Origin of the sequence: Luxibacter massiliensis, from assembly GCF_900604355.1 — a bacterium.
Classification (GTDB): Bacteria; Bacillota; Clostridia; order Lachnospirales; family Lachnospiraceae; genus Luxibacter; species Luxibacter massiliensis.
Genome location: NZ_UWOE01000001.1, coordinates 2360587 through 2475929, shown reverse-complemented (window position 1 = coordinate 2475929; position 115343 = coordinate 2360587). Strand labels below are relative to the sequence as shown.

The following is a 115343-nucleotide window of genomic DNA, read 5'->3' as shown; positions in this document are numbered from 1 at the left end:
AAACATTTACAAGAGGCTGTAAAATGATTTTCGCCTGTAAATCAATAAAAAATATCTTTATAAAAAATATAAATATGAGGAAGAATACTAAAATTATTGCAGGCAGAATGAAAGAAGGGGAACAGTGGTGAAGAGAAAATATTTAGGAATTCTTTATATCGTAATATCAGCATTTTGCTTTGCCCTGATGAATATGTTTGTCAGGCTTTCAGGAGATCTGCCATCTGTGCAGAAAAGCTTCTTCAGGAACCTGGTCTCTCTTGTCTTTGCTTTGGCTATACTTTATAAAAATAAAGCATGGTTTTCAGGAAAGAGGGAAAATATCAAATATTTACTGCTGCGTTCTGCCGCAGGAACAGTGGGCATACTTTGTAATTATTATGCAATTGACAGAATGGTTCTTTCAGATGCGTCTATGCTGAATAAAATGTCCCCGTTTTTTGCAATTATTTTCAGCTATTTTATTTTAAGAGAAAAAATCAGGCCGGTTCAGGGAATACTTGTGGCCGGTGCTTTTATGGGCAGTCTGCTGATTATCAAACCCACGGCGGCAATTTTTTCTTCCCCGGCAGCTTTAGTTGGCCTTTTAGGAGGCCTGGGTGCGGGCGTAGCATATACTTATGTAAGGGTACTAGGGGAAAAAGGTGAAAAGGGGCCTTTTGTTGTTTTCGTTTTCTCGGCTTTTTCCTGTATGGCCACGCTGCCACTTTTAATATTTGAGTTCCACCCAATGGAGGGGATACAGCTTATCTATCTGCTGCTGGCCGGCCTATCTGCTGCTGGAGGGCAGTTTTCCATTACGGCAGCCTACTTTCACGCTCCGGCAAAAGAAATATCCGTATATGACTACTCCCAGATCTTATTTTCTGCAGCAATAGGATTTGCTGTATTTGGCCAGATACCTGATGTTTGGAGTTGGATAGGCTATTTTATAATCTGTATGATGGCTTTGCTTATGTTTTTGTTTAATTTAAAAAAAGAGAATAATAAAGATTAAACCACAATGGCGTAGGGCGGCTTGTGGGAAAGGGAAGAAGTTTTATACAGAAAAAACCAGAGCCTTAAGTGCAGGCTCAATTGAGCAGCACCAAGGCTCTGATTTTGTGTGAGGATATGTTTAGTCGTACTTTTCCATCCATTCATTGACAAGTTTGCAGTAGTTTTCGTTATCTTCTACAAAACACATATGTCTGCATCCGTCGAATAATTCCCATTTTGAATTGGGGATTAAGTCGTACATAGTCTTAGCCACAAGAGGCGTACAAAGATCATTTGTTCCGCTGATAATAAGTGCAGGCTCTTGCATGTCTGTAATCTTATCTCTGTATTCCCATCCGCCCAGGCTGCCTGTGGGGTTATACTCATTTGGGCCCCATCCTGCTACATAGGCCTCTGAACCAGATTTTTTGGGGCGGCGCAGGCATTCAGGTGAATCCTCTGTGACTTCGCCGGCACAGTGGAGGAGCATGAACCTTTCATTGGCTGCTAAATAAGCTGGGTCGTCAAAATTACCGGTTTCTTCGGCCTTGGCAATGGCATCCTGATCTTCCTGTGACATAAATTTAATCATGCGGTGCTGTTCATGGGCCCACAATTCTGCAGCAGGAAGTGTACTGGAAAGGATGACAGATTTAACTCCCTTTGGCTTATAATCACAAAGATACTCGATTGCCAGCATCCCCCCCCAGGATTGTCCGAGCAAATGTATCTCGTCCAGGCCAAGATGTTCTCGCAGTGCAATCAGTTCTTTGTCCCATGTCTCTGAACACCAAAGTTCAGGATGGCCGTCCACATAGGAGTTCCCGCAGCCAATCTGATCATAGGAAATGATGGCCCTGCCTTCTTCTGCAAGCCTGTCCAATACCTCAAAATAATTATGTGTGGAGCCTGGTCCGCCATGCAGTAAAAGCAGCGGCTTTTTACCGTTTTTGGATTCTCCGACAATGCGATAATAAGTCTTGTACCCCAGATACGGCATGTAACCTTCAATGACTTTCATATTAAGTACCTCCTTGCCGTTTTACGGCTTTTTATAATTCGTTTAAATTATAACAGACTTGCCAGTTACTTTCAATTCAGGAAAACAGATTTCTACTTTAAAACTGGCAAAAAGTATCTTGGCCTTAGTGCCTGGGATGGTTTTTGACGATTTGCGAGGCCCGCATCAGCTCTGTCCGGATATCTGTCATGTGCTGTCCTTTTAAGCTGTTTACCTTACTGATAATCTCACCAGCCTGGCTGACTACGTACCGGGAAGGCAGATGATTCAGTGTATAGGCAATCATATCAGACCGGCACTGCTCACAGGTACAGCAGTCCAGAGAATTCTTAATATGGTCAAATTGTTCCTCTACCAGATCCTCCATAATATTTTTGTAAAGTTTCACATACAATCCCTCCTTTTACCGCCTTTAAAACTACTGTGTTATTTTAATTTGATTATACTGCCTTGTCTTGGAACGTGTCAAGCAACCGCGGGCAGTAAGGTTGCTCTATCTGTGCGCCTGCCTGAGGTACAGTGGGATAGGGGGGTGGCTATTTGCCTAGAATGCTGTTTTTTGAAGATATGGAATAGGAATAATTGAATAGATCTTAAATGGTCTGTGTAAAATATACTTTATAAAATGATTAAGATGAGAAAATGTATCCTGGGAATAATAAAAGTGAAATGATTATAATTTTATTATTTCTTTAATAATAATAAAATTTAAAAGTGTATAAATTAATTTCTTAAATAACTATGTATGAAGGTGTGTATGAAAGCTACATTTTATGATATAAAAATTATTTTCTTGACATTTTTCAACTGACAGTCTAAACTTAACACGTAAGAAATTTAAATGGGGTGCTGGTATAAACCGGCTGAGAGTAAGGCTGATATGTCTTTAACCCAAATACCTGATCTGGATAATGCCAGCGTAGGAAAGTAGATGATATAGTGTGTGCTTTTCAGGCGCCATATGCTTGGAGCAAGATGTCAAGTACAGACCTCGCCAGGGTTACCGGGCGGGGTTTTCTTAGTTTGCGCGCCATAGGAGAATATTTCCAAAGCGGCTAAAACAAAACGGCCCTGTAAGGGTAAATAGTATGAGGTACCGTGGGGATTAGAGTCTTTATAAGGATACCTGAGTGAAAAAGGAGGAAGATTTATATGAATGCAAGTGTAGCTATTCAGTCATTGCCGGCAGCATCAGATGATGAGGAATTAATCCGTATAGTAGATGAGGTGATTGCCTATATTAAGAGTACGGGACTGAACTGTTATGTAGGGCCCTTTGAGACAGCAATTGAAGGTGACTATGATGAACTGATGGATATTGTAAAGGAGTGCCAGCACATTGCAGTAAGAGCAGGCGCACCGTCAGTAGCGGCTTATATTAAAGTGACATACAAGCCAGAAGGAGATGTGCTGACGATTGAGAAAAAAGTTACGAAACACCACGAATAAATCTGCAAAAATATGGCCGGCCCTGGCAATTTTGATCTTGCTAATTGTATGGCAGTCAGCAGTCAGCTTTGAGCTTGTATCCAGATTTATGCTGCCATCACCAGTGGACGTATTTAAAGCCTTTGGAGAAGATTTTCCAATGTTGATGGGGCATTTAAAAGTCACGCTGGCGGAAGCGCTAATTGGCCTGGCCCTTGGAGTGGCCGTTGGTTTTTTTATGGCAGTTTTGATGGATAGGTTTGAGAAGGCTTACCAGGCATTTTATCCACTGGTTGTGCTGACCCAGACGGTTCCCACAGTGGCTATTGCGCCTTTGTTAGTGCTGTGGTTTGGGTATGAGATGATGCCCAAGGTAATACTGATTATTATTGTGACATTTTTCCCTGTCACTGTCAGTCTGTTGGACGGGTTCCGCTCGGCTGATAAAGATACTGTAAATCTAATGCGCTCAATGGGGGCGTCTAAAATGCAGATTTTCTGGTTTGTAAAATTTCCAGGCGCCCTGGGGCAGTTTTTTGCCAGCCTGAGGATCGCTGTATCTTATGCGGTGGTGGGGGCGGTAATTTCAGAATGGCTTGGAGGGTTCAGCGGCCTGGGCGTATACATGATTAGGGTAAAAAAGGCATTTTCTTTTGACAAGATGTTCGCAGTTATTTTTTTAATATCTGTTACCAGCCTGATTTTGATGTGGGCAGTAAATTTTGTACAGAGGAAGTGTATGCCCTGGGAGGAGAAAAATAAATGAAAAAAAAATTAATAGCTATGATACTTACGGTTGCTCTGGCCGCCGCGGCTTCAGGCTGCGGCACAGAGACAAAGCAAGAGGATGGGGAGAAGAGTACAGATAAAGACTTGGATAAAATTACATTTGTACTTGACTGGACTCCTAACACAAACCATACAGGTTTATATGTGGCGCAGGAGAAGGGGTATTTCCAGGATGCAGGGCTGGAGGTTGAGATTGTACAGCCCCCTGAGGATGGCGCAGAAGTTTTGGTGGGTTCAGGAAAAACCCAGTTTGGCATTTCATTCCAGGATAGCATGATGCCTGCAGTTATAGGAGAAAATGCGATGCCTATCGAAGCTGTTGCCGCTGTCTTGCAGCATAATACTTCTGGGATTATTTCCCGTAAAGGGGAGGGGATGGACCGCCCTAAGGGAATGGAAGGTAAAAAGTATGCCACATGGAACCTGGAAATGGAGCAGGCAATCTTAAAAAATGTGGTAGAGGCAGACGGAGGTGATTTCAGTAAAATCGAAATGATCCCGAGTACTGTGACTGACGAGGTATCTGCCCTGGAAGGGAATTCTGTAGATGCCATCTGGATTTTCTATGGATGGGCCGGTATAGCCACAGAGCAGGCAGGGTTGGAGACGGATTATTTTGCATTCAAGGATATCAATGAAGTGTTTGATTATTATACACCTGTCATTATCGGTAACAGTGAATGGATGGAAGAGAACCCTGATACCGCAAAGGCGTTTCTTTCAGCGGCTAGGAAGGGTTATGAGTATGCCATTGATAATCCTCAGGAAGCGGCAGACATTCTGTGTAAGGAGGCGCCGGAGCTGGATGAAGATCTGGTACTGGCGAGCCAGGAGTATATGAAGGATCAATATAAGGCAGAAGTAGAGCAGTGGGGTTATATTGACCCTGCAAGGTGGAATGCATTTTATAACTGGGTGAGTGAGAACGGATTGTCAGAGACAGAAATACCTGAGAATACTGGATTTACAAATGATTATCTGGAGTAAGGCAAAAGATGGCGGAATTGATTGTAAGGGATGTGGCATTATCCTACGATAATACAAAAATTATAGAAAATATTTCCATTGAACTTCACGATAATGAACTGGTCTGCCTGCTGGGCGCCAGCGGAGGAGGGAAAACCACTCTTTTCAATGTGATTTCAGGACTGCATCATCCCGACTGTGGTACTGTAATGTTAAATGGTGAAGAGATTACCGGACAGCCAGGGCATATTAGTTATATGCTGCAGAAGGACCTGCTGCTTCCATATCGGACAATTGAGGATAATACTGCCCTGCCCCTTCTGCTTAGAGGGATGAAGAAAAAGGCTGCCAGAGAGCAGGTGAGTCCTAAATTTGAAGAATTTGGACTGGAGGGTACACAGAAAAAGTACCCCCACCAGCTTTCAGGGGGCATGAGGCAGAGGGCGGCGCTTCTTAGGACCTATATGTTTTCTAAAGAAGTAGCTCTTCTGGATGAGCCTTTCAGTGCGCTGGATACTCTGACAAAAAGTGAAATGCACAGATGGTATCTGGATGTCATGGATAAAATACATCTCTCTACCTTGTTTATTACACATGATATTGATGAAGCCGTCCTATTATCAGATAGGATCTATCTTCTGACTGGGAGGCCGGGGAGAATTACAGAAGAAATCATAATTCAGGAACCTAAACCAAGACGGGAGGGGTTTAGCCTGTCAGAGGAATTTTTAGGTTATAAACGGCTGATAATGGAAAAGCTTTATGCCTGCCAGTAGGCAGGAGTCTACGGCAGGGGCCTGTACAGGCAGTTGGCGGTGGAAATGCTTGTACAGGCGGGAAAGTATTTATTTTTTGGAACTTCATTTCATAATAATAGTATTGACAGAAAGATAATTACCCTGTATAATCTATTCAAATAAATATCTGAAGGGACTTGGAACTTATATATGGACGACGTTGACAGTAGCGACGCTGACCGAAGTAACATTTATAGTAAATTGAATATGTTTTATATATTAGGCATAATCTGCATCTAACTGTTAGATGGTAGGTTATGTCTTTTTGCATTTCTTTTTCGCTGGCCTCCGCTAAAAGGCGGTCAGAAATATATTATTTTTATAAAGAAAGGAGTGGTTTGTCCACTATGGATCATCACAAACGCGTGCCTTGGCACACTCAGGAACTTACAGAGGTGTACAATATATTACATACCTCTGAGGAAGGATTGAGTGATGCCGAGGCTGCCGAAAGGCTCAAACAAAATGGGTGCAATGAGCTGCGCCCGAAACCGCCAAAGAGCATCTTACAAATGCTGAGAGAACAGATTATTGACCCTATGGTTCTAATCTTGATAGGTGCGGCGGCATTGTCTGCTGTTTTACAGGAATGGACAGAAGCGGTGGTAATCTTTACCATCGTCATTGTAAATGCAATTATTGGTATTGTACAGGGAAAAAAGGCGCAGTCATCACTGGAAGCTCTGCGTAATATGAGCGCTCCTACAGCCCGTGTACTGCGTCAGGGCGAGGAGAGTATCATTCCTGCCAGAGAATTGGTTACAGGTGATATTGTAATGCTCAGTGACGGAGATATGGTTCCAGCTGACCTGCGTCTGATTGCCTCTGCCAATCTGAAAGTACAGGAGGCTTCTTTGACGGGAGAATCTGTTCCTTCAGAAAAAGAAGCAGAGGATATATTGCCGGAGGATTGTCCCCTTGGTGACCGCAGCAATATGGCATATACGTCAGCTATTGTAACTTATGGGCGTGCCGCTGGTGTTGTCGTTGCTGCGGGCATGAATACCGAAGTGGGGAATATTGCAGGTATGCTGGATAATCAAGATGATATGGATACTCCGTTAAAACAGAAACTGAATGCCGTTGGAAAAACACTTACCATAATTGGCTTAATTGTTTGCGCTTTAATTCTTTCCCTTGGAGTATTGTACCAGCGGCCTTTAATCCCACAATTTCTTATAGCGGTTTCTCTGGCAATTTCTATTATCCCGGAGGGACTGCCTGCGACAGCTACGATTGTGATGGCATTAGGCGTACAGCGCATGGCCAAGAAAAATGCACTTATCCGCAAATTACCGGCGGTGGAAACTTTGGGAAGTGCGACAGTGATTTGCTCTGATAAAACCGGTACCCTGACTTTGAACAAAATGACTGTGACCCATATTGCAGTCAACGGTGATTTTGAAAGTGGAAAAACTACGCTGGTGGAAAATGCTGCGCAGCATCATCCAAATGTATATAAAGAGTTGGTTTATGCCGCTGCGCTTTGCAACGATGCAAGCTTTGACCCAGACCGGGAAGGGGGGATTATCGGTGACCCTACTGAGGGCGCATTGATTTACATGGCGCAGGCATTTGGTATTGACCATGAAAATCTTGAAGATAGATATCCACGTACATTTGAACAGCCTTTTGACTCTGTCAGGAAGCGCATGACCACAGTACACCAGATTGACAATCGCTGGACCGCCTATACAAAAGGGGCGGTAGATGAAATGCTGCCGCTTTGCACGTACATTTTAACTGGTGACGGTGTGCGCCCGATTACAGATACAGATAAAAAGAATATTATAAGTCTTTGTCTTTCTATGTCAGAGAGTGCTTTACGTGTACTGGGGTTTGCCACGCGTTTTTTATCGGCTCCTCCTGCGGATGATGAAAATATAGAATCAGGCCTGACCTTTATTGGTGTAACCGGTATGATAGACCCGCCGCGAGAAGAAGTAGCTGCATCTGTGCGCACTTGCCGTCAGGCGGGTATTCGTACTATTATGATTACCGGAGACCACAAGGTGACAGCTCTTGCGATTGCCAAGGCCCTGAACATTTATCGGACTGGCGATACAGTGATCTCAGGTGATGAACTTGATGTCCTGGCAGACAGTGAACTTGACAGATTGGTTAAGACAACAACTGTTTTTGCCCGTGTGTCACCGGCTGATAAGCTGAGAATTATTCAAAGTTTAAAGCGGACCGGTGAGGTTGCCGCAATGACGGGAGATGGTGTAAATGACTCTCCTGCCCTGAAAGCAGCGGATATTGGTGTTGCTATGGGAATCACAGGGACAGATGTGGCAAAAGATGCTTCTGATATGATTTTGCTGGATGATAGTTTCACAACTATCGCATATGCAATTAAAGAGGGGCGGCGTGTCTATCGAAATATACAGAAAGTAATCCAATTTTTGTTGGTAGGGAATATTGCGGAAATCCTGACTCTGTTGATCGCTACATTATTTAACTGGGAGGCGCCGCTTTTGGCTGTCCACATTCTCTGGGTCAATCTGGCTACGGCTACTCTTCCTGCACTGGCGTTAGGCGTTGACCCTGCCAGTAAAAATATCATGAAGCACCAGCCTGTTAAATCGGGGACATTATTTGGAAAAGACTTGGTGCGCCGTGTGATAACGCAAGGTATTTTTGTGTCAATTATGACAATATGTGCTTACTGGATTGGAATGTCGGCAGGGAATCATGTCACGGGCGAAACAATGGCCTTTTGCGTGCTGGCATTCTCCCAGATGCTGCGCGCTTTTAATCAGCGTTCGAATACAGAGCCTATATGGGTACGTACAGAAGGAATAAACCCGTGGCTGATTATTTCCTTTGCTGCCTCAGGCCTGTTAATGGCATGTATTTTGTTTATTCCAGGTTTAAGGAACGCATTTCAGCTCACTTTACTGAATGGTGCGCAATGGCTAACCGTAATTGGATTATCTTTACTCTCCATTATCCAAGTGGAAATTGTGAAATGGTTTTATAATAGATCCAATGGCGCCAGCCAGCAGTAAACTAAATGGACGGCCATCTGCTGTTGAGAGTTTTGTATGTTTTTGGTGGCAGGCTGTTCTGGCGGTTTTGATTTAGCAGAAGTCAGTGCGTGAATGCCGCGTGTTTTTACCAAGGTGCTCTTTAAGGGCACCTTGTAATATATGCCGCCATAGATGGGGGATACTTTCGGGGTATATTTATTGAACTGCTAATGTTCGATACGGTATACTTATTGAACTGCTGATGCTCAATACGGTATACTTATTGAACTGCTGATGCTCAATACGGTATACTTATTGAACTACTAATGTTCAATAAGGTATAATAATTGAAGGAAGCAGAGAAGGGCAGTAAAATGGCCTGTTGGTAAAGGAGTGATAGTATATGAAGGTTTTAAATTTTGGTTCACTTAATCTGGATTATGTATATGCGGTTGACCATATGGTGACCCCTGGGGAGACTTTGAGTTCAGGGGGAATGCAGACTTTTTGCGGAGGTAAAGGCCTGAACCAGTCTATAGCACTGGCAAAAGCCGGGGCAGAGGTGTTTCATGCAGGGTTGGTCGGGGATGGTGGGGATATCCTGCTTGATGTGTGCCGGAATGCCGGCGTAAATTCTGATTATATAAGCAGAGTAGAGGGGCCCTGCGGGCATACAATAATACAGGTTGACAGAAATGGCCAGAACTGTATTCTTTTATATGGAGGGGCAAACAGAAAAGTAACTGAAGAATATGTCAATCAAGTATTGGCTAATTTCCATTCAGGGGATATTCTCCTGCTTCAGAATGAAATTAATTTACTGGATTATATTATTAAGAGAGCATACGAAAAAAAGCTGACAATCATCTTAAACCCATCACCATATAATGAAGCTTTAAAATCCTGTGATTTTAACAAGGTATCTATGTTTCTGCTCAATGAAGTGGAAGGAGCACAGGTAACCGGCCAGCCGGAACCGGAGGAAATATTAGAAGAACTGAGAAGACTATATCCGGACGCAAAAATCATATTGACTTTGGGAAGCGCAGGGGCAGTATACCAAGATGCAAAAGTACAATATAGACAAAGTATCTTTCCAGTTAAAGCAGTAGATACGACCGCTGCCGGCGATACATTCACAGGATATTTTATTGCTTCTATACTAGAGGGGATGTCAGTCCCTGATGGACTCAGGATGGCGGCCCGTGCCTCATCTGTGGCAGTCTCACGGGCAGGGGCAGCGGCATCTATACCCTTGAGGAGAGAAGTGGACGAATATAATATCTGAATATTCTGAAAAAGGAGATCAATGGGGACAGTCCCTTTTGCAAAAGGGACTGTCCCCATTGAAGTTTTTCTACAATCTACACAAAAAGTAATTGTATATTTCGCGTTAATTCGCTAAAATGTATATAATATAAATTATATATTGTCAGACTATTAGAGAATCTGGACAGGAGAGTGAGGGTGTTGTATGGATGGTTCAATGTTTATTGGCACATGGTGGTCTTTGGTGCCGCCGCTGCTGGCCATTATTTTGGCGTTTGTAACGAAGGAGGTCTATAGCTCCTTATTTATGGGGGTGGCTGTGGGGGCGCTTCTTTACTCTGGATTTCGGCCTTGGGATTCATTTATATCGTTTTTTGAGATTATGAAGAACAGTATGAATCTGAATATTTTGATCTTTGACGTGCTGCTTGGCATGATTATTGTACTTATGGCCAAGTCTGGAGGTTCGGCTGCTTATGGCAATTGGGCCGGTACTAAGATTAGGTCGAAGAAAAGTGCCCTGCTTGCCACTACTGGATTAGGTATTCTGATCTTTGTGGATGACTATTTTAACTGCCTGACTGTGGGGTCGGTTATGCGGCCGGTAACAGACAGGTATCAAGTTTCCAGGGCAAAGCTTGCTTACATAATTGATTCTACGGCGGCCCCAGTCTGTATTATCGCTCCGATTTCAAGCTGGGCAGCGGCGGTAAATTCCTATGTCCCGGAGGACGCAGGAATTACAGGGTTCCAGCTCTTTATAAGGACAATTCCCTATAATTTGTATGCGCTGCTCACAATTGCCATGGTATTTTATGTGATTATTACAGGATTTGATTTCGGCCTGATGAAAAGGCATGAGGAAAATGCCCGGAAGGGAGATCTGTTTACATCAGGGGCGGAAGAATTTGAGCAGGTAGGAGAGGAGGCCTCTTCTTCCAGGGGAAAAGTGGCTGACCTGATTTTGCCAGTGCTTGTTCTGATTATCTCTGCTATTGGAGCCATGATTTTCACAGGCTTTCAAGGAGGGGCGACAGACGTTGTGACGGCATTTTCCGGTTGTGATGCAGAGACAAGCCTTATTTTTGCCACAATGCTGACCATTTTGTTTATGCTGGTTTTGTACCTGCCAAGAAAAGTAATTTCTTTTAAAGGATTTATGGATAGCTTTGTAGAAGGGTTTAAGCTGATGATTCCGGCAGTCGCCATCCTCATTTTTGCGTGGTCTCTTAAAGGGATGGGAGATGCCCTGGGCATAGCAGATTTTGTAGGGAAAGTCGTTGGGAATAACGCTACAGCCAGCATCGCGGTCCCAGCAATTATGTTTATGATTGCTATATTCCTTGCATTTTCAACGGGCACTTCATGGGGGACGTTCGCTATCCTTGTGCCGATTGTTGTAGCCATGTTTTCCAATTCTAATAATATGGAAATGATGGTAATATCTGTGTCAGCAGTATTGGCAGGAGCTGTGTGCGGCGATCATGTGTCTCCGATTTCAGACACAACGGTTATGTCCTCTGCCGGCGCGCAGAGCAACCACCTCAACCATGTTTCTACACAGATGCAGTATGCAGTGGTGGTAGCTATTGTATGTATTGTTGGCTATATCATAGCGGGGATAGTTAAAATATGGTGGGTTGCCCTTTCACTGAGCCTGGCAATTTTATTGATCGTACTTACAGTGATGAAAAATATGCAAAAAAGCAGGAATGGAGAACCTAGATGATTAAGATTGATGCCCCATATATTGACCAGAGTGAAAAATACCCTACTGGGTGTGAAAGTGTCAGTGCTGTTATGCTGCTTCAATATTTAGGATATCCTGTCACCGTAGACGAATTTATTGAAAATTATTTGGAGAAGGATAGTTTTGAAACACGGGATGGAGAACTCTATGGGCCAAACCCAAATCAGCATTTTTGCGGAAGTCCTTATGATGGGGAATCTTTTGGGTGCTACGCTCCGGTTATCTGCAGGGCGCTTACAAAAGTGGCAGGTGAAAAGTATGAAATTTTTGATGAAACAGGGGCCTCCCTGGACAGCTTGCTTGAGAAATACATTGACAAAGGGATGCCAGTTATTTTCTGGGCCTGCATTAATATGAAGGAACCCATAAAGGGGCCCTGCTGGAAGCTAAAAGACTGTAATCAAACGTTTACTTGGATTTCGAATGAGCACTGTATGCTCCTGGTGGGATATGACGACCATGCCTATTATTTTAATGACCCCTATGAAAATAATGGAGTCATCGGATATCCAAGAAATGTGGTGGAAGATAGGCACAAAGCGCAGTATGCCCAGGCAGTGGGCATAAGAATCAAGAAGGACTGACAAGAAGGGCTGAGGGGGAATATAAGAGCCAAAGCCTGTGCAGTTATACGTTTCTCCCCGCGGAAATACTGTAATAGTATGTCCGTGGGGAGAGAACTTAATTTGCACAAACTTTGGCTTTTATTCCTGTGAGCAACCAAGCGGATATGCTTACATGTCCACCTGGCGGCTGCCGCGAGGGTCTAATACCCCGCTGCTTGCATCGCTGCTAACTTGATGCCCCGTAGTCTTTATTGGAGTCTTTGGCTTATAAGAGCTGTATTCCACTGGAAAGGGCACATTGTGCCACGTCGTCCGGCCAGAGAGAAGACTGGACTTCGCCGATATGTGCTTTTCGCAGATAGTACATACAGATACGTGACTGGCCGATTCCTCCTCCAACTGTATAAGGGAGCTCGCGGTCCAGCAGCGCTTTCTGGAAGGGAAGCTGAGCCCGCTCTTCGCAGCCTGCAGCTTTAAGCTGCCTTTCCAGGGAATCCTCATCCACCCGGATTCCCATGGAGGAAAGCTCCAACCCTATATCTAAAACAGGATAATAAACAATTATATCCCCGTTTAATTCCCAGTCATCGTAGTCAGGCGCACGGCCGTCATGTCTCTCACCGGAGGAGAGGGTTTTGCCGATTTGAGATATAAATACAGCCCCCTTTGATTTGGCGATGAGGCGTTCTCTTTCTTTTGGAGCTTTACCAGGGAACATATCTTCCAGCTCCTGGGAAGTGACAAAGAAAATATCATCTGGCAGTAGGGGTTCTATGTAATTATATCTTCTGGAGATGAAATCCTCTGTCTCCTTCAAAGCACTGTATACTTTGCGGACTGTATATTCTAATGTCTCCATATTGCGTTCCTCTTTGGAGATGATTTTTTCCCAGTCCCACTGGTCAACATATAAAGAGTGGATATTATCTGTCTCCTCATCCCTGCGTATAGCGCTCATATCGGTATACAACCCTTCGCCGGAATGGAAGTCATAGTGTTTTAATGCATATCTTTTCCATTTTGCCAGGGAATGTACGATTTCAGCGGAAGCCTCATCCTGCTCTTTGATGCCAAATGAGACCGGCCGTTCCACACCATTTAGATTATCATTCATGCCAGATTCTGGGCGGACAAACAGAGGTGCTGAAACACGGGTTAAATGAAGCGCTTTTGCCAGTGACCGTTCAAAATGATCTTTGATTTCCTTAATCGCCACCTCTGTTTCTCGTATGGTAAGAGGAGAGCGGTATCCCTGGGGAATTTTCAATTGTTCCATAGTAGACTCCTTTAATTATTATATCTTATTCTATAATTGTAATATGTAGAAAAATTAGATATTCCTATTCTACAGTCATTGAATAAAGAAGTCAATGCAAAGACACTATGAAAAGAAATGCAGAATTACCCCAGTCTATTCCCGCGGGCAATGAGCCAAGGGGACATGCTTACAAGTCCAGTTGGCCACTGCCGTGAGAATTTGATACCCCGATGCCTGTATCGCTGCTGGTTTGGTGCCCCGTATGCCTGCATTGAGGTTTTTGGCTTGTAGATATTCATTGTTGGGCACGTCAGTATCCAACCGCCCTTGGGAGCATGGGTTAAGGGGGAGTTGAGTATATTAAGAAATAAATTATAAGGAATTACAAAAATATTTGTTTAGTTTGCAATATATGGATAATTTATTTGATAATTATATAATAAATAAAAAAATATCAAAAAATATATTGACATATATAAATATAGATGATATTATAATGACAAGAAATAAAACTGATTGAATACTTATAAAAAACAAAATATATCATAAGAATTCAGTCAGATTTTACTTTATCGGACTTCAAAGGAAGAAACAGATTAGCTGGAGAAATATCATAATGACGAGAAAGTTATGAGAGAAGCAAAATCCGCAGTGTTTATTCCTGAGATTATACGATCCGATAAGAGATTTTAAGAAAAGGAGGTACGGACCACCAGCAACAATAATTTAAAACTAAAGATTTTATAATGAGAGAGGTAAAAGAATGATAGAAATATCAGAATAAAGATGGGTGTTAATCAGAGGTAGATTAGCATCCATCTTTATGTTGTATATTTTTATAAAAGTTGCTAAAATAAAAGAAATGCAGGAGGGGAATCTGCAGAAATAAAGTATAAATAACAAGGGATAAGGAGAGAAATATGGACACAATCTTGAGTTTTGAAAAAGTACTGGTTCAGATAGAAAAAGGTATATCCGTACTGTCCGGAACTGGCGGCGCCCTGGGCCAGAGTGAACTGGCAGGCCTGGCGGCGGCAGTGGCGGTTGGATTGCTGTTATGCCTTCTGGGACTGAAGCTTATACGTTTTTGGGGTGCTGTGGCTGGACTGATATTAGGGGCAGCAGGAGGCATTTATGGAGGAGGTTATTTTGGCCTTACAGGCAGTATCCCTTTGATGGTTGGGGCGGCAGCGGGAATTATACTGGCAGTATTAGGGGCCCGGTTTTATCGGTTTGGTGCATTTTTAACAACTGGAATTTTAGCAGCAGCGATGAGCATGGCTTTTCTGAGGCCAACGGCACAAATGACTGTACTTATATGTGTGGGGATTGCAGTGGTTATCGGGGCAGCAGCGGCGTTTCTGCCTCAGCTTATGGTGATTCTGCTGACAGGGGCAGCAGGGGGGATTCTTGCAGGATCGGCAGCCTATATTTTGCTGCCACTGCAGTTTCCGGTATTACATATTATCATACCCGCGGCTGTGGCTGTTCTTGGTATTATTATCCAGCTGTTGCTGGAATCCAGAAAACGGAAAAAACTTCATCTCAAAAAAGCGGATGAGATCCGCAAACAGAATTCTACGGCTAACGAGGTAGATAAAGCCAGGGCCATGATGGAGAAACTAGATGAGGTGGATATAGATGCCGTGGAGGATGAGCCGGATGACGAAGAGCAGGGAGATTCCGTAGATCTGGAGGAAGATGACGACATACAGATTTTAGATTTAGACAATGAAAAATAAGATAAATTGAAAGTTTAATGGAATGTTTATTTTAGGGCATGTCTTTCTATATATTAATATAATTATAGAGAGCATGCCTTTTTCAAATTTAGAGTATTTTTACATTTTCGATTATTTGCTGTATGGCTTTTTTATAATGCGTTTTTTGAGTTTAGGTATATCAGGGTAATAAAATGGAAAGTGAAAAAGCTGTGTATTTTATTGCCAGTGTTTGGACAAAGTTGTATAATATAAATAAAATAAATAGAAGGAGGGCTTACTTATGAAGATTGATATGCATTGCCATGTAAAGGAAGGTTCTATTGACAGTAAAGTAAGCCTGGATGAGTATATTACAATTCTGAAAAGTAAGGGATTCCAGGGAATGGTAATTACGGACCACAATACTTACAAGGGATACCGCCATTGGAAGTACCACATGAAGGGGAAAGTCCATACAGATTTTGTGGTTCTCAAAGGGATTGAGTATGATACAAGGGACGCAGGGCACATTTTGGTGATTATGCCGGAAGGCGTAAAGATGCGCCTCCTTGAGATGCGGGGAATGCCAGTTTCTGTCCTGATAGATCTTGTCCACCGCAATGGAGGGGTATTAGGGCCTGCCCATCCGTGCGGGGAGAAGTACCTCAGTATTACAAATACGAAACGGTTTTATACTTCCCCTGAGGTGATGAAGCGGTTTGATTTTGTGGAAGCGTATAATTGCTGCGAGTCAGCGGCTTCAAATGCGGGGGCAAAGAAGCTGGCCGAGAAGTATGGGAAAGTTACCGTGGGCGGCAGTGATGCCCATAGGGCGGGATGTGTAGGACGGGCTTATACGATTCTGCCAGAGCCTGTGTCCTGTGAAACTGAACTGATATCCATGATTCACAAAAAGACTAAATTTGAGACCGGGGGCAGGCTGTATGAGAAGACTACCAAGGATAGAATCGGAAAGGTGAATAAGGTGTTGGTATATTCCTTCTGGTTTTATAACAAAGGCGGCGAACTCATAAAACGCCATGGCAGGAATGCGAAGATGGAAGTTGAGAACCCTATTGATCCTATTGACCCCATTGAAATGTATTATACAGGTGAACGGAGGCTGTCATAGAGAAAAGCTGGCGCTGCAGAAACAGTCTGTATGCAGGCTTTTAGCAAAGAGGACTGGCCTGTGCAGGTATAGGGAGCCGGCAGGATGGTTCAGGGTGGTTGCAGATAAGGCGCGCAGTGGGTTGCATGTGGGTGTTGGCAGATAGTTATTTGGGTTTGGAAATTTATATTTCGGGATTTATTCAGGAGGCCGGGAGTGTTCTATTCCTGGCTCTTTTGATTGCAATAGCATATTATGACTTTAGGCACCACAGGATACCGGATACATATTGCGTAGCTATCCTGATATTCGGGATGGTGGCTGCAGGGGGATGGGGCCTCTCTGTGAATGAGCGCGTTTTTGGGGGACTTGCAGTCAGCGCAGGAATGGTTCTGCTGGCTGTGTGCAGGCCAGGAGCTTTTGGCGGAGGGGACATTAAGCTTTCTGCTGCGGCAGGCTTAGGCCTGGGATGGCGCTGCATGTTATCGGCATTTATATTGGCTGTACTTTCTGCAGGAATTTATGCCGCTTACCTTCTATTCTGCCAAAGGGAAGGAATGAGTAGGAGGTTTGCCCTTGGCCCTTTCTTATGTCTGGGACTGTGTATTTCCTTTTTGGGAGGGGACGGCCTGGCAAGCTGGCTGCTCCTTGCTTAAGGGGCGGAGGCTTTACGGTACTGTGTAGGGGTAACTCTATACTTGCGCTTAAAAACCCTGTTAAAATATGAAAGATTATCAAAGCCGGTAAGGGCGGCTATTTCTAATACAGGAGACTCTGTTGCAGTAAGCAGGCGCGCGGCCATGGATAGGCGGTAGTCATTTAGATATTGTGTAAATCCTGTCTGCATATGTGTTTTGAAAAATTTCATAAAATGAGATTTGCTGTAATATGTCAGGGAGGCCACATCATCTATAGAAATAGGTTCTCCATAATGGTCTTCCACATATTTTAATACAGTTTTTAACTTTTCCAGGGATTTTGTTCTGACTAAAGGAACATAATCCCTGCTGTTTTGTGAGGAGATGAGCAGATAGAAAAATTGGAAAAGCCATCCTTTTACAGCTAGCTGGTATCCTCGTGGCTTTGTTCTGCAAAGATTATCTATCTGAATGATACAGGAGGACAGGCCAGTGTAACCAGGATATAATTGAGAGATAAATGTAGCATAAGATGAATCAGAGTGAAAAAATGGGAGGAGAAATTGCTGGGTACATAAATCACGGCTGTCTGTGACGAGAATTTCCTGTTTGAAAATAATATTCTCATATTCCATGGCAAAGCCTGGTTTCTGCTGGATTGCATGAAGCTGTCCGGGGAGGATTAAGATAATATCCCCTGCTGTTACTGTCTCCTGGCGAAAATTAACAGACACGGATCCGCTGCCTTTTTTGATGACTATTAACTCTACTTCCTCATGCCAGTGGAGGGGCACATGTTTGAAATCAAGGGGGATGGAACAGAGGTAAGTGTTATATGGAAACTCTGCTGAAGTATGGGTTTTTGTCTCATGGTAATTTTGATATTCAGTAATGTTCATGCAAGGCCCTTTCTTGGAGAACAGGATCATCCCAATATTTGCCGGGCGGCCAATAAATGGGCCCAGAATGGGGATGGATAGAAGATTTAATATGATAGTATTGTACTATAAATAGAGAGTATTTTGCAAGAAATCCAAATAAAATCATATTAAAATACATGATAAATATTAAAATATATAATGGTGGCTCTAGAAAAATAATCCTATTTATTGTAACTCTGGCGGAAGTCCAGGAGAAGGGAGAAAGTATATGAATATGAGAGAAAGATTGGCTAAGAAACTGGGGAGAGCAATTTCGGAGGCTTCCGACCTAGATATTTATTATGCACTATTATCCATTATACAGGAGCTTTCAAAAGAAAAAGAAAATCCAGGCAGTAAGAAGAAGCTGTATTATATATCCGCTGAATTTTTGGTTGGGAAATTACTTTCAAATAATTTAATCAATTTGGGCCTGTATGATGAAGTGAAAGATATTCTGCGGGAAAATGGAAAAAGTATCAGTGCAGTAGAAGAGATAGAACCGGAACCATCGCTTGGAAATGGGGGCCTTGGGAGGCTGGCTGCCTGCTTTTTGGATTCCATCTCCACTCTTGGGTTTGCCGGCGATGGGATTGGCCTGAATTATCATCTTGGCCTTTTTAAACAGAAATTTAAAAACAGGCTGCAGACAGAGATACCCAACCCGTGGATTGAGGATCAGGGATGGCTGGAAAAGACGGATGTGACGTATTCTGTAACCTTTGGAGGATTGACGGTGCGTTCCAGAATGTACGATATTGCAGTGACAGGCTATAATAGTATTACAAATAAACTGCACCTGTTTGACATTGAAACTGTGGACGAGGGGATTGTGGACCATGGAATACAGTTTGACAAAGAGGATATCGCCCATAATCTGACGCTGTTTTTATATCCAGACGACAGTGATGAAAGTGGGCGGCTGCTGCGCATTTACCAGCAATATTTTATGGTCAGCAACGGGGCAAGGCTGATTTTAGATGAATGTGTGGGCAGGGGATGCAGCCTGTACGATTTGCCGGAGTATGCTGTAATTCAGATAAATGATACCCATCCAACCATGGTGATTCCAGAATTGATACGGCTCTTGGCGGAGAGGGGCATGGAACTGGATACTGCCATAGATATAGTTTCCCGTACCTGTGCATACACAAACCATACTATTCTGGCAGAGGCTTTGGAAAAGTGGCCTCTTGCTTATTTGAAGAAAGTAGTGCCCCAGTTAGTGCCAATTATTGAGATTCTGGATGATAAAGTCAGAAGAAAGTACGAGGAGGAGAGGGTTGCCATTATTGGCAGGGATGATACAGTGCATATGGCCAATATTGACATACATTATGGGTTTAGCGTCAACGGCGTGGCCTCCCTGCATACAGAGATTCTGAAAGAGAATGAGCTGAATCATTTTTACCGTATATATCCTGAAAAATTTAATAATAAAACCAATGGCATTACTTTCCGCAGATGGCTGTTGCACTGTAATCCTTTGTTATGCGGGATGCTGGATGCTGTCATTGGAAAGGGGTACCGTACGGATGCGGGGCATCTGGAAAAGCTTTTGGATTTACAGGGGGATGAAGGCGTCTTAAGTCGGCTGGTTGAAATCAAAAAAGAGAATAAAAAGTCTCTTTGCCATTATCTCAGTGAAATCCAGGGAGCTGCGCTGAACCCAGATTCTATTTTTGATATACAGATAAAGAGGCTCCATGAGTATAAGCGCCAGCAGATGAATGCACTATATGTGATCCACAAGTATTTGGAGATTAAGTCAGGAAAGCTGCCGGCAACCCCCATTACAGTGATTTTCGGGGCAAAGGCAGCTCCGGCATATACAATTGCAAAGGATATCATACACTTAATATTGTGTCTGCAGGACATAGTGAACCAGGATCCAGAAGTCAATCCTTATCTGCAGGTTGTCATGGTAGAAAATTATAATATTACGAAAGCGGAGAAGCTGATACCCGCCTGTGATATTTCAGAGCAGATTTCACTGGCATCCAAAGAGGCAAGCGGTACCGGAAATATGAAATTTATGCTGAATGGAGCAGTAACTCTTGGGACAGAGGACGGGGCAAATGTAGAAATCCATGAATTGGTGGGAGATGACAATATCTTTATTTTCGGCGCTTCCAGCGATGAAGTAATCAGCCATTACAAGAAAGCCGACTACATCTCCAAAGAATTCTATGAGAAAGATAAAATGACCAGGGCAGCAGTAGACTTTATTACAAGTCCGGAAATGCTCTCCATTGGCAGAAAAGAAAATCTGGAAAGACTAAAAAAAGAACTACTGAATAAAGATTGGTTCATGACACTTTTAGATTTCAAAAAATATGTAGAAAAGAAAGAAGAAGCTCTGACAGCATATGAGGATAAAAAAGCCTGGGCACAGAAAATGCTGGTAAATATAGCTAAGGCGGGATACTTCTCCTCAGACCGGACAATAGAGGAGTATAATAAAGAGATCTGGAAGTTAAAAAAGGTACACCACTAAAGTTAATTAGGGACGTAGCCTTTTAACAAAAGGCTACGTCCTCAGAGAGGAGAAACGCATGAGAGAAAGTGGAATTTTGCTGCCGGTTTTTGCGCTGCCTTCTGCATATGGGATCGGCTGTTTTTCGAAGGAGGCCTATGTATTTGTGGATCAGCTAAGGGCTGCCGGGCAGGGAAGATGGCAGATACTGCCTTTGGGGCCTACGGGATATGGGGATTCTCCTTATCAGTCTTTTTCTACATTTGCGGGAAACCCATATTTTATCGACCTGGAAACGCTGGTTCAGGAGGGACTTCTGACCCAGGAGGAGTGTGAATCTTTTGATTTTGGCTGCAGAGAGGACTGTATTGATTATGAGAAACTGTATTTGTCAAGATTTCAAGTCCTGCATCTGGCATATGAGCGATTCAATGGACAGGGAGATGGGGAATATGAAAGGTTTCTCAGGGAGAATATGGAATGGCTGGAGGAGTACTGCCTGTTTATGGCCCTGAAAAATAAGCACGGGGGGGCAAGCTGGAAAGAATGGGAGCCGCCCCTCAGGGACAGGGATGAGGAGGCTCTTATGGCCGTCCGGGAGGAGCTTCAGGATGAGATAAACTTTTTTCGTTTCCAGCAATATGAGTTTAGCCGCCAGTGGGGCAGGCTTCGCGCATATGCCAATGAGAGGGGGGTTAAGGTCATAGGAGATATCCCAATTTATGTAGCCTTTGACAGTGCAGATACGTGGGCGTCACCGGAGTTGTTTCAGTTTGACGAAAATAATGTGCCCATTGCTGTGGCAGGATGCCCGCCCGATGGTTTCTCAGCCACTGGGCAGCTATGGGGAAACCCTCTCTATAATTGGGAGTATCATAAAAAGACGGGATATGCATGGTGGATGCGCAGGATTGCGCATTGCTTCCGGCTGTATGATACAGTCAGGATAGACCATTTCCGGGGATTTGATGAGTATTATGCCATTCCTTACGGCCATCCCACCGCAGAACATGGGAAGTGGATGCCGGGGCCGGGGATTGATTTTTTCCATACAATAGAGGAAAAGCTGGGACATTTGGATATTATTGCGGAGGATTTGGGATTCCTGACAGATTCTGTCCTGCAGCTCTTGGAAGAATCAGGATTTCCGGGGATGAAAGTCATACAGTTTGCCTTTGACTCCAGGGAGTCTGCTAATTATTTGCCCCATACTTATACAAATAATTGTGTGGTGTATACAGGCACCCATGACAATGATACGACACGGGGATGGTACCACAGTGTAAGCAGGGAGTGCAGGGAGTTTGCCAAGGAGTACCTGCACAGGCATACATTGGATGTGGATGAGCTTTCCTGGGATTTTGCCGCCATGGCTATGGGCAGCGTGGCCGCCCTTTGCGTGATTCCTGTACAGGACTATCTATGCTTAGACAGCCGTGGAAGAATCAATACCCCTTCTACATTGGGGAATAATTGGACATGGAGGCTGAAAAAGGGACAGATTGACGATGCTTTGATAAAAGAGATATGGAAGATTACGAAGTTATATGGCAGACTGCCGCGGCAATAGGCAGAAGGTATATGCTGACGGCCTGATATATAGAAGAATTATCTTTTTATCTTTTCTTCTAATTTCTTCCGAAACTCTTCCAACTGTAATTTATATTTTCTGGATTCCATTTTGGGGAAAGCTTTTACAAGACGCAGGGTGACTTTAGAAGGCTTGCTGCCAAGTTCTTGGTAGCGGGCCTTTAAGTCGGCAATCTTGATATGTATCTCTTCTGATACCTCCTGAGTCTTATCCAGGAACCCGCTGGCAGCCTGGTCCAGCTTCTGCCTGGATGTCTCTTGTTTTTCCATTGCCAAGATTACCTTTTCATATATATCGCTGCCGATTTGGTCAGAGATTTCATGCAGTTCACCGGCGATTTTTTCCATAGTTGCCAGACGTCTGTTGAATTTGAAAATCGCGGATGCAGTTACATAGAGGTCAGCTAACAAGGCGATCCCTAAAATGGCGATAAGAAGTATGCCGAGGGTGTGGGGCAGCAGCGCGATTCCTTTGTGTATCAGGGGATGGATGAATTTCATAATAGCTACACAGCAGACACCCCAGATAAGCGAAAAGATCAGGCATACATAACCACCTATATTAAAGGGTTGGTCTGAGTAATCCCACCACTTATTATGAAAAATCTTATCCATGGCCCAGCCAGTGGCGCCTTCCAGAAAAGTAACGAGAAAAACAGATGAAAGATAGAGAAGAAGTATATTCCCTTCCAGTGGAGTCAGGAAAGCAATGACGGCTGTAACGCCAACGCCATAAATTGGGCAGATGGGGCCGTTCAGGAACCCTCTGTTTACAAAACGGTGTTCTTTAAAAGCGGCGAACCCCACCTCTGTGCACCAGCCGAGGAAACCATATATAAAAAAGCAAAGTAAAAAGTAGTATGTATCCATAAGTCACGTCCCTCTTTTCTAAGCAGGAGCCAATAAATGGTATTTGGCAGTCCCTGCATTTTATTATTCTAATGTAAAGCCTGTGTCTTAAATTGTCAATGTATTTGACTTCTCTTGAAAAAAGATTTATAATTGCTAATAGATAATAATTATCAATAACGAAGCCGCACACAGGAGAAAATCATGAGATTAAAAGAAGGGAAAAATGAACATATATATCAGGTGAGGGAGATTGATATAGAGCTGAACCTTGAGCGCAGGCTGGAGGCCCTTGGCCTTACGGAAGGTTCCAGGATTACAGTGCTGAATAATAATAAAAAGGGGGCCGTAACGGTTAAATTCAGGGGCACCAGATTTGCAATGGGGCGCAGGATTGCAGACCATATTATTGTGGAGGAAGCAGGTTTATGAGCGGGGATGTAATCACAGTGGGGTTTATCGGCAATCCCAATTGTGGGAAGACAACATTGTTTAATGCCTACACTGGTGCAAACCTGAAAGTGGCGAACTGGCCGGGAGTCACAGTAGAGAAAAAAGAGGGCAAAACCTTTTATAAAGGGAAAGAGTTCAGGCTTATTGATTTGCCAGGAATTTATAGCCTGACCTCCTATACAATGGAAGAGAAGGTGTCCAGGGAGTGTATAATGGGCGGTGAGGCAGATGTGATTGTTGATGTGGTGGATGCATCCTGCCTGGAGAGGAATCTATATCTGACGCTGCAGCTGATTGAGCTGGGAAAGCCGGTCGTACTAGCTTTGAATATGATGGACATTGTGGAGGAGCGGGGCATGGAGATTGACCTGCACAGGCTGCCTGAGATGCTGGGAATCCCCGTCGTCCCTGTATCTGCCAGAAAAAAGACGGGACTGGAAATCTTAATGCATGCAGTCAGCCACCACAAGGACCATGTAAGGCAGGGGCCTATCATCCATCACCATTCCCAGGAAACCATGCACGAGCATAACCACCACACCGAATACGCCATGGTCTACCAGGATGAAATAGAGGATAAAATTGACCAGGTTATAGAGGCCATTGCCAGTAAATATCCAGAGTTGGCCAACAAGAGATGGCATGCCATTAAAATGCTGGAACAGGATCAGGAGATTATGGATAAATATCCCCTGGGAACCCCGGGTGTGCTGGACAGAAGCTACGAAAAGGATATTATCAACCAGAAATATGATTTTATTGAAGAGATCATCCAGGAGACATTAGTCAATAAAAGCCAGAAGGAAGAACGCACAGATAAAATAGACAGATATCTCACAGGAAAATGGCTGGGCCTGCCGATTTTTCTCGCAATTATGGCAATGGTGTTCTTCCTGACTTTTACAGTTGGTGATTGGATGAAGGGGTATTTTGAGACGGCTTTGGAGATGCTTTCAGGCGGGGCTGATTCACTTCTCTCATCATGGAATATAAACCTTATGCTTAAGTCACTGATTGTCGACGGTATTATATCAGGGGTAGGCGGAATTCTTACGTTTCTCCCCAATATATTTATTTTGTTTTTGTCTCTGGCCTTTTTGGAGGACAGCGGATATATGGCGCGTGTGGCATTTGTCATGGATGATATTATGGGGCATTTGGGATTATCGGGAAGGGCTTTTCTTCCTATGCTCCTGGGGTTCGGCTGTTCTGTCCCTGCCATTATGGCCTCAAGGGCATTGGAGCACAGGAAGGACAGGCTGAAAACTATACTGGTCACTCCTTTTATGTCCTGCAGCGCCAGACTGCCTATCTATGTACTGTTTTCGTCTATGTTTTTCGGGCGTTATGCCATGCTTGCCTGCTATTTGATGTATGTGCTGGGAATTGTGGTGGCAATAACAACCGCATTTATACTTTCCAAGCTTGACGGAAGCCGGGCAGAGCATGCCCTCCTCATAGAACTTCCTGAATATAAGGCGCCCAACGCAAGGACAATCGCCATATATGTATGGGAGAAAATTAAAGATTACCTGACGAAAGCAGGTACGGTTATTTTTCTGGCATCCATTATTATGTGGGTAATCCTGAATTTTGGGACTGAAGGATATGTGACTGATATATCAAAGAGCTTTGGGTCTCTGATAGGGAGGGCTGCTGTTCCTGTCTTTACCCCTGTGGGACTTGGCTATTGGCAGATTATTGTGGCGCTGATCTCAGGGATTGCGGCAAAGGAGGTTGTAGTCTCCAGCTGCAGTGTCCTGTTTGGGATACAGAATATTACAACGGCGGGAGGCATGGCAAGCTTTACGGGTGTGTTGGGCGAGATGGGATTCGGGGCAGCCAACGCCTGTGCACTGATGGTATTCTGCCTGCTTTATGTTCCCTGTACAGCTACAATTGCCACGATTAACAGGGAAGTGGGAAGCAAAAAGCTGACAGCGGGCATTGTATGTTTCCAGCTTGCTGTGGCTTGGCTTATGAGCTTTATCGCCTTCCATGCCATGAGCATATTTGTATAATCTAATGCCCTTCCCTTGGAAAAGCAATTTCGTGTGTTTCCAGGAGAAGGGCATTCTGGTGCCAGGCGCTTCTGCCAGGCCTGCTGGCTTAATAGCAGACTTCCTGCAGAAAAAGGCCTTTTGGGTCACAGGGGGCGCTGGAAGCCTCCTCTCCGGCAAAGATGGCCTCAATACATTCTTTTTTTCTTTTTCCGAGTCCAACGTCCAGCAGCGTCCCTATGGCCATCCGCGCCATGTTATGCAGAAAATCCTGGGCGCAGATAGTAATCTGTATTTCCTGTGAGTCCCCATAAATCTCTATGTCATAAATTTCTTTTTCAGCAGATTTGTTTTTTTTGGCAGTTGAAAAATTGTGAAAATCGTGTCTGCCCGCAAGAGATAATGCGGCCTGCTGCATCAAAGGGATATCAGGGGTTTTGAATGCATAATATGTATATTTGCGCTCAAATACACTGGGTACTGTTCCCACAGCGATCCGGTAAAGGTAGGTCCTGGATTTAGCATTCAAACTGGCGTGAAAGCGTTCGGGCATCTCGGCTGCCTCCAGGACAGCAATGTCCATGGGCAGGTAGCGGTTCATATATTGGCGGATTTCATAAGGTTTCATATCCGATGTGGTTTTGAAATTGACAGGCTGGCCGTATGCGTGGACACCCACTTCTGTCCTGGAACCGCAGTATAGCTCTACATCTTCCCCAGTCATTTTGCGAATCACATCCAGAATACGGTTGGATATGGTGTTAGTCGACTCTCCTTTGCCAAGACGCTGCCAACCTTGATAGCGGGAACCGTCATATTCTAAAATAAGCTTTATATTGCGCATGTTTTTCCTCCTTTTGTACAGATGCCGGTAAGAGTAAAAGCATAAAGGGCACTCTGGCGGCAATTTTTGTTTGTATTCTCTGCTGAGTCAATCTTACAGGATAGGAAGGGAGAAATCAACAGTATTACATGAAAGGGGCACGGTTGACTTCCCTGTATAACTGCGATTATAATAAAAAGAAGCTGTACCGGCCAGCATTTGGTGTAAGCCGGAGTTGTTTTGGCGGGGAGGAAGAAAATGTATCAGGCAATGAGCGGGGATGAATTGAGGCAAAAGGGCGTACTCTTGATTGAGAATGTCCGGGACGGTTTTCAGAAGCATGAAGCCTGTTTGTTAAAGGGGAAAGAACATGCTATGGAGAGGTTTCTGGAAAAGTGTCTTGCCGTCAGCGGAGAGGCCTCTTATGTAGATTTTTATTACCACGTATTATCTGCAGAAGAGAAGATAAGATTTGAGGCAGAGGCGGGCCAGGAAGGGAAAAGGCTTTTGCCTTTGTTTGAAAGGGCGGCAGAAAATAAGGTATATTATCCTTTGGATGGAGGGAACCTTGGTTTTTTAGCTGGGATTACTGCACGGGCCTTGTTATTTTCTACCTTTTATTTTACCTCCCCAAAGGCCCTGGTATGGGGGAATTATAACCTGGAGTACCCTCTGTTCTGTGAAGAAAGCCGGGATTTAGAGTTATACAAGAATATAGCGGTACAATGTGGATTGGAGGTGGTTTGATGGTTGAGGAGAGAAAAGTCGCAGATTCACGGGTGGAGACTGTGCATATGGTAAGGCCCAATCATCTCAATGCAGCCGGACGGCTGTTCGGCGGAATTCTGATGCAATGGCTGGATGATGTGGCAGGACTTGTGGCAAAGCGCCACAGCAGGAGCAATATTATTACTGCATCAGTAGATAATCTCCGTTTTATACAGGGGGCCTATCAGAAGGATGTCATTGTTATTATTGGCAAAGTGACATATGTTGGGCATACATCCATGGAAATCAGGGTAGACACTTATGTGGAAAATATAGAGGGGATGCGCTTCCCCATTAATAGGGCTTATTTTACTATGGTTGCATTGGATGAAAATGACAAACCCAAAAAGGTACCCCGCCTGATCCTGGAGTCCGAGGAGGAGAAAGCCGAATGGGAGGCCGCTAAAAAGCGGAGAGATATGCGGATAAAAAGAAAAGAAGAAGGGTTTTAAGCCTTCTTCTTCAAGAGTGAGCTGGCCATATTGATTGTTTTATCGATCTGTGCCTGCTCTTCTTTTGTTTTTCCTTCTTTTAAGATTTCAAAAATAAGGGAGATTTCATCCCCGGAGAAACTGATTCCTTTTTTGTTTGCGTTTGTAATAAGTGCAAACAGGACCGGGGCCAGATCTCTGCCGGTTTTCCCGGCTGTCTGTGATGCTGCCATCTGAATTAATTCCAGTTTGGCTGGATCAATGTTCTTCATTGCCGGATTGTTCATCCACTCGTTCATTTATATCATCTCCTTTCTTTCCAGCGGGCGTTTCTGCTGATAAATCTTCAGGGGTATATTCCTGCTCTGCTGTTTCCGCTTCTTTTTTAGGGCCGCTGTCTTTAGCAGTGCCTGTTTCTCCTGCAAACATGCTGTTGTACATCTCGAACATACCCTGCTGTTCTGGTGTCAGCATCCCCATCATCATTTCCATAGGGTTGAAGCCGCCTCCTGAGCTGGAGGGTTCATTGTCATTATCCTGTTTCGGCATTTCTGCCTGGAACATCTGTACCATTTCCATTATATTCATCATATTAAGAAATGTGTCCATCATTTCGGCCTCCTGTCTGGGCATATAAGGTTTTAACTCCTCCAGAATTTTAAGAGGGGAGGAGTTTTCTCCGTGAAAAGCCTGCTGCTGCAGGCTTTCTCTTTTGTTATGGAAAAAGGAGAGTGTCTCCTGAAGCTCCAGAAATTTGATGAAAACGCCCAGAAATTGCTGGTTGGAAGCAGGAGTGTAAGGAAGGAAAAGCTTTAACATTTGAAGCTGCGGGGATGTAGTCAGTTCGTCAAAGGGAGTCATCGGCCTGGGCGGTTTGTTTTCCATAAGCACTCCTAATTGTAGCGTTGTAAATATATATGTCAGAAAGTATAAAAATATGAGATAAAGGAAAGACTAAAGTAAAGGTATTTACATATTATAATCAAGAAAAGGAAAGGAAGTATCTGTAAAAATGAAAAGAAAATTAATCATTGAAGGCAATGCAGTATATGAAATCGATGAAGAATGTATGTTAAAAAACCGCATGGATGAGAGGGATGAAAGCAGGGAAGATAGAACGCATAATGAAAATAAAGAGGACGGGGGGTATCAACCGTAGATATTCATAGAAGAGAATGTGAAATCGCCCATCTTTAAAATGCAGATTTAGGCATGGCGCTGTTGGCTTCATGACATCCGGCCCCAGAGTGTATTTGGCAATTATATGGTGCATGAACTGTCAAATACACTCTGAGATAGAAGCGGGCAGAGTATTCACAGGCATAAAAATATCCCCGGCACAGCTTGCTGCGCCGGGGATATTTTTTAACTTATTTTATCAAAGTGTACTAGATATTAGCATCCACAGCTGCCGCCGCTAAATCCGCCGCCGCATCCGCCGCAGCAGCACAGAAGCAGGATGATCCAGAGACAACTGTCATTGCCGAATCCGCTGCCACCGCTAAATCCGTTGCCGCATCCGCCGCAGCAGCACAGAAGCAGGATGATCCAAAGACAAGATGACATACCGCCGTTGTTGTAACCTCCGCCATTTTCGCATCCGCATCCGCAGTTTGTAGCACTTAAATCACTCATGTTAAATCCTCCAAATTATGTTTGATTACAGTTCATAATATGTGCCTGGAGAGAAATGTGTGAAAGAATTTCTATAAAAATTTTTCGGAAGTACCAACCCAGCCGAAAGACGCGAATCTGTAGAGCCGGACAACGTTTCTGAATACCTTATTAAAAAAGGGATTTCTATGAATCGGGTAAAACAGGCCACTGGCTATTGGTGCCGGGATATTATAGCGAATCATTATCTGGGCCAGGATGTGTGCGTGGCTGTTCTTGATACAGGGATTGCACTGCATCCTGATTTTGACAGAAGAATTATAGGATTTAAAGATTTCGTGAACAAAAGAAATAAGATATATGATGATGGGAGGCATGGAACCCATGTGTCCGGCATTCTGGCCGGAAGTGGAAAGATGTCGTCAGGCAAGTATGCGGGGATGGCCCCGGGAGCAAAGCTTTTAGTGGGGAAAGTGCTTGACCATACTGGCAACGGCTCTATTGACCATGTCCTGGAAGGGATAGACTGGCTCTTAGCCATCCACAGGAAGGCAGGCCTTAAAATAGTAAATATATCTGTAGGGGCCCAACCGACTGTAGATCCTGCCCAGGCCAGCCGCCTGACAGAGGCTGTGGAGGCTCTTTGGGATGAAGGCCTGACAGTCGTAGTTTCGGCCGGGAATTATGGGCCTGGCAGGGGAACCGTATCTGTCCCCGGAACAAGCAGGAAAGTGATAACTGTGGGTGCGGCGCAGGGTTACAATCTGCTAGGAGGGGGAAAGGGCGCCAGGAAATGGAACTATTCGGGCAGGGGTCCTACTAAAGCATGTGTTGTGAAGCCAGATTTGATTGCGCCAGGCACTGATATAAGTAGTTGTAATGGAGATTATATAAACCGCTGGCAAAAACCCTATATTATGAAAAGCGGCACATCTATGGCTACCCCTGTTGTATCGGGGGCTATTGCATGTCTATTGTCCAAGTACCCGGATATGACAAATGTAGAGGTTAAGTTAAGGCTCAGGGAGTCCTGTATGGGGGCAGGCAGTATGCAGCAGGGCTGGGGGATGGTGCATGTGGGGAGGCTGCTGGGAATGTAATAGTAAGGCGGCTTATAAAGCTTTAGAAGCACTCGATGCCTTGGCCGGCATGGGGTGCTTTCTTTAGCCACCCTCAATTTTTCCTATCTCGGAAAGTCCTTTGTTTGGCCTCTGTCTAGAAATATAGGGAGTAAGTCAGGTGAATAAAAATGTGTCAAGAAAAAATACTTGACACCGCTGCTTCTTTTTAGTATGATAGCAGAGGTGATTCATGTGAATGAGATATTAGAACAGGCATTATTGTACGATTTTTATGGAGAACTTCTGACAGAACACCAGAAGGAGATTTATGAGCAGTTTGTGCTGGAGGATCTTTCTCTGAGTGAGATAGCAGAGAGCGAAGGGATTAGCAGGCAAGGCGTGCATGATTTAGTAAAACGCTGCCAGAAAGCGCTGGAAGATTATGAGGATAAACTCCATCTTGTGAAAAGATTTTTGTCTGTGAAGGAAAAGGTTCAGGAGATTAACCAGGTAATTGATTCCTGTGTAAGCAGGGGGGCAGAGCCGGCTATTATGGCACAGAGGATCCGGAGGATTTCGGATACAATTATAGAGGAGTTATAGGATGGCATTTGACAGTTTAACTGAGAAGCTTCAGAATGTATTTAAGAATCTCAGGAGCAAAGGGCGCCTCACAGAGGAAGATGTAAAGACAGCCCTAAAAGAAGTGAAGATGGCATTGCTGGAAGCGGACGTCAACTTTAAGGTCGTTAAGAGCTTTATAAAAGATGTCCAGGAGCGCGCAGTAGGCCAGGATGTTATGAATGGGTTAAATCCAGGGCAGATGGTGATTAAGATTGTAAATGAAGAGCTGGTCCGCCTTATGGGTTCAGAGACAACAGAGATCCAGCTCCAGCCGGGAAGCGCAGTTACGGTCATCATGATGGCGGGGCTCCAGGGGGCAGGTAAAACCACCACTACAGCTAAATTGGCAGGGAAGTATAAGCTAAAGGGAAAGAAACCACTGCTTGTGGCATGTGATGTATACAGGCCCGCCGCAATAAAGCAGCTTCAGATAAACGGTGAGAAGCAGGGCGTGGAAGTGTTTTCCATGGGGAATAAAAACAAGCCTGCAGATATTGCCAGGGCGGCTTTAGAGTATGCTGGCAAGAACAAAAATAATATCGTAATTCTTGATACTGCCGGCCGGCTCCATATAGACGAAGACATGATGGCAGAGTTACAGGACATTAAAGAGGCCGTTACAGTGCATCAGACAATCTTAGTTGTGGATGCAATGACTGGCCAGGATGCGGTGAACGTGGCTGGGAGCTTCCATGAGAAGATAGGGATTGACGGCGTAATTGTCACAAAGCTGGACGGCGATACAAGAGGCGGCGCCGCCTTATCCATTAAGGCTGTGACGGGAAGGCCAATTTTATATGCCGGTATGGGGGAGAAACTTTCTGACCTGGAACAGTTCTATCCCGACAGGATGGCGTCCCGGATTTTGGGGATGGGAGATGTCCTGACCCTGATAGAAAAGGCAGGGGCAGAACTGGATGAGGAAAAGGCCCGCAAAATGACTGAGAAAATGAAAAAAGCTCAGTTTGATTTTGAGGATTATTTAGAGAGCATGTCCCAGATGAAGAAGATGGGCGGCCTGTCCAGTATTATGAGTATGATGCCAGGACTCGGCGGTATGGGCGGCGGCAAGCTGCCGGAACTGGATTCTGAAGAGAATGAGAAGAGAATGGCGCGGATGGAGGCAATTATATATTCCATGACCCTTGAGGAGCGCCAAAACCCGGATGTGCTCAATCCATCCAGGAAACACCGGATTGCGAGAGGGGCGGGGGTGGATATTGCGGAAGTAAACCGCATGGTAAAGCAATTCCATGAGGCCAGGAAGATGATGAAAAAGCTTCCGGGCATGATGGGCGGCATGGGTGGTAAGAAGGGCAAGTTTAGGCTTCCCTTTTAGCACATAGATAACCCTGGCGGCTAAATATTATTTTTGCCTGCATAGGGGAACAAAAAGAAAAAATAAAAAAATGAGGTGAAAGAGATGGCAGTAAAAATCAGATTAAAAAGAATGGGACAGAAGAAGGCTCCTTTCTATAGAATCGTAGTTGCAGATGCGAGATCCCCGAGAGACGGCAAGTTTATCGAGGAAATCGGGACATACGATCCGAACCTGGAGCCAAGCGGAATTAAGGTGAATGAGGAGGCAGCCAAGAAATGGTTAAACAACGGCGCTCAGCCTACAGAGGTAGTCGGAAAAATCTTTAAAGCAGCAGGCATTGAAAAATAAGCTGTTCCGCGGAGGTGGCTTACATGAAAGAATTAGTTGAAGTAATCGCGAAAGCATTAGTGGACAATCCTGACGGTGTTGCTGTGACTGAGAGGCAGGACGGCAGGGTGACAGTCATTGAAGTCCGTGTGGCAGACGGCGACATGGGTAAGGTGATTGGAAAGCAGGGCCGGATCGCAAAGGCCATCCGTTCTGTTGTAAAGGCGGCTGCGGCCAAGGAAGATAAGAGAGTGGTTGTTGATATTATACAATAACAAAACAAGAGGGGACAGCCTTCATGTGCGGGTATATCAGATACGTATGGCATGAAGAGCCTGCCCCTTTCCTTTTCGGGAAATATGTGCAGTAGATACAGGAGAAGAGTATGGAGCAGTATTTGCAGGTAGGGGTGATTGCCTCCACACACGGTTTACGCGGGGAAGTCAAGGTATTCCCCACAACGGATGATCCGGGGCGGTTCAGGGATCTGAAGAAGGTCATTCTAGATACAGGAAAAGAGCGGGTATTATTGGAGGTACAGGGTGTAAAATTCTTTAAAAACATGGCCATTGTAAAATTCAGGGGACTGGATGATATCAATGAAGTCGAACAATATAAAGGGAAAAGCCTCCTGGTGAGCAGGGAGGATGCAGTCAGGCTCGAGGAGGATGAATATTATATTGCCGATTTGCTGGGAATGACAGTCTTTACAGAGGCAGGGGAATTTGGCGTGCTGAAAGACGTCATAGAGACCGGTGCAAATGAGGTCTATGTAGTAGATTCCCCGGTGTACGGCGAGGTGCTGATTCCGGCCATCCGCCAGTGTATCTTAGATGTGGACATTCAGGGGCAGGCTATGAAGGTACATCTGCTGGATGGGTTAGTAGACCCCGCCAGGGGAGAGGGACGTAAGACGGCGGAGAGTGAAGGGGATAAAAATCTATGAATTTTCACATATTAACATTATTCCCAGACATGGTGCTGGACGGCCTGGGCACAAGTATAACCGGGAGGGCAGTGAAAAACGGCCTGCTGTCTATTGAGGCCGTCAATATCCGGGATTATGCCTTTAATAAACATCAGAGTGTGGATGATTACCCTTATGGGGGCGGGGCGGGGATGCTGATGCAGGCTGAACCGGTATTTCTTGCCTATGAAGCTGTGGCCGGGAAACTGGCCAAAAAGCCAAGAGTCGTCTATCTGTCCCCCCAGGGCCGGGTCTTTGACCAGAATATGGCCAGGGAGCTGGCCAAGGAGGAAGATCTGATATTGCTCTGCGGCCATTATGAGGGAATTGATGAGAGAGTATTGGAGGAAATTGTGACAGACTACGTGTCTATCGGGGACTATGTGCTGACAGGAGGAGAACTGCCGGCTATGGTGATGGTAGATGTGATTTCCAGGCTAGTGCCTGGAGTGCTGCACAACGATGTATCTGCTGAATTTGAATCGTTCCAGGATAATCTGCTGGAATATCCCCAATATTCCCGGCCAGAAGTATGGCGTGGAAGGCAGGTGCCTCCAGTTTTACTGTCCGGCCATCATGCCAATATTGAGAAATGGCGCAGAGAGCAGTCCATTATCAGGACTAAGGAGAGACGGCCAGATTTACTGGCGAAGTGCGATTTGCCGGAGGATGAATAAAAAATAAGGAAAAGGCTTGAAACCTGTTCACGAATATGATAGAATACAACAGTTGTGAAATGAATGGATGGTCCTCTGATACAAAGGATCTGCAGGCAGTATCTGCAGACAGGTATTAAGAACGTCTGAATATGAAGGAGGTCACACAATGAACGATATTATAAGAAAAATCGAGGCAGAGCAGCTCAAAGAGAATGCCCCTCAGTTTAGTGTCGGTGATACTGTAAAGGTATACGCTAAAATTAAAGAGGGCAGCCGTGAAAGAATCCAGGTATTTGAAGGGACAGTCCTTAAGAAACAGGGCGGCAGCACAAGAGAGACTTTCACAGTCAGAAAGAATTCTAACGGAATTGGTGTTGAAAAGACTTGGCCGCTGCACTCACCAAATGTTGAGAAGATAGAGGTTATCCGCAGAGGTAAAGTAAGGAGAGCGAAGCTGAATTACCTGAGAAACCGTGTTGGTAAGAGCGCTAAGGTAAAAGAATTAGTAAAATAGTAGCCATGAGAGGGACAAGTACAACAAGTATATTGTCCCTTTTCTATTATAGACGAGGAAAGGTTATGCAGGATTTAAACTTTCGCAAAAAGCGCAGAAGGCAGGCAAGAAGGAAGAAGCGGGCCCAGAAAAAGCAGGAACTCAGATTTGAGTCTGTGAGGCCAGGGATCCGCTTTAAACGAGAAAAGACAAATGAACAGAGGCAGCATGCAAGGGAAGTGGTGAACTGGATGGTCCAGATCATTACGGTGTGTATCATTGCGTTTGTGCTGGTCTGGTTTTTTGGGCAGAGAGTCAGTAATGCGGGGGATTCCATGAAACCTGTTTTGAGTAATGGGGATGTGGTACTTGTCAACCGCCTTATATATAATGCCAGCAAGCCCAGGCGCGGGGACATTATAGCATTTAAGCCCAATGGAAATGAAAATACTCACTATTCTATAAAAAGAATTATTGGACTGCCGGGTGAGACTGTACAGATTAAGGAAGGGCAGATTTATATTAATGATACAAAAATGACAGACTATGTATATGCCGATACAATAGAAGAGGCTGGAATTGCCGATGAGGCTTTGGCACTGGCAGGCGATGAATATTTTGTCCTGGGGGATAATTATGGCAGCAGTGACGACAGCCGTATGGCAGACATAGGGAATGTAAAGAGGGACGAAATCTATGGGAAGGTCTGGTTTGTGGCAAGTTTTGGGCCTGACTTTGGATTTGTTAAGAAATAAAGGAGGCAGACATGCATTTTCAGTGGTATCCGGGTCATATGACCAAAGCAAAACGGATGATGCAGGAGAATATGAAACTGATTGATCTTGTGATCGAACTGGTGGACGCCCGGATTCCAATCAGCAGCAGGAATCCTGAGATTGATGAGCTGGGCCGCAGCAAGGCAAGGGTGATTCTTCTGAATAAATCGGACCTGGCACAGGACCGGCTAAATGACGAGTGGACGAAATATTTCCGGGAGAAGGGTTATTCCGTGATAAAGGTGAATTCCAGAAAGGGCGGAGGTATTAAATCTATCCAGGGGGTCATTCAGGAAGCCTGTAAGGAAAAGATAGAGCGGGATCAAAGAAGGGGGATATTGAACCGGCCAGTGAGGGCCATGGTAGTCGGCATCCCCAATGTGGGCAAATCTACATTTATCAACGCCCTGGCTGGAAAGGCCTGTACAAAGACGGGCAATAAGCCGGGGGTGACAAAAGGGAAGCAGTGGATCCGCCTGAATAAGAATGTGGAACTTTTAGATACGCCAGGTATACTTTGGCCAAAATTTGAAGATCAGACCGTGGGCCTCCGCCTTGCCCTCATTGGATCTATAAAAGAGGAAATACTTAATGTTGAGGAGTTGGCGGGGGAATTGATTTCTTTCATGAAAGCCAATTATGCAGGGATACTGGCGAAAAAATATGGGATCAATGAGGAAGACGATGATTTTGAGTGCCTCAAAAGTATTGCCAAGAGCCGGCACTGCCTGGTCAGAGGGAGTGTTTTGGATACAGAAAAGGCTGCCAGATTGCTGCTGGATGATTTCCGCAATGGCAGAATTGATAAAATTACACTTGAATTTCCCGGGGATTATGAATAAGATAGAGGGAGAGAATAGAAAGAGGATTAGACTATGGACCAGGAGAAGGGGATCATACGGGAGCTGTTTGGCTGGATTGTTTATATATTAATTATAGTGGGGCTGACATATCTGATTATTACATTTGTGGGGCAGAGGACCCGGGTCAGCGGATCTTCCATGGAGACTACGCTCTCAGATGGGGATAACCTGATTGTAGATAAAATATCCTACCGCTTCCGGGAGCCAAAGAGATATGAGATTATTGTATTTCCTTACCAGTATGAGGAAAATACATACTATATAAAAAGAATCATCGGCCTGCCGGGGGAGACCGTCCAGGTGAAAGATGGGAAAGTATTGATTAACGGGCAGGAATTAGATGAGCACTATGGCAATGAGGAGATGCAGAATCCGGGAATTGCGGAGGAGCCTGTCACACTGGGGGAGGATGAATATTTTGTCCTGGGTGATAACAGGAACCACAGTGCGGACAGCCGGGAAGTGAGCGTAGGCGTACTTCACAGAAAAGATTTGCTGGGAAGGGCCTGGATACGCATCTGGCCTTTAGATAAGTTCGGAGTGATTAAGCATGAATAAAAATGATGGCAGGGACGCTGGGGTCTATGAACCAAAAGAAAAGGCTGTATGTGCAAAAATAGAGGAAATAAGGCAGGAATTTATGCTGGCCGGGGAGCCAGAGATAGCAGGCTTATGTGAAAAGTATAGGGGGGACAGCCGCAAAGGTGTCCAAAACCTGATTTTGAAATATCAAAAGCAGCAGGAGAAGATACGGGCAGAACTTATACGCCTGGAAGGGATGAGGCGGTATGAGGATAAGTATGCAGAATATATGCATATATGTGGAATTGATGAGGTTGGGAGAGGACCCTTAGCCGGCCCGGTGGTAGCAGGCGCAGTTATATTGCCAAAAGACTGCAGGATCCTGTATTTAAATGACTCCAAAAAACTCTCAGGCAAAAGGCGGGAAGAGTTGTACGGCGAGATCATGGAAAAGGCTGTCGCCGTAGGCGTGGGGATGGTGGGGCCATCCCGTATTGATGAAGTCAATATACTTAACGCCACATACGAGGCTATGCGCAAGGCCATAGGGAAACTGAGCCAGGCGCCAGATATTCTGCTGAATGATGCAGTGACTATTCCCGGAGCCGGGGTTTTACAAGTACCGATTGTCAAGGGTGACGCCAAGAGCGTTTCTATTGCGGCGGCCAGTGTGGTGGCAAAGGTCACTAGGGACCGGCTGATGCAGGAGTATGATAAAATCCTTCCCGGCTATGGGTTCGCTGAGAACAAGGGATATGGTTCCCAGGCCCATATAGAGGCTTTGTCCAGGATGGGGCCCACCCCAATACACAGGCGTTCTTTTATTAAGAATTTTATGCCGGACAGAGGGAAGCTACAGTCGTGAGGGATTAGGAGGCAGGGACATCCCTGTCATAGACATCAGATATGATATCTGCCTGAATGGATGGGGATGGCAGCGCAGTCTGTATATTATTGGCATGAGGAAAGAAATAAGGCAAAACAACAGAAGGACGGGAACAAGTTATGAGCAGGCTGCCGGGTATTATCTGGAACAGTCTGGCTATGTCATTCTGGAATATAATTACCGCTGCCTTGTGGGCGAGATAGATATCATCGCCAGGGAGGGAGAATACCTGGTGTTTTCGGAAGTAAAATACCGGAGGGATCAAAGAAAAGGCAGTCCCCTGGAGGCAGTGGACGCGAGGAAACAGAAGATTCTTTATAAATGTGCAGACTGGTATTTGGCGGAACATAATCTGATGGATATTCCATGCAGATTTGACGTGATCGGGATCCAAGGAAGCGGCATCGTGCATATTAGGGACGCATTTTGTAAATGATTTTTGGAGGAAATATCTGAAAGGGAAATATATGGGCATAGGACTGCATTATAAGAATCAAAATAAGATATTCTATGAGGCTGAGGGGGAGACTCCCTATCTGGAGTATCCGTTATTTCAGAATACAGGGATTGTCAGACATGGGTTTTCTACCAGAATTGGAGGAGTCAGCAAAGGCTGCTATTCTTCCCTGAATTTAAGTTTTACAAGGGGAGACAGCGAGGAGGCCGTGAGAGAGAACTTCAGACGGATTGGCCGGGCCATCCAGGTGCGCTGCGAAGATATGGTATTTACCCAGCAGACACATACGGTAAATGTGCTGGCAGTTACGGAGGAAGAACGGGGCATGGGGATTATGCGCCCCAGAAGCTACTCAGATGTAGACGGCCTTGTGACAAATGTTCCGGGACTGTGCCTGGTGGCCTTTTTCGCGGACTGTGTGCCCCTTTATTTTGTAGACCCTGTAAAAAAAGTGATAGGTTTAAGCCATTCCGGCTGGAGGGGGACAGTTGGGAAGATTGGAAAAGTAACTGTGGAGCTGATGCAGCAAAAATACGGCTCCAGGCCGAAGGATATCTTGGCTGCAGCGGGGCCCTCTATCTGCCAGGACTGCTATGAGGTGAGCGAAGATGTGATTCGTAAATTCCAGGCGAATTTTAAGGAGCGGCACTGGGAAGAATTATTTTATAGGAAAGAAAATGGAAAATACCAGCTGAACCTATGGAAGGCCAATGAGCTCGTCTTTGAGGAAGCTGGGATAATTAGAGAGCATATTGCGGTGACGAATGTCTGTACTCATTGCAACAGCAAGATTCTGTATTCTCACCGGGAGGCAGGGGACAGGAGGGGTAACCTGTGTGCGTTTCTTTCCTTAAAGGAGGGCGTATAAATATGATCTTGGGAACCGACCTTAGGATGGCGGATGAGATTTCTGTAGAAGAGGTCACTGCTGAGGTGACACAGGAGGTGGACCGTGTGACAGCGTACTTCCAGGAGCATCTGCCGGCTCTGATAGCATTTGGGATCAGGGTGCTGATGGCGCTTGTATTTTTCTTTATTGGCCGTGTGGTGATACGGTGGATACAGAGGCTTGTCAGGCATTCACTTCAGAGGACCAGCGCAGATAAAGGGGTCATCCAGTTTATTGACTCTGTGTTAAAGTTCAGCCTGTATGCTCTGCTGCTTTTTACCATTGCCACAAAGCTGGGGGTAGAGTCCTCCTCTGTTGCAGCGCTGATAGCTTCTGCAGGTGTGGCCATTGGCCTGGCGCTGCAGGGCAGCCTCTCCAACTTTGCGGGCGGGGTGCTGATCCTGCTTCTGAAACCCTTTGTTGTGGGGGATTATATTATAGAGGGCAGCAATAACAACGAAGGAACGGTGAAAGAAATACAGATTTTCTATACTAAGCTGTCCACGGTGGATAATAAGACCATTGTCATCCCTAACGGGACTTTGGCTAACAGCAGCCTGACAAATGTGACGGCCCGCCCAGAACGGCAGCTTGACCTGAAAGTGGGAATCGCATACCATGCAGACTTAAGAAAGGCAAAGGGGTTAATAGAGGGACTGCTTCAGAATGAACCAGGGATTATCCAGGATGAGGACATAAAGGTTTTTGTGGACTCATTAGAGGACAGTGCGGTATTGTTGGGACTGCGGGCCTGGGTGAAGACAGAAGAATACTGGACAGTCAGGTGGAGGCTTTTGGAAGAAATTAAGCTTACCTTTGACAGAGAGAATATTGAGATACCGTATAATCAGCTTACAGTGCATATGCACAGAGATGCAGTACAGAAAGATTATTCCATTTAAGAAGGGCAGGTGGTACGATGTCATTTAGAAGAGGCGATGCATGCTATATATTAGGTGATAATGATAAAGCCGTTAAGGCAAAGATCGTGAATAAGCAGGGAAAGGTATATATTGTCCAGTTATTCGGTGTGTGTGGGGCCATAAAGCTGCCGGAGGAGAAGCTTTTTAGCACACCCCAGGAGGCAGAGGCCAGCCGAAAGACAATCAGTGCCAGTGTGAGTCCCCAGCTTTCAGGTATATCCAGGGCCAGCGGCATCCCGGAGATACCTGGGGTATCGAAGCGGGACAGTGGTTATTAATAGAGGAAAATCAAAAAAACGGTTGAAATTTTAGCTAAAACAAGATATAATAAGCAAGGCTCGTCTGACGGGCCGCAGGCTGGAATAGCTCAGTTGGTAGAGCACTTCACTCGTAATGAAGGGGCCGTCGGTTCAAGTCCGATTTCCAGCTTATCAACTGTTAAGTGCTGAAGTCTCTTATTTTGTAGAGATTTCAGCCTTTTTTATATTTCAGACACCAAAAAGCCGTCCGATTTGATTTTACTTAGACTGAACGCCTTTCACTGTAAACTCACTCCTTTATTACCGCGGGCAACGAGCCAAGGGGGTATGCTTTCATATCCATCTGGCGGCTGCCGCCAGGGCCGAATCAAAGAAATCTCTGTTATAGGAGAGAGAGGGAAAATGCACAGTAATAACTTGCTCTGTCCCAGTTTTACATGTATAATTTTCTAAAAAAGCGCGATTCAGAAATGAAGTCATCGTTTGGAGGAGTGAGGTAGAAATAGCTAGGATTGTCAAAAAAAGAACTCTGAAAAAGGAAATCACAATACTGATGCTGCTTGTTTCCGCCTGCACGCTGTTTTCAGCGTGTGCGGCAGTTTTGTATGTCTTTTTTTCCTTTTTTATCGATAATACTCAGGAAGATATTCAATATGTCTTAAATAATATCAGTCAGCAATATCAATCACATATGCAGTTTATTGAAGATGGGGCTGTGTCAATCCGCCATAATATGATGCTGGATGCTTTTTTTGAGGCGGGCATTTCTGGGACTGATTATGACCCGACTGTAATTGAACCACAGTTGTTATATAGCATGGAATTATTTTCTGACCGTAACATGATTGATCGGAAGATACCTTTTGTGACGAGTGTGTATTTGTTTAATAATGCTGGAGACTGCATTTATGAGCATTATTATGCCTCTACTTTGGCTGCTGAAGAGAAAGAGGAGGCTATGTACCTCAACATACAGAGAGAGTTTCGGCAAAGCCAGGACAGATATGCCTGTGTTTCAGACGAGAAAAGTATTAATTTATTGTTTCGGATCTATGATGATGACATGAAAGAGAAGGGAATATGTATTGCTAAGATCAGCAGGGAGGCCGTCAACACTCTATTAGGAGGGGTGTCTGATTATAGTGACTCCACATGGATGGTGCTATTTGGAGATGAGCGGATCATTGCTTTTCAGGGACGGTGGAGTGATATAGAACAGCTCACCAAATTTGAGAGTGTTTGGAGTGGGAAACGATCCCTGGAAGAACATAATGTCATAGGCTGCGCTAAAATATGTGGATTCGATATGCGGACAGTGATCTGTGTGGGCCAGGAAAATATTTTCGCCGTCCTTAAATCTACGGCTCTGATATTTGCTGCAGGGTTAATTATTGTATTGATCATTACTGTGCTTGCGGCGTTCGGATCGAGTTACCGTTTTACAAGGCCAGTGACTAAAATGATTGGTAAAATACAGGCTTTTGGAAAGCAGGATTTTGATGTCCGCATGGAGGAATCAGCCATTCAGGAGTTTCATGACATTGGAATTGTATTCAACGAGATGGCTGAAAGGATTAAATATCTGATTATGCAGGTATATGAAAAACAACTTTTAGCTGTCCAGTCTGAGGTAAAATATTTACAGGCCCAGATGAATCCCCACTTTCAATTTAATATTCTGGCTATGTTAAGCCTAAAGGCTAAAATGGCGGGCAATGAGGAAGTGTATGAAGGATTGAAAGCATTTTCAAAGTTGACACAGGGCAAAATATTCCGGGAAAAGGAGATTAAAATCAAAGTATCTGAAGAATTGGAAATCGTGAGATTTTACTTATATTTACAGAAAAGCAGATATCAGGATAAGATTTGTTACGAAATTGATGTGCAGGACAACCATATTAACCAAAACCTGATTCCCCGCCTGCTGATTGAGCCCCTTGTTGAAAATGCGGTCTCTCATGGATTGGAACCAAAACGTGAGAGTGGTATGGTCAAAGTGACTCTGTATGAAGAGTCAGGGCAATCTGGAGACGCCAGGATGCTTCACATTTGTGTGGAGGATGACGGGGTAGGATTTGAAGCGGAAAAAATGGCGGAGAGTGGTGGGGAAAAAGAACCTGTAGATGGGAAAGTTGACCATACTCACACTGGTTTGGAGAATATAAAACGTATGCTTATGATCTTGTATGGGGACCGCCATAAGTTTAGGATCAGCGGAGGAATCGGTACAGGGACAAAAGTGGAGATTGTAATTCCGTCAGAGAGGAGTGGATATGATGTGGAAAGTCATAGCAGCGGACGATGAAGGGTACATCCGGGAAGCGCTTCAAAAACTGATAGACTGGAGGAAGATGGACTGTGTATTAGAAGCAGTAGTCAGCGATGGACAAGCGCTTATAGATAGAATCAGAGAGGAACCTCCAGACATAGTAATTACGGATATCCAGATGCCGGTGTTAGATGGTCTGGAAGTGTGTAGATTTGTTTATGAAACCTATCCTGGGACACAAGTGATTCTTTTGACAGCTCATTCTGAGTTTGAGTATGCCAGGGCCGCAGTTAAGTACGATGTTTGTGATTATGTGTTAAAGGTCTCAATTATGGAAGAACTGCCAACAGCGGTGGAAAAGGCTGCTAAAGAACTGGGAAATTGCCATAAGGCGGCAGAGCAGAGGGAAAAGAAAGAGTCCAAAACTCTCTATCTGCAGATGGAACAGTATATTGATCAGAATTTCCGGTCCAAGCTTTCACTGGAGGAAATTGCCGAAGCCCTCCATGCAAATGGAAGTTACCTGAGCAGGCTTTATAAGAATAAAACCGGAAAGAACCTTTTTGAAGCAATACTGGACCGGAGGATCGAGGCTGCAAAGGAATATTTGCTGGATACGGATATGAAAACTTATGAAATATCAGAAGCGGTGGGGATAGAAGATTCGGGATATTTTTCTAAAATGTTTAAGAAGAAAATAGGGGTTTCTCCTAAAGAATTCAGGAGAGGTGGCAGCCATGGGGAAATACAGTAAAATAGCTTTCGCTTTTATCCTGTTTTTGGCCAGTATACTTTCAGGCTGTGAAAGCGTAAAGGAGGAACCCGTAACGATTACAGTGATTCACGCATGGGGAGGGACAGAGGCGGACCATGTTGCTATGCGCGATATTTATGAGGGGTTTGAAAAACAAAATCCGGATATCAGCCTCCAGCTTATTTCTATGCCTACAAGGAATGAGATGCTGCGGAAGATCGAGGATATGATCATGGTGGGAGACACCCCGGATATTATTACTTTCAGCGGAATGGGGCGGAACCAGACATATAATTTTATGGTGGATAATAATATGGCTTTGGATTTGAAGCCATATTTAGAGAAGGATACAGAATTTGCAAATTGTATTTCTGATGTAAATTTAGAATACTGGACAACAGAAGAAAACCAGCTGTTTACAGTAGCTGACGTATTGTCCCTTAGCGGCGGATATTGGTATAATGAAGAAATCTTCCAACAGGCTAACATTCAAAAAATACCTGAAACATGGGAAGAATTTTGGGCAATGTGCGAGACGCTGAGGACCTGGACAGAGAAACAGGGCCTGGAGATATTGCCTTTGCAGCCGTCTGGGGAGGGATATCTTTATTTTTTGGATCATATGCTGGCTGATTTTGGGGACAGTACGCCAAGCGGTATTAGTGGACATAAAATTACAGCAGAAAAAGAGAAATTGGAAAATGCGGTGGTTAGGTTAAATAAAATATATCGGTTTTCTACTTCCGAAAGCGCAGGGTACACGTATTTGGATGAGACAAGTTTATTTAACGAAGGGAAAGTGGCTATCTATGTCAACGGCGTGTGGGGAGCGCCTATGATCTCAAAGAATATTCATGCGAAATATGGATTGCTGCCTAGTGAGTCTGGAACCTCCATGTCCTGTGAGTCCGCCTGCTTAGGGTATGTGTTGGGGAACAGTGGAGATGAGAACAGAGAAAATGCTTCTGTCCGTTTTCTCAAATATATGCTAAGTAGTCCAGTCCAGGCCCGGATTGTAAAAGAGACTGAACAGATCCCTGCTAATCCGCAGATAGAGCTTGAAGACTATGCAGAAGAGAAGCCTAGAATGTATCAGGCAGCGTCCCTGGTCATGGATGCAGACAGAAAGATTGATGTTCCAGATAATCTATGGGCAGCATCGCAGAAAACTATATTTACAGAAAATATACTGGATGTCCTGACAGGAAAGGAGTCAGAGTCTGAGCTTGTGGAGCAGATTATTGCTGAGTCAATGGAAAATGATTAGTTTTATATTGTAGATAATGAAGATGTATCGCAGAAGTATTGGAGGATAAGTACAGATAATCCTCTGATACTTCTTTTTTTCCGTGCGCAACGAGACAGGGGGGACATGTTTACATGTCTATTTGGAGACTACCGCGGGTATCTCATACCCGGACGCCTGTGTCGCTGCTAGTTTTATGCTCCGTATGCCTGCATCGGGGTTTTTAACTGCAAAAATATGGAAAATATTGTGAGTAAGTAAATATTTTCCAAATACTAAATAAAATAGTCAATATTATACTGATTTGAGTCAATTCAATTCATTCAAAATATACAAAAATAAATGTAAAATAATTCTATAAAAAGTAAAAACGCACAAAAAGGAGGAAAATATGAAAAGGAAAGTAGTAAGTATATTATTAGTTGCGGCAATGTGCGTGACTGTACTGGCTGGATGTGGGGGCGGTTCAGATTCAGAAAAAAAGGACGGCTCTAATGCCAAGGATGAAGACAATGTTCTGGAATTTTATCATGGGTATTATCAGGATGAGAGTGAATGGGCGGCTGCCCAAGTTATGAGAGATATCTACGGCCAGTTTGCCGAAGAACATGCAGATGGCGATGTGACGTTCAAAGCAATTGCGGTGGAGAACCGGGACGAGATTGTCAGCGCCCAGGTATCCGGCGGGTCATTCCCGGATATGGTTGACTTCGGAGGAGCCAGGGGTTCACTGACATCTGCGGTAGCACAGGATCTTGTTTATGATCTAAAGCCTTATATTGATGAGAATCATCTTGCAGATGCAGTTGGACTGAATTATACACAGAATGACCAGGATGGACACATTTACTCTGTACATGATCAAATCGAGAGCCGGGGACTGTGGTATAATTCTTCCATATTGGAGAAGGCAGGAGCATCTGTGGATAAAGTATTTGCTGACTGGACATCTTTTGGAGATGCCATGGATAAGATAAATACATTGGGCAACGGTACTTACGGATATATCGCAGGTCAGGGATCACGCTACATTGTGAATGCCATTATGGGTTCTACCGAGAAAGGAAAAGAAATGATAGAGTCAGAATTGACTGAGGAGGCAATTAATTCTGACGAGTTCGCAGAGGCATTTAAGACGGCGGCAAAATTAGATCAGGCGAATGGGTCCGACCATACAACAGACGATAACGGTAATTTGATGGCAGATTTTAATACAAATGGAACAGTGGGCGTTTTGTTTAACGGTGTGTGGAATGCAGGCGCTATTGACGAGACAAACGCAGAAGTAATCGAGCCGGCGTTGTTTCCGGGGAATATTGCCATTGCATCCGCTGGAGACGGTATCGCGGTGGCTAACGGAATGAGTGAGGAAAAGACGGAACTTGCCCTGGAATTTGTAAAGTATATGACAAGCGCAGAAGTACAGGAAAGAATATTCACAGAAGTACAGGCAAAGCCATGCAACGCTACGTTGGATCTGAATGGACTGGCTCAAAAGAGCGGCAGTGCGACAGTTACCAAGCTGGCGGAAGCATGCTCACAAGTGAATGAGGCAGACACAACGGTGATAGACTTAAGCTATACCTGGGGTTCTGATGTTGATAAAGCGATTGTCAATGCCCTGATGGAATCAGCAGTATCCGGTACAGATATCGATGCTAGATTTGCGCAGCTCCAAAAAGAACTGCTGGCATTGATTGGATAAGATAAAGATAAGATTCGGGGAAGGGAGAAGTCCCTTCCCGTTTTTTGGCTATTATGGAGGTGTTTTATATTGACAGATCCGCGTACAAAGAAAAAGAAGAATAAACTAGGGATGCGTAGGACTGGTTTTATCATTGTGTTTCTTGCCCCCACACTGATTGCGTTTTGTGTGTTTTACCTATACCCGATTATCACAGTATTTTTTACATCTTTCTGTAGATGGGATTATACGAATATTGCAAATCCGGAGTTTTTTGGCTTTGAACACATGTGGGATAATTATGACTACATATTTAATCAGTATCCTTTTTTCTGGGAGGCGTTGAGAAATTCTACAATTTGGGCTATTCTGGGAGCCGTTGTGCAGATTCCTGTGGCAACTTTGATCGCTTTGGCCCTATCTAGAAAAATGAAAGGGATCAAGCTGGTCCGCAACATTTATATCATCCCGAATATGATTTCAACAGCAGCTATGGGGGTGATCTTCCTGCAATTGTATAACCCGTCCTACGGAATTATCAATCCTATTATTCAGTTGTTTAAGCCGGATTTTACAGATAGTGTGCTTTTATTAAAGGGACCTGCATTTATTGCAATGACTTGCGCTTATATTTTCTTCACAGGAACCACAACACTGATGATATTAGGCAATATTATGGCGGTTCCTGAAGAAGTACGTGAGGCGGCGATGCTGGACGGCGCAAGCGGGCTTATGCAGGACTTACATATTACGATTCCAATGATTAAAGGGACGCTTAGGACAGTATCAATACTGGCGGCAACTTCTGGTTTCCTGCTCTATAACGAGGTATATTTTCTGACAAAAGGGGCGGCCGGAACATACAGCATCAGCTATGTGATTCGTGAGCTGGCGATTACGAGTCCGAGAACACAGTTTGGCAGGGCAAACTCAGTGGCAATGATACAGATTTTGGCGGGAATGGTAATCATCTTGGCCATCAACCTTGTATATAGCGCATCCTTTAAAAAGAAACGTAAATAGTGGCAGTGAAAAGAAAGAAACAGGTGATGAGTATGAAGAAAAAAAGACACATAGCAAGTGTAAAAAATATGCCCGCAGGGACACGGATCTTTAGTTACATTTGCCTTTTGTGGGCATTAATTGTAGCGTTAGTTCCGCTGATTTGGCTTGTATTGTCCAGCTTAAAGGAAGACCCTCTGGCAAGACCGGGGTTCCAGCTTCCCAAGGCCATTTGTCTGGATGGATATATATCTACATTTCGGGATCTCCATGTGCTTAGGTACTTTGGCAACAGTATGTTTGTAGCAGGCGCATCTGTGATTATCAGTGTAGTCATGATATCTATGTCGGCCTATGTAGTCGCAAGGATGGAATTTAAGGGAAAAACTTTAGTAAGCATACTATTATATTCCACTATGTTTATCCCGGCCACGGCTTTGACCTACCCAGTGTATAACCTGATCAACAATCTGCATCTCTATGATACCAGGGGCGCGCTGATTCTTATTTATTCCTGCAGCGGGATAGCAATTAGCTTTTTTGTCATCAAAAATTATTATGATAATATACCGCGGGATTTAGAGGAGGCGGCGAGAATTGACGGCTGCGGGTATGTGCAGACATGGATGAAGGTCATTTTTCCCATTGCGCGCCCTGGGATTATGACCGCGGCGGTACTTGCATTTTTAAATAACTGGAATGAGTACTACTGGGCCTCTCTTGTTTTAATTACCCGCGAGAAGCTGACTGTTCCTGCGCTGCTATCAACATTTACTACAGCATTTAATACAAATTATAATGGATTATTTTCGGCTATGGTAATAATCATACTTCCGCCAGTACTCTTATACTGTATTTTCAGTAAATTTTTCATAGAGGCGTTGTCAGGCGGTGCGGTTAAAGGATGATATAGCAGGAGGAGGTACGTGATATGAATCAAGAAATTAAGAAACGCACACAGTGGTTTATGGAGGCGAGATTCGGCATGTTTATCCACTGGGGACTGTATGCAATCCCGGCGTGCGGCGAGTGGGTGATGTCAGAACAGGAAATGACAGTGGAAGAATATAGGCCCTATTTCGAACAGTTTGATCCGGTGGACTATGATCCGAGGAGATGGGTACGCTTAGCGAAAAATGCGGGCATGAAATATGTAGTGCTGACAGCAAAACATCATGATGGGTTCTGTCTGTTTGATTCTGGACTGACGGACTATAAAGTGACCAACACCAAAGCCGGAAGAGATTTGGTCAGGGAGTTTGTAGACGCCTGCCGGGAAGAGGGGCTTAAGGTGGGACTCTATTTTTCTATCATAGACTGGCACCACCCTGATTTCCCCAAATATGGAGACAGGCAGCATCCTATGCGGAATAACGAGGCGTATAAAGATGAGGAAATCGACTTTGAACGGTATCTTAAATATATGCACGGACAAGTCAGGGAGCTTGTGGCCAACTATGGAAAATTAGACTTGCTCTGGTTTGATTTCTCCTACGATGATATGACGGGAGAAAAATGGCGGGCCTCTGAGCTGATTCAAATGGTCCGCACATATCAGCCGGATGTGATTATCGATAACCGTTTAGAAGGGGCAGGAGACAACCATGGCAGTATTGCGACGGAGCATCCACTGATATACAGCGGTGATTTTGCAAGTCCGGAACAGATCATCCCGCCTGAAGGCGTGTGCGGTGAAAATGGAGAGCCTATCCCGTGGGAACTTTGCGCTACAATGAATAACCATTGGGGATACTGTAATTTTGACCATCAGTACAAAAGTCCTCAGATGTTGGTACGAAAACTTGTAGAATGTGTGAGTAAAGGTGGAAATATGATTCTCAATGTGGGGCCAGATGCGAAAGGAAACATTCCCATGGAAAGTGCTGATATTCTTGAAAAGGTGGGCGCGTGGATGCAGAAAAATAAAGAGAGTATATACGGATGTGGAATTTCCAGGCTGCCGAAACCAGAATGGGGAAGGTATACACAGAAAGGGGACGTTATTTACGCCCATGTATATGAGACGCCCCTGGGAGCGCTGCCGCTGTATGGAATCCGGCCTGAACAATTAGCTGAAGTGACATATCTGGCTGACGGGAGTGAGGTGAACCGTGGAGAAGCCTGGAATACAGCCCTATATCAAGATGTGGCGTTTGTGTCCTTTGGTGAAGAACCGGTATTCACATACCCTTTGCCCGATGAAAAGGATACTGTATTGAAAATCTGTTTAAAGAACTGATGTAATTATGCAATGGAGGTATAAAATGGTTCGTAGATTAAAATGTTTATTTGGGATTTTATTAAGTATGAGCATGATTTTAGGTATGATTCCTCTGTCAATCAAAGAAGTACAGGCCGAAGAAAGCTCAGGAACAGAATATTATTTATCAGATTTGAAATGGTATTCTGCGACTCACGGAGACGCAGACAACAATAAGACTGTACAGAAGGATCATCCCTTTACTCCTGGGAATAACGGAGAGGATACCCCTATTCGTTTACTAATGCAAGATGGGGAAATCCGCACGTTTGAGAAAGGCCTGGGAACAGTAGCCGCATATCCTTCAGAAATCACTTATAATATCAGCGGGGCCGGGGTGTCTAAATTCCAAGCTTATATTGGGATTGACCAAAGCGCTAACTATCAGGCGGCAGGACATGCTATTGTAGAAAAAATTGAGATTTTAGCAGATGATACGGTCCTCTATTCGTCACAAGAGGCTTATCCTGAGGGGATCCTGTATACAACGCCCGCAATCCGTGTAGATGTTGAAGTCCCCGAAAATGCATCCAGGCTGTATTTAAGATGTTATGCCGGAGAACAGACCTGGGCAGATGAAATTGTATATGCGGATGCAAAGGTTGTGGCAGAGGGGCCGTTTACAGATCCTGACGCCTGGGAACCTGCGGAAAAAAGGCGCGAAATATCCAATGAAGTCCCATTGATGATGATTCCGTTGTATGCCAATGGAGAAAAATACGCCCAGGCTGACAGGCAATATGCCTTCTGGGGTGATGATACGCTGACAGGAAAATGGGAAGAGGTGCCGGATGATTTGAAACCTTACACCGTGATAGAACTACATCCCGATGATCTTCCCAAACAAGAGGGAAGCGCTGCAGATTTCTACGAGCATTATCTGGAGGAGGCACAAAATTATGTAAATCCAAATACCGGGAAGAATGAACCCATTCCATTAGTACTTACTGTGTATACAGCAGGGAACCAATCTTACTATACATCTGCCCATTGGCTTACAACAGCATGGATTGAGAAAATGTATGAACAGTATAGCTGTCTGCAAGGGATTTTCTGTACAGAGAATTATTGGGTGTGGGCAAATGGTATTGAAAATATGGCCGCAGAGTATCTTACTATTTCTGCAAAGCATGGCGGATACTTTATCTGGTCAGAACAAAATAATGGGGCGTCTATTGAAAAGGCTATGGGCACGCAGGGCAAGACAGCTTTTAAAGAGGCAGTAGAAAAATACAGTGATTCTTTTATATTTATGTATAAAAATACACCTGCTGCAGAAGGAAATGATGCGCCTACAAGTAGTTATATGACAGGGTTATGGCTTGCCGACTATGCCTATCAGTGGGGTGGGCTTATGGATACATGGAAATGGTATGAGACAGGAAAGTGGAAACTGTTTGAGGGCGGCAGTATAGGAAAAACACAGGGGAACCGCCAATGGCTGTCTGAACCTGAAGCGTTAATAGGAATCGAGGCTATGATGATCTACCTCAATGGAGGATGCGTATATAACTTCGAGCATCCGGCGTATACCTATGGTGTACAAAATGAACAGTCTCCCCTTTATACCAATGTCATACAGGAGTTTTTCAGATATGCAGTTGAAAATCCTGCGCCGTCTAAATCCGAAATGTTGAGCGCTACAAAGGCTATAATACATGGTAATTTGTCTTCTATGGGAAACGGGGACTTTTTTGTGGGACTGAATACGGAGAAGCCGCAGTCTCCAACCTATATCACGGGAAGATATGGAAATATTCCCGCAATTCCTTCATCAGTTTCACTAGCTGACCTAGAAGAAAGGCTGGGCGGAATGGAGATCGAGATTGTGGAAGGAGGAGATGAACGGCTCCAGACTACAGAGAAGAGGCAGGCCTATTTTAATAGCCTTTATGAGGACACATATGATGGAGATATTTTTGCGCAGAAATTAGAGGATGCCTGGTATGTATATAATTACAAGTATAATGAAGATGTGGATCAGACGGCAGAGAATATGAGCCTTTCTGTACCAGGGGTTTCAGATAGAGGATGGGAGGCTTCTGCTGTGCTGGAACCTCACACATATCTGATTCTAAAAGAGAAAGCAGATGGTATTACTGTCAGATTAAACAATTACCGGACAAATAAAGATGAGTTGTGGGAAAATGCACAGAATGCTTCAGAAGCAGCGGCGCTGCCTGAAATGAGTAAAAAAGATGCTCTGTCATGGGTTTATACAAATTATATTACTAATACAAAAGATCAGGAACGAAGAACAACCACCATCACATTGAGCAATCTTGAGAAACAACCGGTTATAAGCAACGTATCAGGTTTGGAAGGAAACTATACAGATCCTGAGGTTGAATACAATGCAGAAACAAAAACGGCAACGATTACAGTAACCAGTAATGGTTATGTTTACTTCGATATAAAGGCAGAGTAGTGACAATATGAAACTTATAACATTACAATCCAAAAATACGACCTATCAAATAGGGATAACCGACACTGGCTTTCTGCTGCATTTATACTACGGCGTGAGAATTAACTGCGATATGAGCGGCACGATCGCCTATTATGAAAGGGGGATGAGTGGGGTTCCATATGACTTAAGAGGGGACAATACATTTTCCTGTGACGTCCTGCCACAGGAATACCCCTGCTTTGGAAATGGAGATTACCGGAGTCCCGCATTTTGCCTGCGGACGGAGGAAGGAGTATACGGCTCAGACCTGAGATACAGAGAGCATCATATAAAAAAGGGAAAATATCAAATTCCAGGACTTCCTGCGGCGTATGGCGGAGAGGATTCGGTTACTTGTGAGATTGTACTGGAAGATAGTAACACAAAAGTTATTGTGATTCTAAGGTACGGTGTTTTTTACGAGGAAGATGTAATGACTAGAAGTGTGGAGGTGAGAAACAGCGGCGATATGCCGGTATTTCTCAACAAAGTCCTGACATCCACGCTGGATTTTGTAACAGGAGAGTATGAGCTCATTCACTTCCACGGCAGGCATATGATGGAGCGGATTCTGGAAAAAAGACCTGTTTTACACAGTAAGCAGTGCATTGAAAGCAGAAGAGGAACTTCCAGCCATCAGCAGAATCCTTTTGTCATTTTGGCGGAAAAGGGGACTCGGGAGAACGAAGGCCTGTGTTATGGAATGTCTCTTGTATACAGTGGAAATTTTTTAGTTGAGGCGGAGATGGATCAGTTTGACCAGGTCAGATTTCAAATGGGACTGTCCCCGGAGATGCTGGACTACAAATTAGAGGCAGGGGATAGATTCCATGCTCCGGAGGCCCTGATGTCTTGTACTACAAGAGGGTTTACCGGACTGTCGCATACTTTCCACAATTTTATTCGCAGACATATTTGCAGGGGAAAGTACAAGGACATTCCAAGACCAGTTCTTATTAATAATTGGGAAGCTACATACTTTGATTTTACAGGGGAAAAGATTATACAGATTGCAGGACAGGCAGCCGAACTGGGAATTGAGATGCTTGTTCTCGACGACGGCTGGTTTGGTGAACGAAACAGCGATACAGCAGGCCTAGGCGATTGGTATGCCAATCATAAAAAGTTAGGATGCACATTGGGAGAACTATCAGAGCGGATTCACCAAACAGGTTTGAAATTTGGCCTTTGGATTGAGCCGGAGATGGTGAACGAAGACAGCAGCCTCTACCGTATGCATCCGGACTGGGTTTTCAAAATACCGGGAAAAATGCCCGTGTTAGGGCGTAATCAGCTAGTATTAGATTTCTCTAGAAAAGAGGTTGTAGATTATATATTTGAAAATATCAGCCGGATCATTGATTCTGCAGATATCGAATATATAAAGATGGATATGAACCGGAGTATATCAGATGTTTATTCAGCAGTGTCAAAAAGGCAGAATTACGGAAGCATTATGTACCATTATGTGTTGGGGGTATATGATTTTTTGGAACGTATGGTACAGCGGTATCCAGGCTTGCTAATCGAAGGATGCAGCAGCGGCGGGGGACGGTTTGATACAGGAATGTTATATTATACACCTCAGATTTGGTGTAGTGATAATACAGACGCAGTGGAAAGAGTGTGGATACAGGAAGGAACTTCTTACGGGTATCCGATATCGGCTGTAAGTTCACATGTATCGGCAGTTCCCAATCATCAGACAGGAAGAAGCGTTAATTTATATACAAGAGGGATTGTGGCAATGGCTGGGAATCTGGGATATGAGTTAGATCTAACCATACTTACAAAAGAAGAGAAAGAAATGGTCAAAACCCAGATCAGAGATTATAAAAAATATTGGCATCTAATCCACAAGGGGGATTACTACCGTGTAGATTCTCCTTTAAAAGGCGGGGAATATGGGGCTTGGAGCTTTGTGGCAAAGGATAAATCAGAGGCGCTGCTTTCTGTCGTATGTATACAGGCACGTGCCAACCGTCCGGTTTATTATGCGAAATGCCCAGGACTAGATCTGGACAAATTATATTACTGTGTCCAAACGGATACCGCCTATTCAGGGGCAGCATTAAAATATGTGGGAGTTCCTGTTCCGATTCTAAATGAGGAATATTATGCCTTGCAGTATTTTTTTTGGAGTTTGGAAAATAAGGAGGAATTTGAAGTATGAAACAGGTAACGAGTGTGCTGATAGGTGCGGGACTGCGGGGAGGGCATGTCTATTCCCAATATGCTTTAGAACATCCGGATGAATTGAAAGTAGCGGCGGTGGCTGAACCGGACCGGAACCGGCGGGAGGCATTTGCCTCCAAGCATAATATTCCCGAAGATATGCAGTTTGAAAGCTATGAGGAGCTGTTGGATAAAGGGCGGCTGGCGGATTGTGCTATGATCTGTACCCAGGACAGGATGCACTGTGAACCGGTTATCGCAGCAATGGAAAAGGGATATCATGTATTATGTGAGAAACCAATGTCCCCGGAAAAAGAAGAGATTTTGAAGATGGGGGAGTTTTCACACAAATATAACCGTATTCTTTCGGTATGCCATGTGCTGCGTTATTCACCGTTTTTTACAAAAGTAAAGGGTCTGCTTGAGGAAGGGCGAATCGGAAGGCTGATGAGTATACAGCATATCGAAGAAGTGGGTTACTGGCATCATGCCCACAGTTTTGTGCGGGGAAACTGGAGAAATGCAGAAGAATCAAGTCCTATGATTCTGCAGAAATGCTGCCACGACATGGATATTCTTTTGTGGCTTTCTGACAGTCATTGCAAAACAATCAGTTCTTGCGGCAGTTTAACTTACTTTAAAGAGCAAAATGCCCCGCCAAAAGCGCCCGAATATTGTATGGATGGATGCGGACATAGAGCAGACTGTCCCTTTTATGCCCCTAGATTTTATCTGGAACACCCAAGGGCAGAAGAGGATGGATTGGTTTATGCGGTTACAGAGAACCCGGATACAGATTCTGTTCTTAGGGCACTGCGCGAAGGCCCTTATGGGAGGTGCGTTTTCCGCTGTGACAATACAGTAGTGGATCACCAGTCTGTGGACATAGAGTTTGAAAATGAAGTAACAGCCTCATTTTTAATGACAGCTTTTACAAACCAATGTGCAAGGAGAATCCGCCTGATGGGAACGAAAGGGGAACTAAAGGGGGATATGGAGGCAGGCACAATAGAACTCTTTGATTTTGTGAGCCATTCGTCAGAAGCGATTCGTCTGAATACTCCAACGAAAGGGCATAGTGGAAGCGATATGAGTATGATGCGTGATTTTGTGAGAATGGTCGGAGAAGGAAAACCAGGAAAAACAGATGCGTCCATGTCTGTGGAAAGCCACCTCATGGCCCTTGCCGCAGAGGAGGCCAGGGTAAACAAAGTGACAATTGATTTTAAGGAGTATCTATGAGCTTACAGGAGTTTCTAAAAGGGATCCAAATGATACCAGAGGCAATAGAAGAGATCCTGCAGATTACAGTGAGTGAAGAAGAGTACAGACGGATTACAGGCCTGTTTTGGTCAGATAGGCGAATATTTTATGAAGAAATATTAAGAAAAGATCGCTTTCGGCTCCACTTCCTATATTATTTTTGCCGGATGGCGTGCGATACATATGAGCAGTACCGTCAGAGAAACATAAAAGAGCGTATATTTTGGGATACTTTTTATGACCTTACGCTTTGGTGTGAAAATTGCTATAGGGAGTTTGGGGAATATGGAATCGATGAGTATGACTGGTTTTTTCGGCATTTGGAGTGCAGGATTTTTCGGCTGGGAAGATTAGAATTTGAAATGACGCCTTCTATGTGGACAATAGAAGAGAATGCTCTGAAAATAAAAAGAGGGACGCCGGTGATCAGCATTCATATACCTCAAGGTGAGAAATTGGATATCAGATTATCAGAAAAGTCCTTTAAACAGGCGTTCCAGTTTTGGGGAGAAGAGTATCCATATCTTTGCCACTCCTGGCTGTTATCTGCGGGACTGACGAAAATTCTGCCGGCTGACAGCAATATTCTGAAGTTTCAAAGCTTCTTTAAAATCATACAGACCGATTATACAGACCGGGAGGCAGAGAAACGGATCTATGGATGCGTGCGTGATGATCCGAATATATATCCTCAAAGGACAAGTCTGCAGAAAAAAGCGGCCCAATATCTGATTGCAGGGGGAAGGCTTGGAACCGGAACAGGAGTTTTAAAAACTGCTAATGTTGCCAGATAAAATTGCTGACTGGTACGGAGTATATACACATTGATAGAAATGTAATATGCCCATTACCAAAGAAGGCTGCGCATATCGGTGGTTTTATTTTTAGAGGATTTCTGTGGTATAGAAATTGGATCTGTCTTTCAGAAAGTAGATATGGTTTTTCAGTACCCCTATAAGATCCTTATAAAAAGCGGAAATGTACTGGGTATTGCCTAATATTCCTAACAAGCTTCAAAATGTCGGATTATAAATATACTGGAAAGAAGATTTAGAGTCATGGAGATAAATCTTAATTGAGCAAAGCTGCAGAAGAATAGTTAAAGCCAAAAGAAAACCCCGGTTTTTAAAATCCGGGGTTTCTTCATGTGGTGGGAAAGGAGCTAAAAAAAGTGAGGAGATTAGCTCCTTATGTTAAGTAAACAATCTGAGAAAGAAAAACTGACGCATAATTTGAAAAAATCATCCTATAAGTTAGAAAAGAGGAATCAACAATTTACTTAACTGACCGTAATTTGGCCGTCTATAAAATACGGAATACCTGTTCTACGGCATCCGCCATGTTACCCCGTGCATTTTCAGGGTCCATGGCTTCCTCTAGTGTGGCTATTCCCCTCAGGATGGGGAAGAATGCATCGATGCCGGCTTCATTACATGCCCGTGCATCTTTTGTGACTCCTCCGGCAAAGGCAAGCACCTGTGCGTCAAACTTCTTTGCAAGCCTTGCAACCCCCACAGGAGCTTTCCCCATGGCAGTCTGATGATCCAGACGGCCTTCGCCGGTCACAACGATATCTGCCGATTTAAGATCTTCCTCCAAATTTATGGCTTTAAGTATCAAGTCTATGCCGGGAGTCAGATCCGCATGAAGATAGCTTAGAAAGGCGAAGCCAAGGCCTCCGGCCGCCCCTGCTCCCTGGGTTAATGAGAAGTCATTATGTAAAGTCTGGGATGTAACTTTTGCATAATGCAGCATAGCGCGGTCTAAAGGTTCTTTCATATCCTCTGTCACTCCTTTCTGAGGGCCATAAATATAGGTGGCGCCGTTTTTTCCACAAAGGGGATTGGTGACGTCACAGGCGACATGAAAATGGCAGTCCTTAAGTTTGGGGTAAGTATTTGTATCACAAATAGAGACAATTGTATCAAGAGCCTGTGCACCCCTGCCTGCCTCCTGGCCGTTTTTATCAAGAAAGCTGTATCCCAATGCCTGCAGCATTCCGATCCCCCCGTCATTGGTGGCGCTGCCTCCGATCCCTAGTATAAAATTTCTGCATCCTTTCTCCGCGGCATCTTTAATCATCTCACCTACGCCGTAGGTGGTTGCCAGCAGAGGGTTTTTTTGCTGCTCTGGCACAAGGGTAATTCCGGCAGCCGACGCCATCTCGATCACGGCTGTATCAGATTCCTTTAAATATCCATAATATGCAGTAATTTTTTCTCCCATAGGCCCGGTGACTGTCACATCAATTTTCTGCCCTCCCATACCTTCGATCAGGGCATCTGTAGTCCCCTCCCCTCCGTCTGCCAGAGGCCTTACTATGACCTGGGCGTCCGGGTGGGCGCGGAGTATCCCTTCCTTTGCTGCGAACCCTGCCTCCATGGAGCTTAAGCTGCCCTTTAATGAATCAATTGCAATAACGACTTTCATAAATACCTTCCTCCATATTTTAAATTCAGTAAAGATGTGTGTTATGGGAGCCGTTGATATAGAAGGGCGCCCTGTTAAATTAAATTTACTATTAGTATATCAAATGGCTAATAAAAGGCTATGTTATATAAAATAAAAAAATAAAGATACAGAACTATAATATAGTATATATACCAAAGTGCAATTGGCTGAAAACCTAATTATTTGTGCTCCGTGGGGGTTTTCCCGCCTGCCCTAAAGGTTCCGATTCTCTGCACAAGAATGCAAACTGCAGTAAAAAGGCATCTTGAAAACGGCGGGGATTCAGGCCAGTTTTATCCGTGATTTTGTCTAATTGGTACTGCAGTGTATTTTTATGGATAAAAAGAACTTCTGCTGTATCTTTGAGGGAGAGGCCATATAGTAAATAGGTTTTCAGAATATGAAGCTCCTTATCAGTAAGGGGATTTAATATCTGATTTGCATAGAGAGTTTTCATATTTGCCGGAATACTTTCCAGGGCAAATTCAATGGAAATATCACTCATAGTACAGAGGGCTGTATTCATCTGAAAGGCACGGTTCCTGGCGGTACACGCATCCTGATAGGATTGGCTTGCCTGATAGAGAGGCGCAAATGTACTGATACCGGCATGCAGCCTGCCCTTGTATGTTAATGTAAATTCTTGGCTGGAAAATAGGGCATAAGTATCCTGGTCAAACAAGACAACCCATTCATTTGGGTATAGGTAAAGTGAAAGCTGGCAGCCTATGCCAGAGAAATAGAACCTCAGAGATTGTTCCAGGGAGGTGTCCAGCATTTGTACAGACAGTACCGCATACTGTTCTGTTGGATCCATCTGGTATTTATGGAGCAAAATGTCAAACTGCTGCTGATTTTGAATATTGTCGTATATAAGAGAGGTGATAAGATAATGCAGGGACCGGGTTTCAGAGAGCAGCTCCTGATTTAACTGCTGCTCCTTCAAAAAGACTTCTGTAATTTTTGTAATAAGAAATCCAAATTTTTCGAGCTCTTTTGGCTGGCCTGTTATGCCGATTACAGCTATAGGGATCCCCTCGAAAAAGATAGGGTAATTGATGCCGGCTTGTGCTCCCGAGAAAGTATGCGCTTCCTCAACGATAACAGGCTCCCCGCGTTGAATCGCCTGGCAGCCAGCCTCATGGAAAGTGCCGATCCTGCTCTTGTTTGTGCTTCCGATAATTATGCCGGAAGCACTGATAAAGTTGATGTCGCTGCCCACCACCTCATAGACGGCATGTACAATCTGCCCTGCCAATTTCTTAGAAATTTCCATATCAGTCCCTCCATCTTGCGTACATTTCAGAGTATGAATTAAGGGGCGTCCCTTATATAAACTTTTGAGGTTTTGTATATTGTAACATATAAATATTATAAGTACTATATTTGCTGCAAAAAATCTCATATAGCTATTAAGTTAGTGTTGACAGAGAATAAAAAACAACGTATTATTGTATTAAATCAATAATACAATAAAGCTTTCTAAATATCAGAACAATATAAGGATGCTTTATGAGGAGGATAGTATGCTTGAAATTCAGGAATTAAGTAAATCATATGGGAAGTACCTGGCAGTGGATAAGGTCAGTTTTTTTATACCTGACGGGCAGGTAGGGGTCTTGCTAGGGCCAAACGGAGCCGGAAAGTCTACGATAATCAAGAGTATTGCAGGCTTGCTCAGATATTCGGGCAGAATCGGCATACAGGGGATACCTGCCAGGCAGCTGGAGGCAAAGAAGATTTTTGCCTATGTTCCCGAGATACCTGCCATGTTTGAGTCATTGACTGTCAGGGAACATATTGAATACGTGAGGAAGGCATATGACAGTGGGATCTCAGATGAGGAGGTCGCGTCCATCCTGAGGCGTTTTGATCTGGACGATAAGCAGGATAAACTGGGCAATGAACTGTCAAAGGGGATGATGCAGAAGGTAAGTATCTGTTGTGCCCTGGCCATCCGTCCCAAGGTAATTCTGCTGGATGAACCCATGGTGGGCCTGGATCCAAAGGCAATCAAAGAGCTGAAGGATGTGGTTCTGGAGTTGAAGGAAACAGGGGTGACAGTTTTAATCAGCACACATATGCTGGAGATGGTGGAAGAATTGTGGGATGTAATGTTTGTCATGGAGAAGAGCCATATTATAGGTTCATATAAGAAGTCTGAGGCCGGGGAGAAGGATTTGGATGACTTGTTCTTTGAGATGACTGGAGACTGGAATACGGATGGTGAGAAATCATGAGATCGTTAATGTATCTGACAAAAAGGAGCTTTATCAATAGCCTGAAGAAAGCGGTTAAAAAACCAGTTTCCCTTATACTTATCATTGCCGGAGTACTGTATGCTGTTTTTGTCATAGTTATGGTTGGGCAGCTGCTGAAGATGGTTAGTTTTGGCTCTGTAAAGGGACTGGTGGCTGTGATTACAGTCTGGACTATTTATATATTTCTGAGCAATTTTATCGGGTATGCCTCTAAGAAAGGGATTATATTCAGGCCGGCCCATGGGCATTTTGTTTTTCCTGCGCCCATTAGTCCCAAAACTGTGCTTATCCATAGTGCCTGGATGAACTATCTTCTGACAGTGGGGATCTGCATTTTGTTTTTTATTGCCGGGGTTACAGTATTTAATGTGGAAGTATGGCGTATGCTGTTATTCTTTTTCACAGGATGCGTGCTGGAAACCATATTTGAATCCAGCCTGATGGTATTTCTATATACCAATGACAAGATCCCATCCAAGGTGATGCTGTGGATAGGGCGGCTGATCAAGGTGTTTCTGGTTGGAATTACGCTGTTTATCATACTGTATTTTAGGGAGCATGGAGTCTCCCTTAAGACGGCCTCATCCTTTGTAGACTGGGAAGGCCTTCAGATGATACCAGTAGTAGGGTGGAATATTGCTGTTTACCGCCTGGTTCTTTTAGGGCCTACAACTTTGAATGTTGTCTGCAGCAGCCTATATGTATTCTCTGTAATTGGCATGTTCTTTGTGGCCCGCTGCATACCCTGCCGGGGAGAGTATTTTGAGGATGCGGCGAAATTTGCAGACAATTATGCCGAGATGCGCAGGCGCAAGAAAGACGGAGAGGTGGTCCTGGGCATGGAGCAGAAGAAAAGAAAGTTCCGCCGTGTGAACCGGACGATAAAGGCAACTGGGGCAAAGGCTATATTTTACAGGCAGCTGCTGGAATATAGGAAAGAGAAATACTTCATTTTTTCTAAAATGACACTTATCAGTGTTTTTATAGCAGCCTTGTTTTCGTTTACGCTCAGGGAGAATGCGATGAAGTCGGGTGTGCCCCAGATGTACCTTCTAGGCATTATTGCTTATATGACTCTGATACTGACGGGATATCTTGGGAAATGGGAGAATGAACTTAAGAGTCCATACCTTTTTATGATTCCTGACAGTCCTGTGAAGAAGCTGTGGTACTCTACTTTAATGGAGCATATAAAAGCTCTGGCAGACGGATGCCTGTTTTGTATTCCCCTGGGGATTGTGTGGAGGATTCATCCCGCACAGGTAATCCTCTCCGTCCTGATTTATACAGTGCTGCAGGCAAACAGGCTGTATACAAGGGTTGTGGCACAATGTGTGCTGGGAGATACATTGGGTAAGACCGGGCAAGATATAGTTAGGGCGTTGATTCAGATGACGCTCCTCGGTTTTGGCGTTTTGGCGGCAGTCATAGCAGGATTTGTATTTGGCATAGATTTTGTCTTTCCAATCATTCTGATTTATAGTATTATAATAACAGTAATCATAGGCCTGCTGGCTTCAATCCGCTTCCATTCTATGGAACAGCTTGTTTAAATGGTTTATCCAAGAGGGGGCATTGACAGATGCCTCTGGCCGTGTAGTCTTATGTATTCTTGTAAATTGGAAGCAGTTACATGAAAGATTCCTGTATAGACGCAGGGCCAGTGATGGAGGGAATAATATGTTAGATGAGAACTTTGTAACTATGGTAATCGGAAAGGCGAAACATATAGCTTTGGTCGCCCATGATGGCAAAAAGAAAGAACTGGTTGACTGGTGTGACAGAAATAAGGAAATATTAAAAAGCCATTTTTTGTGTGGGACGGGAACCACATCCAGACTGATCTCAGAGCGGACAGGCTTGCCTGTCAAGGGGTATTGCAGCGGCCCTCTGGGAGGCGACCAGCAGATAGGGGCCAAAATTGTGGAAGGGCAGATTGACTTTATGATTTTTTTGTGGGATCCATTGGAGGCACAGCCCCATGATCCAGATGTAAAAGCCTTGCTGAGAATCGCCGTTGTATATGATATACCCATTGCCAACAATCTTGCCACAGCCGACTTTATGCTTAACTCAAAGTTTATGGAAGAGCCATACAGCCGCAGGATAGAGAATTATAATAAGACCATACAGGACCGGGTGAAGCAGATGGGAGCCTCCTCCTCAGAGAGCTAGGTGCATGGGAAGTCTTAGATACAGGCATCTATACCCCGATGCCTGTATCGCTGCTAGTTTGATGCCCGTATGCTTACATCGGGGTATTTGGCTCAGCATAGCCATTGGGATTCTGAGACTGCCATCTCCACGTGTCCTCACACATTTCATCCAAATCTCTTTCAGCCTTCCAGCCAAGGACTTCTTTTGCCTTCTTTGGATCCGCATAGCATATTGCAATATCTCCTGCACGACGAGGTTTGATTTCATATGGGATATTCTTTCCACATGCCTTGGAAAATGCTTTAACCATATCAAGTACTGAGTAACCTATTCCGGTTCCCAGATTGATGACATCAAGTCCTGGATTTTTATCAAAGATATAGTCAATGGCTTTTACGTGTCCCATCGCAAGATCCACCACATGGATGTAATCGCGGATCCCTGTTCCGTCGGGAGTATCATAATCATCTCCAAACACTGCAAGCTTTTCCAGCTTTTCAACTGCAACCTGAGAAATGTATGGCATTAGATTGTTTGGGATGCCCTTCGGATCTTCCCCGATACATCCGCTCTTATGAGCTCCAGCCGGATTAAAATATCTCAAAAGAATTACGTTCCAATCTGGTTTTGCTTTTTGTAGATCAGCCATAATCTGTTCCATCATGGATTTCGTCCAACCATAAGGGTTCGTACACTGACCTTTCGGGCAGGCTTCTGTGATTGGGATTTCTTCTGGACTTCCATAAACAGTGGCTGAAGAACTAAATACAATATTTTTAACTCCGACCCTATCCATAACGCCCAACAGATTAAGTGTTCCTGTAATATTGTTGTGGTAGTACTCCAATGGCTTCTGGACAGATTCTCCAACAGCCTTTAATGCCGCACAATGAATAACAGCATCAATATTCTCCGCCCGAAACATAGATTCTAGGGTACCTTCATCCAATACATCTCCTTTATAGAATGTAATTTTCTTACCAGTCAGCTTCTCCACTCTTTTTATGGATTCCTCTGAAGAGTTAAAAAGATTATCATATACTACAATCTCGTATCCTGCATTTAGCAGTTCCAGTGCTGTATGACTTCCAATATACCCTGCTCCACCTGTAATTAAAATCTTTGCCATTATTCTGCCCCCTAATTGCTGCTGTACTTTTTAACTATTTCATGCATAGTATGCCATTTCTGTTCCATATCCTCAACCAGTTTAAATTGAGTTCTGCATCTATCCAGATTATGCCCTTCTCTGTGAGTCTTAAAATAGGTATCTCCCTGAAGATAATCTGTCAAAAAGCGCATTCCACATTCAAATGTCATGGCCTTTGCACCCATGGGCATGAGATCAATTTCTTTCTGTGTAAGCTTCCCACCGCATCCTTCAATGAAGCCTTTGGCATACAGGTCAAATAACTCCATACTACAGGAGACTTTATCCAGGTCTGCCTCATCTTCTGCCGCAGTATTTGCACCAAACCGGATAGAATCTCCGAAATCATTCATTGCAAGTCCCGGCATAACCGTATCAAGATCGATGACACAGATACCCTTTTTGGTCTTGTTATCAATCATAATATTATTAAGCTTGGTATCATTATGTGTAACACGAAGAGGTATTTCTCCAGCTGCAAGAAGATCGCTGAAATAATTTGCAACATCCTCATGCCCCAACACAAACTGAATCTCCTTTTGAACGGAAGCTGCCCTTTTTAGCACATCTTCTTGTACTACTTTCTTGAAAGCAGCAAATCTAGCCTTTGTATCATGGAATCCAGCAATTGTTTCATGAAGTGTTTCTGCGGGATAATCAGCAAGCATACACTGGAAGTGTCCAAATGCCACTGCGCTCTGGTAAAAATACTCCGGTTGTTCCACCTTGTCATAGCTTGCAGCATTTGTAATAAATATATACGAGCGCCAGTAATCGCCTTTAGAGTCCAAAAAATAATCTCTGCCATCTATCGTAGGAATAATGTTTAATGTCTCTCTGTCTGGATCTCCCCCTTCTTCAATAATCCTCCTGCGAAGATAGGACGTAACGCCAACAATATTTTCCATCAGTCCAATTGGGTCTGAAAATATTTCCGTGTTTATTCTCTGAAGTATTACATTTTTTTCCTTTTTTTTCTCTTTTCCTTTAGCTTCAAATGTCAAAAGAAATGTATCATTGATGTGTCCGCTTCCATATGATTCCTGCTTAATCAGTGTTCCCTCAAATTGAAAATGGGCAATTGCTTCCTCTTTTTGCTTCTGTGTCACCTGAATCATTTATATTTCCTCCCAAAGATGTGTTGGATATAGTCCACATTCTTTCATTTGCTTAATCGCCGCTACAACTACTGGCTTATCCTCTTTATATGTTACACCATACCATTTATCTGCGGATTCTAAAACAGCAACACTTGCACGGCCTTCGCTTAGGAGATTGCTTACGACTGTGGGCAGGAAGTATTCACATTTTATTGGATTGTCCTGGAATCCTGCGTCTAGAAATGCTGGAAATTCTGCTTTGATTTCTTCCAGAATACTCGTAGAGAATCCCCACATATTCATAGATACGATTGTTTCTGCTGCAATTGAAGTCCACGTTTCACCGCCGTCCTCTGTAAATGCGATTCCTCCATTACGTTTCTCAATTCTGGTTCTTTCGTAAATCGCTGCTAATTCTCCCTTTTCATTCATATCACAGATACCACGTGCCACATGCCCATTATCTGTTACCGTATTTCCGAGGTGGTATCCTATCATAGCATAACAATATTTCTCATTGTCTTCATGAGATACCAGATAATTATAAATCAGTTTGAAGGCTTCCTGGCCATAATAGTCATCTGCATTAATTACTGCAAACGGCCCATCAATCTGATCAATACAGCTAAGTACGGCATGTGCCGTCCCCCACGGTTTCACACGCCCTTCTGGAACCTCATATCCTTCTGGGATATCCGTGAGCTCCTGAAATGCATAGGATATATCCATATGTTCTGCCATGCGGGCGCCGACTGCTTCCTTAAAGTCTGTTTCGTCCTCTTTCTTGACAATAAAGATTACCTTTTCAAATCCTGCTTGTTTTGCGTCATACATGGAGAAGTCCATGAGAATATGTCCCTCTTCATCTATCGGGTCAATCTGCTTCAATCCGCCATAGCGGCTTCCCATTCCTGCTGCCATAATGACTAATATTGGTTTTTTCATCGCTCTACCTCCAGACGTTTATGATCTATTACTGATGAAAGATAATTACTGCGTACAGACACAGGATCATACTGATTGGACCAGCGTTTTGGCCTGTTATCACATTACGTGTTCTAAAGCTGTGCGTACATATACTATATAGGGACGGCTGCCGTTTTTTCTTTCCTTCTGCCGCAATCCAACCATTGCTGTAAAAAGAAGAATGCTTATAGTTTTCTTTTTAATACTTTACTTTCTATATAGTTTGTTTGGCTGATAAGTCTATTGTAGTATACTCCAAGGGAAAAATCTTTGTCTTATCTTCTCCATAATTTGCACTAGTTGCATTTACTTTACTCTTTGATTTTTGCTCAAAACAGGCTATAATACAAAATAGAATATTGTAAAATAGTAAAAGGGCAGGAGTATCATACGGATAATACAATACAGGAGTTCCACTATGGGGTATAACGGAATTAAGCTTCACAATTCAATAAATATAGGTAAAATCTACAGCATTCACTACTTCGAATATATGAATGATTTTTATTTCCAGGGAGAATCCCATAATTTCTGGGAATTTATCTGTGTGGACAAGGGGGAAGTGGGGATCACTTCCGGTGATTCATTTTCAATATTAAAAAAGGGAGATATTGCTTTTCATCAGCCAAATGAATTTCATAATGTTCGTGCAGTTGGCGGTATCGCCCCCAACCTTGTTGTCATATCCTTCCAATGTACCGATGAAGCCATGCGCTTTTTTTCTAAGCGGATCCTGCAGATTGACCAAACGGAGCAGAATCTTTTAGCCAATATTATCATTGAGGCAAGACGTTGCTTTGACTGCCGGCTGGATGATCCCTATCTTCAGAACATGCCTATGAAAGAGCCAAATCTTTTTGGGTCCGAACAACTTATTCATTTGTATCTGACCCAGTTTCTAATTCACCTGATCCGCAGACATTCCGGCCCGCTGATGCCATACAAAGGTATGCCTCGTCATGAAACACTTAAGACAACTAAGAGTAAGAGTGATACAGAAGTTTTTAACCGAATTGTGAATTATCTGGAAAGTAGGATAGATACTCGTGTCACCATTGACCAGATTTGCCATGACAATTTGACCGGAAGATCACAGCTTCAAAAAATTTTTAAAGAACAGTGCAATATGGGAGTTATAGAATACTTTTCTCTTATGAAAATTAATATTGCAAAAGAATTGATCAGGACCAACCGCATGAATTTCACCCAGATTTCTGAACATCTTGGCTATACTTCGATACATTATTTTTCCCGCCAGTTCAAGAAAATTACGGGTATGACACCTTCGGAGTATGTTACTTCTATAAAAGCAATGGCTGACGGAAGCTTTTAAGTTTCCATCGGCCATTTTATTTCCCGCGGGCAACGAGCCAAGGGGACATGTTTACATGTCCATTTGGCGGCTGCCGTAAGGATCTAATACCCCCATGCCTGCATCGCTGCTAGTTTGATGTTCAGTATGCCTGTATTGGGGACTTCGGCTCCCTGCCGCTGGGGAATGCAAGGCCTGGTTGACAGGAATAATTCCATGTGGTAAGATAAAAAACGGTACTTTAATACTTTAAAGCGTTGCGCTTTAAAGCGTATTAGTAAAAAGGCCGGGGTGAACTATAAAAAAAGAAATGAGGAAGAGAGATGGGAGTCAAATTATTTTTGCTGATTGTTTTTTTTGCAGTGATGGTTGGTGTGGGAATCTACTCCAGGAAACACACAAGAAACGTAGATGGATTTGTACTGGGAGGGAGGTCTGTGGGGCCATGGCTGACAGCTTTTGCTTATGGGACTTCTTATTTCTCTGCAGTTGTTTTTGTGGGATATGCCGGGCAGTTCGGGTGGAAATATGGAGTGGCGTCAACATGGATCGGGATTGGGAATGCAGTGCTGGGGAGCCTTTTGGCGTGGGTGGTCCTGGGAAGAAGGACAAAGGTCATGTCCCAGCATCTTAAATCCAGGACTATGCCGGAGTTTTTTGGGGAGCGGTACGGAAGTAAGTCCTTGAAAATTGCTGCATCGGTGATTGTGTTCATATTCTTGATTCCGTATACGGCTTCTGTGTACAACGGCCTTTCCAGGCTGTTTCAGATGGCATTCCATATTCCCTATGCTTACTGTGTAGTTGTGATGGCGGCATTTACTGCGGTATATGTGATTTTGGGGGGATATATGGCCACGGCCATTAATGATTTTATTCAGGGAATCATTATGCTGATTGGAATTGTGGCAGTGATAGGCGCGGTATTAAGCGGAAGGGGCGGGTTCATGGAGGCCCTTGGGACGATGGCGCAGTTGCCCAGTGACGTTCCAGTGACACAGGGGCAGCCGGGAGCCTTCACCTCATTTTTTGGTCCGGATCCCGTGAATCTTCTGGGTGTGGTGGTCCTGACTTCCCTGGGAACCTGGGGACTGCCCCAGATGATCAGTAAGTTTTATGCGATCAGAGATGAAAAGGCAATTAACACAGGGACAGTGATTTCTACATTATTTGCAGTAGTCGTTTCAGGCGGGTGTTATTTTCTGGGCGGGTTTGGCAGGCTGTTTGACGACCCGGCGCTCTATGATAAGGCAACAGGGGCCGTTGTATATGACAGCATTATCCCCTTTATGCTCTCCACACTGCCTGATATACTGATTGGTGTGGTTGTGGTACTGGTGCTGTCTGCATCCATGTCAACCTTGTCTTCCCTGGTCCTTACATCCAGCTCAACTATGACCCTGGATTTGCTGAAAGATAATGTGATAAAGGATATGAGTGAGAAGAAGCAGGTAGTTACCATGCAGCTGTTTATCATTTTCTTTATTATTATCTCAGTAGTCATTGCACTGGATCCCCCAACCTTTATAGCCCAGCTCATGGGGATTTCCTGGGGAGCGCTGGCAGGCGCTTTTTTGGCGCCGTTTTTATACGGACTGTACTGGAAACGGGTTACAAAAGCAGCCGTGTGGGCCAGTTTCATCACAGGTGTGGGGATTACAGTATCGAATATGTTTATGGGTTATATAGAATCCCCTATTAATGCAGGGGCCGTGGCTATGCTGGCAGGATTGGCCATTGTACCTGCCGTCAGCCTGATAACACCCAGAATCCCGGAAAAACAGGTGGAAGAGATCTTTACATGTTATGATGAAAAAGTTACAATTACAAAGAAGCGCTCTCTGGAGTGAATGGAAATGACAGTAAAAAACAGGAGGGATCTGGTTTGACTACAATTAAAGATGTGGCGGAGCAGGCAGGGGTGGGGATAGCGACAGTCTCTAGGATGATTAATCATACGGGGTATGTGTCGGAGGAGGCCAGGGAGCGAATTGAGGCCGCTATCAGGGAATTGGATTTTATCCCCAATGAGCGGGCCCGGAATCTGTCCAGAAAGAGGTCGGGGATTATAGGAGTGATTATACCTGATTTCCAGACCCCTTTTTATGCATCCTTCATCCGCCAGGTTGAGATAGAGCTGTACAAATACGGCTATAAAACAATGGTGTGCAATACAGTTAAAACCAGTGACAGGGAAAAGGAATATGTTGATATGCTGAAGCGCAATATTGTTGACGGGATTATTACAGGGGCGCTTTCGGTAGAAGACACAGTATATAAGGAAATAGATAAGCCGATTGTCAGCATGGACCATGATTTAGGGCCCAGGATACCACTGATTCACTCGGACCATAAAAAGGGTGGGCAGATGGTTGCAGAATATCTGGCCAGCCGGGGATGCCGCAGGGTTATCCAGATAGGCGGCTGTTTTCAGGTAAACACACCTTCAAATGACAGATATATAGAATTTGAGAAGGTGATGAATGCCTATCATATTTCTGTAAGGACGCTGGAAATGGAGTGGAACCGAACCAGTTATTCTTACTATATGGATCTTATGCAGAAGTATGTAGATGAGCTTAAAGAGGCGGACGGCATATTTGCCTCAGACATGGGCGCCATTGCCCTGTATCATTTTGCTTCAGACATGGGGATTAAAGTCCCTCAGCAGTTAAAAATTGTGGGATATGACGGCACGGATATGACGCGGATGGTGACTCCGGTTGTGACGGCCGTGTGCCAGGATATTCCCCTTTTGGCAAAGAAATGTGTAGATACAGTCATGAAACTGGTTCAGGGAGAGGGAGACATTGATTACCATCAGGTGACGGATGTCTATTTCCAGAAAGGCGGTACGGCTTAAGGGATTATAAAAATACGCCTGGGCAGATGTTGGGGCAGATATGCAGCGGTTTTCGCCTGGCAGCTTTAAAAAAGACAATTAAATAATAATTATTACTGATTTGTGAAAACGTTTCCCTTGTGCATAATAGTTACATGGAAACGTTTTTATAATGTGTATATGTAATAAATATATAAAAAATAAGGAAGTAATATTGACATATATAGTAGAAATGCACATAATATTCATAGACAGGACAATAAAAATACATTAAGTCAGGAGGATATCTATGAATCAGATAAAGTGGGTGATTGCTGGTACTGGCTATATAGCCAATGAGTTTGCAAAAGGGATGGGAGAAGTAAAGGATGCGGTTCTGGCGGCGGTTTCATCCAGGAGCTTTGAAAGCGGCCTGCATTTTGCGGAAAAATATGGCTGTGGAAAAGCGTATACAGATTTTGGGGAAATGTTGGAAAAGGAAAAGCCTGATGCAGCTTATATAGCAGTCCCCAATGACTGCCACTATACTTATATTATGGAAGCGCTGGAGAGAGGCATCCCGGTTTTAAGCGAAAAGCCAATGGTAGATAATCTGGTTCAGCTTGAGGCGGTACTTAAGAAAGCAGAGGATAAAAAGACATTTCTCATGGAGGGGATGTGGACAAGATGTTTTCCGGCTGTAAAGGAAGCCAGGGCCTGGATAGAGAAGGGGCGTATTGGCAGGCCGTTAGCTGTACATGCCTCCTTTAACATAAAGCCTGCCCCAGAAGACTGGCAGCCATGGAAGGGCGGGATTCAACATGCGGCAGGGGCCATGCGGGACGTGGGGATATATTCCTTGGCTATGGCATATATGGTGTTCCCTGACGGGCCAGTGAACACCTATTCAACGATGAAGTCCAATGGGGAAGTGGATGAAAGCTTTCATATGCTCCTCGAATATGAGGATGGAGGCGCTGCATTCTTGGGCGGGGCCTTTAACCAGGTCAGCAATCCCCAGACAGAAATTGTGGGGGAAGAGGGCCGGATTGTGATAGGGCCGGAGTTCTGGCACCCCACCACATCTACGCTGACCTTAAATGACGGGACAACAGAAAAATATATGGAGACATACCCCGCATCTGGCTTCCAGTATGAGATACAGGAAGTGCATGAATGCATCAGGGAGGGTGTATTAGAAAGTCCTCAGTTTACATGGGAAGAGTCCAGGAAGATTGGGGCGCTGATAGAAGAGACCAGGAAAGAATGGGGAATATTTTATGAAGCAGATGAAGAGAGGAGATAGAGGTTATGAAAGGTTCAATTAAACAAATCTGCATTTTGGTGGATGATTTGGATACAGCAATGAAAAATTATTGGGAGAATTTCGGCATTGGCCCTTGGGACGTGCGCCATTTTACCCCAGATACCGTGAGGGATTTCTATGTACGTAAGCAGCCTGTCCAGGAAGATTTCGATTTTATCTGTGCAGTTACATGGGAAGGGGATATGGAGTATGAGCTGATTCAGCCATTGAAAGGCCCCAATATTTATTGGGAACATTTGGAGAAATTTGGAAGCGGACTGCACCATTTTAAGGTTGTGATTCCAGACGATGACGAACTGGCAGCCTATGTAAAAGAGCTGGAGGAGAAAGGCCTGGAGGTGACGCAGACAGGCTGGATTGACAATGATGTCCATTATTATGTGAATTCTTATGATAAGCTGGGACTGACCCTTGAGCTGGGGAATGGCGGTAAGATCGGCGAGGCAGAGGAGGTATATCCGTCAAAGGATGCAGAGCGTCCTGTGGCCCACAGACAGAATATACGCCAGATAGCCCTTGTGGTAGATGACGTAGAAAAATACATGCAGAATTATGCCTATTATCTTGGAATTGACGGCTGGGATGTGAGGCACTTCACGCCTGAGAAAGTCAGGGATTTCTATGTGGAGGGAGAACATATCACAGAAGGGTTTGATTTCATTTGTGCTGTAAAATGGGTGGGGGATATGGAACTTGAGCTGATCCAGCCTGTGAAGGGCCCTAACATTTATTGGAAATTCTTAGAGCAGCATGGGCCTGGCCTGCACCATTTGAAGGATGTATATCCAGATGATGAGATTAAGGAGGAATGCACCCGACTTAAGGCGGCTGGGGTGCGTGTGATGCAGACAGGCTGGATAGACGGGGACAGCCATTACTATATAAGTACGGAAGAAATGCTGAAGATCGTCATGGAGTTTGGGAATGGCGGGAAAATCGAGGCCCCAGATTATGTATTTTATGCCGATGAGAAGGAGAAGAATGGTTAAGGGCACGATGTTCCTGGAGTCCTTTTAACCTTGTATTACACTTGACAGAAAAAACTTCATACCTTAAGATGAAACACAAATTAGAAAAGAAAGGTTATGGAAGGTATGAAGAGAGAAAAATTTGGTTCCAGGCTGGGATTTATCCTAATTTCAGCGGGATGTGCCATTGGCCTGGGCAATGTCTGGAGATTCCCGTATATTACGGGGCAGTATGGTGGGGCGGCGTTTGTCCTGATTTATCTATTTTTCCTTTTAATACTGGGACTTCCGATCATGATTATGGAATTTTCCGTGGGAAGGGCCAGCCAGGTGAGCGCCGCCCTTTCATTTGACAGGCTGGAGCCGGCAGGGACTAAATGGCACTGGTACAAGTATGGCGCTATGGCGGGGAATTACCTGCTGATGATGTTCTATACGACCATTGGAGGCTGGACTTTTATATATTTTGTGAAAATGGCGGCCGGTCAGTTTACGGGCATGGGCGCGGGGCAGGTGGAAGAGGAGTTTGGCGCGCTGATGTCCCAGCCTTTACTTATGGCTTCCTGTATGGTTCTGGTGGTGGTACTGTGCTTTGGAATATGCAGTAAAGGGCTGCAAAAAGGTGTGGAGAAAGTGACAAAGGTTATGATGCTCCTCCTCCTCGCCCTGATGATTATTCTTGCCCTACGTTCTGCCACTTTGGAAGGGGCAGGGGAGGGACTCCGTTTTTATTTGTTCCCGGATTTTCAGAAGGTACAGGATGCCGGCATTATGGAGGTTATTTTTGCGGCGATGGGACAGTCATTTTTCACGCTGAGCCTGGGAATAGGCGCCATTGCCATTTTTGGGAGTTATATTGATAAAAAGCGTTCTCTGGCAGGCGAGGCCATCTGCGTCACTGTGTTGGATACATGTGTGGCCCTGATTGCAGGGATGATCATCTTCCCTGCCTGTTTTGCCTTTGGGGTGAAACCGGACAGCGGGCCGAGCCTGATATTCATCACTCTGCCCAATATCTTTAACTCCATGGGAGGAGGGCGGATCTGGGGGACATTGTTTTTCCTCTGTATGTTCTTTGCGGCAGCCTCCACGATCATAGCAGTGTTTGAGAATATTATTTCCTTTGCAATGGACCTGACAGGATGCAGCAGGAAAAAGGCAGTGGCCTATAATATAGCTGCGGTCATCGTGCTGTCTCTGCCGTGCGTGCTGGGGTTCAATTTGTTAAGCGGCGTGACTTTTATGGGAGGCTCAAAAAATATTCTGGATTTTGAGGACTTTCTTGTCAGCAATAATCTGCTTCCTCTGGGGAGCCTGGTATACCTTTTGTTCTGTACAAGCAAGTATGGCTGGGGATGGAAGAAGTTCCAGGCAGAGGCTAATGCGGGCATTGGAATTAAATTCCCATCCTGGGCCAGAATATACGTATCATATATCCTCCCTTTAATTGTATTGTTTATTTTTATACAGGGGTACTGGGCGCTGCTGGTATAGAGTTTTTGCTGTGCAGGCATTTAACAGTTTATCGTCCTGTATATTTTACTCCCGCGGGCAACGAGCCAAGGGGACATGCTTACATGTCCATTTGGGGGCTGCCGCGGGGATCTACTACCCCGGTGCCTGCATGGCTGCTAGTTTGACGCCCCGAATGCTTGCATCGGGGTCTTTGGTTTTTGCATAATTATTCTTGTACGTTGAAAATATATGTAGTATTATAGAAATAATGCTATTTATTCAGACGAGGAGGAAAAGGGTGTGAAAGTAAAGCGGAATATCAACAAAAAAATACTGCTCAATACAATAACTATCGTTGTGGTACTGGCAGTCATTCTTGTCTCAGTCATGGCAGTATCCATGAAATCATTGACGGATAAGATATTGACAGATATCCTTCCATCTATGATTAAGACTGCGTCTCAGAGCATAGAAGGGAATATGCACATGCTTTCAGACAGGATTTTTATGATTGGGGACAACGATGCATTTACAAACCCCCGGAGCAGCCTGGAGGAGAAAAAGGCTGTGCTGGACAAGGCGCAGACAGGGATTGAGTTTATGTGGCTGGGTTTGTATGATGCAGGAGGGCAGCTGTATTTAGGGGACGAGAATTGCCCGGCAGCAATTTCGGGGCGGAAAATGTTTGCACAGATGGGCGAGACCCAAAATCTTGTGATTGATGATGTGGCCTCCTCCTCCAATGGACTGGAGCTTGCCATTGGTATGCCGGTTCTGTCCGACGGCGAGATACTATATTATCTGGTGGGCAGTTATAAATATGATGTCTTGAACGATGTCCTGAGTAATATTAACCTGAGCGCCAATGGGAAGGCATTTATTGTCAGCCAGGAGGGGCAGGTCATGGGGAACCGGGATACAAAGCTCGTGGAAGAGAATACAAGCCTGGCAGACAGCCTTCAGTCAGAGGATATTGCAGAAAAAGTGGTGTCAGGGGAGACAGGGGTGGAGACCATGGAGGCATCTGGTTCTGTAGATTTGGTAAGCTATGCCCCTATAAACGGCACAAACTGGTATCTTACTATTTTAGTTCCCCGCAGTGACTTTATGGGGCCGGCCAACGCAAGTATTTTACTCAGTGTGGCAATTACGCTGGTTCTGCTTATCCTGGCAGGGGGAATGACTCTTAGATTTGCTTCCAGGATTCAGAAATCCCTGAAAGGAGTGACAGAGCGTATTGGACTGCTGGCCCAGGGAGATTTAAAGGCTCCCACTGAGGTCATCAAGACCGGCGATGAGACGGAAGTGCTCTCCTATGCGCTGAGTGACACGGTTACTAGTATTAATGGATACATATCAGAGCTGTCCAGTATTCTGGGGAATATGTCAGGAGGCAATTTTAAAGTAGAAGTAAAGGGGACTTTCCACGGGGATTTCGTTGAGATGAAAGAGTCCCTGAATAAGATTATAGAAGCGCTGAACCTAATGCTAAAATCAATTAAGCATTCATCGGAGGAAGTGCTTATGACGGCTCATGTGGTTTCAGGCGGTGCACAGCAGGTACACAATGGGTCCACACAGCAGGCAGATTCCCTGAATGTCCTGTCCGGGGAGACAGAGGCCATTGGGCAGAATATACTGGAAGTGGACGACAACACAAAACTTGCGGGAAGCTTGATGGGAAAGGCAAAGGAGAGCATGGACAAGGGGGATGAGAATATGAGCAACCTCCTGCAGGCTATGGAGGATATTAACAGGAACTCCGTGGAAATCACTAAGATTAACAAGTTTCTTGAGGACATTGCTTTCCAGACCAACATCCTGGCCCTAAACGCATCGGTGGAAGCCGCCAGGGCAGGGGCCGCCGGGGGCGGTTTCGCAATTGTGGCCATGGAAGTGAGAAATCTTGCGGCCCAGAGCGCTGAGTCATCCAAGCGTACATCTGGCATGATAGACAGTTCCCTCCAGGCCATTGAGCGGGGCACAGAGTATGCTAAGAAAGTGGCGGAATCCTTCCACGATATTGAGGAGGTGTCCAACCAGATGTCTGCGATTACAAAACAGCTTGAGGGGAGCGTCTCAGTACAGAAGCAGTCTCTGGAAAACATGGCGGGCCAGATAACCCAGATACGGGATTTGGCTGAGCAAAACTTGCATGCCAGCTTTGAGAGCGCCACTGCCAGCCAGAAGCTGAACCAACAGGCTCAAAAGCTGCAGAGTATGTCTGGAAGATTCAGGCTGAGGGAGGAATAGACGAAATGAATAAGAAGAGAATCTTTTTACTTTTGGCCAGTGTTTTCATGTGCCTGCAGCTTGTTTCCTGCAGCAATGGGGAAAAGATGCAGGATGGCTACTACACGGCAGAACTTTCTGAATATAATAATGGCTGGAAGGAATATGTGACAATCTGTGTGATGGAGGATCAGATTGTCTCGGTGGAATATAACGCCAAGAATGCCAGCGGATTTATAAAGTCCTGGGATATGGCATATATGCGGACTATGAATGCCATACAGGGAACCTATCCGAATAAATATACAAGGACTTATGCATCCCAGCTTATGGAGAACCAAAATACAGACAACATAGACATGGTCAGTGGGGCAAGCTCCTCAGGGGGGAATTTTATCCGCCTTGCAGATGCTGTTATTGAAAAAGCGAAAAATGGAGATACAACGATTGCGGTTGTGGAAGTAGAGGAATAAAGGGTAAAAAGAAGGACAAAAAATGTAATAACTGGATGTGCAGCCAAAATTCCATTCATGTATAATATTAAATGGGAATGGGTGAATTTTCCATCTCAGAATAATTATATCAGGAGGAGAAGAGAAATGTGGAAGTACAGGAACCTGCTTAAGAAAGCAGGGGCGGTTGTGCTGGTGCTTGCTTTGGCTTTGACACCTATCGGGGCAATGGCGGCAGACGAAGAAACTGTTGATGGCCAGTCCGCTGTCCAGCAGTCTCTGGAGGGCGGCACGAGTACAGGGCCAGCAGATCCAGAAGTCACAAATCTAAATCCGGCAGATAAGCAGGTACAGGATGGGGTGACAGGGCAGGGTCAGGATCCAGCTAAAGGGCCAGACACCGGCACGGACATAGGAGATGGCGCTGTAGCTGAGGGTTCAGGGCAGCAGGAAGAGAAGGATGCAGCATTGACGGCCCAAGGGCAGCAGGAATCCAGGATAGGAGAGGCGGAGAGCAGTGGGGGAAATACGCAGAACGCACAGGAAGAGGCTGCCGAGGAAGGGTTAAGCCCTATGGCAGACGGGCAGTACGACGTTACCGCGCCGGTTATTGAGTCTGTAACATTCGACCAGAATGGGAAAACCATTGGCCAGGATGAAGAACTCAAGATTTCTGTGCAGGCTTATGACGCGGAGAGCGGAATCAGTTATATAGAAGTTGGCCTGCAATTCCAAGATTCAGACGACAGCAACAGTTATTCTGATTCCATAACACTTACCCAGAGCAGCGCCAATTCTAAAGTGTATGAAGGCACCTATCCGATGAAGGGCATGATTTACAGTGAAGGTCGTATCAGTTACATAAAAGCTGTGGATAACCGGGAAAATCCTGCATCTTATCCGGTGTGGGACAGTGCAACAAATGTAAGCAAGTATACATTTAAGGTTGATCCCGTGTCCATTGAGGATATTAAGGTGACAGATGTGGATTTTTCAAATCCGGGCAGCACCCTGAAATCCGGGGAGAGTGCGGAGTTCACTTTTAAAGCGACCCCTGCCATGGAGGATGGGGATGGCACATTTTATGTCAGGTTCAAGTATGAGGACTCAGAATATGATATAACCTATTCAGCGGGTGCATGGTATGATGCTGAGGCCGGATTATATAGGGGAAGCCTGAGTGCAGATGATTGGAGGGAAGCCGGGAAATGGAAGGCTGTTGCTATTGAATATGAAATACTAAATAAGACTGTTACACTGCTGTCTGAAGAGATCGGTGATATTTGGTACCAGATAGAAGATACAAAGGGAGACAAGGTCCCCCCGGAGATTACTTCCATCCAGGTGGGAGAAGGCAATAGCCAGAACGGTAAGATGCTGCAGCCGGGGGATGTGGTTAATTTTAAAATCCAGGCGAAGGATGATGTGGAGTTAGATACATATTCTGCATATCTGTATCTTTATCCTGTGGCAGAGATAGACACAACTTCTATATTCGTGGAGTTGGTCTATAATAATGGAGTCTTTGAGGGGACCTTTGAGGTGACAGATGACACATATCCTTGTGAATGGTATATTGGAGACATAAGCATTCAGGATATGGCGGGAAATGATGCAGATGATTCCACATTGGGGTATCCAAATTATCCGTATTATTTTACAGTAAAGAACGGTGATACCTTTGTAAACCCTGCATATGAGTTCAACTATAGTTTTAATTATCTCAATGCTGAAGGGGAATGGGAATCAGTCAATGCAGGAAGAAAAGAAAATGTAGAGCGCCGTACCACCTTAGGGGAACTGGGAATTGAGTTCCCGGAAGTACCGGAATATCCAGGACTTACATTCCAGGGATGGACAGACTATGAAGGGAATCCCGTTGACGAGAGCACACAGATTGTCGGCCATTCTTATGTGTCTTATTATGCATCGTATGATAAGGCGCCCGTAACATTCTACTATTCGTATTTTGATGAGGACGGGTATCGTGTACAAGAACACTATATTACCTTGATGTCCAAGGATACATTGAAAAAGGATGTCATTGCCGAGGCAGGAAAGAAGGCATCCCCGGGAGATGTAGTAGGCCTAACCTTTAAAGAGTGGAATATCTATGGATATGATACAGATATGCCCGTGGGTGAAAGATATGATTTGACGATTCAGGCAGTATATGATAAAAGTCTTGTACGTTTCCTGATTCATGATAGCCAGAAGGATTCGGCGAGCTATGTTACATGGGATATGGAAAAAGAGTATGAGATCATACTTTGCCAGCCAGTCAGTGAAGGGGATATAGTGAAGATCCCTACAAGCACAGATACCTATGATACTCTTACCTGGACGATAGGACTGACACAGGAGGAGAAGGATGCGGGAGAGATTGTAAGCACAGCTTATGACCGCACAGTCTATGGCTATGCAGGGGAAGGCAGCAACAACGGCGGTGGGCCGACAGATCAGGACCCTTCTGTTACACAGCCGGGTATCGGACTTCCAGAAGATGCAATCAAGCAGATTGTAGAAAGCATTGGAAACCTCACTGAAGGCCAGGCCATGGATATTGACATGGGAGATGCAACGGTAGTCCCGAAAGAGGTGCTGGAGGCTGCCAAAGGAAAGAATATTACTCTTAATCTTAATATGAACGGATATACATGGACTATCAATGGCCAGGATATTTTGGATGACAATCTGTTGGATATTAACCTGGAGGTTAAATTCAACACAGATGCAATTCCAAGCAAGACAGTACAAGAGCTGGCAGGGGATAATCCTACACAGCAGCTTTCCCTGACCCATGAAGGCAGCTTCGGGTTCAAGGCTACCCTGACAATGAATGCAGGCGCGGAGTATGCCGGCAAAAACGGCAACCTGTATTGGTATGACAGCAACCACAGAATGATTTTTGTGGATGCCGGGGAGATACAGCCAGACGGTGCAGTCTCACTGGAATTCAGCCATGCATCAGATTATGTGCTTGTCATGGCAGACGAAGTGATGGGGGGCGGCACTGGCGAAACGGACAGTGCAGGAAATGCTAAAAATGTAAATACTACAGCCACAACTGCAAAAGCAGGCCAGACTGTACAGTCTGTAAAGACAGGCGATACGGCTTCTTTTGCACTTCTGCTGACAGCGTTAGGCGTTTCAGCCTTAGCAGCAGGAATCGTAGTGTATAGAAGAAAAATGAACTAAAAGTAATACCAAGGGGCACTTCCTTAAGCCGATGCCGGCTGGGGCGGTGCCCCTGTTTTAATTTGGGAGGAAATGGGGTGCAGATAAATTAAAAACCTACGGGGGGATCAGTAGAATAACGTACAATGATAGCCTGAAAACGATTTCAAAATTCGTTAAATTTAAGAGTTGAATTTCTAAGGAGGGAAGAATTATAATATATAAAGATTACAAGTAGATAAAGGAGGGGTTTTCTTGAAAACCAGAGGGAAAAACAGGGGACATTCTTTGACGGGGCGGATGGCTGTTCTAATCAGTATTATTTTCTGTTTATCCGTTATTGTTATTTTTATTTTCAACTTCTTTATAACCAGGAGAATTATAAGAAGTAATATGGAGGCAAATGTCAGCCAGACTGTGAAATATTATGAAACGGAGGTCAACAGCTGGCTGGAAATACGTATCGACCAGCTTAATCTCCTCAAACATTCAATTGAGCGGCTGCCGGCGGAGCAGCGCACCAGAGAGGTTGTGACAAATCTTGTGGTAAGCTCCGCGGAATACGGCACAGATTTTGGGGGCATTACAGACTATATTGTATTTCCAGATAAAACCATGATCTCCGGCGACGGCTGGGTTCCAGAGGCAGGGTATGACCCTACATCTACAGAATATTATCAGAATGCATCTAAAGGAGAACTGTACATATCTTCTCCGTATGTAGATGCCACCACGGGAGAGTTCATCATCACTATTGCCGCGCCGGTTACTGTGGACGGCAGCCTATATGCAGTGGTAGGCAGGGATCTGACCATCTCTGAAGTCAAGTCTATTGTGGATGGTTATCAGACGGCAGACGGGTCCTATCTGTATCTTCTTGATAAAGAAGGGAATATCCTGAGCCATCAAAATGGAGATTTCCAGCCTACAGGAGATAAAGTCGTGAATGTTTCAGATGTATCCATGGATATTTTACAGAGTGTGGCGGATGCAGACCAGACAGTTAAAGCGAATGATTATGACAATGCTAAGAAAAACTTCCTGGCTATGACAGAACCGGAAAGCCAGTGGGTTGTAGGGCTTGTCTATCCTAATTCTATCATTGAGGACGAGTTGGAAAAACAGATAGTGACGAACCTGGTTGTATTTATTATCGCCCTTCTTGTATCATTGGCCATAGTGATAACAGTCCTGCGGAAGAAGCTTTTACCCATCAGCCAGGTAGTAAAGGCGGCGGAAAACATTGAGAAAGGGCACCTCCAGGTAGAGCTGGATGTGAATTCAGATGATGAAATCGGCAGGCTGGCCAATACGTTCTACAATACGGCTGAGTATTTAAGGCGCATTATCGGGGAGATATCCACGATACTGACGCAGATTTCTTCAGGCAACTTAAATATACATGCAGAAGAGGATTACAGGGGAGATTTTGTACGTATCCATGAGGCCCTGGAGAAAATCACCCATAATCTCAATGATGTAATCGGCGGAATTGACGACGCGGCTGACCAGGTTGCAGGGGGAGCTACACAAGTGGCTGACAGCGCCCAGATACTCTCCCAGGGGGCGGTAGAACAGTCAGGGCAGATTGAGGAACTAGTCCGGGGGATGGACCGGGTAAAAGACACAGTGAATGAGAACGCTGCGCGCTGTGAGGAGGCCGGTGAGGTTACAAATAATGTGGCCCAGAAGCTGGAGGAGAGCAACCAGCATATGCATGAGATGGTGGACGCTATGAATAAAATCAGCCATTCCTCTGATGAAATTGGTAAGATTATCAAGACAATTGAAGATATTGCTTTCCAAACCAACATTCTTGCCCTCAATGCCGCTGTGGAGGCGGCCCGGGCCGGTGAGGCGGGAAAGGGGTTCGCAGTCGTGGCAGATGAAGTCAGAAATCTGGCCGCTAAAAGCGCTGAGGCTGCCAAGAACACAACGACGCTCATTGAGACCTCTATCAGCACAGTAGGCGAAGGGACCCGCGTGGCCGGGGAGACGGCAGAATCCCTCACTGAAGCTGTGGATGCGGCTAAAGAAGTTGTGGAAGAGATTAAGAGAATTGTCCAGCTCTCCAATGAGCAGGCTGATGAGATTAACCAGATTTCCAGCGGTATCTCAGATATATCACAGGTGGTTCAGAGTAATTCTGCATCTGCGGAGGAAAGTGCCGCAACGAGTGAGGAATTGTCCAGCCAGGCCCATACAGTGAAGGCTCTTCTCGGAAGATTCCAGAGGCGTTAAGAGCAGAAGTTACCGGAGGTACGGCATTATGGCAATCGCAGATTTAGTAAAGCTGAACTATAAGAAGCTGAATGAAAACGATTTATATATCTGGAATTATATAGAGAACCACAAATCAGAATGCAGCCACTGTACTATTGAAGAGCTGGCAAAAAAGTGCAGTGTGTCCCGGACGACGGTCCTGCGTTTTGCAAAGAAGCTGGATATGGACGGGTTCAGTGAATTGAAAATCCATCTGAAGATGGAAAAAGACCGTGTGGCGAGGCCCCAGAGGGATATTGTGAAGCAGGTTTGTGACGACTACCGCAAGAAAATTGATGAGATGGAAAAGAGTGATTATTCTGACATCTGCCGCCTGATTTATGAAGCGAAACGGGTATTTGTCTATGGGTCCGGTGCGGTCCAATCTTTTGTGGCCCAGGAATTTAAACGGGCATTTCTTTCCGCCCAAATTTGTATGTACCATATTGAGGGGCACCGGGGGGAGCAGGATTTAATTGTGGATCTGCTCCGTGAAGGGGATGTTGTAATCATAGTATCCCTGTCTGGTGAATCCAGCCATGTGATCGATTTTGCCAGGATGCTGAAGCTGAAAGGGATCCAAGTCATCTCCATGACTAAGATGAAAAACAATACACTGGCACAGTTAAGCACAGAGAGCCTGTATGTCAGCACTTCCAACGTGGGAACCGCCCATATAGAAAACTATGAGACAACGACACTGTTTTTTATGACAGTGGAGATGCTGCTTATAAAATATTTGCTGTACCAGGAAATGCGATGTGAGAAAGAAGTACAATAGTATACTAGGACTTGGCAGCAGATACCGGTTATACGGTATTATGCAGGACAGAATGTGCCATGGATGGAAAAGAACTTGACATACCTGTTGTACGCAAAGATGAAGATGCCTTAAGCCAAAAAAGAAGCACAATGCCACCGGAGAAATCCGGTGGTATTTTTGTGCATAAAGAATAAAAATCAAGTGAAATTTCACAGCAGGATGTGAAAGAACCCTAAGTAAAAGCAGCGTTACTAAACACTTTGAAATACTTGAATTCCCCTGGAATCACCGCTATGATTGACCTATGAAAAACATCTGATCAGAAGGAAGAGATTATGAATTAAGGAGGGCACAAATTATGATGCAGAAGATTCAGCGGTTTGGCGGTGCAATGTTTACGCCGGTTCTGCTGTTTGCATTTGGGGGAATTATGGCAGGGTTGTCCACTCTGTTTATGAATGAGCAGATTATGGGAAGCCTGGCTGACCCGGATGGGATGTGGTACCAGATATGGAATGTGGTGAACCAAGGGTCGTGGACAGTATTTAATAATATGCCGTTGGTGTTTGTAATCGGACTCCCCGTGGGGCTGGCCAAAAAACAGAATGCAAGGGCCTGTCTTGAGGCATTGGTTATTTATTTGACATTTAATTATTTTGTGAGTACGATCCTTTCCCAGTGGGGCGCGGTATTTGGCGTGGATTTTACCCAGGATGCGGGAAGCGGCTCAGGCCTTGCGACTGTGGCGGGCATAAAGACGCTGGATATGGGAATGATGGGGGCAATTGCGATAGCTGCGGTAGTTGTGTGGCTGCACAACAAATATTTTGACACCCAGCTCCCCGAGTTTTTGGGAATCTTTAAAGGTTCTACTTTTATATACATATTAGGGTTCTTTGCCATGATCCCCATAGCTTTCCTGGCAGTGCTTGTATGGCCCAAGGTGCAGATGGCCATCAGTATGCTTCAGACATTTTTAGCTGGCGCAGGGGCGGCAGGCGTGGGAATCTATTCATTCCTCAACAGAATCCTGATCCCCACGGGCCTGCACCACTTTGTATACTCTCCGTTCCTCTACGACAATGTGGCAGTCCAGGGCGGCATTGTAACATACTGGACACAGCATATGGGCGACTTCCTGGCGTCAGGAGTTCCGCTGAAGGAACTTTTCCCACAGGGCGGCTTTGCACTGTACGGAATGGAAAAGATTTTTGGGTCTGTAGGCATTGCCCTTGCCTTTTACTCCACAGCTAAGAAGGAGCGTAAAAAGCAGGTAGCTGGCCTTTTAATCCCCATTACCCTGACAGCAGTGGTGGCAGGGGTGACAGAGCCGCTGGAATTTACCTTCTTGTTTATCTGCCCTCCGCTGTTTGCGCTGCACTCTGTGCTGGCAGGCATTATGGATATGGTCGTCTATATGGCGGGGGTTGTGGGAAACTTTTCAGGGGGCCTGATCGAGTTTGCGGCAATTAACTGGATACCGCTGGGCAGTGTATATTGGATGACCTATGTAAAGCAGATTCTCATAGGAATTATATTTATCGGTGTTTATTTCGTGGTTTTCAGGGCCGTTATCCTGAAATTTGATATAAAAACTCCGGGGCGTGAAGACGGTGAGGATGTAAAATTCTTTTCCAAGGCAGATTTTAAAGAGAAGCAGGCCGGGGTTAAAGGCCAGAATGCATACCGAAAGAGGGCCGCAGATTTTCTTGATGCAGTAGGCGGCCCTGCAAACATAAAGGATGTGACAAACTGTGCAACCAGGCTTAGGCTGACAGTCAGGGATGTCTCATTGGTACAGGATGTGGCTGTGTTTAAGGCGGCCGGTGCACATGGCCTTGTCAATAAAGGAAATGCAGTGCAGATTATTGTAGGTATGGATGTGGCCAATGTCAGGGATGAGTTTGAAGCCTTGATGGAAAAAGGCGGAGAGGAAGGGGCGGCAAAAGCTAAAATCCGCCTGCAGTCGCCTGCAGCCGGAACAGTCATTCCTCTTGGAGAGATGAAGGATGAGGCATTTGCTTCCGGCGCCATGGGACTGGGGGCAGCGGTTGTACCTGAGGAAGGCATGGTGTATGCACCCGCAGATGGTGAAGTATCATTGGTATTTGACACAAAACATGCCGTGGGGATTACGACAGAGGAGGGTGTGGAAATCCTGCTTCATATAGGCATTGACACGGTGAAACTAAAAGGCCGGGGATTTACTTCCTATGTAGAGTCTGGGGACAAAGTGAAACAGGGAGATAAACTGGTATCTTTTGACAGAGAGGCAATCGCTGAGGACGGGTATGATACGACAATAGCGGTGCTGGTGACAAACAGCGGCAATTACAAGAAAGTCCTGGCTATACCGGGCAGGGCGTCGTCCGCAGATACTTGTATCGAAATCCAGCAGTAAACTTTAGCACAGAAAATATGCTGGAGTTGTGTGAAATATAAACTGGTTACTATGAAATTAATTAATAATAAACAGGTTAAGCGTATCAGAGGATACGGGAAAGGAAGTTATCATGGAAAAATATGCAATTACAGTGGCAGGCGGCGGAAGTACATTTACACCAGGAATTGTCTTAATGTTGTTGGATCATCAGGACCGGTTTCCTATCCGTTCCATCAAGTTCTATGACAATGATCCAGAAAGACAGGAAATTGTGGCAAAGGCATGTGAGATTTATTTGAAGGAAAATGCCCCGGAGATTGAGTTTTCTTATACCACGGACCCGGAGGCCGCCTTTACCGGCATAGACTTTGTACTGGCCCATATCCGTGTGGGGAAATATGCAATGCGTGAGAAAGATGAAAAGATTCCTCTGAAGTATGGCGTTGTAGGCCAGGAGACTTGCGGGCCAGGCGGACTGGCATACGGTATGCGTTCCATTGGCGGTGTAATTGAGATCCTGGATTATATGGAGAAATATTCTCCCAATGCCTGGATGCTGAATTATTCCAACCCGGCGGCTATTGTGGCCGAGGCCACCAGAAGGCTGCGCCCTGATTCCAAGATCCTGAATATCTGTGACATGCCCATTGACCTGGAAGAGAAGATGGCGTCTATGTGTGGTATTAAATCCAGAAAAGAGATGGTTGTCTCCTATTATGGCTTAAATCATTTTGGGTGGTGGTCTAAGATTTATGACAAAGATGGCCGTGACTTGCTGCCACAGATCCGGGCCTATGTAAAAGAGAATGGGTTTGCACAGGCAGCCTCTGAGACAAACCAGCATATAGACCAGAGCTGGAGGGAGACATTTACAAAAGCCAGAGATGTATATGCCCTGGACCCAGAGACAATTCCAAATACATACCTGAAATACTACCTGTATCCTGATTATGTGGTAGAGCACTCAAACCCAGAATATACCCGTGCAAATGAAGTGATGGATGGGCGTGAAAAACAGGTATTTGGGGCCTGCAGGCAGATTATTGAGAAAGGGACTGCAAAAGACGGCGGCTTTGAGGCCGATGTACATGCTTCTTATATTGTGGACTTAGCTTGTGCAATTGCTAAAAATACACAAGAGAGATTTTTATTGATTGTGCCCAATGAGGGGGCCGTAGAGAATTTTGACAGGACTGCCATGGTAGAAATCCCTTGTATTGTGGGGAGTAACGGATACGAAAGAATCTGCCAGGGGGCAATACCGCAGTTCCAGAAGGGATTGATGGAGCAGCAGGTGAGTGTGGAGAAGCTCTGCGTGGAAGCATGGATTGAGGGGAGCTATCAAAAGATGTGGCAGGCATTGACACTGTCTAAAACAGTTCCCAGCGCCGGAGTCGCCAAGAAAATCCTGGATGAAATGATAGAGGCAAATAAGGGATATTGGCCGGAATTGAACTAACAGAATAAGGAATATGTAAGCAGGAGGTGCAAAAGCATCTCCTGTTGTGCTTAATAATGCCGGATGTACCACTTTTCCAGGCAATTGATAAAGGAGTAGAGTAAAGTGGCCATTATGCACAGAAGCACGATGGACATAAGAAGCCAATCCATTTTGAACAGATGGGAAGGCATAGGGATAGAATATGATATCCTATGGCAGATATCTGGATGGGCAAATTTACGGCCCCAGCCATGGAGGGAAATACATCTCCTAAGTGTTTCTAAAATTTATATGAAATAGATGACTTTTCGGTGAATCAGGGTGTAGAATAGTACGGTAAGTTTTTAGTTTGTGGATACCTTCTTTAGTTAAGGAATATGCCTTAAATAAAGAAGAGAAAAGGGAGAGAACATATATGCTGCAGATTCAACACATATGTAAGGAATACCGGACCGGGACACTGGTGCAGAAAGCGCTGGACGATGTGAGCCTGAACTTGAGGGACAATGAGTTTGTGGCCATTTTAGGCCCCAGCGGTTCCGGAAAGACGACGCTGCTTAATATCATTGGAGGTTTGGACAGGTATGACAGTGGAGATTTAATTATCAACGGGGTTTCCACCAAAAAATATAAGGACAGAGATTGGGATTCATACAGGAACCATACCATTGGGTTCGTGTTCCAGAGTTACAACCTCATCCCCCATCAGACAGTCCTGGCAAATGTGGAGCTGGCCTTAACAATATCGGGGATTGGAAAGGCCCAGAGGAGGCAGCGGGCAGTGGAGGCTTTAAAGCAGGTAGGCCTTGGGGAACAGCTGCACAAAAAGCCAAACCAGATGTCAGGAGGGCAGATGCAGAGGGTGGCTATTGCCAGGGCTCTTGTCAATGATCCTGATATTTTATTGGCTGACGAACCTACGGGAGCGCTGGACAGTGACACCAGCGTCCAGGTTATGGACCTTCTTAAGGAAGTGGCCAGAGACAGGCTTGTGGTCATGGTGACTCACAACCCAGAGCTGGCAGAACAATATGCCAACCGTATAGTAACCTTAAAAGATGGTGTGATCCGGTCAGATACCAATCCCTATGAAATCGACAGCAGCGGCCTTGGGGAACCTGAGCACAGGAATATGGGGAAATCCTCTATGTCATTTCGGACTGCCCTGTCTTTAAGCTTTAATAATCTGAGGACAAAGAAAGCCAGGACACTGCTCACCTCCTTTGCAGGCTCTATCGGCATTATTGGGATTGCACTGATTTTATCCTTGTCTACGGGAGTAAACCAGTATATTAAGAATGTGGAAGAAGAAACTTTGTCGGAGTACCCTCTGCAGATTCAAAGCACTGGGTTTGATATGACATCTATGCTTATCGGCGATGATAAAGGCAGCGGGGAAGATGACAAAGACGGCCAGGGCAAGAACAATCAGGGGAACGGGTCAGATGAGGGGGACGTACAGGTAATTCAGATGGTGACAAATATGTTTTCCACGATGGATGCCAATGACCTGGAATCTTTGAAGAAGTACCTTGACAGTGGGCAGAGCGGCGTAGAAAAGTATACCAATGCGGTGGAGTATTCTTATAGTATTTCCCCACAGATTTTCCGCGAGCATAAAGACACGATCCGGCAGGTGAACCCGGATAAATCCTTTAGCTCCCTGGGTTTTGGCTCCTCCTCAGGCTCCAATAGTTTGATGTCGTCTATGATGAGTACAGATGTGTTTTATGAAATGCCCAAGAACAGCGGCCTCTATGAGAAACAGTATGATGTGAAAAAAGGCAGATGGCCTGAGAAATATAATGAGTGTGTTGTGGTGCTTACTTCTGGGGGGAGCATCAGTGATTTTATGCTTTATACCCTGGGATTAAGAGATCCCCTGGAGCTAGATGAGATGATCCAGCAGTTTATTGGTGAAGAGAAAATCCATATTCCATCAGATATCGGGGAATATTCTTACTCAGACATTGTGGGCACAAAGTTTAAGCTGGTAAACAGTTCATCTTATTATGAATATGACAGCCAGTATCATTTGTGGAAAGATAAGACAGACAATGAAGCGTACATGAAACAACTGGTGAAAGACGGTGAGGATCTCACAGTTGTAGGGATTGTGCAGCCGTCAAAGGACGCAAATGCAACAGCGCTCTCTCCGGGAATCGCTTACCCGGAATCTTTGACAGAGCATGTGGCAAAAGAGGCAGAAAAAAGCCAGATTGTGAAGCAGCAGTTAGAGTCCCAGGACATAAATGTATTTACGGGCAAAAAATTTGGAGAGAAGAGTGAGGACGGACTGGACACAGAATCTTTGTTTACTGTGGATACGGAGGCTCTGGAAAAGGCATTTGGATTTGATGAAAGTGCTTTAAGCGGCATGGGTGATTCCATGGACCTGTCATCCCTGTCGGGCGCCCTTAATTTGGAAAATGTGTTTACTGCAGGGGGCGACAGCCTGGATTTGTCAGGGATGGTAGATTTGGGAACCATCAACTTAGACTTGGCCGGCCTTCCCCAGATGGATTTGGGGGCATTACTGTCAGGACTGGATCTGTCAGTGTCCCCTGATGGAATGAAAAATATGGCCTCCAGCCTTTTAGAAGGCTATCAGCAGTATGCTGCAGAGAACCCCCGGGCAGACTATTCTGGACTTGGCCAGAGCTTCATGGATTATCTTAGAACACCCGAGTCCAAGGCAATTTTGAAAGAAGCAATTGAGGGGATTATCAGAGAAAACGGAAATGTGACTGTCACAACAGAACAGATGCAGGCCTTAGTACAGAGTGTTATGGAAGGGTATGCCGCATATATTGGGGGACTCGGACTGGGGGACATTGATTCTGAGAATTTTGATGAATATTTAATGGAGTATCTTCAGACAGAGGATGCCCAAGGCAGGATGGCGGCTTGGGCCGGTGAAGTGTACGAACAAAATGGCAATATTGAGGTTTCGGCGGAACAGCTGGAAGGACTGGCTGACAAGATGGTGCAGGGGTACCTTTCTTACGCATCATCCAACGGCCTGCCCGACCCTTCCAAAATGGGCGAGTATTTTGTGGAATATTTAAATACCCCTGACGGGCAGAAGCGGCTCTCAGGCGGCATTACAGGGATGGTGGACATGGACAGCCTAAATACCCAGATATCAGGTGCGGCCCAGGATTACATGCAGCAGGCCGCGGGGGCCTATATGGGGGCCTTATCAGGGGGCATACAGACACAGATTACATCTGCAATGGAGCAGGTAGTGTCCCAGCTTAGCACAGGGATTGAGAGTGCAATGAAGCAGGCCATGACACAGGTGGGGACACAAATACAGACAGCTCTTTCTGAGGGCATGAAAATTGATGCAGATGCCTTTGCGGATGCTTTTCAAATGAATATGAATGAAGAGGAATTGACAGAACTTATGATGTCTATGAATTCTGGCCAAGGCGTGTCTTATGACGGCAATCTGCAGAAATTAGGTTACGTGGACTTTGACGTGCCGGCAGGTATAGATATCTATCCCAAGGACTTTGAGAGCAAGGAGCAGGTGGTAAAAATTCTTGACGGTTACAACAGCCAAATGGAGGCCCAGGGGAAAGATGAGCAGGTAATCACCTATACGGATGTGGTAGGAACTTTGATGTCATCGGTGACAGATATTGTGGATATTATCAGCTATGTGCTCATTGCTTTTGTGGCCATATCCCTGATTGTGTCATCTATTATGATTGGAGTCATCACCTATATTAGTGTGTTAGAGAGAAAGAAAGAAATAGGCATCCTGCGTGCTATTGGAGCGTCAAAGGGGAATGTATCCCAGGTGTTTAATGCAGAAACCTTTATTATAGGGTTATGCGCAGGACTGATCGGCATCGGGCTGACTCTGCTTTTGCTGATTCCGGGAAATGCCCTGATTCATCATCTTGCAGACACGAATGACGTAAGTGCAGTCCTGCCTGCTGTGCCGGCTCTGGTGCTGGTACTGCTCAGTGTGCTGCTTACACTGGCAGGGGGACTGATTCCCTCCAGGAAGGCGGCAAAGAGCGACCCGGTGACAGCGCTGCGGACAGAATAAAGGGAAATAAGACAGGCAGCGGCAGGCATAAGATAGAGTAACATTTGGCAGAGGAGCTATTTATGCCTGCTTTCATAGAAAACATTGAGACGGAGGACGGTTCCAGAGGCAGAAATACAGAAATACAGATTATGTTAAAAGTGGCCGACCTTCTGTCACAGGGACACTTGATTACGCCTGATGAAAAAATAAGGCTTACTCAGATGATACTAGGGGGCCACTTCTTATGACGGCACGGGCAGTTATCTACGCCCGGTGCAGCACGGAAGACGAAAGCCAGAAGGATGCGCTTATAAAACAGGCAGAGGAAGGACGGGAGTGGGTCAGGCAAAAGGGCTGGTTACTGGTGGACTCTTATATAGAAAGCCGGTCCGGGACGACGACAAAGGGAAGGACTGAGTATAATAGGCTCTATGAAGACTTATTAACAGATAACTTTGATATCATTGTCATCAAATCCCAGGACAGGTTAATGCGCAATACAAAGGACTGGTATCTGTTTGTGGACCGCCTTTGTTCTTCACAGAAAAAGCTGTATATATATATTGAACAGAAATTTTATTCTGCGGACGACGCTCTGATTACAGGAATTAAAGCCATCCTGGCAGAGGAGTACAGCCGGGAGCTCAGTAAGAAAAGCAACAATGCCCACCGCAGCAGGCAGAAGAATAATGGTCCTGCTGTGCTGACTTCCCATACATATGGCTATAGGAAGATGCCGGACAAAAGCCTGGTTATCCTGGAGGATGAAGCAGCGGTGAAGCGGCAGATGTATGAGCTCTGTGCAGCAGGATTCGGTACCCGAACTATTGCCAGTATCTTAAGGGAGCAGGGTGTACTGAATAGAAATGGAAAACCATTTTCCGACTCTGCTATCCTTAAGATGATACATAACCCTATCAACAAAGGGACAGTTGTAATGAATAAAAAGCACTATGATTTTGATTCTAAAAAGACACTAAAAGTGCCGCTAGAAGAGCAGTATATTTATGAGAATAAGGTTCCGGCCATTGTATCTGGTGAATTGTGGGAACGTGCAAATCAGGAGATAGCAAAACGGGCAGTTAAAATTAAAAGCCGCCATGGAGAATCCATGGGGAGAAATCAGGGGAAATACCATCTTAGTGGGAAAGTATATTGTGGGTTTTGCGGGAACCCTTATTATAGAAAATCCAGGAGCCGTTATAAGGACAGGAAGATAGTTTATGAGTGGAAATGTAAGAAATATCTGGAGACAGGCAGGCCCCGGGCCAGAGACGGAATACTGGAGAGTACAGCCGGCTGTGATAATGTACATTTGGATGAGGAAACGTTATATTGTCTGCTGGAAGAGGTCCATGCTGAAAAATACAGCTATGACAGAGAAAAGATTATCTGTAACATGACGGCCATGCTGAAAAAAGTACTAAAAAAAGAAGGCTTACAGCCAGAGATAGAGCGGGTTGTGGAGCAAGAAAAAGAGATACGGGCACAGATGAGTAAACTGGCGGATAAACTTCTGGAGGGAATACTGCCAGACCAGATTTACGGAGAGAAACAGAAGGAATTGGAGAAAAAATTGCAGGCTGTTAAGAAAAAGCTAGAAAGCCTTGAACAAAAGACAACACAGGAAGCTGCACTTCAAGACAGGATTTCTGAGATTGAATCTATAGTAAGACAGGACAGGGTTGTGGAAAAAGCAGGTGTTGCACACCTATTGGATAAAATTGACAGGATTATTATTTTCCCGGAGTATATGGAGCTGAGATTTGGCATGGGAAAGACAACAGGGCTGCAGGAGGGGGAATCTTTTTTAAATAAAGCGGATAGCTGCATACGTATCGAATACGGGAATCTCTTTCACTATAAAAAGCAAAAGCAAAAGGAGCGGGAGGTTCTCATAGATTGGATGAGGGAAAATCCCCAGATTACGGCTAAAGAGATCGCAAAAAGACTGGGGATCAGCGTAGCAGGGGTGAATTATAAAATCAGGGTCTTGAAAAGCCAGGGGCGGATCTGGTATCAGGGGAAAGGGGGCAAAGGGGAGTGGAAAGTATCAGGGGATTGATGGGCGGCATAGGGATGCCGCCTGTTTATGTAATGGGGGAGGAGCCGGCTGCGATAGTTTTTGCCTGCCTTTATAGTTAGGCGGCTATTTAATAATTCTAAAGTAGAATTAAGGCTGCTGTGATAGAATACTGACTACAAAAGGAGGAAAATAAAATGCGGTTATTGATAGCAGAAGATGAAAGATCTCTGGCCAGGGCACTAAATGTAATCCTAACCAAAAACGGATATTCAGCTGATGTGGTGTATGATGGGGCAGCGGCGCTGGAATATGCAGAGACAGAAAATTATGATGGCATGATTTTAGACGTCATGATGCCTAAGCTGGATGGGTTTGAAGTACTAAGAGCCATAAGAAAGCAGGGAAACAGAGTGCCTGTCCTTATATTGACAGCAAAGGCGGAGGTAGATGACAAGGTAAAAGGACTGGACAGTGGGGCCAATGATTATTTGACTAAACCCTTTTCGGCAAGGGAACTGCTTGCTCGGATCCGGGCGATGACGAGAAACCAGGCTACAGCGTCAGACTCTCTTTTGAAGCTGGGCAATATCACGCTCAACAGAGCCACAAAAGAACTTTCATCTCCTACCGGAAATTTTGGGTTGACAAATAAAGAATTTCAGGTTATGGAATTTTTAATGTATAATCCCAGGAATGTTATACCGACGGAACGTATATTGGAGAAAATATGGGGGTACGACGGAAATACAGAAATCAATGTTGTCTGGGTATATATTTCATATTTAAGAAAAAAGCTGGCTCGCCTTCGCGGGAATATCCAGATAAAGGCCAGCAGAAATGCAGGATATTCTTTGGAGGTTGTCCATGATAAAAAAACTAAGGATTAAGTTCATTCTGGCGAGTATTATTGCTATGGTAGCAGTATTATTCATTCTTTTAGGAAGCATCCACATTATGAATTATAGGAAAATCATTCGCGATGCAGAAAATATTTTGGATGTTTTATCTGAAAACAGTGGCGCCTTTCCCATAGAGGATTTCCGGTTCGAAAAGCCTTCTCCAGATAAATTTTCTCCAGAGACACCCTTCGAATCCCGTTATTTTACAGTAGAAATGAAAAAGGACGGAACGATATTAAAGACAAATTTAGGACGTATAGCTGCGGTTGACAAGTATACAGCAGAAGAATATGGTGAAGAGGTAGGGAAGAAGTCAAAGACAGGGGGATTTATCGCGAACTATAGATATAGAAAAGAGGACTTAGGGGGGCAGAACATGATGATCATTTTTCTGGATTGTGGAAAAAGCCTTTCTACCTTTTATGATTTTTTGATCACCAGCCTGCTTGTCTCCGTTTTAGGAGTGGGGGCGGTATTTGTCTTACTTGTTTTTGTATCTGGCCGTATTGTGCAGCCCTTTGCACTTAGTTATGAGAAACAGAAGAGATTTATAACAGATGCCGGGCATGAGATTAAAACACCTTTGACCATTATAGATGCAGATGCAGCCGTACTTGAAATGGAGGCTGGAGAAAATGAATGGATTCAGGACATACAGAAGCAAACGCAGAGGCTGAAAGAGCTGACCAATGATCTGATCTATCTTTCCAGAATGGAAGAAAAACCAGGCCACATACAGATGACAGATTTTCCAATCTCTGAGATTGCCATAGAGACAGCGGAGTCCTTTCAGTCTATCGCAAAAATGCAGAATAAGAAATTCACTTATGAAATACAGCCTATGGCAGGATACCGTGGAGTACCAGAGGAAATTCGACGTTTGTTTTCAATTTTGTTAGATAATGCGATGAAGTATTCGGATGAGCAGGGAGCAATATTTTTTCAGCTGAAACAGAGAGGGAAGTCCATCTGTATTATTGTATTTAATACTGTAGATTTTATAGAAACAGAACAGCTTCAGTATCTATTTGATCGTTTTTATAGAACGGATGTTTCCAGAAACTCTCAGACTAGAGGGTATGGGATTGGATTATCTATTGCCAGAGCAATTGTCCTGGCCCACAAAGGGAAAATTACAGTGTCTTCAGAAAATGGAAGAACGATTTTATTTACAGTTTTATTATAAGTCAGATTTTATAATCGCTTTTTTAAGTTCATTTAAGGAAAAACCTTTATACTGCTTTAGAAATCTAGTATCAGAAAAACAGAAAGCAGGAGGTTTCTATGTATATTTTAAAAAATGCACTGAGAGGAATTTCCCGGTCCAAGGGAAGGAATATTCTAATCGGAATCATTGTTTTTATTATTTCTTTTTCTGCATGTATCTCTCTGTCTATTCAGGCAGCAGCGTATAAGGCCGCCGACAGTGCCAAGGAGAATTTAGAAGTTACAGCGCAGATCAGTGTGGACAGAGAGGCTATGATGGAAGGCAGAGAGAATATGGAGGAGCGCCGGACTGCACTGGAAGGCACAGAGGATCTGACCTTAGAGGAATTAGAGGTCTATGCTGAGGCAGAAAGTGTATCTGACTTTTACTATACAGTTTCTGCATCCTTAAACGGTGCATCCTTAGAAGCTCTGGATATGACAGGAAATAGTCAGAGCGAGGAGCAAAATACAGATTCCGGTTTTGCCCCGGAGAACCCGGGAGGAGATAAAGGACAGCAGCAGGGCGGAAGAATGGGAACGCAAGGAGAATTTACCGTAACGGGATATAGTTCTGATTCTGCCATGACCGATTTTATTGACGGTGTAAGCTCTATTACAGAAGGGGAGATGTTTGCTGAGGGAAGTGATGATGATACCTGTGTAATCAATGCCGAACTAGCCTCCTATAATGACTTGTCGGTAGGAGATACTATAACGCTGTCTAATCCTAACAATGAAGAAGAAACATATAATCTGACGGTCTGTGGTATTTATGAAAGGGAAACAACAGAGGGTTCTTCCGCTGGTATTATGGGGGGATTTATGGCAGGGGCAGACAGTTCCAATCAGATATTTACCAGTTATGATACCTTAGCGGGGATTTTAGAGGATTCAGAAGAGAATGCTGTTGCAGAAACAGACAGTACCACAGGACAGACTGTAACTACGGCAGTACAATCAATGTTAAATGGAACCTATGTGCTTGGATCTGTGGAGGCATATGAGAAGTTTCAGGAGGAGGCCAAGGAAATGGGACTTTCTGATGATTATGCTATTTCATCAGGAGATGTATCTTCCTACGAAGAGAGTCTAAAGCCGTTAGATAATCTGAGTAAATATGCAGGATATTTCCTTTTGGTCATTTTAACAATAGGAGCTGTTATTTTAGTAGTACTTCATATCTTTTCTATTCGGGAAAGAAAATATGAAATTGGGGTTTTGTCGGCCATTGGAATGAAAAAGTGGAAGATTGCTATACAATTCCTGACAGAATCTTTGGTTGTGACCTTTTTGGCTCTGTTTATTGGAGCTGCTGCAGGAGCGGTATCTTCTATACCTGTCACAAATTTCCTGTTACAGAATCAAATTGAGGCATCTTCCCAGGAACAAAGATTTGGACGAGAAATGGGAGGAGCTGAAAATGACCAGGGTATGGCTGGAACCCCAGAATTAGAAGGCGAACCAGAACAGGATGGGAACAGTCAGAAAATGCAGGGCCCCAGTGCTTATATCAGCAGTATTTCTTCAGCAGCAGATTTGCAGGTTATTCTGGAAATGATGGGGATTGGAATCGTTTTGACAATTGTTTCAGGGTGTACAGCACTGGTCTTTATTTTGAGGTATGATCCGCTGAAGATACTGAATAGCCGGGATTAGGAGGTCAGATATGAGTGTATTAGAATTACAGGATATTTCATATTCATACGATAAGAAAAGCAAAGAAGTATTAGAGGGAATCTCTTACCAATTCGAAAAAGGAAAACTTTATGCCATTACGGGAAAGTCTGGAGCAGGTAAAACAACACTATTATCTCTGCTGTCCGGCTTGGCTGTCCCTACAAGAGGGAGGATCCTGCTTAATGGACAGGATATTTCTTCCCTGAACCGTTATGAATATAGAAGCAGAGAGATAGGTGTTATTTTTCAGAGTTTTAATCTTTTGCCTAAACTGACAGCTGTGGAAAATGTCATGCTTTCTATGGAAATCTCAGGGGTAAAATATGAGAATAGGAGCAGCCAGGCAATGGAGCTTTTAAAAAAAGTGGCAATTGGAGAGGAGGAGGCCAGGAGACGGATTTTAAAGCTGTCAGGAGGACAGCAGCAGAGGGTAGCAATTGCGAGGGCACTTTCTTATAACCCAGGCATCCTTTTGGCTGATGAGCCGACAGGTAATCTGGATCCAGAAACACAGAGAGAGATTATGGGGATTTTTCTGGAATTGGCACATAAGGAAGAGTGCTGTGTGATCTTAGTTACCCATTCTTATGAAGTTACTCAGGCAGCAGATGTAGTTTACAGTTTGTGATATGGTATAGAGATAAAGAAACGACAAACTTTCGTTTAGTTACTTCCATGCTGTGCCTGCTTTTATAGTATAGCTTCAATAGCAGATTGTGTCCGAATGCCTCCCCATCTGAACACCTGGCTCGAGTATATAATCAGATATCCCAGACCACTGCGGGCGGCCAGGAATTCCCCGATTATAACCCCTACAAGGCAGAGGCCAATATTGACTTTCATGTTACTGATGATAGATGGGATAGAGCTGGGGAGCACAACCTTTGTAAGTGCATGCCATTTATTGCCCCTCAGTGTGTAAATGAGTTTAATTTCTTCCTCATCTACATTTATAAAGCTAGTATATAAATTTAGTATACTGCCAAAGATGGCCACCGACATGCCGGCGACAATGATGGTAGTGGGGGTTGCTCCCAGCCAGACAATGAGCAGGGGGGCCAGGGCGGATTTAGGGAGGCTGTTTAGTACAACCAGATAGGGATCCATGATTTCTGACAGCTTCCTGCTGCACCATAGTAAAACGGCAAGCAGGATACTGATGAAGGTGACGAGCAGAAAACTGGCGATTGTCTCATACAGTGTGGTCCAGAGATGGACAAAAATACTTTTATCCAGCACCATCCCCCAGAAACACAGAGTTATTTTGGACGGACTGCTGAAGATAAAAGAATCAATTATCCCTACATTTGCTGTAAATTCCCATAGAAATAAAAATCCCAAAAGGATTGCTGCGCGGGAAATGCGCACAATCCTTTTGTACCGTTTTCTTTGATCCAGATAGCTCTGCTGCCCGGCAGAAATCTCATTCATTTTGATTCAACTCCTTCCAGATTATATTAAAATAGTTTTTAAATTCAGGAGCATTTCTCCGCAGCAGAGGAGTATCTTTCTCCAGAGTAAAAGAAACAGGCACAATTTTATTGATTGTAGCGGGCCGGTTTGTGAGGATAATCACACGGTCTGCCAGGCTGACGGCCTCGGAAAGGTCATGGGTCACTAAAATAGCTGTCTTGTGTTCATCTCTGATTATTTGCCCAATGTCATCCCCCACGGACAACCGTGTCTGATAATCCAGGGCAGAGAAAGGCTCATCCAGCAGCAGTATGTCTGGCTCCAGTACAAGGGTACGTATAAGGGCCGTGCGCTGGCGCATACCTCCGGAAAGTTCAGAGGGCCTGGCGCCGGCAAACTGTTTTAAGCCGTATGTCTCAAGCAGTTCGTCTGCCCTGGCCCTGGATTTAGCCGAAAGCATATGCTGGATTTCCAGTCCTAGGAGGATATTTTTATATATTGTCCTCCATTCAAAAAGGTGGTCATGCTGCAGCATATATCCGATATTCATTGTACTCTCACGGAGGTATTTCCCATTTGTTTTTATTAATCCTTTTTCAGGCTCGATGAGGCCTGCGATAATGGAAAGCAGTGTAGATTTGCCGATGGTATAGAAAGGGAAACATGTTGGCAATGGGGACAATCGGCCAGGGACATAAATTTCCGTATATATGGCTTAGTCCCCGCAACTTATCACCCAATAAGAATAAAAACAGCGGCAGCCATGTAATATGTATAAACCGGCTTATTAGGAAGTGCATTGTTATGGCAAGGAAAGGCCAGGAAATGAAACTTGTGGTACATATAGAAGGGGAGGCAGAGAGTATATTTGGCCAGGAGGAGGTCTGCCAGTTTTGGGAAGAGAGGCTGATAGAAGCCCTTGCAAAGAGTAATGTAGATAGGGCAGGGTGTGAAAAGATGGCCTGATTTATAGGTCTCGCTTCATCTGCGCCCTGCCCCGTTCGGCAATTACATTAATTTTGAACTTTCCAATTTTTCTGCAAAGGCATTATTCAGACGGATGATGGGTTTCCTCAGAAATAATCCCAGGCATAGAGAGATTATCAGAAAAACTCCCAGCTTTCCAAGCTCCGCCCAATAGGTGGAACCATAAAACCCTCCGATACATTCCCGCATAGCTGCCATGCTATGTGTGAAGGGAAGGAGCGGGTAGACGGCCCTGAAAAATGCAGGGGCGACTTCTACCGGGAACGTCCCCCCAGAACCGGCAACTTGTATAACAAGGAGTACAACGCTGACTGCCTTTCCGATATCTCCAAATGAGACGGTCAGTGTATAGATAATATTGACATATACAATACTTGTAACCCATCCGGCCAGCAGAAAGAGAAAGGGATGAGGGCACTGGATCTTAAGGTAGAATAAATCACCCAGGCATATCAGAGAACTTTGCATAAGTCCTAGGGCAAGAAAAGTAAGATAACGCCCAAAATAGATCTGAGGGAGTGTTACATTTCTCATTCCTTTTATATATGATTTGCTGATGTTGACATTCAGCATGGCTACTAAAACGATGCCGCCAATCCAGATGGAAAGGGTAGAATAAAATGGGGCCATGGATGAACCGTAGTTCTCGATGGGATATAATCTCTCTGTAGATAGCTTAACCGGGGCGGCCAGGAAGGCGGATATGTCTTCCCGGTCAGTGGAAAGCAGGGACGTAAGCAGGGAGAAGTCCCCGTTCTGCTGTTTTTGCATAATCTGCCGGGAGATATCTTGGATCTGGGAGGCGGCATCAGTTAAAAGTGTATAAGAATGAGTAAGTGTTTCCTGCAGCTGGGACATATCTGAGGAGGCGGAGTCTGCTATAGTGTAGATACCGCTGGCACTCTCATTTAGCTGTGCCAACAGTCCGGTGATATCGCTCTGTGCCGATCCAAAAGAGTTAAATAGCTGATCAAACTGTGCCTGAAGGTTAGTCTCATAGTCTGACTGTACAGAAGAGATACTTTGAGAGCTTTGGGCCGCCAGATCTTTAAGTTCACTCTGGAAAGACAATGCGTCGGAAGCTGTGGCCCTGAGAGATTCAGCCATCGTATTTAAACGGTTCATAAGCTCAGTCTGTATGGTGATAGAAGTATTTAGTTTCCCGATAATGCTGCCTGTCAGTTCGGATAATTCTGGATGTGCTTCTTGGACAGAGGCAACGGCATCTTGTAGAGAGGTATAGGAGTCTATGGCATCCTGGACCCTGCCTGAGAGTCCGGTAAGGGTGTCTGCCACAGTCCCTGCATCGTCTGACTGCGTCTGGAATGCCCAATCTATCACCTCTGATACCTGGCCATAAAAGTTCTCTCCAGTGGATAAGGCCTGGTTGACCCCGTCAGTTACACCAGATATGGTATCCTGGATACCGGAAAAGGTTTTTTCTGTACGATTCAGGCTGTTCAGATTTTCCCCGGCTTGGGCCTGCGCCTGATTTAGGAACCCGGCTGTCATGTCAAGCATCTGCTGTGCAGAAGCTGCCATGAGTGAAAAAGAGTTCAGCGTATTAGCAGCCGCAGTCAGATCTGACGATATTTGTTCCAGGTTTTGGGTCAGATTGTCTGTGATTGTCTCGGAGCCGCTCTGGTCAGCCACGTTGGATACAGTCTGGAAGGAGGCCAGTGCAGTGTCTGATATGGTTTTTGTGAAAATTTCATTGATCTGGGTTTGAATGGCAGTTGCGCCTTTATCCGTAACTTTTGGTGCAATGGCATTTTTTTTGGCATTGGAATAGTAGGTAATTTCAGGTTTCTGAATCTCAGAGGAGAAGATACTCATCATTTGGCTGCTAAAATCCTTAGGGATCACGATAGCAGCATAGTATTTCCCAGATTTTACCCCATCAATTGCTTTTTCTTCCCCTGTGAATACCCATTCAAGCTGCGTATTTTCTCTTAGGGAAGAGAGTACCTGATCTCCCATATTCAGATGGATCGGGATCAGGCTGCCGTCATAGCCATTGTCCGCACTGGCCACTGCTACTTTTAGATTCCCTGTGCTGGCATATGGATCCCAGCTTGCAGCAATGTTAAACCAGGCATACAGGCAGGGAACCACTGTAATTCCTATGACGACGATCAGGGCGATCACATTTCTTTTGATTCTTATAGTGTCTTTCTGAAAGATTTTCCATATATTTTTCAAATTTCTTTCCTCCTATTACAGAATAAGTTCTATGGACCCTCCCCAAGTCCGGTCAGGATAGGGCGCCCGCGTGTTTAGCACGGCTGTTTGCGGGAGACGGTGCACGGGATTATTTTGATTCCGGGCAATGGCCATGATCCAAATCTTTGGATGTAAGGCCTGCAATGGCCAGCTGCTGCTGTATCTTATAATGGATATATTCAATACAGATCAAATAAGCAGACAAGGCGATCAAAGAGATAATCCAGAGAATGAGGAAAATCAGTTTAGACTCCAGGCTGAACATAAGTACCAGGAAAATTATGGGTATAACTATCATGCAGGTAAAACCGCACCGGATCAGTTTTGGATAACGCCTTTCAAACTGTCCTGAACGTTTTAGGAAATCCTGCCTCCATTCATCATCTTTGAGCAGCGTGCGGATAGGCAGCCAGAATTTTAACCGCCCCCTGTGCATACTTTCTGTTTCGCCCAGCATGATTCCTGTCTCGGACAGACGCTTATCGAAAAGATGGTTCAGGTTCATAAGGAGAGGCCTTAGGCCCAGTCCAATGAGGAGAGCTGCTGGTATAAACAGGGATAAAACGAAAAGGTTTTTAATATAATAGTTTTGGTACATACCTGCAATGCTTTCACGCATTGCATTTATCCCATAAGTGAAAGGCAGGAAGGGATGCAGTTTTTGGAAAAACAGGGGGGTCATTTCAATTGGGTAGGTACCGGAGGAGCCGGGAATCTGCAGGATGACAAGGAGGACGCCCAGGGCCTTGCCAATATGCTTAAATGTGATCGCCAGGGCATAAATCAGGTTTACATACACAAAAGAGCAAAACATACCGGCACAGATAAATAAAAATGGATGTATGCACTGTACTTTCAAAAGCAGCAGGTCTCCTAAGCAGACAATCAGTCCCTGGATCAGGCCGGCTGCCGTGAAAAGAAACCAGCGTCCAAAATAAGCCTGGGCCGGTGTAAAGTGCCGGACAGATGAATCCTTATCCACCTCTTGCTTTAAAATTGAGACAAGGATCAGGCCGCCCACCCAGAGAGCCAGATTTGTATAAAAAGGCGTCATAGCCGAGCCGTAATTTTTTACATCGTACAGGACCTCTAACTGAATGGACACAGGAGAGGACATAAAATCAGAGACAGATTCTGAGTCAATGTTTTCCAGGGACAGAATCTGCTGGTAAATCCCAGAACTTTGAAGAGCCTGGATATCCTGGGTAATCTTTGCTAACTGGCCGTCCACTGCGGACAGTGCATCTTTTGTCTGGCCCAGTATTTCCGCACTGCCTGACAGATTTGTGCCAAGCTGCCCAAGAATAGCTTTTAACTGGTCAGCAGCAGGCTGGATATTAGACAGGACGGAGGACAGGCTTCCGCTCAGAGCGGCGAAGCTGTCCAGGGACTGGCTGATGCCGGGAAGGAGTTTCTGGTCAAAATTACTCCTGTGGTTCTGCAGGGCCTCTTTATTTTGTGAGGCCAGAGCCTCAAGTGAAGTCTTTGCGCTTTGGGCAGTTTCCAGAGCATCCCCGATGCTGGAGTTCCCTGAATGTAATGAATTGAGAAGCTCTCCAAAGGAATTATTCTGGGCCTGGAGGCCTGCTATTTGCTGGGAAATAAGACTGGAAAGCTCCGTATTGCCCCCAATATTTTCATTTAAACTTTCCAGCGCCTCAAGAAGCTCGCTGTTTTTGGCATTCAGCTCTTCCACAGACTGGATGCTGCTGCTAATTACAGAGTTGGCCTGTTCTGCTGATGTTTCAAAAGCGCCTAGTTTTGTGGAGGCAGAGATATATACATTATTCAAAAGAGTTTCCCCGTTGGATAGATTCTGGGAAAGCTGGCTGGAAAATGCACCTGTTGAATCCCTTGCTGCTGACAGTGCAGAAGAAGCATCTGTAAGCACTGAAGTACCAGAGCTGGCGGCAGCCACTATACTGTCTAGTATACCCTGGGCATTTTGGATACTTTCAGAGGAACCGGCAATGGTATTCTGGAAATCTTCTAAAAGGGCGCTGTAATCCTCAAGATTGGCGCGGGCATCCTTAAGTGTGTCCATCAGCTTTGTGTCAGCCCGGTTCAAATCTGCAGATAAGCCGGCGGCAGAAGAACGGATGAGCTCAGAAATCGTCTCAGCAGCAACAGATGAAAAGGTATCATTGATTTCCTGCTGTATGGTTCCCGCCCCGGTTTCGGTGATTTTTGGTGCAATTGCATTTTTCTTTTCATTGATATAATAGCCAAGTTTAGGCTCCTTAGGATGGCCGGACAGTATGCTTATCAGGGAACTGCTGAAATCTTCTGGTATGACGATGGCAGCAAAGTATTTGCCGGAGCGCACTCCGTCTATTGCTTCTGATTCCCCGACAAAAGACCATCCCAGCTGATTATTTTCTTTTAGATTCTCGATAATGCTGTCCCCGGCATTGAGGGTGATATCCTCGTTTCTGGCAGTGGAATCATTACTGGCAACGGCAACTTTAATTGCCTCGGTGCTGCCATAGGGATCCATATTTGCCGCAATGTTGAACCAGGCATAGAGTGACGGCAGGATACATACGCCGGCCATGACAATAGATGCGGCCCGGTTGTGGAACAGTCTGCTGATATCACGTTTAAAAATCCGAAATGATTGTTTCATTGATGAATTTCCTCCTGTCGGTGATTGCTATAGGATCAGGGCGCGGCACTCATATCATATATTGTTCTTGCAGGCGGGCCTGTATATCAATATATGATATAGAGTGGGTGCGGCTCACCTTTTTGACACCCTAATCCTATAGGAAAGTATATCAAACTCATAAAAAAAATACTACACAAAAAATGACGAACAGTCATAAAAAATCCACCAGTTTTTGTGCAGATTTTGTAAATTTTAAATCGAATACACCGGATCATAAAAATCTGCCATATATCTGACCAGCTGATGTTTAAAGCATAGGACATTTCATGAGGCGCGGCGGTGTATGCGCCAATAGAGGATGACGCAGGAATCCGAGTAATAGATGGGTACATATGAGGCCCATGTATGTCCGCTGTACTTAGTATATGCCTGTCAGGATAAAATCATTTGGCAGCAGCTGGTTTTTTATGATATAGAAAGCCAGAATTTATATATAAAAAATGTGTTATTTACTATTGGCAGAGAGGAGTGGCAAAAAATGCGCATATTCATATACAGTAGAAAGTCTAAATGGACTGGCAGGGGAGAGAGCGTTGAGAATCAGATCAACATGTGCAGGGAGTATATTTACCACAATATAGAAAATGCCGATGGGGCAAAGATCATAGAGTATGAAGATGAAGGATATTCAGGAAAAAACATGAAACGGCCGCAGTTCCAGAAAATGATGGAAGAAATAGAGGCAGGAAATTGTAATTATCTGGTCTGCTATAAGCTGGATAGGCTGGGGCGCAATATTGCAGACCTGGCCAATCTGGTTGAAACCCTGAACAGGCTGAATGTCTCTTTTATCAGCATCAAGGAACGGTTTGACACATCGACGCCCATCGGAAAAGCAATGCTTTATTTTGCCGGAGTTTTAGCACAGATGGAACGGGAGCAGATTGCGGAGCGCGTGAGGGACAATATGATTATGCTGGCCAGAAAGGGTAGATGGCTTGGGGGGAATACCCCTCTCGGGTTTCGGGCGGTGGAAGAAGAGATGGTTTCTGTCAATGGGAAAAACAAAAAATCTTTCCGGCTGGCCATCCATGAGGAGGAGATTAAGACAGCCAGATTTATTTTTAAGGAGTATCTGGAAAAACAGTCGTTGATAGGAATTGTAAGGTATTTCGCGGGCCATGGTATTAAGACAAAACGTGGAAATGAATATACCACCACTGCAATCAGAGATATATTGACAAATCCAGTGTATTGCACGGCAGATCAGGAGGCATTTCAGTTTTTTTGGAATCTGGGGTGCCAGGTGTGCATGGATCAGGAAGAGGCTGACGGGAAACACGGACTGATAGCATATGCAAAAACCTCTTCCTCCCAATATAAGAACAGGGAGAACTCGCCAGAAAAGTGGATTATTGCAAAAGGGAGGCACAAAGGGATTATATCGGGAAGGGATTTTTCCAAAATTCAAAATTTAATTTTGAAAAATAGTAAAGGGGGAGGCAGGCGGCATACCCCCCATAATCCTGTATCTTTGTTATCCGGCCTTCTATATTGCTCCTGCGGGCACCCCATGCGCCCGAAAAATTACTCTTCAAGTCAGCTTACGGCTGCGGGGGAACGAAGATTTTCTTATATGTGTACATATAAAGAGCTGACCCATGGTAAGATGTGCTCTGCGAGGAATGTGCAGGGGAACACATTGGATGGGCTGGTATGCCAGAAAGTACTGCGCTATAATGAAGAAAGCTCTGACTTTAATCAAATATTGAGGAAGGCTATAGGAAAGATGGGAGGTACGGGAGAAAAGAAAGTGACGGCAGCAGACCTTTTGGAGCAGGAGATTCAAAAGAGAGAGGACAAAGTACAGAATTTAATCAGTGTTCTGGCCGAATCGGGGGGAAATGCAGTGTTTGTCCGCCAGGTCGAACAGGAAGTGCTGAAGCTGAATCAGGAGTGCCTGGCGTTTAAGAGGGAACAGGAGGAGACAGGCGGAGAAAGCAATATATGTGGGGGCAGGCAGCAGGCCGAATGTCTGATGGATCAGCTTTCTTCATTTCAGAAGCTGTTTGACATATTGACTGTGCCAGAAAAAAGGGAATATCTGAGGATGATCTTAGATAAGGTCGTGTGGGATGGGGAACAGGTTCATCTTTTTATCTGTGGCAGCCAGTGCCATGACAATAGCAGCGGGTAGCGGAGGTATATTGTTTCCGTTCCCTGCACATCGCATTTCCGCACCCTGAGGGGCCTACAATTGCAACAAATTCACCGGAAGCAATTGAAAATGAGATGTCTGTCAGTGCTTTGGTCTCTCCATCTAAAGTGTGGTATGCATAATGTATATTTTTTAACTCAAGTATTGGTTCCATGCAGACACTCCATTCAAAAGTATATAGTTAGTTTATGGAAAAATGCGGGATAGGTGAATAAAGTCCTATACAGTACATGAGTTTGTGCTATAATAAACTGTATTATTTATTGTAAAGGAGTTCTGGTACAATGAATTATAGAAATGTAAACTACCAAAAGGAGATGGATAAGCTGCTTCATTCCCTGCAGGGGGAGGGCAGAGTGCCGAAACTTCTGCTCCACAGCTGCTGCGCTCCCTGCAGCAGTTATGTGTTGGAATATTTATCTGATTTTTTTGAGATTACTGTATTTTATTATAATCCTAACATCTACCCAGAAAGCGAATACACGAAACGTCTGCTTGAGCAGCAGGCTTTGCTGTCGAATATGCATTTTACCCATCCGGTCTCATTTATTGCCGGAAGCTATGACAAAGAAAAATTTTATGAAATGTCAGAGGGGTTGGAGCATCTTAAAGAAGGCGGTGAGAGGTGCCATAAATGTTACGAACTTAGGCTGGCCCAGACAGCCAGGATGGCAGTAAAGGGAGGATTTGATTATTTCACCACTACTTTAAGCATCAGTCCTATGAAAAATGCAGGAAAGCTCAATGAGATAGGGACGGATGTAGCTTCGCGCTATGGCGTCAAGTATTTACAGTCGGACTTTAAGAAGAAGAACGGATATAAGCGGTCCATTGAACTGTCCAAGAAGCACGGGTTGTACCGGCAGGATTATTGCGGATGTGAATTTTCAATTGAAAATAAAAAAGAAAAATAATAAAAGGATTAAAGAAAGATAAGGAGACAGAGGGGATACTCTCTGTCTTTTTTTGTTACTATGAATTAAAAAAATATAACATAGTAAAAAGTATATTTAAATCGCTTTAAAAATCGGATTTTTGGTAAAAATGTCAGAAAAATATAAAAATATTTATAATAAGTATACAAAATTAACAGAATGGAATTGACAAATTAAAACATGTATAGTATATTTTAATTAATTTAAAGCGCTTTAAAAACGAAAGGAAGTGATAGGGTTTTATATGGATGGATTTCTGGGAATTGATATCGGGACAACTAACAGCAAAGGGATTTTGTTAAATCAGTCCGGCCGTATTATATCAGTCTGGAAACAGACAACCCCAAGGCTGAAAAAGGGCAGCCGCTGTTATTTTGACATAGGGAAAATAGCAGAATATACAGACCAGTGGATCCAGGAGGCGGAAGGACTGACGAAATTAATCAGTGTGGGTTTTTCCAGTATTGGCGAGTCTGTTGTACCAATAAAAGACGGCCGGGCAATAGGAATGCCCCTTGTCTGGTACGAACAAACAGCAGATATTCCACTGCACAAAAAAGAGCTGATTGAACGCCACGGCGATTTTGGGATTACAGGAGTACATAAAACATTGACCCTGGGTGTCTATAAGATGATCTGGATGCAGGAAAATGAACTGCTTAAGGTTCCAGATTTTTGGCTTCCTGTCTGTAGCTATCTTGTTTATAGAAAAACGGGCATAGCCATGTGGGATACGTCCCAGGCAGGAAGAAGCTATATTTATAATATCCATCAAAAGAAATGGCAGACAGATGTCATGGAGGAGTTGGGAATTACTCTGCCCAGGAAAGTCGGGATGTTGGGGGATAGCTGCGGCAGCAGTGATGGTATTATCTATGGCCTCGGGGGACATGACCACTATGTGGGGCTTTATGGGGTCTGCAAATTATATGGGGGCACAGACCTATTTTATGACTCTATGGGATCTTCCAGCGTCTTGGCGCTGATCAGGGAGGACGGGGAACAGAACCTGGGAGGCAGGGTTACTTATAATGCCGGGGGCGGATGCCTGGTGACAGGATTTAAGAGTGGGGAATATGTGATCAGCCGAGCTTTTGATTATTATGGCAGGGTGCTGGAATGCCTGGCTAATATGGGAGGTGGAAAAGGAGATGCAAAGTTCTATCAAAATGTGAACAAAGATCTTTTGACGCTTCCCAGCTTAGAAAGGCTCTGCCGGATTGCATGTCCAAGGGATTACGGGCCTTATGCAGAGCAGGCAGAAGGAATTAACCTGTTAGATATTATGGACAGATGTACTCCGGAGGAACTGATGCTGAGTGGATATTTATACCTGGCACTTGGAACAAACAGACTATATACAGATCTGGGACAGTACTGCGGCAATGCACAGCAGGATATCCCCTATTTTGCAGGTGGGGGGATTACTGGCAATAAGATGTTTATGGAGTGGAAGGCCTCTGCATTGGGCCGGAAGATTACGGTTCTCCAGACAGCAGAGATCAGTGCGCTGGGGGCGGCCATATCAGGAATCTGTGCATGTGGCAGAGGGGAAGCTTTAAAAGAACTGAAAGAGAAACTTTCAGGAGGAGAGGTCATAGAACCCAGGCAGGACTACAGGGAATACATATTGGAGATGAAAAGAAGATATGAAGGGAATTGACGCCAGGTTAATTTTAATTTCCGGCCTTCCTGGCAGTGGAAAATCTACATGTGGGAGATGGGTTTCAGAATTTTATAAGACAGCCTATATTGACTATGACACAATTGTACAGAGATTTATGGGGGATATTTATAGAAAGTTTTATGAAGAGTTACCCTATGATGAATTTTGTGTAACATGGCGAAAGTGCTGTTACCAGACCTTTTGGGATGTTATCGCTGAGAATCTAAAAAACGGTGTGTGTGTAACTGCGTCTGCACCGTTGACAAAGGAAAGGCAGCAGCAAGATTTTTTTAGAAGGCTGAGGGGCAGTTATAATTTAGAATGCAACATATTGTCCATTTCTATGGAGGTTCCTGAAAAAATTCTCTATACGCGCATGAAAGACAGGCAGTCTCCAAGAGACAGGCAGAAAATAAAGGACTGGGATCGCTATTACAGGGCGCAGTCCCAAAAGACAGCCTGGGATCCAGACTTGCAGCTTATTTATCAGGAAGAGCAGGAATACAAGAGGGACAGGAAAATTGGTGAGTTTTTGAACAGGCAAAATATATAGTAGGAGGAAAAAGTATGAAAAAATTATGGGCAGCTTTCGTTAGTATCATGTTGACAGTAACCTTGGCAGCAGGCTGTGGGAACTCCGCAGGGCAGGGGAAGAAGACAGAAGAAGAGGGTACTGTCAAACTGACCTTTTGGGCCGGACTGACAGGGGATGACCAGCAGGCCATGGCTGACATGGTGGAACAGTTTAACAATGAGCAGGATCAGATAGAAGTGGATTTTTATTCTGTAACCTGGGGGGAGATATTTACAAAACTATCTGCAGCCAGCAACACAGAGAGCGGGCCGGATGTCATGCTGATGCATCCCACGGATCTGGCTACATATGCGGGGAAGGAAATGATTGTTCCTTTGGATGACTTGATTGGCAGTATGGATGTCAGTGCGGAAGATTATTCAGATGTAATCTGGGCAGGGAACCAGGTAAATGGCGCTCAATATGGGATTCCTCTGGATTACCATTGCATGGCTATGTTTATCAATCTGGATCTGTTTGAGGAGGCAGGGTTAACAGCCGAGGACGCGGAAGTTACCTCAACAGAGGAGTTCAATGCGCTTTGTGAGAAGCTGACGGGGGAGGGCCAGTATGCAGTAGGCCTGGGAAGTAATTATGCCCATACATACAGATACTGGTATGGATTTCTGGGACAGGCAGGAGGGAACTTCCTAAATGAGGACATGACAGAAGCGGAATTTGAGGGCGAGGCTGGAATAAAAGCATTGGATTTCATGGCATCCTGGGTAGAAAAAGGATATGCGCCAGAAGCAGAGGCTGATATAGACGCTGACTGGATGGGCGGAACCACGGCGATGGTTATTGAAGGCCCATGGTTTGTCCCCACCGCTATGGAATCAGGGGTGAATTTTACAACAGTACAGTTCCCGCAAGTGTTGGGAGAAAATTCTGTGTGGGGCAGTTCCCATACAATCACAGTTCCCAGATATGATGGACGGAGTGAAGAAAAAGATGAGGCCACCCAGGAATTTATTAGTTGGCTGGTAAAGAATTCCTTTGGGTGGGGGGCCCAGAGCGGGCAGATCCCGGCTAATGAAACAGTGAGGGAATCAGAAGAGTATAAGGCATTAGATTTATACCAATATGCCCAGGCATTTATGGACCAGGCTGACTTTGTAGTTTATGAGCCTCTTTGCCCTGGTACAAGTGAATTTGGTGCGGACAATGAATTATCGCCAGTGGCCAATGCTGTTTATAGTGTTGTAAACGGAGAAGCAGATTCTCCATCTGCCCTCAGCCAGGCGGCAGAGAGCGTTGATAAAATTCTGGGGAATTAGAGATATGCCGGCAGGACTGCATACAGCAACAGCAGAGGCTGTAGGGCAGTCCTCATAGAAAACGGAGGGATAGCTTTGACGAATAAATATAAAAAAATGAAGAAGATTGGAATTTTGTTTTTGTTCCTTGCTCCGTATTTTACATTACTGTTTATTTTTAAGATTCTTCCGATTTTTGCCAATTTTTATTACAGCTTCAGGGAGATCGAAGTACAGACAGCCGGGACATTTATAGGTTTAGAAAATTACAGGAATTTGTTAGAAGACCCACTTTTTTACAAAGTGCTGAAAAATACATTTACGTATCTGCTATATGTGGGGCCTGTGAATATTATAGGAGGTTTTCTTTTGGCTCTGCTTTTGAATCAGAAACTCAAGGGAACCACGTTTGCAAGGGCGGTTATATTCGTCCCGTATATTTTAATGACAACACTTGTAGGGATCACGTTCCGGTATATTCTGGACGGTAATAACGGGATTTTTAATCATTATCTGTCCCTTTTCGGGATAGAACCAGTATTCTGGCTGACAAAAACCTCCACTGCCATGATGGGAATAGCGCTGGCATCTATTTGGTGGACCATCGGATATAATACGGTCATTTACCTTGCCGCACTTCAGGACGTACCCCGGGATCTGCTGGAGGCAGCATCCATTGACGGTGCAAGCCGTCTGCAGAGGCTGGTTAAAATTGTTATACCATATGTGAAAAATACTACGTTCTTTGTGGTACTGACTACAGTTATCTATTCCATGCAGGTATTTGGGCAGGTCTATGTCATGACGTCAGGGGGGCCAAATTATAGCACTCTGACCTTCGTACAGTATTTATATATTAAAGCATTCAGAGAATTTAAACTGGGATATGCTGCAGCAATCGGGGTAGTCTTATTTCTGGTGATTCTGCTGATGTCAGCTGTGATTTATTGGATGTTCCTAGACAGGGAGGAAATGAAGATAAGAAGGCCAGGGAGGAAAAGACATGAAAAGTAAGTATAAAAATAATCTGATCAGAAAGAGCATCTTATATATAGTTTTCGTTGTGGCTGTCCTGCTGTTTTTGTTTCCCCTAATCTGGGTCGTTTCTACATCCTTTAAGTCCACATCAGAAATATTTAATGGATTATATAACTGGATACCGATGGATTTTACACTGGAAAATTATATGGAGGCTATTAGGGAGTATCCTTTAGGTGTGTGGATGAAAAACAGTGTGGTTGTAGCAGCTTGGGTGATTGTCCTGTCCTGCGTATTTTACATATTGCCGGCCTACGCCCTTGCCAGGATAGAATTTAAATATTCTAGTATTCTGGTGGTGGTGATGGTGGCCACAATTATGATCCCGAAAGAATTGTCCTCCATTATGGCCTATAAAATAGTCGCAGGACTGGGATTGCTGGACACATATGCTGCCGTCATTATCCCCCAGATCTGTGATGCCATAGGCGTGTTTCTTTTATACCAGTTTTTCAGGGGGATTCCCAAGGAGTACAGTGAAGTGTGCCAGCTGGACGGCGGCGGCCATTTTACTATACTGACTAAAATATGCCTTCCACTGTCAGGGCCGGCATTGTCAGTGATGGTCATCCTGACATTTGTGTCATCGTGGAACAACTTTTTCTGGCCCCTGCTTGTGACATTTACAGATAAATCTATGACCCTGCCGGTGGGGCTGGCTACGATTATGACAAGCTATAGTGAGTCCTCTGCCGCAAGACAGTATGGACTTTTAATGGCCATCTCTATACTGACATCCATCCCGGCACTGACAGTCTTTGTCTGTATGCAGAAGAAATTTGTGGAGGCAATCACATCAACTGGAATTAAAGGCTAAGCGAAAGGAGTGCAAAAAGACAAAATATGAAAAACGAAAAAGAAATTGTTGGAAATTTTATCAGGTCGTCCAAAGGAATCCTGAAACTTCGGCCTGCCTGGGTAGCACATGATTTTTTAAAACCGGGCAAACGCCTGGGGTTAAAGGAGGAAGAATATGACGCTAAAGAGCGGGGCAGTATTATGGAGAGATGGTTTTGCTCGGAGACTCATGCTGACAATCAGATAGATGTGCCTGATGAGGGACTTTCCTATCTGGAAATTCCCGGGGAAAGGATTACAGTGGCTGAGGCCCTGAGTGTGTGCAGAGAAGAGATTCTCGGGCGGGAGTATGCACAAAGCCATGGCTGCCTGGGGCGGCTGATAAAAATATATGACTTTGGGACAAGGCTGTTTTTCCATATTCATCCCAGGGCCAAGGATATGAAGAAAATTGGAAAAAACTCTAAAGATGAGGCATACCATTTTTTAGACGCGCCCTTGGGGGAGCATCCGGAAAGCTTTTTTGGGGTACACCGGTATATTGTTGAACAGAATTTACAAAAAGAAATTTTTCTGCCCCTGCTAAAAGAATGGAAGGCTGGTGAAGAAGAAATACTAAAATATTCCACTGCCTTTTTAAATGTACCAGGGGAGGGGTTCTTTCTGGACTCTGGAATACTCCATGCCCCGGGGACTGCACTGACTATGGAGATACAGGAGTCCTCTGATGTGTGCACGGTGTTTCAGCCTGTAGTACAGGGATGCAGCATAGACAAACGTATGCTGTATAAGGATGTAGATCCCCAAGAAGCAGATATACTGGGGGAAGAGGCCGCCTTAAAACTCATAGACTGGGAGGCCAGCAGTGACCCTGATTTCTATGCAAAAAGACATCTATATCCCAAAATAGTTGAGGAGACAAAGCAGGGGGATTTGTATGAGGAATGGATTTATTATGGGACCAGTAAATTCAGTGGAAAAAGGCTGATTCTTCAGCCGGGAGAAGAGTTTTTCAGCCGGGAACAGGGGGTGCATAATATTTTTGTATGGAAGGGGCATGGATATGCAGGCGAACAGAGGATTGCTGCGGGGGAATTCGACTTAAACTCTTGTATGGACGAACTCTTAATTACTTGCCAAAGAGCCAGGGAAGGTTATATAATTAAAAATACAGGTGAAAAAGACTTGGTATTATATAAATATTTTGGCCCTGATATTTACACGGAGAATCTTCCAGAGATAGGGCATATTTAAGAGAAGGATATTTGAATGAGGAACATAACACTAAAGGATATTGCGAAAAGGGCGGGGGTATCAGAAGCCACAGTCTCACTTGTCCTGAATAATAAAAACGTGGTGAATATCCGTACGCGGGAGAGAGTCTTAAGATGTATGGAGGAGATGAATTATAAACCAAATCCTCTGGCCAGGGGACTGGCGCTTAAGAAATCTATGACAATAGGCTTAGTGTGCCCGGATTCGGAGAATCCATATTATGGAAGGCTGATGAAGCTGCTGGGCCATTATTGCAACCTGTTTGGATATTCTCTTGTCCTGGGAGTATCTAACAGTGATGTGGAGATAGAGACTAAGATAATAGAAAATTTTGTGGAAAAGCAATATGACGGAATTATTGTACTGCCCCTAAATGTCAGGAATAATGGAAGCCGGGTATTCCAGGAAATCAGGGAGAAGAATATTCCTATAGTGTTTTGTACTTCCTATTATACAGGGTTTAAGAAGGATTGTGTCTTGACGGATTATGCGCAGGGAAGCTATTTGCTGACCAGGCATCTCCTTGAGAACGGGCACCGGAAGCTTTGGTATTTTGTCACAAGTGACAGGAAACTGCCTGTTTCTATGGAGCGTATCCGGGGATATAAAAGGGCATATGAGGAAAAGGGACTAAAGCCAGAAGAAAGCTGGATTGTCAGGTGTGAATCCATCAGCGTAGAGTATGGACATAAAAGGACACTGGAATTGCTCAGTGAAGGCCAGCGCCCAGATGGGATACTGGCGCTGAATGATTATATGGCATATGGGATTAAGAAAGCAGTTGCTGAATATGGGTACAGGATACCGGAGGACATATCACTTGCAGGATATGACGATGTTTTTTATCAGCTGATTGCAGAAAAACCCCTTACAACTGTTCATCAGGATATGGAAAGCCTGGCAGAAAATACAGTAAATCTCCTGATGAAGAAGATGAACAGAGATTTCAAACCCGATCAGGAGGTATGCAGGCTTATACCCCCGTCCCTCGTGGTTCGGGGGACGACAAAAATAATCCGCAGTAATTGACAGGGAATACAGCAAAAGGAGATGTATGGGAAATAAAAAGTTTTTCATTTTAAATATGAACCCTGGATATGACCAGTGGCATTTGATATGCAGGAAGCCTGCGGCCGAGAATGTTTACAGATCAGATGAGGTGCTGCGGGCCCCGTCCGGCAAGGGCCTTAATACAGCCAGGCTCCTGCACAGGGTAGGGTATGAGGATTATGTATGCATAAATATACTTGGAGGGGGAACTGGCCGGCTTATTTCAGAACTGGCCAGGTGCGAAGGACTGCACTGCCGTGAGTACCCTATACAGGATGAATCCAGGATTAATACTTGTGTGACACTAGAGTATGGCCAGAAAACAATTTCTTACAATGCTCCGGGACCTGTGATGTCAGGGAAAGAGGCAGAAGGGTTTACTAGATTTTTATGTAGCTGCATTTCACAAGAGGAGCAGAAGTCTATGGGGGAAGGGCGGCCGGCGGCACTAGAAAAGAGACATATTGTGCCGGGAGGCATGCCATTGATTGAAGGAAAAGTGCCAGAGAGTCCGGGGAAGGAGAAGACAGGGTTAGTAATCAGCGGCGCCCCTTGCAGAGGCATATCCCTGGAATGGTTTCAGGATATCTTAGGGGAGGCGGCATTGGGCGGTCAGGAGCTGTTTGTGGATATTTCAGGGGAATGGCTCAAAGAGGCCGTAGAGTTTCCGCTCCAACTTCTGAAAGTAAATAGAGAGGAGTTCAAGGAGGTATTTCATGTAGATGCTTTTCTTTTTACTGAAGATTTAAAGCGGTTTAAAAATGGGCATGGGATAGAGAATCTGATTGTAACAGACGGAAAAAATGGATGTATCGCCTGTGGCAGCCAAAATACATATATTTGGAGCAGGATAGAAGGGATGACTGGCGGATGTTATGCAGTGGGGTCGGGGGATTCTTTTCTGGGCGGGTATCTGGCCTGCTATGGACGGGGGTTAGATTTAAAAACTTGTGTGGAATATGGCAATGCCTGTGGACTGGCAAATACGTTTCAACTGACACCAGCTATGATAAATAAGGAAGATGTGGAAGGACTGCTGCAGTATGTGAGGACGGAAACAGTGGGGGGACGGGGTCATATATAACTGTGAATCCCCAAAAGATTCTTGAATATATGTCCCTGACGGTGAATGATAGAGATTGGGAAGGAGGAAATATGCTATACTTACAATGTATATATGTAAGAATATAGTATATAGCAAAACTATGTCATTAGTAACATTAAGAGAGATTTTAAGAGATACAAGGCAGAAGAAATATGCAGTGCCTGCATTTAATTTTAATGGATATGAAGATGCGCAGGGGATGATTAACAGTGCACTTAAGATGCGCTCCCCGATTATTCTGATGGCATCTATGGGGGCCGTGAAATATATTGGGCTAAAACAGACAGCAGGAATGATCAGAGGAATGGCTGAAATGGTAGATATTCCAGTGTGCCTGCACCTGGATCACGGGACAGATATGGC

At 44.6% G+C, this 115343-nt stretch carries 98 protein-coding genes, 1 tRNA gene, 2 pseudogenes and 1 riboswitch (1 of these 102 running past the window's edge); of the genes and pseudogenes, 82 read left to right on the top strand and 19 right to left on the bottom strand.

The features are described from left to right. Positions 1–127 precede the first annotated feature (127 nt). On the top strand, positions 128–997 hold the full coding sequence (locus EFA47_RS11435; protein ID WP_122643394.1) for a DMT family transporter: 870 nt from the start codon (positions 128–130) through the stop codon (positions 995–997). Between the two features lie 120 nt (positions 998–1117). Here the strand turns inward: EFA47_RS11435 and pepI are convergent, their stop codons facing one another. Both pepI and EFA47_RS11425 read right to left on the bottom strand, forming a co-directional pair. Further along, complete coding sequence (gene pepI / locus EFA47_RS11430) at positions 1118–1999, bottom strand: proline iminopeptidase (protein WP_122643393.1); 882 nt, start codon at positions 1997–1999, stop codon at positions 1118–1120. Positions 2000–2123: 124 nt separating this feature from the next. Beyond that, the gene (locus tag EFA47_RS11425; protein WP_122643392.1) at positions 2124–2387 is read right to left on the bottom strand and encodes a late competence development ComFB family protein; all 264 of its coding nucleotides are present in this window, start codon (positions 2385–2387) and stop codon (positions 2124–2126) included. 444 nt (positions 2388–2831) lie between these two features. Continuing rightward, positions 2832–2942, top strand: a riboswitch (TPP riboswitch). A 209-nt stretch (positions 2943–3151) separates the two neighbouring features. Here EFA47_RS11425 and EFA47_RS11420 point away from each other — a divergent pair. From EFA47_RS11420 to EFA47_RS11385, 8 genes are all read left to right on the top strand, one after another. Then, positions 3152–3448: a thiamine-binding protein gene (locus tag EFA47_RS11420; RefSeq protein ID WP_122643391.1), complete on the top strand. Its 297-nt coding sequence runs from the start codon at positions 3152–3154 to the stop codon at positions 3446–3448. After that, positions 3417–4193, top strand: a complete 777-nt coding sequence (locus tag EFA47_RS11415) for an ABC transporter permease (protein WP_122643390.1) — start codon at positions 3417–3419, stop codon at positions 4191–4193. The genes EFA47_RS11420 and EFA47_RS11415 overlap by 32 nt, the downstream gene beginning before the upstream one ends. Next, entirely contained in the window at positions 4190–5203 is a 1014-nt protein-coding gene (locus EFA47_RS11410) for an ABC transporter substrate-binding protein (protein WP_122643389.1), read from the top strand. Before EFA47_RS11415 ends, EFA47_RS11410 begins: the two co-directional genes overlap by 4 nt. 8 nt (positions 5204–5211) lie before the next feature. Then, positions 5212–5958, top strand: coding sequence for an ABC transporter ATP-binding protein (locus tag EFA47_RS11405; protein WP_122643388.1), 747 nt, complete (start codon positions 5212–5214; stop codon positions 5956–5958). 368 nt (positions 5959–6326) lie between these two features. Next, positions 6327–8990, top strand: coding sequence for a cation-translocating P-type ATPase (locus EFA47_RS11400; protein ID WP_122644515.1), 2664 nt, complete (start codon positions 6327–6329; stop codon positions 8988–8990). Between the two features lie 364 nt (positions 8991–9354). After that, positions 9355–10239, top strand: coding sequence for a ribokinase (locus EFA47_RS11395; protein WP_122643387.1), 885 nt, complete (start codon positions 9355–9357; stop codon positions 10237–10239). A gap of 186 nt (positions 10240–10425) precedes the next feature. Further along, positions 10426–11949, top strand: coding sequence for a Na+/H+ antiporter NhaC family protein (locus tag EFA47_RS11390; RefSeq protein ID WP_122643386.1), 1524 nt, complete (start codon positions 10426–10428; stop codon positions 11947–11949). Further along, entirely contained in the window at positions 11946–12554 is a 609-nt protein-coding gene (locus tag EFA47_RS11385; protein ID WP_122643385.1) for a C39 family peptidase, read from the top strand. The genes EFA47_RS11390 and EFA47_RS11385 overlap by 4 nt, the downstream gene beginning before the upstream one ends. A 247-nt stretch (positions 12555–12801) precedes the next feature. On the opposite strand, the gene asnA is transcribed toward EFA47_RS11385, so the two are convergent. Next, on the bottom strand, positions 12802–13812 hold the full coding sequence (asnA, locus tag EFA47_RS11380) for an aspartate--ammonia ligase (RefSeq protein ID WP_122643384.1): 1011 nt from the start codon (positions 13810–13812) through the stop codon (positions 12802–12804). Positions 13813–14714: 902 nt separating this feature from the next. Between asnA and EFA47_RS11375 the strand changes: the two genes are divergently transcribed. The 3 genes from EFA47_RS11375 (at position 14715) to EFA47_RS11365 (ending at position 17264) form a co-directional block, all read left to right on the top strand. Then, positions 14715–15536 carry a hypothetical protein gene (locus EFA47_RS11375; protein WP_122643383.1) on the top strand — a complete coding sequence of 274 codons (822 nt, stop codon included), beginning with the start codon at positions 14715–14717 and terminating at the stop codon, positions 15534–15536. Between the two features lie 262 nt (positions 15537–15798). Beyond that, positions 15799–16629 carry a PHP-associated domain-containing protein gene (locus EFA47_RS11370; RefSeq protein WP_122643382.1) on the top strand — a complete coding sequence of 277 codons (831 nt, stop codon included), beginning with the start codon at positions 15799–15801 and terminating at the stop codon, positions 16627–16629. A gap of 98 nt (positions 16630–16727) precedes the next feature. Further along, entirely contained in the window at positions 16728–17264 is a 537-nt protein-coding gene (locus tag EFA47_RS11365; RefSeq protein WP_164689984.1) for a prepilin peptidase, read from the top strand. Here the strand turns inward: EFA47_RS11365 and EFA47_RS11360 are convergent. After that, on the bottom strand, positions 17261–18145 hold the full coding sequence (locus EFA47_RS11360; RefSeq protein ID WP_122643380.1) for an AraC family transcriptional regulator: 885 nt from the start codon (positions 18143–18145) through the stop codon (positions 17261–17263). The genes EFA47_RS11365 and EFA47_RS11360 overlap by 4 nt on opposite strands. Positions 18146–18395: 250 nt before the next feature. On the opposite strand from EFA47_RS11360, the gene EFA47_RS11355 reads away from it, so the two are divergent. Both EFA47_RS11355 and malQ read left to right on the top strand, forming a co-directional pair. After that, positions 18396–20663 (top strand): glycogen/starch/alpha-glucan phosphorylase, encoded by a 2268-nt coding sequence (locus tag EFA47_RS11355; protein ID WP_122643379.1) that lies wholly within the window; start codon positions 18396–18398, stop codon positions 20661–20663. A gap of 58 nt (positions 20664–20721) precedes the next feature. Further along, a complete protein-coding gene (gene malQ, locus EFA47_RS11350) occupies positions 20722–22212 on the top strand; it encodes a 4-alpha-glucanotransferase (protein ID WP_122643378.1) in 1491 nt (496 codons plus the stop codon). Between the two features lie 38 nt (positions 22213–22250). Here the strand turns inward: malQ and EFA47_RS11345 are convergent, their stop codons facing one another. Next, the gene (locus EFA47_RS11345; RefSeq protein ID WP_122643377.1) at positions 22251–23102 is read right to left on the bottom strand and encodes a putative ABC transporter permease; all 852 of its coding nucleotides are present in this window, start codon (positions 23100–23102) and stop codon (positions 22251–22253) included. 183 nt (positions 23103–23285) lie between these two features. Here EFA47_RS11345 and EFA47_RS11340 point away from each other — a divergent pair, with 183 nt between their 5' ends. Both EFA47_RS11340 and feoB read left to right on the top strand, forming a co-directional pair. Beyond that, positions 23286–23513 carry a FeoA family protein gene (locus EFA47_RS11340; protein WP_122643376.1) on the top strand — a complete coding sequence of 76 codons (228 nt, stop codon included), beginning with the start codon at positions 23286–23288 and terminating at the stop codon, positions 23511–23513. After that, positions 23510–25555 carry a ferrous iron transport protein B gene (gene feoB, locus EFA47_RS11335; RefSeq protein WP_122643375.1) on the top strand — a complete coding sequence of 682 codons (2046 nt, stop codon included), beginning with the start codon at positions 23510–23512 and terminating at the stop codon, positions 25553–25555. The genes EFA47_RS11340 and feoB overlap by 4 nt, the downstream gene beginning before the upstream one ends. A gap of 88 nt (positions 25556–25643) precedes the next feature. Here feoB and truA read toward each other — a convergent pair whose 3' ends face one another. Further along, positions 25644–26378: a tRNA pseudouridine(38-40) synthase TruA gene (gene truA / locus EFA47_RS11330; protein WP_122643374.1), complete on the bottom strand. Its 735-nt coding sequence runs from the start codon at positions 26376–26378 to the stop codon at positions 25644–25646. A gap of 237 nt (positions 26379–26615) precedes the next feature. Here truA and EFA47_RS11325 point away from each other — a divergent pair, with 237 nt between their 5' ends. Both EFA47_RS11325 and EFA47_RS11320 read left to right on the top strand, forming a co-directional pair. After that, positions 26616–27104 (top strand): hypothetical protein, encoded by a 489-nt coding sequence (locus EFA47_RS11325; RefSeq protein ID WP_122643373.1) that lies wholly within the window; start codon positions 26616–26618, stop codon positions 27102–27104. Continuing rightward, positions 27104–27577: an acyl-CoA thioesterase gene (locus EFA47_RS11320; protein ID WP_122643372.1), complete on the top strand. Its 474-nt coding sequence runs from the start codon at positions 27104–27106 to the stop codon at positions 27575–27577. The genes EFA47_RS11325 and EFA47_RS11320 overlap by 1 nt, the downstream gene beginning before the upstream one ends. Here the strand turns inward: EFA47_RS11320 and EFA47_RS11315 are convergent. After that, positions 27574–27855 carry a hypothetical protein gene (locus EFA47_RS11315; RefSeq protein WP_122643371.1) on the bottom strand — a complete coding sequence of 94 codons (282 nt, stop codon included), beginning with the start codon at positions 27853–27855 and terminating at the stop codon, positions 27574–27576. The genes EFA47_RS11320 and EFA47_RS11315 overlap by 4 nt on opposite strands. Beyond that, positions 27815–28441, bottom strand: a complete 627-nt coding sequence (locus EFA47_RS11310; protein WP_206215527.1) for a hypothetical protein — start codon at positions 28439–28441, stop codon at positions 27815–27817. The genes EFA47_RS11315 and EFA47_RS11310 overlap by 41 nt, the downstream gene beginning before the upstream one ends. Positions 28442–28568: 127 nt before the next feature. On the opposite strand from EFA47_RS11310, the gene EFA47_RS19890 reads away from it, so the two are divergent. Further along, positions 28569–28715 carry a hypothetical protein gene (locus tag EFA47_RS19890; protein ID WP_164689983.1) on the top strand — a complete coding sequence of 49 codons (147 nt, stop codon included), beginning with the start codon at positions 28569–28571 and terminating at the stop codon, positions 28713–28715. Between the two features lie 236 nt (positions 28716–28951). On the opposite strand, the gene EFA47_RS11305 is transcribed toward EFA47_RS19890, so the two are convergent. Beyond that, complete coding sequence (locus tag EFA47_RS11305) at positions 28952–29191, bottom strand: chorion class high-cysteine HCB protein 13 (protein WP_122643370.1); 240 nt, start codon at positions 29189–29191, stop codon at positions 28952–28954. Between the two features lie 167 nt (positions 29192–29358). Here EFA47_RS11305 and EFA47_RS11300 point away from each other — a divergent pair, with 167 nt between their 5' ends. The 28 genes from EFA47_RS11300 (at position 29359) to EFA47_RS11165 (ending at position 56094) form a co-directional block, all read left to right on the top strand. Next, positions 29359–30270: a S8 family peptidase gene (locus tag EFA47_RS11300; protein WP_122643369.1), complete on the top strand. Its 912-nt coding sequence runs from the start codon at positions 29359–29361 to the stop codon at positions 30268–30270. Between the two features lie 213 nt (positions 30271–30483). Then, complete coding sequence (ylxM, locus tag EFA47_RS11295; protein ID WP_122644514.1) at positions 30484–30834, top strand: YlxM family DNA-binding protein; 351 nt, start codon at positions 30484–30486, stop codon at positions 30832–30834. A gap of 1 nt (position 30835) precedes the next feature. Further along, on the top strand, positions 30836–32194 hold the full coding sequence (gene ffh, locus EFA47_RS11290; RefSeq protein WP_122643368.1) for a signal recognition particle protein: 1359 nt from the start codon (positions 30836–30838) through the stop codon (positions 32192–32194). A gap of 84 nt (positions 32195–32278) precedes the next feature. Continuing rightward, positions 32279–32524 (top strand): 30S ribosomal protein S16, encoded by a 246-nt coding sequence (gene rpsP / locus EFA47_RS11285; protein WP_122643367.1) that lies wholly within the window; start codon positions 32279–32281, stop codon positions 32522–32524. 23 nt (positions 32525–32547) lie between these two features. Continuing rightward, positions 32548–32778, top strand: a complete 231-nt coding sequence (locus EFA47_RS11280; protein ID WP_122643366.1) for a KH domain-containing protein — start codon at positions 32548–32550, stop codon at positions 32776–32778. 110 nt (positions 32779–32888) lie between these two features. Then, the gene (gene rimM / locus EFA47_RS11275; RefSeq protein ID WP_122643365.1) at positions 32889–33449 is read left to right on the top strand and encodes a ribosome maturation factor RimM; all 561 of its coding nucleotides are present in this window, start codon (positions 32889–32891) and stop codon (positions 33447–33449) included. Further along, complete coding sequence (gene trmD / locus EFA47_RS11270; RefSeq protein ID WP_122643364.1) at positions 33446–34147, top strand: tRNA (guanosine(37)-N1)-methyltransferase TrmD; 702 nt, start codon at positions 33446–33448, stop codon at positions 34145–34147. The genes rimM and trmD overlap by 4 nt, the downstream gene beginning before the upstream one ends. A gap of 148 nt (positions 34148–34295) precedes the next feature. Further along, the gene (gene rplS / locus EFA47_RS11265; RefSeq protein ID WP_122643363.1) at positions 34296–34643 is read left to right on the top strand and encodes a 50S ribosomal protein L19; all 348 of its coding nucleotides are present in this window, start codon (positions 34296–34298) and stop codon (positions 34641–34643) included. Positions 34644–34708: 65 nt separating this feature from the next. Continuing rightward, complete coding sequence (gene lepB, locus EFA47_RS11260) at positions 34709–35377, top strand: signal peptidase I (RefSeq protein WP_122643362.1); 669 nt, start codon at positions 34709–34711, stop codon at positions 35375–35377. Between the two features lie 11 nt (positions 35378–35388). Beyond that, a complete protein-coding gene (ylqF, locus tag EFA47_RS11255; RefSeq protein WP_122643361.1) occupies positions 35389–36240 on the top strand; it encodes a ribosome biogenesis GTPase YlqF in 852 nt (283 codons plus the stop codon). A 33-nt stretch (positions 36241–36273) separates the two neighbouring features. Then, positions 36274–36819, top strand: coding sequence for a signal peptidase I (gene lepB / locus EFA47_RS11250; protein WP_122643360.1), 546 nt, complete (start codon positions 36274–36276; stop codon positions 36817–36819). After that, positions 36812–37648 carry a ribonuclease HII gene (locus tag EFA47_RS11245; protein WP_122643359.1) on the top strand — a complete coding sequence of 279 codons (837 nt, stop codon included), beginning with the start codon at positions 36812–36814 and terminating at the stop codon, positions 37646–37648. Before lepB (EFA47_RS11250) ends, EFA47_RS11245 begins: the two co-directional genes overlap by 8 nt. Before the next feature lie 94 nt (positions 37649–37742). Then, positions 37743–38105, top strand: coding sequence for a YraN family protein (locus tag EFA47_RS11240; protein ID WP_122643358.1), 363 nt, complete (start codon positions 37743–37745; stop codon positions 38103–38105). A 31-nt stretch (positions 38106–38136) separates the two neighbouring features. Next, entirely contained in the window at positions 38137–38994 is an 858-nt protein-coding gene (gene pgeF / locus EFA47_RS11235) for a peptidoglycan editing factor PgeF (protein WP_122643357.1), read from the top strand. A gap of 2 nt (positions 38995–38996) precedes the next feature. Beyond that, on the top strand, positions 38997–39917 hold the full coding sequence (locus EFA47_RS11230; protein ID WP_235853254.1) for a mechanosensitive ion channel family protein: 921 nt from the start codon (positions 38997–38999) through the stop codon (positions 39915–39917). 17 nt (positions 39918–39934) lie between these two features. Further along, positions 39935–40216 (top strand): hypothetical protein, encoded by a 282-nt coding sequence (locus EFA47_RS11225; RefSeq protein ID WP_122643356.1) that lies wholly within the window; start codon positions 39935–39937, stop codon positions 40214–40216. A 78-nt stretch (positions 40217–40294) separates the two neighbouring features. Beyond that, positions 40295–40367: transfer RNA gene (locus EFA47_RS11220), tRNA-Thr, on the top strand. Positions 40368–40889: 522 nt separating this feature from the next. Next, positions 40890–42503 (top strand): sensor histidine kinase, encoded by a 1614-nt coding sequence (locus EFA47_RS11215; protein ID WP_235853253.1) that lies wholly within the window; start codon positions 40890–40892, stop codon positions 42501–42503. Next, on the top strand, positions 42472–43221 hold the full coding sequence (locus EFA47_RS11210; RefSeq protein WP_235853252.1) for a response regulator transcription factor: 750 nt from the start codon (positions 42472–42474) through the stop codon (positions 43219–43221). The genes EFA47_RS11215 and EFA47_RS11210 overlap by 32 nt, the downstream gene beginning before the upstream one ends. Next, positions 43205–44488 (top strand): ABC transporter substrate-binding protein, encoded by a 1284-nt coding sequence (locus tag EFA47_RS11205; RefSeq protein WP_122643353.1) that lies wholly within the window; start codon positions 43205–43207, stop codon positions 44486–44488. The genes EFA47_RS11210 and EFA47_RS11205 overlap by 17 nt, the downstream gene beginning before the upstream one ends. A 370-nt stretch (positions 44489–44858) precedes the next feature. Beyond that, positions 44859–46172, top strand: coding sequence for an ABC transporter substrate-binding protein (locus EFA47_RS11200; RefSeq protein ID WP_122643352.1), 1314 nt, complete (start codon positions 44859–44861; stop codon positions 46170–46172). A gap of 111 nt (positions 46173–46283) precedes the next feature. Continuing rightward, a complete protein-coding gene (locus EFA47_RS11195) occupies positions 46284–47174 on the top strand; it encodes a carbohydrate ABC transporter permease (RefSeq protein ID WP_122644512.1) in 891 nt (296 codons plus the stop codon). Positions 47175–47206: 32 nt separating this feature from the next. After that, on the top strand, positions 47207–48061 hold the full coding sequence (locus tag EFA47_RS11190) for a carbohydrate ABC transporter permease (protein WP_122644511.1): 855 nt from the start codon (positions 47207–47209) through the stop codon (positions 48059–48061). A gap of 23 nt (positions 48062–48084) precedes the next feature. Next, positions 48085–49392: an alpha-L-fucosidase gene (locus EFA47_RS11185; protein ID WP_122643351.1), complete on the top strand. Its 1308-nt coding sequence runs from the start codon at positions 48085–48087 to the stop codon at positions 49390–49392. A gap of 25 nt (positions 49393–49417) precedes the next feature. Further along, positions 49418–51841, top strand: coding sequence for a glycoside hydrolase family 98 domain-containing protein (locus tag EFA47_RS11180; RefSeq protein ID WP_206215526.1), 2424 nt, complete (start codon positions 49418–49420; stop codon positions 51839–51841). A gap of 7 nt (positions 51842–51848) precedes the next feature. Further along, on the top strand, positions 51849–54035 hold the full coding sequence (locus EFA47_RS11175; RefSeq protein ID WP_122643349.1) for an alpha-galactosidase: 2187 nt from the start codon (positions 51849–51851) through the stop codon (positions 54033–54035). After that, positions 54032–55279: a Gfo/Idh/MocA family protein gene (locus EFA47_RS11170; protein ID WP_122643348.1), complete on the top strand. Its 1248-nt coding sequence runs from the start codon at positions 54032–54034 to the stop codon at positions 55277–55279. Before EFA47_RS11175 ends, EFA47_RS11170 begins: the two co-directional genes overlap by 4 nt. Continuing rightward, on the top strand, positions 55276–56094 hold the full coding sequence (locus tag EFA47_RS11165) for an acyltransferase domain-containing protein (RefSeq protein WP_122643347.1): 819 nt from the start codon (positions 55276–55278) through the stop codon (positions 56092–56094). The genes EFA47_RS11170 and EFA47_RS11165 overlap by 4 nt, the downstream gene beginning before the upstream one ends. A 508-nt stretch (positions 56095–56602) precedes the next feature. On the opposite strand, the gene EFA47_RS11160 is transcribed toward EFA47_RS11165, so the two are convergent. Next, the gene (locus EFA47_RS11160; RefSeq protein WP_122643346.1) at positions 56603–57730 is read right to left on the bottom strand and encodes a glycerate kinase family protein; all 1128 of its coding nucleotides are present in this window, start codon (positions 57728–57730) and stop codon (positions 56603–56605) included. A gap of 196 nt (positions 57731–57926) precedes the next feature. After that, the gene (locus EFA47_RS11155; RefSeq protein WP_164689982.1) at positions 57927–59027 is read right to left on the bottom strand and encodes a CdaR family transcriptional regulator; all 1101 of its coding nucleotides are present in this window, start codon (positions 59025–59027) and stop codon (positions 57927–57929) included. Between the two features lie 250 nt (positions 59028–59277). Here EFA47_RS11155 and EFA47_RS11150 point away from each other — a divergent pair, with 250 nt between their 5' ends. The 3 genes from EFA47_RS11150 (at position 59278) to EFA47_RS11140 (ending at position 62187) form a co-directional block, all read left to right on the top strand. Then, positions 59278–59991, top strand: a complete 714-nt coding sequence (locus tag EFA47_RS11150; RefSeq protein WP_122643344.1) for an ABC transporter ATP-binding protein — start codon at positions 59278–59280, stop codon at positions 59989–59991. After that, positions 59988–61565 (top strand): putative ABC exporter domain-containing protein, encoded by a 1578-nt coding sequence (locus tag EFA47_RS11145; RefSeq protein WP_122643343.1) that lies wholly within the window; start codon positions 59988–59990, stop codon positions 61563–61565. Before EFA47_RS11150 ends, EFA47_RS11145 begins: the two co-directional genes overlap by 4 nt. A 127-nt stretch (positions 61566–61692) precedes the next feature. Further along, positions 61693–62187: a methylglyoxal synthase gene (locus tag EFA47_RS11140; RefSeq protein ID WP_122644510.1), complete on the top strand. Its 495-nt coding sequence runs from the start codon at positions 61693–61695 to the stop codon at positions 62185–62187. Positions 62188–62260: 73 nt separating this feature from the next. Here EFA47_RS11140 and galE read toward each other — a convergent pair whose 3' ends face one another. From galE to EFA47_RS11125, 3 genes are read right to left on the bottom strand one after another with little or no spacing between them, the layout of a single operon-like run. Next, on the bottom strand, positions 62261–63298 hold the full coding sequence (galE, locus tag EFA47_RS11135) for a UDP-glucose 4-epimerase GalE (protein WP_122643342.1): 1038 nt from the start codon (positions 63296–63298) through the stop codon (positions 62261–62263). A gap of 11 nt (positions 63299–63309) precedes the next feature. Continuing rightward, positions 63310–64437, bottom strand: coding sequence for a phosphotransferase enzyme family protein (locus EFA47_RS11130; RefSeq protein ID WP_122643341.1), 1128 nt, complete (start codon positions 64435–64437; stop codon positions 63310–63312). Next, on the bottom strand, positions 64438–65364 hold the full coding sequence (locus EFA47_RS11125; protein WP_122643340.1) for a sugar phosphate nucleotidyltransferase: 927 nt from the start codon (positions 65362–65364) through the stop codon (positions 64438–64440). A 439-nt stretch (positions 65365–65803) separates the two neighbouring features. Here EFA47_RS11125 and EFA47_RS11120 point away from each other — a divergent pair, with 439 nt between their 5' ends. From EFA47_RS11120 to EFA47_RS11025, 20 genes are all read left to right on the top strand, one after another. Beyond that, the gene (locus EFA47_RS11120) at positions 65804–66718 is read left to right on the top strand and encodes a helix-turn-helix domain-containing protein (protein ID WP_122643339.1); all 915 of its coding nucleotides are present in this window, start codon (positions 65804–65806) and stop codon (positions 66716–66718) included. Between the two features lie 302 nt (positions 66719–67020). Beyond that, positions 67021–68547, top strand: coding sequence for a sodium:solute symporter family transporter (locus tag EFA47_RS11115; RefSeq protein WP_122643338.1), 1527 nt, complete (start codon positions 67021–67023; stop codon positions 68545–68547). A gap of 35 nt (positions 68548–68582) precedes the next feature. Next, positions 68583–69560 carry a LacI family DNA-binding transcriptional regulator gene (locus tag EFA47_RS11110; RefSeq protein ID WP_122644509.1) on the top strand — a complete coding sequence of 326 codons (978 nt, stop codon included), beginning with the start codon at positions 68583–68585 and terminating at the stop codon, positions 69558–69560. Between the two features lie 268 nt (positions 69561–69828). Beyond that, positions 69829–70824: a Gfo/Idh/MocA family protein gene (locus EFA47_RS11105; RefSeq protein WP_122643337.1), complete on the top strand. Its 996-nt coding sequence runs from the start codon at positions 69829–69831 to the stop codon at positions 70822–70824. A gap of 5 nt (positions 70825–70829) precedes the next feature. Continuing rightward, a complete protein-coding gene (locus EFA47_RS11100) occupies positions 70830–71834 on the top strand; it encodes a VOC family protein (RefSeq protein ID WP_122643336.1) in 1005 nt (334 codons plus the stop codon). A 105-nt stretch (positions 71835–71939) separates the two neighbouring features. Continuing rightward, positions 71940–73307 carry a sodium-dependent transporter gene (locus tag EFA47_RS11095; protein ID WP_122644508.1) on the top strand — a complete coding sequence of 456 codons (1368 nt, stop codon included), beginning with the start codon at positions 71940–71942 and terminating at the stop codon, positions 73305–73307. 261 nt (positions 73308–73568) lie between these two features. Then, positions 73569–75521: a methyl-accepting chemotaxis protein gene (locus tag EFA47_RS11090; RefSeq protein WP_122643335.1), complete on the top strand. Its 1953-nt coding sequence runs from the start codon at positions 73569–73571 to the stop codon at positions 75519–75521. Between the two features lie 5 nt (positions 75522–75526). Continuing rightward, entirely contained in the window at positions 75527–75973 is a 447-nt protein-coding gene (locus EFA47_RS11085; protein ID WP_122643334.1) for an FMN-binding protein, read from the top strand. 126 nt (positions 75974–76099) lie between these two features. Then, positions 76100–79150 carry a hypothetical protein gene (locus EFA47_RS11080; RefSeq protein ID WP_122643333.1) on the top strand — a complete coding sequence of 1017 codons (3051 nt, stop codon included), beginning with the start codon at positions 76100–76102 and terminating at the stop codon, positions 79148–79150. A gap of 234 nt (positions 79151–79384) precedes the next feature. Continuing rightward, positions 79385–81370, top strand: a complete 1986-nt coding sequence (locus EFA47_RS11075; RefSeq protein WP_122643332.1) for a methyl-accepting chemotaxis protein — start codon at positions 79385–79387, stop codon at positions 81368–81370. 28 nt (positions 81371–81398) lie between these two features. Beyond that, positions 81399–82172, top strand: coding sequence for a MurR/RpiR family transcriptional regulator (locus EFA47_RS11070; RefSeq protein WP_122643331.1), 774 nt, complete (start codon positions 81399–81401; stop codon positions 82170–82172). 340 nt (positions 82173–82512) lie between these two features. Next, the gene (locus EFA47_RS11065) at positions 82513–84555 is read left to right on the top strand and encodes an alpha-glucoside-specific PTS transporter subunit IIBC (RefSeq protein ID WP_164689981.1); all 2043 of its coding nucleotides are present in this window, start codon (positions 82513–82515) and stop codon (positions 84553–84555) included. Between the two features lie 112 nt (positions 84556–84667). Beyond that, on the top strand, positions 84668–85996 hold the full coding sequence (locus EFA47_RS11060) for a 6-phospho-alpha-glucosidase (RefSeq protein ID WP_122643330.1): 1329 nt from the start codon (positions 84668–84670) through the stop codon (positions 85994–85996). Between the two features lie 397 nt (positions 85997–86393). After that, a complete protein-coding gene (locus EFA47_RS11050) occupies positions 86394–90041 on the top strand; it encodes an ABC transporter ATP-binding protein/permease (protein ID WP_122643329.1) in 3648 nt (1215 codons plus the stop codon). Between the two features lie 62 nt (positions 90042–90103). Continuing rightward, a complete protein-coding gene (locus EFA47_RS19885; RefSeq protein WP_164689980.1) occupies positions 90104–90271 on the top strand; it encodes a hypothetical protein in 168 nt (55 codons plus the stop codon). Beyond that, positions 90268–92088: a recombinase family protein gene (locus tag EFA47_RS11045; protein WP_122643328.1), complete on the top strand. Its 1821-nt coding sequence runs from the start codon at positions 90268–90270 to the stop codon at positions 92086–92088. The genes EFA47_RS19885 and EFA47_RS11045 overlap by 4 nt, the downstream gene beginning before the upstream one ends. A gap of 155 nt (positions 92089–92243) precedes the next feature. Continuing rightward, positions 92244–92936: a response regulator transcription factor gene (locus EFA47_RS11040; protein ID WP_122643327.1), complete on the top strand. Its 693-nt coding sequence runs from the start codon at positions 92244–92246 to the stop codon at positions 92934–92936. Then, positions 92914–94134 carry a sensor histidine kinase gene (locus tag EFA47_RS11035; RefSeq protein WP_122643326.1) on the top strand — a complete coding sequence of 407 codons (1221 nt, stop codon included), beginning with the start codon at positions 92914–92916 and terminating at the stop codon, positions 94132–94134. Before EFA47_RS11040 ends, EFA47_RS11035 begins: the two co-directional genes overlap by 23 nt. A gap of 98 nt (positions 94135–94232) precedes the next feature. Then, the gene (locus EFA47_RS11030) at positions 94233–95813 is read left to right on the top strand and encodes an ABC transporter permease (RefSeq protein ID WP_122643325.1); all 1581 of its coding nucleotides are present in this window, start codon (positions 94233–94235) and stop codon (positions 95811–95813) included. A 10-nt stretch (positions 95814–95823) separates the two neighbouring features. Then, positions 95824–96462, top strand: a complete 639-nt coding sequence (locus tag EFA47_RS11025; RefSeq protein WP_122643324.1) for an ABC transporter ATP-binding protein — start codon at positions 95824–95826, stop codon at positions 96460–96462. A gap of 62 nt (positions 96463–96524) precedes the next feature. Here EFA47_RS11025 and EFA47_RS11020 read toward each other — a convergent pair whose 3' ends face one another. Both EFA47_RS11020 and EFA47_RS11015 read right to left on the bottom strand, forming a co-directional pair. Continuing rightward, positions 96525–97265, bottom strand: a complete 741-nt coding sequence (locus EFA47_RS11020) for an ABC transporter permease (RefSeq protein ID WP_122643323.1) — start codon at positions 97263–97265, stop codon at positions 96525–96527. After that, a pseudogene (locus tag EFA47_RS11015) lies at positions 97258–97890 on the bottom strand (ABC transporter ATP-binding protein); the annotation flags it as partial. The gene EFA47_RS11020 and the pseudogene EFA47_RS11015, both read right to left, overlap by 8 nt. Positions 97891–98051: 161 nt before the next feature. Between EFA47_RS11015 and EFA47_RS19880 the strand changes: the two are divergent. Then, a complete protein-coding gene (locus EFA47_RS19880; protein WP_164689979.1) occupies positions 98052–98213 on the top strand; it encodes a hypothetical protein in 162 nt (53 codons plus the stop codon). A 42-nt stretch (positions 98214–98255) separates the two neighbouring features. On the opposite strand, the gene EFA47_RS11010 is transcribed toward EFA47_RS19880, so the two are convergent. Then, on the bottom strand, positions 98256–100436 hold the full coding sequence (locus tag EFA47_RS11010; protein ID WP_122643321.1) for a YhgE/Pip domain-containing protein: 2181 nt from the start codon (positions 100434–100436) through the stop codon (positions 98256–98258). A 109-nt stretch (positions 100437–100545) separates the two neighbouring features. Next, entirely contained in the window at positions 100546–103083 is a 2538-nt protein-coding gene (locus EFA47_RS11005) for a YhgE/Pip domain-containing protein (RefSeq protein WP_122643320.1), read from the bottom strand. Positions 103084–103603: 520 nt separating this feature from the next. Between EFA47_RS11005 and EFA47_RS11000 the strand changes: the two genes are divergently transcribed. Continuing rightward, a complete protein-coding gene (locus tag EFA47_RS11000; protein ID WP_164689978.1) occupies positions 103604–105262 on the top strand; it encodes a recombinase family protein in 1659 nt (552 codons plus the stop codon). 31 nt (positions 105263–105293) lie between these two features. Here EFA47_RS11000 and EFA47_RS20485 read toward each other — a convergent pair. Then, positions 105294–105437 (bottom strand): annotated as a pseudogene (locus EFA47_RS20485) (spermidine/putrescine ABC transporter ATP-binding protein); the annotation flags it as partial. A gap of 130 nt (positions 105438–105567) precedes the next feature. Between EFA47_RS20485 and EFA47_RS10990 the strand changes: the two are divergent. The 10 genes from EFA47_RS10990 to EFA47_RS10945 form a co-directional block, all read left to right on the top strand. After that, complete coding sequence (locus EFA47_RS10990) at positions 105568–106197, top strand: epoxyqueuosine reductase QueH (RefSeq protein ID WP_122643318.1); 630 nt, start codon at positions 105568–105570, stop codon at positions 106195–106197. 265 nt (positions 106198–106462) lie between these two features. Further along, positions 106463–107881: an FGGY family carbohydrate kinase gene (locus EFA47_RS10985; protein ID WP_122643317.1), complete on the top strand. Its 1419-nt coding sequence runs from the start codon at positions 106463–106465 to the stop codon at positions 107879–107881. Further along, positions 107868–108437, top strand: a complete 570-nt coding sequence (locus EFA47_RS10980; protein WP_122643316.1) for an AAA family ATPase — start codon at positions 107868–107870, stop codon at positions 108435–108437. Before EFA47_RS10985 ends, EFA47_RS10980 begins: the two co-directional genes overlap by 14 nt. Before the next feature lie 14 nt (positions 108438–108451). Continuing rightward, on the top strand, positions 108452–109735 hold the full coding sequence (locus tag EFA47_RS10975; RefSeq protein ID WP_122643315.1) for an ABC transporter substrate-binding protein: 1284 nt from the start codon (positions 108452–108454) through the stop codon (positions 109733–109735). A 75-nt stretch (positions 109736–109810) separates the two neighbouring features. Next, a complete protein-coding gene (locus EFA47_RS10970) occupies positions 109811–110728 on the top strand; it encodes a carbohydrate ABC transporter permease (RefSeq protein WP_122643314.1) in 918 nt (305 codons plus the stop codon). Continuing rightward, entirely contained in the window at positions 110718–111569 is an 852-nt protein-coding gene (locus EFA47_RS10965; protein WP_122643313.1) for a carbohydrate ABC transporter permease, read from the top strand. Before EFA47_RS10970 ends, EFA47_RS10965 begins: the two co-directional genes overlap by 11 nt. A 26-nt stretch (positions 111570–111595) precedes the next feature. Next, positions 111596–112804 (top strand): cupin domain-containing protein, encoded by a 1209-nt coding sequence (locus tag EFA47_RS10960; RefSeq protein ID WP_122643312.1) that lies wholly within the window; start codon positions 111596–111598, stop codon positions 112802–112804. Between the two features lie 15 nt (positions 112805–112819). After that, positions 112820–113854 carry a LacI family DNA-binding transcriptional regulator gene (locus tag EFA47_RS10955; RefSeq protein ID WP_122643311.1) on the top strand — a complete coding sequence of 345 codons (1035 nt, stop codon included), beginning with the start codon at positions 112820–112822 and terminating at the stop codon, positions 113852–113854. Positions 113855–113879: 25 nt separating this feature from the next. Continuing rightward, entirely contained in the window at positions 113880–114959 is a 1080-nt protein-coding gene (locus EFA47_RS10950) for a 1-phosphofructokinase family hexose kinase (RefSeq protein WP_122643310.1), read from the top strand. 121 nt (positions 114960–115080) lie between these two features. Continuing rightward, positions 115081–115343 carry the 5' portion of a class II fructose-bisphosphate aldolase gene (locus tag EFA47_RS10945; protein WP_122644506.1) on the top strand. 595 nt of this gene lie beyond the right edge of the window, so the window shows 263 of its 858 coding nt (coding positions 1–263); it begins with the start codon at positions 115081–115083; the stop codon falls past the right edge of the window.

Coding starts and splice junctions, on each gene's coding strand:
- pepI (WP_122643393.1), bottom strand. CDS start 1,999: ATGAAAGTCATTGAAGGTTACATGCCGTATCTGGGGTACAAGACTTAT.
- EFA47_RS11420 (WP_122643391.1), top strand. CDS start 3,152: ATGAATGCAAGTGTAGCTATTCAGTCATTGCCGGCAGCATCAGATGAT.
- EFA47_RS11410 (WP_122643389.1), top strand. CDS start 4,190: ATGAAAAAAAAATTAATAGCTATGATACTTACGGTTGCTCTGGCCGCC.
- EFA47_RS11405 (WP_122643388.1), top strand. CDS start 5,212: ATGGCGGAATTGATTGTAAGGGATGTGGCATTATCCTACGATAATACA.
- EFA47_RS11400 (WP_122644515.1), top strand. CDS start 6,327: ATGGATCATCACAAACGCGTGCCTTGGCACACTCAGGAACTTACAGAG.
- EFA47_RS11395 (WP_122643387.1), top strand. CDS start 9,355: ATGAAGGTTTTAAATTTTGGTTCACTTAATCTGGATTATGTATATGCG.
- EFA47_RS11390 (WP_122643386.1), top strand. CDS start 10,426: ATGGATGGTTCAATGTTTATTGGCACATGGTGGTCTTTGGTGCCGCCG.
- EFA47_RS11385 (WP_122643385.1), top strand. CDS start 11,946: ATGATTAAGATTGATGCCCCATATATTGACCAGAGTGAAAAATACCCT.
- asnA (WP_122643384.1), bottom strand. CDS start 13,812: ATGGAACAATTGAAAATTCCCCAGGGATACCGCTCTCCTCTTACCATA.
- EFA47_RS11375 (WP_122643383.1), top strand. CDS start 14,715: ATGGACACAATCTTGAGTTTTGAAAAAGTACTGGTTCAGATAGAAAAA.
- EFA47_RS11370 (WP_122643382.1), top strand. CDS start 15,799: ATGAAGATTGATATGCATTGCCATGTAAAGGAAGGTTCTATTGACAGT.
- EFA47_RS11360 (WP_122643380.1), bottom strand. CDS start 18,145: ATGAACATTACTGAATATCAAAATTACCATGAGACAAAAACCCATACT.
- EFA47_RS11355 (WP_122643379.1), top strand. CDS start 18,396: ATGAATATGAGAGAAAGATTGGCTAAGAAACTGGGGAGAGCAATTTCG.
- malQ (WP_122643378.1), top strand. CDS start 20,722: ATGAGAGAAAGTGGAATTTTGCTGCCGGTTTTTGCGCTGCCTTCTGCA.
- EFA47_RS11345 (WP_122643377.1), bottom strand. CDS start 23,102: ATGGATACATACTACTTTTTACTTTGCTTTTTTATATATGGTTTCCTC.
- EFA47_RS11340 (WP_122643376.1), top strand. CDS start 23,286: ATGAGATTAAAAGAAGGGAAAAATGAACATATATATCAGGTGAGGGAG.
- feoB (WP_122643375.1), top strand. CDS start 23,510: ATGAGCGGGGATGTAATCACAGTGGGGTTTATCGGCAATCCCAATTGT.
- truA (WP_122643374.1), bottom strand. CDS start 26,378: ATGCGCAATATAAAGCTTATTTTAGAATATGACGGTTCCCGCTATCAA.
- EFA47_RS11325 (WP_122643373.1), top strand. CDS start 26,616: ATGTATCAGGCAATGAGCGGGGATGAATTGAGGCAAAAGGGCGTACTC.
- EFA47_RS11320 (WP_122643372.1), top strand. CDS start 27,104: ATGGTTGAGGAGAGAAAAGTCGCAGATTCACGGGTGGAGACTGTGCAT.
- EFA47_RS11315 (WP_122643371.1), bottom strand. CDS start 27,855: ATGAACGAGTGGATGAACAATCCGGCAATGAAGAACATTGATCCAGCC.
- EFA47_RS11310 (WP_206215527.1), bottom strand. CDS start 28,441: ATGGAAAACAAACCGCCCAGGCCGATGACTCCCTTTGACGAACTGACT.
- EFA47_RS19890 (WP_164689983.1), top strand. CDS start 28,569: ATGAAAAGAAAATTAATCATTGAAGGCAATGCAGTATATGAAATCGAT.
- EFA47_RS11305 (WP_122643370.1), bottom strand. CDS start 29,191: ATGAGTGATTTAAGTGCTACAAACTGCGGATGCGGATGCGAAAATGGC.
- EFA47_RS11300 (WP_122643369.1), top strand. CDS start 29,359: ATGAATCGGGTAAAACAGGCCACTGGCTATTGGTGCCGGGATATTATA.
- ffh (WP_122643368.1), top strand. CDS start 30,836: ATGGCATTTGACAGTTTAACTGAGAAGCTTCAGAATGTATTTAAGAAT.
- rpsP (WP_122643367.1), top strand. CDS start 32,279: ATGGCAGTAAAAATCAGATTAAAAAGAATGGGACAGAAGAAGGCTCCT.
- EFA47_RS11280 (WP_122643366.1), top strand. CDS start 32,548: ATGAAAGAATTAGTTGAAGTAATCGCGAAAGCATTAGTGGACAATCCT.
- rimM (WP_122643365.1), top strand. CDS start 32,889: ATGGAGCAGTATTTGCAGGTAGGGGTGATTGCCTCCACACACGGTTTA.
- trmD (WP_122643364.1), top strand. CDS start 33,446: ATGAATTTTCACATATTAACATTATTCCCAGACATGGTGCTGGACGGC.
- rplS (WP_122643363.1), top strand. CDS start 34,296: ATGAACGATATTATAAGAAAAATCGAGGCAGAGCAGCTCAAAGAGAAT.
- lepB (WP_122643362.1), top strand. CDS start 34,709: ATGCAGGATTTAAACTTTCGCAAAAAGCGCAGAAGGCAGGCAAGAAGG.
- ylqF (WP_122643361.1), top strand. CDS start 35,389: ATGCATTTTCAGTGGTATCCGGGTCATATGACCAAAGCAAAACGGATG.
- lepB (WP_122643360.1), top strand. CDS start 36,274: ATGGACCAGGAGAAGGGGATCATACGGGAGCTGTTTGGCTGGATTGTT.
- EFA47_RS11245 (WP_122643359.1), top strand. CDS start 36,812: ATGAATAAAAATGATGGCAGGGACGCTGGGGTCTATGAACCAAAAGAA.
- EFA47_RS11240 (WP_122643358.1), top strand. CDS start 37,743: ATGAGGAAAGAAATAAGGCAAAACAACAGAAGGACGGGAACAAGTTAT.
- pgeF (WP_122643357.1), top strand. CDS start 38,137: ATGGGCATAGGACTGCATTATAAGAATCAAAATAAGATATTCTATGAG.
- EFA47_RS11230 (WP_235853254.1), top strand. CDS start 38,997: ATGATCTTGGGAACCGACCTTAGGATGGCGGATGAGATTTCTGTAGAA.
- EFA47_RS11225 (WP_122643356.1), top strand. CDS start 39,935: ATGTCATTTAGAAGAGGCGATGCATGCTATATATTAGGTGATAATGAT.
- EFA47_RS11215 (WP_235853253.1), top strand. CDS start 40,890: ATGCAGTTTATTGAAGATGGGGCTGTGTCAATCCGCCATAATATGATG.
- EFA47_RS11210 (WP_235853252.1), top strand. CDS start 42,472: ATGATGTGGAAAGTCATAGCAGCGGACGATGAAGGGTACATCCGGGAA.
- EFA47_RS11205 (WP_122643353.1), top strand. CDS start 43,205: ATGGGGAAATACAGTAAAATAGCTTTCGCTTTTATCCTGTTTTTGGCC.
- EFA47_RS11200 (WP_122643352.1), top strand. CDS start 44,859: ATGAAAAGGAAAGTAGTAAGTATATTATTAGTTGCGGCAATGTGCGTG.
- EFA47_RS11195 (WP_122644512.1), top strand. CDS start 46,284: ATGCGTAGGACTGGTTTTATCATTGTGTTTCTTGCCCCCACACTGATT.
- EFA47_RS11190 (WP_122644511.1), top strand. CDS start 47,207: ATGAAGAAAAAAAGACACATAGCAAGTGTAAAAAATATGCCCGCAGGG.
- EFA47_RS11185 (WP_122643351.1), top strand. CDS start 48,085: ATGAATCAAGAAATTAAGAAACGCACACAGTGGTTTATGGAGGCGAGA.
- EFA47_RS11180 (WP_206215526.1), top strand. CDS start 49,418: ATGGTTCGTAGATTAAAATGTTTATTTGGGATTTTATTAAGTATGAGC.
- EFA47_RS11175 (WP_122643349.1), top strand. CDS start 51,849: ATGAAACTTATAACATTACAATCCAAAAATACGACCTATCAAATAGGG.
- EFA47_RS11170 (WP_122643348.1), top strand. CDS start 54,032: ATGAAACAGGTAACGAGTGTGCTGATAGGTGCGGGACTGCGGGGAGGG.
- EFA47_RS11165 (WP_122643347.1), top strand. CDS start 55,276: ATGAGCTTACAGGAGTTTCTAAAAGGGATCCAAATGATACCAGAGGCA.
- EFA47_RS11160 (WP_122643346.1), bottom strand. CDS start 57,730: ATGAAAGTCGTTATTGCAATTGATTCATTAAAGGGCAGCTTAAGCTCC.
- EFA47_RS11155 (WP_164689982.1), bottom strand. CDS start 59,027: ATGGAAATTTCTAAGAAATTGGCAGGGCAGATTGTACATGCCGTCTAT.
- EFA47_RS11150 (WP_122643344.1), top strand. CDS start 59,278: ATGCTTGAAATTCAGGAATTAAGTAAATCATATGGGAAGTACCTGGCA.
- EFA47_RS11145 (WP_122643343.1), top strand. CDS start 59,988: ATGAGATCGTTAATGTATCTGACAAAAAGGAGCTTTATCAATAGCCTG.
- EFA47_RS11140 (WP_122644510.1), top strand. CDS start 61,693: ATGTTAGATGAGAACTTTGTAACTATGGTAATCGGAAAGGCGAAACAT.
- galE (WP_122643342.1), bottom strand. CDS start 63,298: ATGGCAAAGATTTTAATTACAGGTGGAGCAGGGTATATTGGAAGTCAT.
- EFA47_RS11130 (WP_122643341.1), bottom strand. CDS start 64,437: ATGATTCAGGTGACACAGAAGCAAAAAGAGGAAGCAATTGCCCATTTT.
- EFA47_RS11125 (WP_122643340.1), bottom strand. CDS start 65,364: ATGAAAAAACCAATATTAGTCATTATGGCAGCAGGAATGGGAAGCCGC.
- EFA47_RS11120 (WP_122643339.1), top strand. CDS start 65,804: ATGGGGTATAACGGAATTAAGCTTCACAATTCAATAAATATAGGTAAA.
- EFA47_RS11115 (WP_122643338.1), top strand. CDS start 67,021: ATGGGAGTCAAATTATTTTTGCTGATTGTTTTTTTTGCAGTGATGGTT.
- EFA47_RS11105 (WP_122643337.1), top strand. CDS start 69,829: ATGAATCAGATAAAGTGGGTGATTGCTGGTACTGGCTATATAGCCAAT.
- EFA47_RS11100 (WP_122643336.1), top strand. CDS start 70,830: ATGAAAGGTTCAATTAAACAAATCTGCATTTTGGTGGATGATTTGGAT.
- EFA47_RS11095 (WP_122644508.1), top strand. CDS start 71,940: ATGAAGAGAGAAAAATTTGGTTCCAGGCTGGGATTTATCCTAATTTCA.
- EFA47_RS11085 (WP_122643334.1), top strand. CDS start 75,527: ATGAATAAGAAGAGAATCTTTTTACTTTTGGCCAGTGTTTTCATGTGC.
- EFA47_RS11080 (WP_122643333.1), top strand. CDS start 76,100: ATGTGGAAGTACAGGAACCTGCTTAAGAAAGCAGGGGCGGTTGTGCTG.
- EFA47_RS11070 (WP_122643331.1), top strand. CDS start 81,399: ATGGCAATCGCAGATTTAGTAAAGCTGAACTATAAGAAGCTGAATGAA.
- EFA47_RS11065 (WP_164689981.1), top strand. CDS start 82,513: ATGATGCAGAAGATTCAGCGGTTTGGCGGTGCAATGTTTACGCCGGTT.
- EFA47_RS11060 (WP_122643330.1), top strand. CDS start 84,668: ATGGAAAAATATGCAATTACAGTGGCAGGCGGCGGAAGTACATTTACA.
- EFA47_RS11050 (WP_122643329.1), top strand. CDS start 86,394: ATGCTGCAGATTCAACACATATGTAAGGAATACCGGACCGGGACACTG.
- EFA47_RS19885 (WP_164689980.1), top strand. CDS start 90,104: ATGCCTGCTTTCATAGAAAACATTGAGACGGAGGACGGTTCCAGAGGC.
- EFA47_RS11045 (WP_122643328.1), top strand. CDS start 90,268: ATGACGGCACGGGCAGTTATCTACGCCCGGTGCAGCACGGAAGACGAA.
- EFA47_RS11040 (WP_122643327.1), top strand. CDS start 92,244: ATGCGGTTATTGATAGCAGAAGATGAAAGATCTCTGGCCAGGGCACTA.
- EFA47_RS11035 (WP_122643326.1), top strand. CDS start 92,914: ATGATAAAAAAACTAAGGATTAAGTTCATTCTGGCGAGTATTATTGCT.
- EFA47_RS11030 (WP_122643325.1), top strand. CDS start 94,233: ATGTATATTTTAAAAAATGCACTGAGAGGAATTTCCCGGTCCAAGGGA.
- EFA47_RS11025 (WP_122643324.1), top strand. CDS start 95,824: ATGAGTGTATTAGAATTACAGGATATTTCATATTCATACGATAAGAAA.
- EFA47_RS11020 (WP_122643323.1), bottom strand. CDS start 97,265: ATGAATGAGATTTCTGCCGGGCAGCAGAGCTATCTGGATCAAAGAAAA.
- EFA47_RS19880 (WP_164689979.1), top strand. CDS start 98,052: ATGGCAAGGAAAGGCCAGGAAATGAAACTTGTGGTACATATAGAAGGG.
- EFA47_RS11005 (WP_122643320.1), bottom strand. CDS start 103,083: ATGAAACAATCATTTCGGATTTTTAAACGTGATATCAGCAGACTGTTC.
- EFA47_RS11000 (WP_164689978.1), top strand. CDS start 103,604: ATGCGCATATTCATATACAGTAGAAAGTCTAAATGGACTGGCAGGGGA.
- EFA47_RS10990 (WP_122643318.1), top strand. CDS start 105,568: ATGAATTATAGAAATGTAAACTACCAAAAGGAGATGGATAAGCTGCTT.
- EFA47_RS10985 (WP_122643317.1), top strand. CDS start 106,463: ATGGATGGATTTCTGGGAATTGATATCGGGACAACTAACAGCAAAGGG.
- EFA47_RS10980 (WP_122643316.1), top strand. CDS start 107,868: ATGAAGGGAATTGACGCCAGGTTAATTTTAATTTCCGGCCTTCCTGGC.
- EFA47_RS10975 (WP_122643315.1), top strand. CDS start 108,452: ATGAAAAAATTATGGGCAGCTTTCGTTAGTATCATGTTGACAGTAACC.
- EFA47_RS10965 (WP_122643313.1), top strand. CDS start 110,718: ATGAAAAGTAAGTATAAAAATAATCTGATCAGAAAGAGCATCTTATAT.
- EFA47_RS10960 (WP_122643312.1), top strand. CDS start 111,596: ATGAAAAACGAAAAAGAAATTGTTGGAAATTTTATCAGGTCGTCCAAA.
- EFA47_RS10955 (WP_122643311.1), top strand. CDS start 112,820: ATGAGGAACATAACACTAAAGGATATTGCGAAAAGGGCGGGGGTATCA.
- EFA47_RS10950 (WP_122643310.1), top strand. CDS start 113,880: ATGGGAAATAAAAAGTTTTTCATTTTAAATATGAACCCTGGATATGAC.